Raw genomic sequence first — 83,887 nt, forward strand, 5'->3', positions numbered from 1 at the left:
GGAGAAGGATTCGAACCTTCGAAGGCAGAGCCGTCAGATTTACAGTCTGATCCCTTTGGCCGCTCGGGAACCCCTCCCCAAGTGCGAGGCGCATACTATCAGATCTTCGCTCTTTGTGAACCCCTGGTGGGCCTATCTGGCGATAAAAAAGTGCCATTCGGTCATTTTTTGATATTTGTCGCTCATTTTTCACGCTTATCAACGACTTCCCTGTCGCTGTCAGAGCGGATCCAGGACTCATCGCGGGTGTGAAGCGTCACCAAACAAGATGTACCGAGTAGCGTTTTGTACTGAAAAAATCACCTTCTCTTCTAAGTGTGATGGCTGACCGCTTCCTTGATGGACATTGCTGCTGCCGCATTTTACTCTCGCCATGTTATTCAACTGTTAACATGGATTGTGGACTCTCCTTATGCAGGCTCTCGATATCGCCGTGTTGCGCGGCCAGTTTCCCGCTCTCAATCAGCTGGTTGAGGGCAAAGCCCCCATTTTCTTCGACGGCCCCGGTGGCGCTCAGGTGCCACATGCCGTACTCACCGCCATGACCGATTATCTCGGTCACTTCAACGCCAATCTGGGGGGCCCCTTTTTCTCGGCCAGGGTGACCGAGCAGCAGGTGCTGCGGGCCAGGCAGGCGGTGGCTGCGTTGCTGGGGGCTGAGCGGGCAGAGGAGATAGTGTTCGGCGCCAACTTCACCACCCTGACCTTTTCGCTCAGCCGAGCGCTGGCGCGGGAGTGGCAGGCCGGTGACGAGATCATCGTCAGCGCGCTCGATCACTACTCCAACGTTTCCAGCTGGCAGCAAGCGGCGGCGGATCGCGGCGTGGTGGTGCATCAGGCAAGAGTGGACGTGGCCACCGGTGGGCTGGACTATGAGCATTTGTTCAGCCTGCTGGGGCCCAAGACCCGGCTGGTGGCGGTGACGGCGGCCTCCAATACTACCGGCACTCTGGTCGATATCCCTCGCATCGCCGATGCGGTACACGGGGTAGGGGCGCTGCTCTATGTCGATGCGGTTCACTTTGCGCCCCACGAGCGTATCGATGTGCAAGCCTGGGATTGCGATTTTCTGGGGTGTTCCGCCTACAAGTTCTTCGGCCCGCATCTCGGCATTCTCTACGGCAAACATCGCCACCTGACGCATTTCACCCCCTACAAGGTTGAACCGGCCAAGAACGTGGCGCCCTACAAGTGGGAGACCGGCACCCAGAGCTGGGAAGCGCTGGCCGGGGTGGAGGCCACCGTCGAATACCTGGCCTCCTTGTCCGGGTTGGACGGCACCGAGCATGAGCTGGAAGTTCGCCTCGATCTGGCGTTTGCCCGCAGCCAGGCCCACGAACGCGAGCTCAGTGAACATCTGCTGGCCAAGCTGGCCGAGCGGCCTTGGTTCACCCTGCACGGCATTCACAACAGCCTGGGGCGCACCCCGACCTTCGCCCTGACGTCAAACCGCCATACCCCGGCCGAAATGGCCGAGTTTTTGGGGCAGCATCAGGTATGCAGCTGGGCCGGCCATTTCTATGCCTTGGCACTGGTCGAGCAACTGGGGGTGAGTGATGGTGTGCTGCGCATAGGCTGCATGCACTACAACACCTCGGCCGAGATTGACCGCCTGTTTGCCCTGCTCGACGATATGCCGCATTGAGATAAAACAGCCCGGTCATGCCGGGCTGTGTTGTCTCATCTCATCTCATCTCATCTCTCTGTTGCCTGCTAGCGGCCCACGATGGCGTGATGGATATCCTGCAGCGGCAAGACATGGCGGGCTGCGCCAAGCTTGATGGCCTCCTTGGGCATGCCGAAGACCACGCAGGAGGCCTCATCCTGGGCGAAGGTATTGGCGCCCGCCTCCAGCATTTCCCGCAAGCCGCGGGCGCCGTCATCCCCCATCCCGGTCATGATGATGCCGGTGGCATTGCCGCCTGCAAACTTGGCCACCGAGCGAAACAGCACGTCCACCGAGGGGCGGTGGCGGTTGATGAGGGGGCCATCCATCACGTCGACGTGATAGTAGGCGCCGCTGCGTTTGAGCAGCATGTGTTTGCCGCCGGGGGCGATCAGCGCCAGCCCGGGGATCACCCTGTCATTGCTCTTGGCCTCCCGCACTTCTATCTGACACAGGCTGTTGAGCCGCTCGGCAAATGAAGCGGTGAACTTCTCCGGCATGTGCTGCACGATGACAATGCCGGGGCAGACCCGGGGCAGGGTGGTCAACACGGCTTCCAGCGCCTGGGTGCCGCCGGTGGAGGTACCGATCGCCACGATCCGCTCGGTGGTCTGGGCCATGGCATGCTGGCTGGCGGCGGGCATGATGGCGTCGGCGTTGAGCTTGGGGGCGACGCTGGGGGCGGGCACTTTGGCCAGTCGTCTGACATTGGCCTGGGCGGCGGCGCGTACCGCCATGGCCAGCTCCTGCGCCGACTCCTGCAGAAAGCTTTTCAGGCCGACGGTGGGCTTGGTGATGATATCGACGGCGCCGGCGGCCATGGCTTGCAGCGTGGTCTCCGCCCCCTTTTCGGTCAGGGAGGAGCAGATGACCACCGGAGTGGGGTGCTCGGCCATGATCTTGGTGAGGAAGGTAATGCCATCCATGCGCGGCATCTCCACGTCCAGCACGATCACGTCGGGCCACTCCTTCTTCAGCTTCTCCAGTGCAAACAGCGGGTCAGACGCGGTGGCGATGACCTTGATATCCGGCTCCTGCTCGAGAATGGCCTGCAATACCTGCCTGACTACGGCGGAATCATCCACCAGCATGACCTTGATCTGTTTCATTCCCGTCCCCTTAGCGATGTGGCAAGCGGTGATGACGCACCCAGACATTGCCGTTGGCCAGCTCAAAAATTAGGCTTCTGTGTCCCGCATGGCCAAGATGGTGGGCCTTGATGGTGAGGCCCAGGTGCTGGGTCAGTTGCCAGGCGGCCTTGATGTTCCTGATGGCCACATTCATGGTGTTGAGCGTTTGTTGTTCGATAAACATGTTGCCGCCGCCAAACAGCTTGACCTCGTATTCGTGGATGGGGGCGGGGTATTTGCTTATTTCATTGATAAATAATTGGATTGCCTCATCGGCATAGCGGCCGTCCAGACTCATGGTGCTGTGACCGCGGCTGGGCAGCATGTAGTGGCACATACCGCCTCGCTTCTGTTCCGGGTGCCACATGGTAATGGCCACACAGGAACCAAGATGGGTGCGGATGATGGTGTCATCCTGCCCAAAATAGAATTCACCGGGTTGCAGCGAGACCTCTCTCATATTGAAACCCTTATGGTTTCAGATAGATGGAAGGCGATACCAGTTGCAGGCCATGGGGCAGACCGTTCAGGCTTTCGGCATGGCTGACGATGAGATAGCCCCCTTTGCGCAGGCGCGGTACCAACCGTTGCAGTACTTGTGCCTTGGTCTCCCGGTTGAAATAGATCATCACGTTGCGGATCAGGATGACATCGAACAGCCCGATGTCGGGCAGTTCCTGATTCAGATTGATGTGATGAAACTGCACCTTCTCGCGCAGCTTGCGATCGATGATGAAGGTGCCCTCCTGAAAACCGACCCCTTTCAGGCAGTACTTCATCAAAAATGGCAGCGGGATGTTGTGGGCCCGCTCGATGGGATATTGCCCCGCTCTGGCCTGCTCCAGCACCCGGGTCGAGATATCCGAGGCGATGACCTCCCAACTGCCATGGTTCAGACTGTCGGCCAGGGTCATGGCCAGGCTGTAGGGCTCTTCACCGGAAGAGCTGGCCGCGCTCCAGATCCGCACCGCCCGTTCTTTTGGCAGTTGTGCCAATACCTTGTTGCCGAGAAATTCAAAGTGTTTGGGTTCGCGGAAAAAATAGGTCTCGTTGGTGGTGAGCAGATCGAGTGCGACCTGCAGCTCTGCCCCCCGGTTATTCATGATCAGGCTGAAATAGTCGCCGTAGCTCTCCAGCTCGTAGTGGCAGAGCCGCTTTGACAGGCGGCTGGCGACCAGGGCCTTCTTGGCCGGAGACAAGTCGATACCCGCCGTCTGGTGGATCCAGCGTTGAAACTGCGCAAATTCATCATCATGCAACTGGGTCTGATACACGCGCAAACTCCCTGCGGTGAGCAGGATGCGGGTGAGCTTGGCCCACCCGCATCAGGCTAGAAGCGGATAAAGTCGGCGTCATTGTGAGGGCGTGGGGTGGTGCCTACACCTTCCTGGCCATTGCCCTCGTGCATGAAACGCCCCCGTGGGCCACCACGGGCCGGTGCCTTCTGGTTGGCGCCGTGCTTGTGCTGTTCCAGCGTGAAGAACTCCATCGCCAATTGCAGCTGTTCGGCCTGGCTGCTCATCTCCTCGGCTGTGGCGGCAAGCTCCTCACTGCAGGAGGCATTTTGTTGAGTGACCTGGCTCAACTGATTCATGGCGATGTTGATCTGGCTGACGCCGGTGGACTGTTCGGCGGAGGCGGCGCTGATCTCCTGCACCAGATCCGAGGTCTTGTTGATGGAGGGCACCATCTGATCGAGCAGACGGCCCGCCTTCTCCGCCATGTCGACACTGCTAGAGGCCAGCTCGCCGATCTCCTGGGCCGCGACCTGACTGCGCTCCGCCAGTTTGCGCACTTCGGCAGCCACCACGGCGAAGCCCTTGCCGTGATCCCCGGCCCGGGCAGCCTCGATGGCGGCATTGAGGGCCAGCAGATTGGTCTGGTAGGCGATGTCGTCGATGATGCCGATCCGCTTGGCGATCTGCTTCATGGCATCGACCGTGAGCTTGACGGCCTCACCGCCTTCCACGGCCTCCTTGGCGGCCTTGCTGGCCATGCCATCGGTGACCTGGGCATTGTCAGTGTTCTGGTTGATGCTGGCGCTCATCTGCTCGATGGAGGCGCTGGTCTCTTCCATGCTGGAAGCCTGTTCGCTGCTTGACTGGCTGATGGACTGGGCGGTGGCGCTGACCTGCTCGGCCGCGCTGGAGAGATTGTCAGATGCGCCCCGTACTTCGGTGACGATATTGGTCAGCGAGACGATGGTCTGGTTGAGGGAGTCCTTGGTGGTGCCAAACACTCCGGGGTAGTCGGCCTCGACCTGTTGGGTCAAGTCGCCTCTGGCCAGGGATTGCACCACCCGGATCACGTCGTTGAGGCTGGTATCGATCACCTCAGCGATGCGATTGATGCCCTCTCCCAGGGTCTGGAAGAAGCCATTCTTGCCGGTCAGGTCCATGCGACGGTGCAGTTCGCCGTTGATCACCGCCTGCACTATTTCCGACATCTCCCGCTCGATGGCGACTTCCTTGGTGCGATCCGACCACTCGACCACGGAGCCGAGTCGTTCGCCATCGTCACCAAACACCGGGTTGGCGATGAGCGAGAAGGTGCGCCCGCCGAGCAGGATCTGGGTGCGATAGGTGTTGTTCAGCTTGGCCAGCATGCTGCGCTGATGGCCCGGATTTTTGTGGAAGCTGTCGATGTTGGCCCCCATCAGGGTGGCTGAATTGAAGTTGTAGAGTTCTTTGCGAATATCGGATTCAGCCAAGCTCAGCATCTCTTTGACGGATTCATTCATGTAGATGATGTTGAGATCGGTGTCGGCGATCATCACGTTGGTGCTGGCGCCATCGAGCGCCTTCTTGACGCGCAAACTCTCTGCGGCGGCGATCTTGGCCGCGGCACTGGCTGCCTTCATCTCGTTCTCGATGGCGATCTCCTTGGTCCGATCGGCCCACTCGACCACGGAGCCGAGCCGTTCACCGCCATCGTTGAAGACCGGATTGGCGATCAGCGAGAAGATGCGCCCCCCGACGGTTATCTGGGCGCGATAGGTGCTGTTCAGTTTGGCCAGCATGCTGCGCTGATGGGAAGGGTCTTTGTGGAAGGTATCAATGTTCTTGCCCATCAGCTGTCTGACATCAAAATTGGGCAGATCTTTGCGAATGTCCGATTCGGCCTGGCCCAGCATGGCGAGCACGGCTTCATTCATATAGACGATGTCGAGATTGGTATCGGCGATCATCACATTGGTCGAGGCCCCATCCAGCGCCTTGCGCACTCGCAGGTTTTCGTCATACAGGGTCTGGTTGGCACTGATGGTGGCGAGGGTGTTGCTAAGGCGCTCCCCCAGCAGCGCCAGCACGGTATTGAACTCCTGACAGAGTTCCCGCAGCGGGCCGCTGAGCGAACCCAGCTCCAGCTGGGCTGACTGGTCGCCTTGTCTGATCCCCTGCTGGAGCGATCGGGTTGCACCAATGAGCTGGAGCAGTTGTTCCTGCAGCAAGGCATGAGCGCTGCCGTTGCCGAACAGATTGCCAAAAAATGATTGAGTCATGAGCCTTATCCTTGTGCGACATGTCATTGCTGTGTGGTGTGGTGAGCGACACTCTTGTTGCTTGCTACGCCTGAATCACGGTGTCTGTGGCTTCTGTTCCAGCAACCGTTCCTGCTGCTGGGTCAGTTCGCTGAGCTGTGCCATCTCATCGATGGAGAGCACCTTCTCGGTATTGATGAGGATGACAAATTTGCCATTTACCTTGCCCATGCCGCTGATAAAGTCCGCCCGGATGCGAGCCCCGAAACTCGGTGGTGGCTCTATCTCATTGCAGGGAATGGTCAGCACCTCGGAGACGGAGTCGACCACCACGCCGATGTCCTGATTGCCGTGTTCCGGATCGTCCGGATGCACTCCCTCGATAATGACGATGCAACTGCGACGGGTGATGCTGGAAGGGGCATTGCCAAAGCGGGCATTGAGATCCACCACCGAGACCACGGCTCCCCTGAGGTTGATCACGCCGCGGATGAAGCTTGGCATCATGGGAATGGGGGTGATGTTGCCGTATTCGATGATCTCCTTGACCCCGAGAATATTGATGGCAAACATCTCGCCGTTGATGAGAAAGGTCAGGTACTGGGCATCGCCCTGATTATCAGGGGCCAGCGTGCCAGGCTGGACGGCCACTTCGGTAGACATGCTCATGGGGCTCTCCGGTTAAAAACGGACAAAATCGGCCTCGTCAACCTGAGGTTGCGTTGCCGTATTGCCGTGCAGTGGGTGCTGGGTCGGCATGACAAATTTGCCTCTGGGGGGCAATCCTTTATGTCCGCTCTCGTGAGTCCTTGCCGGTTTGCTCAGGTTCTCCAGCGAGAAAAAGTCCATGGTTTGCTGCAGCTCGTTGGCCTGAGAGCTCATCTCTTCGGCCGTGGCCGCCAGCTCCTCGCTGCTGGCGGCGTTTTGCTGGGTCACCTGGTTGAGCTGGCTCATGGCGAGGCTTATCTGGTTGGCGGCGCTGGCCTGCTCACCGGAGGCGGCATTGATCTCTTGCACCAGATCGGAAGTCTTGCGAATGGAGGGCACTATCTTGTCGAGCAGGCTGCCCGCCTTCTCGGCAGTATCGACGCTGCTCGATGAGAGCTCGCCTATCTCCTGCGCCGCTATCTGGCTGCGTTCGGCCAGCTTGCGGACCTCGGCGGCCACCACCGCGAAGCCCTTGCCGTGTTCACCGGCCCTTGCTGCCTCGATGGCGGCGTTGAGTGCCAGCAGATTAGTCTGGTAGGCAATGTCGTCGATGATGCTGACCTTGCGGGCGATCTGCTGCATCGCTGCCACCGTCTGCTGGACCGAGCGGCCACCTTCGGTGGCTTCGAGCACGGCACTGCTGGCCATGTTGTCGGTGACCTTGGCGTTGTCGGTGTTCTGGTTGATGCTGGCACTCATCTGCTCGATGGAGGCGCTGGTCTCTTCCACGCTGGCGGCCTGTTCGCTGGTGGCCTGGCTCAGGGATTGGGCCGTGGTACTGACCTGGTTGGAGGCATTGGTCAGGTTGTCGGCAGCGTTGCGCACTTCTTCGATGATGGCGGTCAGCGCCTCTATGGTGCTGTTGAGGCCATCCTTGGTCTGGCCAAAAATGCCCGGATAGGGTTGTTCTATCTTCTGGGTCAGATCACCTCGTGACAGGGCGGTGGCGATGCGCATCACATCGTTGAGGCTGGTGTCGGTGACGTTGGATAGGCGGTTGAGCAGTTCGGACAGCCGCTTGATGTAGCCCTGGCGTCCATCCAGTTCGATCTTGTAACTGAAGTTTCCCTGCTCGACGGCGGCAGTCACCAGGGTTTCGATGTCGTTGATGAGAGCGGTCAGCTTGTTGACCATGTTCTGCATGGCCAGCAGCAGTTGTCCGGCTTCGTCGTGGGCTCCGATATCGATGGTGACGTCGAGGTTGCCTTCGGCCAGGTGGTTGGCTACCTGCAGTGCCTGGTTGATGGGGGAGATGATGCTGCGGATGAGGACGATGCCAAACCAGGCTGCAGCCACCATGCCTGCGGCAACGACCGCCAGCATGGTGAGCAGCATGACGTCGTACCAGGCCTGCGCCTGCTCGTACTCGGACTTGGCGACGTCGAGCTGCAGGCTGACCAGCTCGGTTATCTTGCCACCGATGGGATCGATGGAGCTGTAAAGCTTGCCGTCAAATTCGTTGAGCATGCCGGTGACGACACCGCGCTGGGTCGAGAGAAACGCTTCCAGCCGGGTAATATCCCGATCCGCTGCGCTGAACAGGCTGTTGGCCTCGGCTGACAGCTTCTGCTCGGCTTCGGTCAGCTTGGTGGCCTGGTAATGCTGCCACTCCAGTTTGATCTGCTGCTGGGCATGCTGGATCTGCTGCCGCGCCTCTTCGGCGCTGATGAGGCCCGCATTGGCCTTGTTGACGTTGTCGATGATGGCGACGGCATAATTGTCTGAGATGGTCTTGAGCTGTTTGAGCGGCACCACCCGATCGTTGTAGACCCGCTGCAGACCCTTGTTGCTGCTCTGCATGTTGTAGAGCCCCAATGCACCCACTCCCAGCAGCAGTGCGCAGAGCAGGCAGAGCAGAATGGTGAGTCGCAGCTTGATGGTGGAGTTTTTGAACATGACAGGCTCCTGGCGTTAATTGACTCTAGGTTGGGTTTGCAGACGTGGAATGGCGTACTGGCTCAGCTGGCCCAGCTCCTGCTCGATGGCGTGCTGAATGAGAGAGGGGATATCCAGAATGAGGGCAACTTCACCGCCTCCCAGAATGGTGGAGCCGCTGATCCCCTGCAGGCGCTGGAACAGCTTGCCGAGCGGCTTGATGACGGTCTGGAATTCACCCAGCAGCTCGTCGACCACCAGGCCGGATTTCTTGCCGCCGTGGCTGACGACCACGATGTTTTCCCGGCGCCCTCTGGCGCCCTCTACGTCGAAATAGTGCTGCAGCCGGACAAAAGGCAGCACTTCACCGCGCAGATTGATGTAGTTGCGCCCCTGGGTATCGGCCAGCGCGCTCTGGGTCAGCTCCACGCATTCGATCACCATGTCGAGAGGGATGACGTAGTGGGTCGTGCTGACGCGCACCAGAAAACCATCGATGATGGCCAGAGTGAGCGGCAGCCGGATCTGGACCCGGGTGCCGAGGCCGGGTTTGCTGTCGAGTTCGACACTGCCGCGCAGGGCCTGGATGTTGCGTTTGACCACATCCATGCCCACCCCGCGGCCGGAGAGATTGGTGATGGCCTCCGCCGTGGAGAAGCCGGGTTCGAAGATGAGCTGGTAGATCTCCTGATCCGTCAGGGTGGCATTGGTGGTTAGCAGGCCGCGTTCTTGCGCCTTTTGCAGGATCCTGGCCTTGTTGAGGCCGGCGCCATCGTCCTGGATTTCGATGACGATGCTGCCTGAGTCGTGATAGGCGTTGAGAGTCAGGGTGCCCCGTGCCGGCTTGCCGGCGGCCACTCTTCTGTCAGCCGATTCGATGCCGTGATCCATGGCGTTGCGTACCAGGTGCATCAAGGGGTCGCCGATCTTCTCCACCACCGATTTGTCCAGTTCGGTATCACCGCCGGTGATGACCAGGGCGATGTCTTTGTCCAGTTCATGGCTGACATCCCGCACTACCCGCTGGAAGCGGTTGAAGGTATCACCGATGGGCACCATGCGCAGGCGCAGCGCACCATCCCGGATCTCTTCGACCAGCATGGCAATGGTGGAGTTGGCCTCCTGCAACTGGCTGTCCCGGGAGCGCTGGGCCAGCAGGTTGGCCCCCGAGCTGGCGACCACCAGTTCGCCCACCAGATTGATCAGGTCATCCAGCTTGTCAGCATGGACCCGGACATAGCGCCCCTCCTTGTTTTTGCTCTCCTTGTTCAGGCTCTGCTTCTTGAGCGCGGCATCCACCACCACCTCGCTGACGGCACCCTGAGCAATCAGGATCTCTCCCAGCTTGCCGACGTCGGTCTGCGGTTGTTCATGCTGGGCTTGCAGCCCGAGTACCAGCTCGCTGGCTGTCAGGGCGCCGGTCTTGACCAGCAGCTGTCCCAGCATCTCGTTGTCTTCCGGCAGGGCATTGATGAGGTCGATGTACTCGGCCAGCTTGCTGTGGGGTGGGATAATGGTGATGCGACAGTCATCGCGCACGAATTCGAACACATCGCTCAGGGCATTCTTGTCGGCCTGGGTGTCCAGATCGAGTTCGTAGCCCAAGTAGCAGCTCTCCGGATCGAAATGTTCCCAGTCGGGCAGAGCATGGTGAATGGTCTCGATGGCACAGAGGGTACCCATGGTGCCGAGGTAACGCAGAAAAGAGGTGGGATCCATGCCGTTGCGCAGCACATCCGGGCCAAAGCGCAAGGAGATGTGCCACAGAGACGTGGCACTGACATGACCCTCCTCCTTGCTGATCGGGCTGGTCTCGGCTGGTGGGTTGTGTTCCGGCAGGCCGGCTTGGCCGGTGGTTTGATGGCGTGCCAGGTTGCGCCGCAGCTGTTCATCCTGAGCCTGTTCATCCGCACCGAGCGCTTCCCCTTGTTCGGCCACCAGGCTGACCAGGCGTTCGATGTGATCCCGGCTCTCCAGCAGATCCTTGATGAGTGCTTCACTGATCGTCAGCTGCTGGTTGCGCACCTGATCGAGCAGATCCTCGACAATGTGGGTGAAGCTGACGATGGGTTGCAGGCCAAACAGGCCGGCGGAGCCCTTGATGGTGTGGGCCGCCCGGAAGATGGCGCCGATGAGCTCGCTATTGTCCGGCTCGTTTTCCAGTGTCAGCAGTGCGGACTCCATCTCCTCGAGCAGCTCACGCGCCTCGGCGATGTAGGTTTGCAGGGCCTGATCAAGATTGATGCTCACGAATGACTCCTTGTCCGCGGAACCGGCTAGGCGTGATCGGGGTGGGGGATGAGGGTGGGATCGCCGAAGAAGGTTGCCAGCTGGCACAGCTCAAGGGCATCGAGTACCGCATGGCTGTGCATCACCAGATGCAGTGGATAGCCGCCCTGCAGCGCCGTCTTCTTGGCGGCCAGCAGCAGTTGTAGACCGGCACTGTCCATTTCGCTGACCTGGGAGAGATCCAGCTCCAGCTCTTGCTGGCGATAGAGCAGGGGAGTGAGCGCCTGTTTGAGCTCGGCTGCGGTATAGATGGTCATCTCACCCGCAATGGCCACAACTGTCTTCTCTTCGCCCGTTTCGATATGCAGCGGCATGAACGCCTCCCGACTCAGGGCATGATGAGCTTGGCGACGGCAGCCAGCATCTGGTCCGGCTGAAACGGCTTGACCACCCAGGCCTTGGCTCCCGCAGCCTGTCCTTCCTGCTTCTTGCTGTCCTGGGACTCGGTGGTCAGCATGATCACCGGGGTGAACTTGTAGCTGGCCAGCTTCTTGGCCTCCTTGACGAAGCTGATACCGTCCATGTTCGGCATGTTGACGTCGCTGATGATGAGGTTGATCTTCTTGCCGTCGAGTTTCTTGAGGGCGTCCTTGCCGTCACAAGCCTCCATCACCTCGTAACCGGCGCCCTTGAGCGTCATGCCGACGACCTGGCGTATGGTTGCCGAGTCATCCACGATCAGGACTGTTTTGGCCATATATCTCTCCTAGAAAAAAGTGACATCAGCGTTGCTGGATGGGGTTGCCGTCGGGGTTTTGCGACCGTGATGGATATTGCGCTGCTCATCGGTGGCATATGAGAGTTCCATGTCTGCCAGCCAGCTTTCCGCATCGATCTGGATGGGGCCGGACTGGTGCGTTCTGGTGCGCGACGAGATCAGGTGATCGTTGAGGCTGTCCATGTTCTGACGAACATGGCCAAGGATTTGACTGACTCTATCCTGGAACTGTAACGACACGATGACATCGGAAATCTCACGGTGGATCCCGGTACTCTCGCTCTGCAGCAGGGCTGCCGATTCGGCCAGGCTGGTGGTGGCCATCCGAAAGCGCTCCAGTACCTGTTCGATGGCGTGTTCGGCGTCGCTGACGGCGGCCTGATCCCGCCCTGCCGCACTCTCGGCAATCTGGAAGGCCCGGCCGATGCCGGTGTTGATGGTATCGACCTTGTCGGTCATCTTCTGGGCGGTCTCGCTGGAGAGGCGCGACAGGGTGCGCACCTCGTCCGCCACCACCGCGAAGCCACGACCTGCTTCACCGGCCCTGGCCGCCTCGATGGCGGCGTTGAGGGCCAGCAGGTTGGTCTGGGAGGCTATCTTGGCCACGTCGAGCGCCATGGTATTGAGTTCGATGGTGTAGGCGGTGAGGGTTTTTATCTCTGCCAGCATGGCGTCACGGTTGGCCTGGGTGGAGTGCATGATGGCGACGACCTGATTGAGCTGGGCCTGGCTCTCGGCCAGCACGGCGGCCATCCCGGCCGATTTCTCACCGCCCAGATCACCGGCGGCGTTGTGGGAGGCGGCGACCGCCTCTTCCAGCTTGGTGGTCAGCCCGGCAAAGCGCTGGGTGAGGTCAATCATGGCCCCTTCGGTTTGCTGGCGAGAGTTTTCAATTTGTTGAGACCAGATGGGCACGGCCTTTTCGCACACCTGCTCAAGCCCGATGATGGAGTGGTTGAGCCCGGCAGCGGACCATGACGGAGTCTGTTCTTGTTCATCGAGCTTGCCGGCAGGTTTGGCGTGGTAGTGGCGGGCACTCCAGAGGGTGGCAGCCACGGCCAGCATCAGGTTGGCCAGCAGATAAGGCAAGGGGCTGCCCGCAAGTACCAGCAGCAGGGTGCTGAACAGGCCCAGGCCAAGGCCGCAGGCCCAGCTGACAGGCTCCCAGAAAGGGGAGGAGTGTGCCCTTGTGTTGTCTGTCATACGCGAACTTGCCCCTGCATATGGATGGAAGAAGGTGAACCGCCGTCCCCTCAGGTAGGGACCCAAGCGCCAACTTGCTACTTATCAATAGCTCAGTAAGGTTAGCGCAAAAAAATGGGCTGGTTACAAATTGGTCCTATTCGGGGGGGGCTACTGAGAAAACTGGAATATGGAGACTGTCACAGGGCCATCGTCGGGAGTCACAGCCGTGAGAGGGCCAGAGCCTGGGAGGAGGGGAGAAGTGCTGGGCGCTGTAATAAAAAGAGCCTGCATTGGCAGGCTCTTGGTGCTGTATGTGTGGATTTACGCTTCGTCGGCGTGGGCCTTCTGGCACCCTTCCACGGCATGGGCGATAAGCTCGAGCGCGCTCTTGTCGCACGGCGGCAGTTCGGCCTCGCACGCCTTGATGGGCGTCACGCGATCGCCCCACTTGATGATGGCTGCGCCCCAGGTCAGGCCGGCACCGAAGGCGGCAGTCAGCAGATAGCTGTTCGGCTGGACGCGGCCTTGTTCGAGCGCCTCGCACAGGGCGATGGGCACGGTGGCGGCGGAGGTATTGCCGTAGTGTTCGATGTTGACCATCACCTTCTCCATCGGTGCGTTCATGCGCTTGGCGAGGGTCTCGATGATGCGGATGTTGGCCTGGTGCGGCACGATAAGATCGATCTGCTCCGGAGCGATGCTGGCCTGTGCCAGTACCGTGTTGGTGGCTTCGCCCATGCCGCGTACGGCCCGCTTGAAGATCTCCTGGCCTTCAAAGTTGAAGGTAAAGAGGCCGTCGATGTCGGCAAAGCGTACCCGGTCGGTACCGAAGTTCGGCACGTGCAGGATCTCGCGCGCCTCGCTGTCACAGCCCAGCTTGTTGGCGATCAGGCCGCTCTCCTGCTCGCTCGCCTCGATCACCACGGCGCCGGCACCGTCACCAAACAGCACGGCGGTGTCGCGACGGGCCCAGTCCAGCAGATAGGTGAGGCGCTCGGCGCCGATCACCAGCACCTTTTTCATCATGCCGGTCTGTACCAGCGAGGTGGCGACCGAAAGGGAGTAGACGAAACCGGTGCAGGCGGCGTTGAGGTCGAACACGGCGGCATTGACGGCCCCCAGCTTCTTCTGCACCGCGGAGGCGGCGCTCGGCAGCAGGTTGTCCGGCGTGGCGGTGGCCAGGATGATGCCGTCGAGGTCGCTGGCTTCCAGCCCGGCGCATGCCAGCGCGCGACGCCCGGCCAGGGTGGCCAGATCGGAGGTGCTGACGTGGGAGATGCGGCGAGCCTTGATGCCGGTGCGCGGGTAGATCCACTCATCCGACGTATCCATGATGGTGCTGAGGTCGTCGTTGGTCAGTACGGAGGGAGGCAGGCATTTGCCCCAGCCTGTGATATTGGCGTATTTCATCTTGTTACCGCTTCTCAAGTGGATCGCCCGTGGGCGGAAAATCGCGCAATTATGCCGCACGGGGCAACCACTGTCATCTTGTGGTCATGGTTATCTGGCTGCTGGGTCACGCCAGGTTGCGGGTGCCGACGGGAAATTTCGCTTAAACCACAGGGCTTGCCTGCCCTAAGATAGGGCTTTCACCACTGGATGGAATCACCCCTTGCACAAAGCCAATCTCAACCTGCTGCCCACCCTCAAGGTGCTGCTGGAGACCCGCAACATCAGCCGGGCGGCGGAGCTGCTGCACCTGAGCCAGCCCTCCATCAGCAAGCAACTGGGCCAGCTGCGCAGCGAGTTTGGCGACGAGTTGCTGGTGCGGGAGGGGCAGCGCTGGCTGCTGACGCCACGGGCCGAGGCGCTGGCTGCCCAGCTGGCGGACTCCCTCGGTGCGCTGGAGCGACTCTACGAGGCCCCCGGTTTTGACCCGAGCCGCTGCGAGCGGGTGTTCCGGCTCGCCTCCTCCGATTACGTGGCTCAGCACATTCTGCCGGATATCTGCGCGGCGTTGGCCAGGGAGGCGCCGCTGGCGGCGCTGGAGTACAGCCTGTGGGACAAGCGCCTGCTGCCGCAGCTGTGGCAATCCGAGCTGGACATGGTTTCCACCATCACCGAACTGGTGCCGGATCAGATCCGCGGCCTGCATCAGGGGGAAGATCGGCTGGTGGTGTTGATGGGTAGCCACCATCCGTTGGCAGGGCGCTCGCTCAGTCTCGATGACTACCTCGCCTGGCCTCACCTGCAGGTGAGCGGCGGTGGCGACAAGGACAGCCCGGTGGAGCAGGTGCTGGCACCGCAGGGGCTGTCCCGGCGCTGGTTTGCCCGGGTGCCCTTCTTTCAGGCGGCGGTGGAGGTGTTGCTGCGCACCGACTGCCTGCTGACCACCCCGGCTCACATCGCCTGGCAGCTCTCCTGCGAGCACGCCCTGCATTTTTGCGATCTGCCGTTTGCCAGCCGTACCCAGCAGTATCATCTGCTGTGGCACCAGCGCCATCACCAGGATCCGGCCCACAAGTGGTTTCGCGAACTGGCCTATCCCTTCCTGCGCGAGCACCTGCAGCGCACGGTGGCGGCGAGTCGGAAGGTGTTGAACCCGCCCCGCTAACAATAGACGCTTGTGTTGGCCTATAGCCATTGGCTATGGGGTCTATTCTCAACTTTCACTTCTGGCATAACCAGGGGCCCTTTACCCTGAGCGCAGACATTCATATTCCGCTTGAGACAAGGAACACCATGGAACTGACGAGTTGGCTGGCACTGGCCGCAATCTGCGTGATGGGGGCCATCAGCCCGGGGCCGAGCCTGGCGCTGATCATCCGCAACACGGTGCAGGGGGGGCAGGGACACGGAGTGGCCACCGCGCTTGGCCACGGCTTCGGGGTTGGCATCTATGCGCTGATCACGGCTTTGGGTCTGGCCATCCTGATCACCCAGACCCCGCTGCTGTTTGATGTTATCCGCTACGGCGGCGCCGCATTTCTCGCCTGGCTCGGGGTCAAGGCGCTGCTGGCCAAGCCTGCCAAGGGGGAGGCGAGCGAAGAGGTGCACCAACTGCGCGGTCGGCAAGGCGCCTTCGAAGGCTTTATGGTGGCCTTTCTCAACCCCCAGCTCGCGGTCTTCTTCATCGCCCTGTTCAGCCAGTTTGTGCATGCCGACACCGGCTGGCGCGAGGGGGGCATCATGATGCTGACCGCCGGCGGGATCGACGCTGTCTGGTACGTGCTGGTGGCGCTGGTGCTCTCTCGTGGCCCCGTATTGGCCTGGCTCAAGGCCAAGTCCTTCGTCATCGACAAGGTAAGCGGTCTGGTGCTGCTGGGGCTGGCCTTGAAGGTGGTGCTCTGATCCAATCCTGTATTTTGCGGTGATCTTAAGCGGGATCAAGGCGGGGAGGGTGGCAATGCCCTAGAGTGGCGCCCATTTGCTGTCCGCCCTGATCCCGAGACCATGCACCAGAACAAGCACCCGTTAAGTCACACCAACCGGTTGGAGCTGCTGGCTCCGGCCAAGAACCTCGCCTACGGCATCGAAGCCATCAATCATGGCGCCGATGCCGTCTACATGGGCGGCCCCGCCTTTGGCGCCCGCAGCGCGGCGGGCAACTCCATCGAGGATATCGAAGCGCTGGCGCGCCATGCTCATCGCTTCGGTGCCCAGGTCTTTGTCGCCTTCAACACCCTGCTGCACGATCATGAACTGGAGCAGGCCCGGCGGCTGACTCACCAGATCTACGAAGCGGGGGTCGATGCGCTGATCGTGCAGGACATGGGGTTGCTGGCGCTCGATTTGCCCCCCATCGCGTTGCACGCCAGTACCCAGACCGACAACCGCACCCCGGAGAAGGTGAAATTTCTGCAGGATGTGGGTTTCTCCCAGGTGGTGCTGGCGCGCGAGCTGTCCCTTGCGCAGATCCACGAGATAAGCGCCGCGACCAACGTGCAGCTGGAGTTCTTTATCCACGGTGCGCTCTGCGTCTCCTACAGCGGTCAGTGCAACATCAGCCATGCCCGTACCGGCCGCAGCGCCAACCGTGGCGAATGTGCCCAGCTCTGTCGCCTGCCCTGCTCGCTGCAAAAGCCGGGCGGTGAAGTGCTGGTGGCTGACAGTCACCTGCTCTCCCTCAAGGACATGGATCAGACCGACAACCTGGAGGCGCTGATCGAGGCGGGGATCCGCTCCTTCAAGATTGAAGGGCGCCTCAAGGGGCTCGATTACGTCAAGAACGTCACCGCCTGGTATCGGCAGAAGCTCGATGCCATCTTGGATAGCCGCAGCGATCTGGTGGCCTCTTCGGCTGGCCGCTGTAGCTACAGCTTCACGCCTGATCCCAAAAAGAGCTTCAACCGCGGCAGCACCGACTACTTCCTCCATGGCCGCCAGCCCGGGATCGACTCCACAAAGAGTCCGAAATACGTGGGCGAGCCGTTGGGCCGGGTCACCAGAGTCACCAAGGATGGCATCGAGATCGATGGCAAGCCTGTGAGCCTCAACAACGGCGATGGCCTTGGCTTCTTCAAGCCGAACAACGAGCTGGTAGGGATGCGCCTCAACAAAGTGGAAGGTAAGCAGTTACTCCTGTCAGAGCGCATGCCGGGCTTGAAGGTAGGCACCGAAATCTACCGCAACCACGATCAGGCATTCAGCAAGGTGCTGGAGAAGGCCAGCGCCGATCGCCGCATCCGGGTCGATATGGTGCTGGCAGAGTGTGATGCGGGCTTGCGCCTCACGCTCACCGACGAGCAGGGCATCAGCGCCGCCGTCGCGCTCCCCTGCGACAAGCAGCCGGCCGACAACCCGGAGCGGGCGCTGCAACAGGCGCGGGATCAGCTTGGCAAACTCGGCAATACCCTGTTTGTGGCGCGCAAGGTTGAGTTGGCGTTTACTCACCCGCTATTCATCGCCGCATCCATGCTCAACGGCTTGCGCCGGGATGCCATCGCCGCGCTGGAGGCTGCCCGTATGGCCAGCTACCAGCGCCCCGAGCGACGCATCGCGCTGCGGGATATCCACTATCCCCAGCATCGTCTCTCCTACCTTGGCAACGTGCTGAACAGCGCTGCCGAGCAGTTCTTCCGCGAGCACGGGGTGGAGCGCATCGCGCCCGCTTATGAGGCGAACAAGGAGGAGCGGGAAGTGGTGCTGATGATCACCAAACACTGCATCCGCTACAGCCAGAACCTCTGCCCGAACGAGGTGCCGGGCCTCAAGGCCGAGCCGCTGGAGCTCAAGATGGGCAAGGACATCTTCCGCCTGCGGTTTGATTGCCACCGCTGCGAAATGCATGTGATGGGGAGTTTGAAGCGTTGATGAAGCTCACCTCTCCCGACATCTGATGCTTTACCTTCTCCCGGCGGCAGGCTCTATCAAGGAGTTTTCACGGGGAGGAGAGGCGAGGATGACGCGATTCAATGGAGAGGGGGCGCTGGATTATGACCAGCGCATTACCCGGCTGGTGCCCGGTTATGAGCTGCTGCACCAGCTCAGCGCGTCCCAATTAATGGGACGGCTTGGGCAGGAGGCACGCGTTCTGCTGGTGGGAGTCGGCACGGGCAGCGAACTGCTGTTGCTGGGCAGCCTGTGTCCCCGCTGGCAGTTCATTGCCCAGGACATATCGGCCGACATGCTGGCGCAGGCCAGAAGGCAAGCCGAGCAGGCGGGGATGGCGGCGCGGATCACATGGTGGGAGGGGCCGTTGCCGGCCGACAGCATGGCGTGTGACGGTGCACTCTGTCTGCTGGTGCTGCACTTTCTGCCGCAGGAACAAAAGGCGGCACTGCTCGCCGACATCGCCCGCCAGCTCAGGCGCGGTGCCCCTCTGTTGCTGGCCGACCTGATGGCTGCGCAAGACGATGACGAGCGCGCCGTGATGGGGCTGCACGCGCACCGTGCCGGTCTGCCTCGGAGCGCCAGCGAACAGATGGTGTTGCGCCTGGCACAGGACTTCTTTCCCCTCGATGAGACACAGACCCGGCACCTGTTGCAGGCGGCGGGCTTTGGCGTTGGTCGGCGCTATTTTCAGGCGCTCGGGTTCCATGGCTGGCTGGCCGAGCGCCTGTGAGTGGGCGCCGTGTCGTCAACCAGAGATACCCTCCAGAGTGAGCAGCGCCTGCTTGATGGGCAAGCCCCCCGCATAGCCAGTCAGGCTGCCGTTCTGGCCGATCACCCGGTGGCAGGGGATGATGATCGAGAGCGGGTTGCGGCCGTTGGCGGCACCCACCGCCCGCACCGCATTGGGCTTGCCGATGGCGCGGGCGATGTCGCTGTAGCTGCGGGTCTCGCCGTAGGGAATGTCGCACAGCGCCTGCCAGACCGCTTGCTGAAACGCCGTGCCTCTTGGTGCGAGCGGCAGGGTGAAGCGTTGCAGGCGGCCGGCAAAATAGGCCTCAAATTGCGCGAGAAAAGGGGCCAGCACCACCTTGTCCTGTCGCCAGCCACTCATGTCGGGCAGCGCGCGCAGCCCCGCCACGAAGTCCACGTGCAGCAGGCCGCGCTCGTCGATGGCCACCAGCAGATCGCCGCAGCGACTGGGCAAGATATCGTAGCGGATCATGGGGTTGTCTCCTCTGCTTGGTTGTCGCTTGCTGCGTGGCCTGGTACTGGCTCGGTCAGCAGGGCCGGCTCCTCGCTCATGGCATGCCACAGCCAGCTCGCCGCGTAGCCGCGCCAGGGCCGCCACCTTTCGCTGTGGGCCAATACCGCCTTCACCGGCAACTTGGTGCCGCCCCCCAGCGCCTTCAGTAGCACCAGATCCGAGGCGGGAAAGGCATCCGGATCCAGCCCGCAGCGCAGCCGCCAGTAGGCGACCGTCCAGGGGCCGATACCGGGCAGCGCCAGCAGCTGTTCATCGCTGGCGCTGATCAAGTTCAACTCGCCGCTGGCCAGCGCCTGCGCCAGTCTCTGCAGCGTTCTGATCCGGCTGCCGGGCATGCCGATACCGTCCAGATTGAGCTCGCACAGCTGGGCAGGGGTGGGCAACTGCGCCACCCCGAATTGCGCCTCGGTGCGTGCCACCAGCCGCCCGAGTATGGTGATGGCCCCCTTGACCGACACCTGCTGGCCGACGATGGCGCGCAGCATCACCTCGTACTCATCCCAGCCGGCGGGCAGCCGAACCCCCGGCCAGCGCGCCTGCAGGCGTGCCAGCAGCGGATCCTGCCCGAGCCGCGTACCGATGCGCTGCATGTCGGCATCGAGATCCCACATCCGGCGCACCCGATACAGCAGATCCGGCAGCGCGGTGGGCGGCAGATCATGGACGCTGAGCTGCAGGCTGTGCCCCTTGCCCTGGCTGATGCGCACCCGCGCGAGCTGATCGCCGACCCGGTGCCAGCGTTCATACCCCTCGCCATCTACCCGCTCCAGCCCCGGAATGGCGCGCAGCCGGTAGAACGCCAGCATGGCCGCCACGTCGTACGGGGGGCGGTAGGGCAGTTGCAGCGTGAGCATCGCCCCCTCCTCGGGCTGCGGTGCAGCCTGCGTCAGGGCAGCGTCGGCGCCGGTTGGCTCGCTCTGACGGCGCAGGGCCCGCGGCGCCAGCCCGTATGCCTGCTGCCAGGCATCGTTGAAGCGGCGAATGCTGGCAAAGCCCGCCGCAAACGCGATGTCGGTGATGGGCAGCCGGGTTTCGGTCAGCAGCCGCTTGGCGAGCAGCAGCCGGCGCGTCTGCTCCACCTGTTTCGGCGAGGCGCCGAGGTGCTGCTCGAACTGGCGGCGCAGCGTGCGCTCACTGATGCCGGCCTGTTCCGCCAGCGTGGTGAGCGAGCCTTCCGCCAGCTCGCCGCGATCGATCCGGGCCAGCAGGCGTGCCAGCGTCGGCGGCAGATCGCCGGGGGCGGCGGGCGCGAGCTCAGGCCGGCAGCGCAGGCAGGGGCGCAGGCCGTGCTGCTCGGCTGCGGCGGCGCTTTGGAAGTAGCGCACGTTGTGCTCGTGTGGCGGCCGCGCCGGACAGACAGGCCGGCAGTAGATGCCGGTGGAGAGCACGCCGGTAAAGAAGCGGCCGTCGAAGCGCGCATCGCGGGCCAGGCGTGCGGCATGGCACTGCTCGGCGCTGAGCGGCAGGTCTGACTCATCCTCTGTGGCCGGCGGCATCGTCATGGCGTGATCTGTTGGCATCGGTGGCTCCTTGCGCCGAAAACGGGGTGGGCGCGGCGGCCCGGATGAGTGAGAGACTAAGCAGGAACGCAGGCGATGACTAGCCAGAAACGGACAGCAATTGAAATAAAGCCGACACAGCGCCCGGGATCGCAGGGCGTGAAAAACAGATCGGTTTGGTGGGGCAAGTGTGCGAATCTGGGGTGACAACATCCAAGGAGGAGAGAGCCATGCCAGGACCCGCACGTGCCGGCGCCCTGATCTATGCCAGGGATCCCGGCCTGCTGAGCCACTTTTATCGCACCCTGCTGCAGATGGAGATCCGCAGCCAGAGTGATGAGCTGATCGTGCAGGAAAACGCCGATATCCAGCTGTTGCTGCACGCAATCCCCGCTCCCTATGCCGAGCAGGTGGTCATCACCACGCCGCCGCAGCTGCGCGAGCAGGGTGCCATCAAGCTGTTCTTTACCGTGCCGAGCCTCGCCTGGGCGGAGGCGAAAGCGGCCGATCTCGGTGGCGGCTTGCTGCCGCAGCAGTGGTCCGGCCCCGGTTTCGTGGTGCGCAATGCGTTCGACCCCGAGGGCAACATCCTGCAGTTGCGCGAGTTCGTTGGCGTGCCGGACGGGCGCTGATGCGCTGCGTTACCATGAAAAACGGGGCCGTGAGGCCCCGTTTGTTATCTGCTGGCGGGTGCGCTGACCCTACTTCAGATAGCGCTGTTCCAGATGGCGGCGCAGCCAGTGTGGATTCAGCGCCTCGCCGGTGGCGCGGCTGACCAGCTCGTCGGTGCCGTAGCGGCTGCCCTGGGACCAGATGTGACGACCCAGCCAGGCGAAGATCTCCGGCAGGCGGCCCGCCGCGATCAGCTCGCCCATGTTGCCGAGCTCCCGCTCGAGCGCGAAGCGCAGTTGCGCCGCGTACATGGCGCCGAGCGTATAGCTCGGGAAGTAGCCGAACGAACCGTCGGTCCAGTGAATGTCCTGCATGCAGCCATTCTGGTAGTTGCCCTGGGTGGAGAGCCCCAGCCACTGCTGCATCTTGGCGTCCCACAGCGCGGGGATGTCAGCCACCTCGATGCGCCCCTCGATAAGGTCGCGCTCCAGCTCGTAGCGCAGGATGACGTGGGCTGGGTAGGTCACCTCGTCCGCATCGACCCGGATAAAGCCGGGCTCGACCCGATTGTAGAGCTTGACCAGGTTCGCCGGCGCCAACGCCGCCTGCTCGCCGAAATGGGCGCGAATGTGCGGCGCCAGCAGCGTGAGGAAGGCGGGATCATGGCCGAGCTGCATCTCGCAGAACAGGCTCTGGCTCTCGTGAATGCCCATCGAGCGCGCCTCGGCCACCGGCTGGCCCAGCAACTGGCGTGGCAAGCCCTGCTCGTAACGGGCGTGACCGGTTTCGTGGACTATGCCCATCAGGCTGGAGACGAACTCCTGCTCGTTGTAGCGGGTGGTGATGCGCACGTCGGTCGGCACTCCACCGCAGAACGGGTGGCTGCTCACATCGAGCCGGCCGTGGGCAAAATCGAAGCCGAGCAGCCCCATCACCTGCTGGCCGAGCGCCTGCTGGGCGGCGATGGGGAAGGGGCCTTGCGGGATCAGCACCGATTCGCGCTTTTGCTGCTCGCTCACGGTCTGGATCAGGTTTGGCAGCCAGCCGGTCAGATCGCCGAAGATCTCGTCGAGCCGGGCGCTGGTCATGCCCGGCTCATAGAGCGCCAGCATGGCATCGTAGGGGCGTACCCCCAGCGCATCGGCACGCAGGCGAGCCACCTCGCGCGAGAGTGTCACCACCTCGGTGAGGTTGGGTGCAAAGCCCGCCCAGTCGTTCTCCTTGCGCTGGCGGCGCCAGGCGTGCTCGCACTTGCTGCCGGCCAGCGACAGCGCCTCCACGAGATCCCCGGGCAGCAGGCTCGCATCCTGCCAGTGGCGCTTGATTTCGCGCAGGTTGGCGCGCTGGAGCTCGTCCAGCGGCTCGCTCTCGGCCTTGGCAATCCAGTCGCCCAGCTCGGGGGCGGTGCGCTTGTGGTGGATCAGCAGCCCCAGTTCGGCCATGGCCTCGGCGCGGGCTTCGTTGCCCCCCTCCGGCATCATGGCGGCCTGATCCCAGCCACAGATGGCAGAGAGGTGGGAGAACCGGTGCAGCTGTTGCTGATGTTGTTCAAGTTTTTGATATGACATGGGATTGTCCTTGTTATCGTCCCTGATGGCGTACACCCCGTACCTGGCATGCTCGGGGCCGATCGATGCTAGCACTGCCCTCGTGCGTTTTACCACCCTGGCTTAGGATGACTGACCAGATGACGGGCGCTGGCTAGCCGAGCCGTTTCTGATGGCGTTCGCGGTTCTCTGCCTTCTTGCGCTCGCTCTTGCGCAGCAGCACGTAGAGAGCCCCGCCGCCGCCGTGGCGACGCTCGGCGCTGTGCATGGCCATTACCGCCGGCAGTTGCGGCAGCCAGGCGCTGACATAGCTTTTGAGCAGGGCGCGCGGCGTGCTGCGCTCCCCCTTGCCGTGCAGGATCAGCAGGCAGCGGATGTCGCGCAGTTCGCAATCCGCAATGAACTGCACCAGGCTCTGGCGCGCTTCGTTCAGGGTCTTCTGGTGCAGGTCCAGGCTCGCCTGCAGCTCGTATTTGCCGAGTCGCAGCTTCTTGTAGACCCCCTCCTGCACCCCGTCGCGCTTGAAGCCGACAATGGCGTGGGGGTCGAGCATCTCGACCGCTTCCATGCTGAGGTGATCCAGGGCGAGTTGTTCGGCGGTGGCGGCCTGGCGCCGCGCCAGCTGGGCGTCGGTCGGGCTGCTGCCCGCCGTCTGGAGGCGGATATGGTCGTTGCGAATGGGGCGCACATCGGCCACTTCATTGCGAAACAGTGAGAGTTCGTCGTTATGAGACACGGCAGGCTCCCCGCAGGTGGAATGAGCGGCCATTATAGCGGGCGGGGGCGGATCTGAAAGTGGCGGGCGCGCTGGTGGCGCTGGGTTGCTCAGCCCGTGAGCAAAGGGGAGGCGAGGGCGGGATCAGGCGATCGGGGATCGCCTGACGCAGGCTTATTGGCCCTCTTTCGGCGGCTTGGCGTTCATCACCTTGTAGATGAAATAGGCCGCGTAGGAACTGATCAGCAGGAAGGTACCGATAATCACCAACATGGACATCAGTCCCACGCTGTTGCCGAACATCAGGTTCATCCAAAATTCCATCTCATGCACTCCAGTCATCCCATTGATGACAGGCATGATAGATACCTCTTTGGGAGCAAAGAGATGATCTCGATCAAGTCCTCTTGTGGTTATTAAATCGGCAGTCGGATCTGTGAGCGCCCTCCCACATAAAGACCCTGACGGGGCCGATGTGGCCCCGCCTGCGCCCTACTGGCGGGCCTGCTTGCGCGGACCCGGCTCGGTGAGTGGGGTGATGTGCCAGCCCTGCTGCTCCAGCAACGCGAGCAAGCCCTGGTCGCCGTAAAGATGCAGCGCCCCTACCACGATGAAGCTCTCGTTTGGCAGGGTGGACCATTTCTTCAGCCAGTTGTGGTTGCGCTCCGCCAGCAGGGTCTGCTCCAGCCAGGCCTGCAGCTTGGACGGCGCCATTTCCGATTTGAGCAGGTTGATGAGGGTCGCCTCGTCCCCCTCTTCCCAGGCCTTCATCACCTCGCGAAAGCCACGCTCGAGCTCGGGTAGCTCGTCCAGGGTGCTCTCCAGCATCAGGGTCTGGTTGTCACCTACGCTGGCGAGGTAGCCGAGCTGCTCGAGCAGGGTCTCGAAGCCGATGATGGGCTTGCCGCTGTCGCCGGCCTGCTTGGCGAAGTGCTGATCCACCCCGAGCGCGCTGCGAAAATCGGTGCGCTCCAGCGCCGCCTGGGTGAGGGTGATGGCGGCGAACCAGGGGCGCAGTGGGGCCAGCATGTTCTCGGTCAGGCCGTTCTGGCCGGCGGCGATGATGGTGCGCCGGTAGAGATCGAGCGGCACGTGCTCCTTGAGGGTCTTGCCGTCCACCAGCCGGGTGATGGCCCCCATCTCTTGCCACTGCTGCTGGCTGATGTGGGTCAGGTCGACTTCCAGCACCAGGGCGCGGCTCTGCAGCCAGGCTCGCTCGATGGGGTCGGGCAGCGGATAGAGCGAGGGCTTGCCCGCGTGGATGGAGCCCAGCAGCCAGTGCTGCTGATCGCCCTTGCTGACCTTATAGAAGGCGGGGTCGGCAAAGGCGCTCAGCGGCAGCAGCAGGCAGAGCAGGAAGGGGAGCAGCAGGCGATGGAGTCTCATGAGGCACCTTATGTCAGCGGATGGCTTCTCTTCGTCACAATAACCCCTATGATAAGTCCTCATTTGTCACAGCCAAGAGGTTTTCCCATGCCCCACCTTCGTTTTCGGGCCGTCTCCGTCGACACCCTCAAGCAGATAAGCTCCCCCCTGCTGGCGGATCTCTGTGCCCTCACCGGGGGCAAACCGGAGTTCGTCACCCTGGAGAGCATCGACAGCCACTGGGTACGCGAGGGGGAGGTCGAGGCCGGCTTTCCGTTCGTCGAGCTGGTCTGGTTCGAACGCCCGCAGGAGCTGCAGGACGCGGCTGCGGCGCTGATCACCCGCCACCTGAAAGCGGTGCTGGGGGAGCAGACCTATGTGGTGGTGCAGGTGCTGCCCATCGTCAAGAGCTGCTATTACAGCAACGGCCAGCACTACTGAGCGGGGACTGCCAGGGATGGCGGCTTGGCTGATTCAAGCCACTCTGGTGCCGGTTGGTGGGGATGAGACGAAAGGCGACGATGCTCGTCGTCGCCCCTGGCGGCGGGCTGCTTGCAGGCGTGCCGGGTGGCGAGGCGGTCGCCGTCAGGCCGACTTGGCGAGGATCCGGTCTAGCAGGCGACTGGGCAACAGGCGGCGCAGCACCCCGAACAGCCGGGTCGGGAAGGTGACCGGATAGCGGTGTTTGGGGCGCGGGCTGCCGAGTGCGTGCAGCAGCGGCGCGATGCAGGCCTCGCTTGGCAGGGTAAAACCGCGGGCACCCCCTTCACGCTCCAGCCGGCTCAGGGTCTGCTGGTAGGCGGCCTGATGGCGGCTGGTGGCGGGCTCTATGTGGCGCAGGAAGGCGGCGCGGGCATTGGCCCGAAAGCGGGTGTCGATGGGGCCGGGTTCGATCAGGCTGATCTGCACGCCGCTGCCGGCCAGCTCCAGGCGCAGGGTATCGGTATACCCTTCCAGCGCGAACTTGCTGGCGTTGTAGGCGCCGCGATACTTCATGGCTACCAGCCCCAGCACCGAGCTGTTCTGCACGATGCGCCCCTCGCCGGCCGCCAGCATGGCCGGCAGCAGCTGGCGAATCAGGTGGTGCCAGCCGAACAGATTAGTGTCGAACTGCTCGCGCAGCGCCTGGGTGGGCAAATCCTCCAGCGCGCCAGGCTGGCCGTAGGCGCCGTTGTTGAAGAGGCCATACAGGCGGCCGCCAGCCAGTGCCTGCGCCTCGGCCGCACCTTGCTCTATGCTGGCCTCGTTGGCCAGATCCAGCTCGACCGCCAGCAAACCCAGCTGGCGCAGCTGCGCCACGTCCTCGGCCTTGCGGGCGGAGGCGATGACGGTGTAGCCGTGCTGGCCGAGCGCCTTGGCGGCAGCCAAACCGATGCCGCTGGAGCAGCCGGTGATCAGAACGAAGCGGGACATGGAGGCATCCTTGTTGTGACGGAGCAGGCAGCAGCGCCTGCGGTTTTGCATGTTAACCCGCTGATCAGAAAAAAGAAAACCGGGCCAATCGGCCCGGTTTGCTAACTTCAACCATCTGCTTACAGGATGGTGAACGGCATGATGATGTGGAACTTGACGTCTTTCTCGGAGGCGAAGATGTTGGGGTATTCGGTCCAACCGCCGCTCTGGCTGATGTCGTTGTTGTAATCGGTGTAGTGCAGTTTGAACAGGGTGCCCTTCAGCTTGCCATCCTGCACTGTGTACATGACGTCGAAGTTGGCTGCCCATTCGGTATCTTCACCGTTGGTGGCCTTGGTGCCGTCGCCTTTCTGGATATCCCAGCCGTAGGCACCGGAGACACCGACGGACCAGCCAGGTGCACCCACCAGGTCATCCAGGGAACGGGTCACGCCGAAGTAGAGCGCTTTCTCGTTGTTGGCGTTCCAGTCGGAGCGGGAGTCCCACCAGATTTCGTTCGCGCCCTGGGAGTTGCCGTAGCCACGGGTCAGACGGGGCAGGTAGTTGCCTTCGTTACCCTCGGCCTTGGTCCACAGACCTTCCAGACGGAAGCCGTACGGGCCCATGCCCCAGGCGGCGGTCAGCGCTTGCTGCCATGCCAGACCATCGTAAGTCTCGATGTCGGCACCACCCTTCTGATAGGTCTTGGTGTCGGAACCGTAGAACTGGTAGCTGGTGGAGAGGCCGTTCAGCACGTCGAATTTATGGGCCAGCTTGAAGTGGTAGCTGTCCATGTAGTTTTCGGAGTTACCGTAGGAACCTGTGATGGCGGTGCCGTTCTCGAAGGTGTAACGGGCGGCGACACCCTGGATGTAGTCGATGACGTTTTCATCGGCGAACGGATCCATCCATGCCTTGGCACGGGAGAACTTCTGGGTCTCTTTGTACCAGGGAGATTTGTACTCGTCGGCGATGGCGTAGGTCAGGTAGAGACCACCGAAGTTACCCTCGATCTGGCCACCACGGTAGGTACCCGGCTGATAGGACCAGTTCACGCCGATCACGCCCGGTACGTAGAGCTGGGTCAGACCACCCTTGGCGGTGAGGGCACCGTCCAGCGCCTTGAATTTCAGCGAGGCGTTGGCCAGGCTGAAGCCGCCTTCCGGGGAGCCATCCTTGTAGTTTTCGCCCCATTTGTTGCCGGCGAAGGAGAATTCGTTCTCCTGGTTGACCGGGTGGTTCTCGGTCACGGCCAGGTCATAGGCACCGAAACCGCCCACATCGATACCCACCACGTCCCAGGCGTAGCCGGAGTTGAAGTTCAGGGAGGCCTGGGTGGTGGCGTGGCTCAGGTTGGACTGGTACTTGCCTTCTTTGTTCTTGGCAGTGGGGTCGCCGTCAATACGCTGACGATCACGCTGGAAGTAGAAGAGGCCACCGTTGAGTTTGCCTTCTTCATAGAATTTGCTGGCGGCGGCTGCATAGGTGGGGCCGGCTTCGTCGGCAGCCAACACCATACCGGGGGCGAGCATGGCAGCAACGATGGCTGCGCTCAATGCGGCACGTTTGAAGATCACTTTTTCCATTTTGTATTGCTCCTGATTTTATGGACTTAGCTTTTTTTGTCCGGCAGTCAGGCAAGCGCCCGCCGCTCGGTATTGGCATTGCAATCAAGACCCCGAAGGGCAAAAAGTTCGAGTATGTCGGCTGCGGCCGCGACGTCTTGGCACATCTGCGGTGGTGCAGTTCTGTTCATCACATATTTTGTTTTTTTGTGTTCCGATCCTTGGCTATCGGACAATCCAAGAGTACGTTCGCGGTGCGAAATATCAATGGAAAGTTCCCACCAAGTTTCAAAAATATGACCGAGTGCAAATAATCATGACGCTTGCTGTGGACACTCCCAGCCCGCTGATATCGGTGATGACAACGTTTTCAGATGAAATTGCCGGCCGATCCGGACGGATCGCACGCTGCAGAGGGATCTTTCTTCGTTAACCAGCGGATAACAGATAATTTTGTGCCACAAAAAAAGATAAACCCCTGCGCGATGGCAGGGGCCGGGTAGGGAGGCGCCGGCTAAACCGGCATGGCTCAGGCCTGGTGACCGAGGATGCGCGGGATCTGGCTGGCCTGGTGGTGGATGTGCTCCGACACCTGCACCGAGAGACGGCTGCCCTGGCGGGCGTGCTGGCTGATGCGGCCGATGAGATCGGCAAAACTGGCCAGCTTGTGCTCCTGGCTCTTGGCGTTGTCGGCCCCCTGCAGGGCGATAACTGCCGTGCTGCGCGCCATCTCCCGCACCGCCTGGGTGGTCTGGCGCAGCTGCTCCGCCTGCTGGCGCTGAGCGGCGGCTTCTGCGGTGATCCGCGCCAGCACGGTACCGAGCTGCTCCCCTGCCTGGGTCAGCCTGGTCAGGATCTCGGTGATCTGGCCGAGGGAGCGCTGGGTATCGGCAGAGAGGTGGCGCACCTCGTCGGCCACCACCGCAAAGCCGCGCCCCTGCTCGCCCGCCCGCGCCGCCTCGATGGCCGCATTGAGTGCCAGCAGGTTGGTCTGCTGGGAGATATGGCCAATCACATCGACGATGGCGGTCACATCTTCCACCGAGCGCTTGAGCTGGTTCAGGGCGCCGCCGCTCTCGTCGATGGCAAGCCCGGTCTGGGCGGTGGCCTGCAACATGCCGCCCACCAGCTGCTCGCTCTGGCTCATGGAGTGCTCGTTGTGCTGGGCGTGCTGCGCTATCTCGGCGGCCACCTGATGCACCTCGCCGGCCAGCTGGTTCAGCTCGTTCATCATCAGATCGCTCTCGTCCACCGCCTGCTCCGTGGTGCGGGTGCTGTGATGGATCTCCTGCACCTGGTTGACCATCCCCTGCAGGCTTTGCGACACCGCTGAGAGCTGGCCCTCTTTCTGCTGCTGATCCTGCTGCAGCCGCAGGATGAGGCGGTTGTAGCTGGCGACGATGTCAGCCAGCTCGTTGCGCTCGCGCCCCTCTGGCAGGGTTTCGGCCTGCCCGGTCTCGTCGAGCTGCAGAAAGGCCGTGCGCAGGCGCAGCAGCGGCCTGACCAGCCAGCGGCGCTGCACCAGCGCAAACAGCAGGGCGACCAGTACCAGACAGAGCGCCAGACTGCCGAGGATGGCGGCCAGCCGCTGGTTGACCGCCTGGCGGGCAGCGGCCAGTTCGCTGCCCATCTGGCCGGTGGCCTGCAGCATCTGGCTTATGTCCTGCTGCACGGCGAGACGGCCCGCCTGCTGCTGTTGCAGCGCCTTGCGGCTGTTCTCCAGCTCCTGTGGGTAGCGCTTGAGCAACGAGAGCAGCTCGGCTTTGGGCAGATCGCCTAGCTCCTTGCGCTCCGGTTCCCCCAGAGTGAATTCGTCGGCGGGGGGCGCCTCGAACAGGCCGAGCGGCGGCAGGGCCGCCAGCTGCTCGGCCTGTTTTTGTAGGGCCGCCAGCTCGAACTGCAACCCTTCCAGCAGCTTGGGGCTGGCCTGCTCCATGTAGTTCTGGCGCAGGTGAGCGAGCCCGGGCAGTGCTGCCAGCAGGTCGCTGGCCAGCTGGCGATAGCGCTCGGCGCTGGCCGGGTCGCTCCCCGTCGCCCCTTGCTGGCCATAACGCAGCAGCGCCCTGGCCTGATCGGTCAGCTCGTTCTCGGCATTTTGCAGCAGCCACTGGCTATTGCCGGAGAGCTTGCCGGCCGCCAGATAGTCGCTGTTGATGCGCGCTCCCATCTGTTCGAGCAGGGTGCGCAGCGGGGCGATGAGCGCCACATCCTGCTGGGAGAGCTGGGCAAGCGCCTGCTTGCGCACCGCTTCGACCTCGGTCAACCGCAGCGGATCGCCGCTGGCGAGGTAGTCGCGCAGGGTGCCCTGCAAGGTACCGGTGAGCCGCTGTTGCAGCCGTTCGTGCTGGTACTGGGCCTGCTCGGCCTGGTTGAGCTGTTGCCAGCCATGCCAGAGGGCACCGACCTGCACGGCGGCGACCAGCAGCAGAGCGAGAGAAGAGAGAGAGGCGTAATGGGCAATTTTCACGGCAGCATTCCTGCTTGTTGAACCACGGCGATGGGCGTCGGCGTGAGCTTAAGCAGCAGAGATGGCGCTTTTATGACAGTCAGCCCGGCGGCCCGGACTGACTGTCGAGGAGGCTGGCTTACGGCTGCGGTGCCGGGGCTTCCTGCTGCTGGCGGGCAGGGGGCTTGCCCAGCATGCCGAGCAGGGCGCCACCCATGATGAGAGCACCAGCCACCAGGTGACGGGGGGTCAGCTGCTCGCCATTGAGCAGCACCAGCAGCAGCGTGCTCAGCAGCGGCGTCAGATAGGCCAGCGCGCCGATCCTGCGTGGATCTCCGTCTCGCAGCGCCAGATACCAAGTGACGAAAGCCGCCCCCATGGGGCCGAGCGCCAGCCCGATGATGAGGCCCCAGTCACCGGCCGGGATGCGGGCCACCGGCAGCGGTCCCTCCAGCAGCCAGGCCAGCAGCAGCGCCAGCAGCCCGGCGGGCAGGCAGGCCGCCGCCGTCATTACCGCCGGGGCCGGCGGCAGCCGGCGCGACAGCACCGAGTAGGCGCCCCAGACGATGGCGGCCCCCAGCGCCAGCAGATAGCCCGGCAGATAGGCCTGTTGCAGCTGCAGCTCGCCGTTCACCATCACCAGTACCGAGCCGGCCAGACCCAGAGCGCCGGCCAGCAGGTGACGGCCGTGCAGCGGGTGGCCCGGCAGCAGCAATGGGGTGAACAGGATTATGCACAGTGGCCACAGGTAGTTGATGAGGTTCGCCTCCAGCACGGGGGCGTGGCGAAAGCTCATGAACAGCAGCAGGTGGTAGAGCAGCAGGGCGCTGATGGTCACCAGCCAGTTGACCGGGCGAGCCCGCCACTGACGCCAGAACGGCAGGGCTCCCACCCCGCAGAAAAACAGCACCAGCCCCACCAGCACCAGCGGTGACACACTGGTGACCCGGGAGGTGAGCGCCGCCAGCGAGGCCCACAGCACTATGGTCAGCAGCGCCAGCCCGGTGGACTTGTCCCACCACGAAGCAGCAGACATCCAACACTCCTTTGCAGATGAATGAACAAAAGGAGGGCCAGTCTAGCAGACCGGCCCTCCCAGGGCATAAAGTGTTGCCCTTCATTTACCGGTGGCGGGGATGCCTGTTCTCATGCCACGGAGTATTGCAAGATTGCGGACCACCATGGTCATCAGGGACTCAGTTTGAGCAGGCGTCCCTGACCTGAGTCCGTCAGCAGATAAAGCACGCCGTCGGGTCCCTCCTTGATGGTGCGGATCCGCTCTCCCTGCTCGGTGAGCAGCCGCTCTTCCCCGATGATCTTGTTCCCCGCCAGCTGCAGTCGTACCAGAGCCTGGCCACGCAGGGCGCCGATCAGCAGATTGCCCTGCCAGCCTCGAAACAGCTCGCCCTGATAGAAGATCATGCCTGATGGGGCGATGGAGGGCACCCAGACCCACTTGGGGGGCGTCATCCCGGGAGCTTCGCTGCCAGAACCGATCTTGCCGCCGCCATACTCCTCGCCGAAGGTCACTCTGGGCCAGCCATAGTTGTGACCGGGCAGGATGAGATTGACCTCGTCCCCGCCCTGGGGGCCGTGCTCGTGGGCCCAGAACTGCTGGCTGCCGGGGCGCAGGGCGGCCCCCTGCATGTTGCGATGGCCCAGGCTCCAGATCTCCGGCAGGGCGCCGGGTGTCTTGAGGAAGGGGTTGTCGGCGGGGATCCGGCCATCCTTGTGCAGGCGTACCGTCTTGCCGAGGTGGTTGTCGAGGGACTGGGCCTGCTCCCGCTCGCTGAAGCGATCACCCAGGGTGATGAAGAGGTAGCCATCCTCCGTCAGCAGCAGCCTCGATCCGAAGTGAGCGCCCCCGGCGACCTTGGGCTGCTGACTAAACAGCCGTTGCCAGTCGACGAGCACATCCTTTTGCAGCCGTGCCCGGCCCACGGCGGTTCCGGCCCCTCCGTTGCCTGGCTCGCTGTAGCTGAGATAAATCCAGCCATCGTCATCCAGGGCGAGATCGAGCAGGCCACCCTGCCCTGTAGCGGCAATCGCCGGCAGTCCCCGGATAGGGTGGCGCTCGCCAGTTGCGTCTATGCGCAGCAGCCGGCCGGGCCGCTCGCCGACCAGCCATTCGCCATCGGGCAGGATAACCAGTCCCCAGGGGTGGCTCAGCCCCTCTGCCAGCGGGGTCAGGGTCAGAGCCCGCAGCGGAGTTACCAGACAGATCAGCAGCAGGGTGAGCAGTCGCAACATGGTGTCCCTCTCTCAAATCAGGCCAGTGTCCAAATCGGGTCGGTGCGTCGCCAAAACGCCGCTGAAGTATAGGGGCAAGAAAAACCTGAGGCACAACAAGCTGCTGCGTCATCGGTGTGCATACACTTCATGCTGTCTGCGCAGCATTGGCAGGGTTGGCAAACCACAGTCCAGGTCGGCGCACCGCGGCAATTCGCTCTCCCAGGGAGCATGGAGGAGTCACATGTCATCATTCGCATCGGCGCCCAGGCGCCTTCTTCCCGATTTGCTGGCCGGCATCACCGCGGCGGCGGTGGTGCTGCCCAAGGCCATGGCCTACGCCACAGTGGCCGGGCTGCCGGTGGCGATCGGTCTTTACACTGCGTTCGTGCCCATGCTGATCTACGCGTTGCTGGGCTCCTCCCGGGTGCTCAGCGTCAGCTCCACCAGCACCCTGGCGATCCTGACCGCTACCCAGCTCGGGCTGGTGGTGCCGGATGGCGATCCCGGCAGGTTGATCACGGTGACGGCCACCCTGACCCTGCTGGTCGGCGCCATGCTGCTGCTGGCGGCTGTGCTGCGGCTAGGTTTCGTGGCCAACTTCATCTCGCTGCCGGTGCTGGTGGGGTTCAAGAGCGGCATCGGGCTGGTCATCATCCTCGATCAGTTGCCCAAGCTGTTCGGGGTACATATCCAGAAGGAGAACTTCTTTCTGGATCTCTACCATCTGGGACAGGCTCTGCCCCATACCTCCTGGCTGACGCTGGGGGTCGCCCTCGTTACCCTGGTGGTGCTGGTGGTCATGGAGTGGCGTTTTCCCCATTCGCCCGCACCCCTGCTGGGGGTGAGTCTCGGCATAGCGCTGGTATGGGGCTGGGGTCTGAACGAGGCTGGGGTTGCCATCGTCGGCGCCATTCCCACCGGCCTGCCCAGTGTGACCATGCCGGACTTGACCCTGGTGCTGCAGCTGTTGCCGGGGGCGGCCGGCATTGCGCTGATGAGTTTCACCGAGACCATCGCCGCCGGCCGTGCCTTCGTCGGGAAGGAAGAGCCCGAGATCAACCCGAACCGCGAGCTGGTGGCCACCGGGTTGGCCAACCTGGGGGGCTCCCTGTGTGGCAGCATGCCGGCAGGGGGCGGCACTTCCCAGACGGCAGTGGTACGTTCCGTTGGCGGCATGAGCCAGCGGGCCTCCGTGGTCACCGCCGTGATGGCGCTGGCGACCATGATCTTTCTCGCTCCGCTGCTCTCCTGGCTGCCGAGCGCCACTTTGGCGGTGGTGGTCATCGTCTACTCGGTGGGGCTCATTCAGCCGGGAGAGTTTCGCAAGATAGGGCAGATCCGGATGATGGAGTTTCGCTGGGCCGTCATCGCCTGCCTGGGGGTGCTGCTGTTCGGTACCCTGGAAGGCATAGTGGTGGCGATCCTGGCCTCCTTGCTGGGGCTGGCCAGCCAGACGGCGCAGCCGCCGCTCCATGTGATTGGCCGCAAGCCCGGTGAGGATGTGTTGCGCCCGCTGGCGGCCCGCCACCCGGATGACGAGACCATTCCGGGCCTGCTGATCCTGCGACCGGAGGGGCGCCTCTTCTTCATCAATGTGCAGCATGTGGCGGCCGGGATGCGCGAATTGATCGCGCGCCATCAACCCCGGGTGGTGGTGCTCGATATGAGCCGGGTACAGGATGTGGAGTATTCGGCTTTGATGATGCTGATGGAAGGGGAGCAGCTGGCCAGATCCAAGGGGGTTACGCTCTGGCTGGCCGGACTCAATCCCGGGGTGCTCGAGAATGTGCGCCGCAGTGGCTTGGCTGCCCAGCTGGGGGAGAGCCGCATGCTGTTCAATGCCAGGGCCGCCATCCGTCAATACCAGCAGAATCAGGGGTGAGCACAGACTCACCCCTGCCGCTGTCTAGAAGGGTTCCGGGATAAAGCGGAACGGGTGCTCAGAGGGTTTGACCTTGCCTATCTTGCGTTTGGGCAGCTTGATGGGCTCGGCCGGGAGATCCTGATAGGGAACGTGGGCCAGCAGGTGGGAGATGATATTGAGCCGCACCTTCTTCTTGTCCTCGGAGCGGGCCACGAACCAGGGGGCCCAGGCGGTGTCGGTGGCGGTGAACATGGCGTCCCGTGCCCGGGTGTAGTCATCCCAGCGATCGAATGACTTGATGTCCATGGGGGAGAGCTTCCAGATCTTGCGGCCATCGTCGATGCGATCCCGCAGTCGCCGCTCCTGCTCGTCGGGGGTTACCTCCAGCCAGTACTTCAGCAAAATGATGCCGGAGTCGACCATGGCCTGCTCCACCATGGGAACCCCGGCCAGAAACTTGTCGCTCGCCTCCTCGCTGCAAAAGCCCATGACGCGCTCCACGCCGGCCCGGTTGTACCAGCTGCGATCGAAGATGACGATTTCGCCCGCTGCGGGCAGATGCGGGATATAGCGCTGGAAGTAGAGCTGGCTCTTCTCCCGCTCGGTGGGGGCCGGCAGCGCTATGACCCGGAACACCCGAGGACTGACCCGCTCGGTGATCGCCTTGATGGTGCCCCCCTTGCCGGCGCCGTCGCGCCCCTCGAACACGATGCAGACCTTGAGCCCCTTGTGCACCACCCACTGCTGCAGTTTCACCAGCTCCACGTGCAGGCGACGCAGCTCCTTCTCGTATGCCTTGTTGCCAAGGGGCTGCTGCACGTCGGCCACGGCCGGCTGTTCTATTTTGCTTTTTTTGTTGTTACCCATGATGCCCTTCTTTTTGTCCCAAACGGATTAGAGTGCGACCGTCATCCCGGACGGCGCATTTCAAGCGTAGATGAGGGTTTTTCGGGCATGGGGATAGAGAAGACAAAGGGAGGCCATCATCTGGCGCAGGGCGTAGGGGAAAGTCCGGCTGAATGGCGGCCTTGGCCTGAAACGAGCAAGGGGTTGGCATCGTGATGATGCCAACCCCTTGTTTTGTATGGCGCTCCCGACTGGAGTCGAACCAGTGGCCTGTCCCTTAGGAGGGGACCGCTCTATCCTACTGAGCTACGGGAGCATTGTGGCGGGCATTATACAAGAAGCCGCTCCCTTTTAAACCCTTGATTCTTATTCCAATACTGCCAGATCCCCGATCTGGATGTTAAACGGCGAATATTTGTTCTGGCTGCTGATGATGGCGCCATCCTCGAACACCTGCACCACTTCGAACAGGCCGTCGGCGGGGTTGCGCATCATGCGCGACTTGCCGTAGGGGTCGATGAAATCGGCATCGTGCTGGATGCGGAACTGATCCCCGAGCCGGACGCCGTTGCGGCGGCCCAGATTGATGTGGGGGCCGCGCTCGTTCTGGCCGACCACCCGGGCGGTGACCGGGGCGCAGCTGAGCTGGGCCACCAGATCCTGCACCGCTTCCTGCAACTGGTAGTTGACCTCCTGGCCGTAGCTCGACTGCCAGAACTGGCCGCTGCTGCTGCCCACCTGATCCCGCTTGGCGAAGGTCCAGTTGGCCCGGCCCTGGTACTCCTTGCGGCCGAGCAGGCTGCCGTTGATGCCGTCGAACAGATAGAGCTGCATGCGAAAGTTGCGGATGGGGTCTTCATACCAGCTGGTCAGCTGGTTGCCCTGCGGTTCGAGGGAGAGATCGTCGATGCTGCCGAGCACCAGATACTGGCTGTCGGTGCGCAGGCTGAGCGCCTTGATCTCCTCGAGGGCGCTGCGATCCCCCTGTTGCAGGTGGAGCGGGTCGATGCGCAGGTTTTCGTCCAGCCACTGGCGCACGGCCACCCCTTGCGGCGCGTTGGCCAGGGCCTCGAACATGCGGCGTGACAGGTTGGCGGGCATGTCGTCGAGGGCGCCGTAGCTCGCCTGCTCGGGGTAGCGCAGCCGCAGCCGCACCAGCGTCAAATCCTTGGCGTAGTGCTGGGTCTGGCAGATCTGGCGTTCGGCCTGGATGTCGGCCTGCAGCGTGATGTACATGCGGCCGTTGCGCACCTCTTCCCGCTTGAGCCGATACTGGCGAATGTCACCGCCGGAGCGGATCTGGATCTGCTCGGAGCGCAGGCTGCCGTTTTCCAGGCGCTGGATGCTGGAGACGGCGGCGCCGCTCGCCAGCAGAGCCTGCCGCAGGGCATCGCGGGTCGCCTGCTCGCGGGCGTAGACCTCGTCTCCGCCCAGGATGGCGGCACTGCCCTGCGCCTCGATGATCTCGGCCCGGGCCGACAGACTGGCCAGCAGCAGGGTTAACAGCAGCGGTAATTTCATGACAAGCACCTTGAATATGCGGGTCGGCGCGATTCACCCCTGTCGAAGCGAGGTCGCCGGCCGATACAGATCACAGAATCGTGCCGGTTGCACAGCACACGCGAATATTTAGCAAGATCCATGCCTCATTCCCGGCTCAAGCTTTGGCCGGTCGAACCGATAACAAATCAGGTGCAGATACAGGAAAGGTATCCATGAACAAACTCATCACGGCGTTGGCGCTCGCCCTGGCATTGGCCGGCTGCGGCTCCGACCCCATCAACCGGGAGCAGGGTGATCCTCGTCAGGCGGCGCAGGGGATGGAACTCAACTGGTTGGTGGCGCGCATGACCGATCAGCTGATGGAGCGCAAGTCGCTCTCCACCCTGACCGAACCCATCGCGGTCTCCTCTTTCGTCGATCTCGATACCCTGCAGGACACCAACTGGATGGGGCAGCAGATCGAGGAGAGCTTTATCTATGAGCTGAACCGGCGCGGGGAAGTGGTGGTGGATTTCAAGCTGACCGGCAGCATCAAGGTCACCCCGCAGGGAGACTTCGTGATGAGCCGCAACTATCGGGATCTCTCTCCCCGGCTGCCCATCTCCCGCATCCTGACCGGCACCTTCAGCCGCAACAAGCAGGGGATCCTGGTCAATGCCCGCATCATCGACCTGCGTACCAAGATGGTGGAGACCACGGCCCAGAGTTTGATCCCGCAAAAATACCTGTTCGGTGCCAACAATTCGTTTGGCCGGGTCTCGATCAACCGCGGTTACCTGATGCGTGACAGCCAGGCGCGTCCCGGCGGCCATCTGGTCAATCTGACGCCCTGACAAGGAGTAGATGCAATGAAAATCCTGTTCGGATGCCTGCTGGCCCTGTTGCTGACGGCGTGCAGCGGCGGCAATCGGGTGGTCAACTATGGCGGCGGCAACAACAAGCCGGATGACTTCCCGGTGCTCAAGGCGGTCGGCTACGCGGTGATCGACATCCAGCCCGGTCCATCCCAGTCCGAGAAGATGCTGCAGGCCATCCGCGCCTCCAAGATGGATGCCTATCGGGAGCTGGCGGAACAGCTCAACGGCCAGCAGGTGCGCGGCCAGAGCAGCTACAAGGACTTGACCCAGACCTCCAACTCGCTGGACGTGTCGGTAGCCGGCATGGTGCGCGGCGCCAGGGTGGTGGCCTCCTATCCCCGTGGCAACACCTATGCCACCGAGATGGAGCTTGATACCCGTGCCCTCTACAACATCAATCAGCTGATGGCGGGCCAGTTCTGACGGCATATCTCAGGCGAATGGACGACAAAAAGGCGACCCCGGTGGGTCGCCTTTTTCATTGGGGTGTCGGCCGCCCAGCCTGGCGGATTAGAGTGCTGGCTAGTTGCCCAGCAGCACCGGCGGTACGGCGGTCGGTTTGACGTCTTCGCTCGGGTAGCAACCCAGCACCTTGATGTAACGGGTGATCTTGGTCAGCTCCATCAGCGCGGCCTGCATGGCCGGGGTCTGCAGGTTGGCGGAGACATCCAGATAGAACATCTCCTCCCACGGGTTGCCCTGCACCGGGCGGGATTCCAGCTTGGTCATGTTGATCTCGTTGCTGCGCAGCACCAGCAGCGCCTCCACCAGCGAGCCCGGTTTTTGGGAGGTGGACATGATGAGGGTGGTCTTGGCCGGGATCTGTGGTGCCACGTCGATGGGCTTGCGCGCCACCACGATGAAGCGGCTGTAGTTCTCCTTCTGGTTGGCCAGCTGCTCGGCCAGCACGTCCAGCCCGTACAGCTCGCCGCCGGCCGCGCTGCCGATGGCCGCCGCCTCCGGGCTTGCCAGCTCTTTGACCTTCATCATGGCGCTGGAGGAGGAGTCGCAGATCTCGTGGCGCGCCCCTTCCAGCTTGCTGAGGTAATGGGAGCACTGCTGGAATACCTGCGGGTGGGCATAGAAGGTCTTGATGCGGCCCAGCTCGGTCGGCACGGCGGTGAGGATGCAGTGCTCGATGGGGTAGGTCAGCTCACCGACGATGGAGAGGCTGGTGTGCTGCATCACGTCGTACACCTCGTTGATGGAGCCCGAGCTGGTGTTCTCGATGGGCAGCACCCCGAAGGCGGCACGGCCCGACTCCACCGCATCCAGCACCTCGCGGAAATTCTGGCAGTTCACCTCGATCACCTGATCCTTGTAGCGGGCCAGGTACTTGCGGGCGGCGAGGCTGGAGTAGGAACCGCGCGGTCCCAGATAGGCGACGCTGGTCATCGGCTCCTGCTGCTCCGGGTTGAGCAGACTCTGCAGATAGGCCTGCTGGGAGAGCACCGAGTCTTCGATGATGGTGTGGTAGATGCGGGTGATGTACTGGGCGTCCAGCCCCAGCACACGCCCTTTCTGGATCAGGGCGACCAGCAGATCCTGCTCGCGCTGGGGATCGCGGATCGGACGCGGGTTGGCCTGCTTGGCGCGGGCGACCTCGATGCTGAGGGTCTTGCGTTTGGCCAGCAGGGCGAGCAGCTCCTGATCCAACTGGGTGATGTCTTGTCTGATCTCGTCGAGCGTTGCCATGATGGTTCCCTATCCAAGTAATCGATTGTGGTAGCTGCAAAAAAAAACCTCCGCTAGGGGAGGCTCGATTCGTCTTTGCTTTCTGTTTACGCGAGTGCTTCACGTGACGACGGGCCTTCCCTCATGAGGGCCGGATAAACGAGAAAGCAAAAAAGAATGGTGCGTGCATGAGTGTGTCCTTGAGGTAACGCCATAACCATTAAGGGATTTGACCGTGCGATGCAAGTAAAACTTGCCCGGGGGAGGCGAACGGGGCAGGGTAGGGGCGTGAGCCTGCGGGGGAAAAACCGGGTAAAACGGACCCGCTTGCTGTCGTAATGATGCAGATAGCTGGAGGTGAAGATGGCGATTATTTTCGATCTGGGACGGGTGGTGGTGAGCTGGGATCCGGTCGGTATCGTGCGCTCGGTACGTGGGGAGCAGGGAGCGGAGCTGCTGGCGGAGCGGCTGTTCAACCACCCGGACTGGCTGGAGGTGGACCGTGGCACTCTCTCACTGCACACCATGGCCCGTCAGGCCGAGCATCGCACCGGGCTGAGCGCCGCCGAAAACCTGGCGATTTTGCAGGCGGTGCCCGCCTCGCTGGTGCCGGATCCCGCTATGCTGAGCCTGATAGAGAGCCTGCATGGGGCGGGTCACACCCTCTACGCACTCTCCAACATGGGTCATGCCAGCATCGACTGGCTGGAGCAGCATCAGCCGTTCTGGCGTTTCTTCAGCGGCAAGGTGGTGTCGGCAAGGGTACGGATGATGAAGCCGGAGCCGGATATCTACCGCTATCTGCTGGTGTCGTTCGACTTGCAGGCCGAGCAGTGCCTGTTCATCGATGACAGCCCGGCCAACGTGACTGCCGCACAGGCGTTGGGGATCGGCGGCCTGGTGTTTACCGATGCATACAGTTGTCGCCAGCAACTGGTGGCGCAGGGTTACCTGCCCGCCTGAATGGCAGGATGTAGAGGGAGAGGGTATGGAGCATGGCCGGTTTCGCAATTGGCTCAGTCACTATCCGGACGCGGGGCTGCTGATCGCCTGTCTGGATGGCAGTGGGTATCAGCTCTGTGTCGAGGCCGACGGCGAGATGCAGTGTCTCACCGACAGCGGAGGGGGCCGGCTGACCTTTGCCTCCCTCGAGCAGGCCGAGGGATTTCTGCGCATGCATCAGGTTCATCAGGCGAAACTTCGGATTTATGATGCTCAGCTGGATGAAAATGAAACTAATTGGCATGAAATTATCATTAAATTCTGATTTATCCCTGCCCTTTAAGGGTTTATTCAGGATTGTTGCAGCACAATGGCGCCCAATTCATCATCCGGTGCCGTCGTTATGGATGCCAATATCGTTGTGCTGAATCGGGGATACGATCAGACCTTTCAGACCAGGGAACAGTCACTTATCGAGACCCTGGCTGGCTACGGCGAACTGGCGGTCTCCTTCTCCGGTCGACTGGAATCCTGCTACAGCATGGATCTGTGCCGCGCCAGCGGTATCCGGATCCGGGCCATCACCCTGGACAGCCCGACCCGCAGCCGCAAGGAGGTGGCGCGCGCCAAGCGCTACTGCCAGCGTTATGGCATCGAGCAGCGGGTCATCAAGACCGATGAGATGATCTTCTGCGATCACCTGCGCCACCTCAACGAGGTGATCGACCCGGTGCGCTACATCTGCCACCTCACCGCGCTGGAAACCGACTGGAGCCACCTGCCCATGCTGCTGCCGGCGCCGGTGGAGGAGCTGCAGGAGTATCTGCGTCGTTTCGGCAGCCTGCCGACCAATACCCTCTGGCTGTTTGCCAAGCAGGGCATGACCCACAGGGACTTTCGCTACGGCTTCAACAAGCGTCAGCTCGGGCGCTGGGGCAAGAGTGCCCACGGCTGCCTGAGCTACCGTTTCTCCGACCCCGAGCTGGTGGAGCGCCGTCATCTGCGAATGGTGGACATGGCGGAGCAGATGCTGGCCGACATGGGGCTGGAGGAGGCCCAGGTGTTCTTTCATACCCTGGCCGATCGGGCCACCACCCTGGCCCGGGTGCGGGTGCCGGCCAAGCTGCGGGCCCAGGCCTTCGATCTGCAGCCGGATATCCTCACCGCCCTCAAGAGCACGGCCTTCGATCTGGTGACGCTGGACATGGCGGCGGAAGAGGAGCGGCAGGAGCTGGTGGTCTAGGCAACCGAGGGCAGGAACGTGAGTGCGGTCATAGGCAAGCCGGGACGGACTCTTTATACTGACGCCCTTTTCCATCGACGCCGAGTCATCACCCTATGAAACCCTTGTCCCGTCTGCTGGTTGCCCTCTGCCTCTCGCCCCTGCTGGTGCAGGCCGCTCCGTTCACCCAGGTGACCCTGCCGGATGGCCGCCAGGTACAGCTCAACGATGACTTCACCTGGGAATACCTGCTGCTCAGGCCCGCCGACGGCAGCGCGGTGCAGGGCACGGTGGCCGTGCCGGTGCTGACCGAGCAGGCGATGAGCAACCCCGAGCTGCTGGCTCAGGCCGTCAAGGACGGGATCGGCGTCAAGCTGGCCAAGGTGGAGGGCTCGGATCCTCTGCAACTGCAATTCATGGTGAGCAACACCGGCACCCGCAACGTGGTGCGGGTGCGTGGCAGCGTCACCCTGTTCAGCGAGCAGGGGGCCCAGCTGGCCAAGCAGGAGGCCCGCTTCTGGGTCGGCGAGAACCGTCTGCCGGAGTCCTATCTGCGCAAGGGGCAGCAGCGCCCCTCCATGGTGCTGGAGGTGCCGCGCCCGGCCGGCCTTACCGGCAAGCCCCTGGTGCGGGTCGAGATTGAGGAAGTGGAGTTCCGCTGATCCCTCATGCAACAGGCTCCTTCGTGGAGCCTGTCTTGATTGTTAACCTGGTAACCACCTGCAACAGTTGCTTACATCTGACATGGTTTGGCAACAGCTTGCCGCTCGGTATTTCTCCCCGCCCTCTGCACAATGACCCCATTCCAGCTAGGTCCCAACTAGCTCAACCTGTGGAGTCATCAAAATGAAAAAAGTTGCACTTTCAGTTCTGGTTCTGGCCGGTTTCGCTTCAACTTCCGCTCTGGCTGAGGATGCTTTCAGCTACGCCAAAGGCGGCCTGACCTGGGCGCACACCAAGTCCGATTACATCGGCGGCAAGGATAGCAACAACCGCGATTTCGGCGGTCTGAACCTGGACCTCTCCAAGAGCTTCGGTTCCAACTTCTACGGTCGTCTGGGCAGCGAGTACACCTCTCGCAACGATGGCAACGACAGCATGGGCATCTCCAGCCTGGGTCTGGGTGTCTACACCCCGCTCAGCACAGGTCTGAACCTGTATGGGGAAGCGGGCCTGATGGGTTACACCATGGAGCGTCAGGTGGCTGCCAACGTCAAAGACAGCGGCTGGGACGTGATCACCCGCAAGAACAGCGGCAGCATGTACGGTGAGGCTGGCCTGCGCTACGACATCGGCGCGGTCGAGCTCTCCACCGGCTACCGCTACGCCAACATGACCGACGACATGCACGATTTCAAAGTGGGTGCCGCCTACAAGGTGAGCCAGAACCTGGCCCTCACCGCCGACTACACCTACCGCAAGTGGGACCTGCAACAGGGCTCCATCACCAGCCTGGGTGTGAAGTACAGCTTCTAATTATCCTTCCTGTAGTGTCTTCATTTTTACCCATGGCCTCGGTCATGGGTTTTTTCATTTCCGGTTGATCCACCCTTCACCCTTGCGCCGTATCAGTCCGCAATAGTTATACAACTTCCAATTTTTTGTATAACTGCTATAACTGATTCAGACTTATACAAGGAGTGATGGTATGTACAAGATTAGGGTTGGTATCAGCGCCTGCCTGCTGGGGCAGGAGGTACGGTTCGACGGGGGCCACAAGCGTTCCAGCTTCTGCGAGCGGGATCTCGGTGCCCACTTTGACTATCACCCCGTCTGTCCCGAAATGGCCATTGGCCTGGGGGCGCCCCGCGCCGCCATCCGGCTGGTGAAGCGCCACGGCGAGATCCGCGCCGAGGCGAGCAATGGCAGCTTCGACGTCACCGACCAGCTCATTGCCTTCAGCGAGCAGAAGGCGCGTCAGCTCGATTTCATCTCCGGCTACATCCTCTGTGCCAAATCCCCCAGCTGCGGCATGGAGCGGGTGCGGATCTATGGTGCCAACAACGAGGGGAGTGCCAAGGAAGGGATCGGCCTGTTTGCCAAGGCGCTGATGGAGGCCAATCCCCTGCTGCCGGTCGAAGAGGATGGCCGCCTGTGCGATCCCATCCTGCGGGAAAACTTCGTGCTGCGGGTCTTCGCCTACCACGACTGGCAGCAGCTCTGTGCGCGCGGCATCACCGCCTCTGCGCTGATCCGCTTCCACTCCCGCTACAAGTATCTGGTGCTCTCCCACGCCACCTCCCACTACCGGGCGCTCGGCAAGCTGCTCGGCAACCTGGCCAAGGCCGACCTGCAGCAGGTGGCCGACAGCTACATCAAGGGGTTGATGGCGGCGCTGACTTTGCGGGCCAACCGGCGCAGCCACACCAATGTGCTGATGCACCTGCAGGGCTACTTCAAGCGGGTGCTGACTCCGGCCCAGAAGCAGGAACTGTGCGACACCATCGACAAGTACCGTACCGGCGTCTTTCCGCTGCTGGTGCCGCTCACCCTGATCCGCCACTACCTGCGCGAATACCCCAATCCCTATCTCGCCGAGCAGGTGTACCTCAATCCCCATCCCGACACGCTGAAACTGCGCTACGGGCTCTGAATACTCTGTGCAGGCCCCGGCGGATGGCCGGGGCCTCTCCCTCAACCTTTGCTGGATGCCGTTATGTCTGATTTACCGCACGCCGCTTCTCCTTCGCCGGAGGAGGGGATCTACCCCATTCGCGAGGTCTCCCGCCTCACCGGCGTCAACGCCGTGACCCTGCGCGCCTGGCAGCGCCGCTACGGGCTGGTGCAGCCGGCCCGCACCGAGAAGGGCCACCGCCTCTACAGCGAGCAGGACATTCGCCAGATCGGCGAGATCCTGAGCTGGCTGGAGCGGGGAGTGAGCATCGGGCAGGTGAAGGGGCTCCTGAGCGAACCCCAGGCCCAGCCGGTGAGCGATCACTGGCAGCAGACCCTGGAGCAGTTCAGCCAGGCGCTGCTCGCCTTCAACCAGCGCAAGGCGGAGGCCGAGCTCAACGACCTGCTGGCGAGCTACCCGTTCGAACTGGTGCGCAGCCGGGTGCTGCAGCCGCTGGTGGAACGGCTGCTCGGGCTGTGGCGCGAGCGCCCCGATGGCGAGCTGCTGCAGCAGGTGTGGCTGGGCTGGCTGCATACCCGCTTCGCCCGCCACCTCATCGAGCAGGAGAAGGGCATGCCGGTCACCTTGGCGAGCTGGGGACAGGTGGGCTCGCTCGATCTGGTCTGGGCTGCCTACGAGCTGATCGGTCAGGGTCATGAGGTACAGCTGCTGGGGGCGGTGGAGCCGCGCCATGCCAGCCTGCTGGAGGGGCGCGCCGTCACCCCCTGGCTGGTGTTGCTGGGAGCCGGCCTTGGCAAGCAGGAGCTGGCTGCCGACTGGCCGGCCGGTACCCGCTTCTTTGGTGAGCTGGGGCGCCTCTACGATGGTGAGTGGCTGCAAGCCCACGGCTGGCAGGCGAGCCTTGCCGAGGCGATGGCGGGTAGGCCTGCGGCGGATGGCGCAGGCGGACGCGGGAGGAAAAAATCATGAAGCTGGTCTGGTTTCGCAATGATCTGCGCCTGGCCGACAACCCGGCGCTGCGACATGCCTGCGCCGATGATGAGCCGGTGGCCGCGCTCTTTATCCTCTCCCCTACCCAGTGGCGGCAGCACAAGCTGGCCCCGGTCCGTCAGCGCTTTGTGCTGGCTCAGGTCGATGCGCTGGGCCGCGAGCTGGCGGCGCTCGGCATCCCGCTCCATCTGCTGCGAGTGGAGACCTTTGCCGAGGTGCCGGCAGCGCTGGCAGATCTTTGCCGCGAGCTGGGCGTGACCCGGCTCTTCGCCAATCAGGCCATCGAGATCGACGAGCAGCGCCGGGATCAGGCCGTCAGCGCCGCGCTGGCGGAGCAGGCGGTGGGTTGCCACTGGCTCAACGGCTGCTGCGTGCTGCCGCCTGGGCGGGTGCTGACCGGCTCTGGCGAGATGTTCAAGGTTTTCACTCCCTTCAGCCGCGCCTGGCTCAAGGCCCTCGACGAGGATGGCTTCGTCATTCATCGCGCGCCCACTGCCCGCGGTGAGCCGTTGCCGTGGCAGCCGCTGGCGGAGCGGCACTTCGTTGATGCCGCCCTTGGCGAACTGACGGCAGACCCCCGCTGGCCGGTGGGGGAGGCCGAGGCCAGCCGCCGTCTGAATGATTTTCTGGAGCAGGCGGTGCTCGATTATGGCGAGACCCGGGATTTTCCTGCCATCGCGGGCACCTCCGTGCTCTCCCCCTATCTGGCGGCCGGCATCATCAGCCCGCGCCAGTGTGTGGCAGCGCTCCAGCAGCGACTCGGTTACCGGCCCCAGTCGAAGGCTCAGCCCGGCTTTGTCTGGCTCAATGAGCTCATTTGGCGCGAGTTCTATCGCCACCTGCTGGTGCTGATCCCGACCCTTTCCATGAATCGGCCCTTCAAACCGGAGACGGCGGCCCTGCCGTGGAGCTGGGATCCGGATGCCTTCGCCGCCTGGTGTGAGGGACGTACCGGCTACCCCATCGTCGATGCGGCGATGCGCTGCCTCAACGCCACCGGCTGGATGCACAATCGGCTGCGGATGATAGTGGCGAGTTTTCTCACCAAGGATCTGCACATCCATTGGCGGCTCGGGGAGGATTACTTCATGAGCCGACTGATCGACGGCGATCTGGCGGCCAACAACGGCGGCTGGCAGTGGGCGGCGGGGACCGGCGCCGATGCGGCGCCCTATTTCCGGGTGTTCAACCCCACCACCCAGGGGCAACGATTTGATCCGCAAGGGGAGTTCATTCGTACCTGGGTCTCTGAGCTGGCTGATCTGCCTGCCGCTTATCTGCACCAGCCCCACGACTGGTTGCGGCTCAAGGGGCGGCACGATTATCCGGCTCCCATGGTGGACCACGCCGTTGCCCGGGTGAGAGCCATCGAGATGTTTCGTGCCCTGGAGAAATAGCATGGATGAGTCGCTGGCCCGCTTTGTGGCCCTCTATCAGCAGCTAAGCAGAGACGAGCTGCACCGTTTGCCCGAGGTCTACGCAAACGAGGTGGTCTTTACCGATCCTGCTCACCGCATCGAGGGGCTGGCGGCGCTCAGCGACTATTTTGCCGTCCTCTATCAGCGTCTGGCCTACTGCCGCTTCGTCATCACCAGCCAGCTGCTGCAGGGGCACCAGGCCTGGCTCGGCTGGACCATGACCTTCTCCCATCCCAGATTGTGCGGCGGTGCGCCGGTGACGGTGGAGGGGGCCACCCACCTCGAATTCGACGAGGCGGGCAAGGTGTGCCTGCATCGCGACTACTTCGATCTGGGCGCCATGCTCTACGAGCAGTTGCCGCTGATAGGCCCCCTGGTGCGCACCATCAAGGGGAGGCTGGGCGCATGAGCGGCGGCAGGGTGCTGATCACCGGTGCCACCTCGGGCATCGGTTTTCAGCTGGCACTCGATTATCGGCGCGCCGGCTGGCAGGTGTGGGGTTGCGGGCGCGATGGCGAGCGGCTGCTGGCACTGGGTCGCCACGGCATCACGCCGCTGCAATTTGACGGGCGCGACGCCAGCGCCGTGAGCGAGGCGGCCGCCGGGTTGCCGCGGGTCGATCTGGTGATCCTCAATGCCGGCAACTGCGAGTATATGGATGTCGCCGAGGGGTTTGACGGTGCCCTGTTTGCTAGGGTCATCGAGACCAACCTGGTTGCCACCGGCCATGCCCTGGCCGCCTTTTTACCGCTGCTCGGGGCGGGTGGACGCCTTGCCATCGTCAGCTCGTCGGTGAGCTGGTTGCCGCTGCCCAGGGCAGAAGCCTATGGCGCTTCCAAGGCGGCCCTCGATTATCTGGCGGATACCCTGCGCCTCGATTTGGCCGGCAAAGGGATCGGCGTGACCCTGATCCGCCCCGGCTTTGTGCAGACCCCGCTCACCGCCAAAAATGATTTTCCCATGCCCTGTCTGGTGACGGTGGAAGAGGCTTCCCGCGCCATCATGGCGGGGCTTGTTGCCGGTCGTCACCAGATCCACTTTCCCTGCCGTTTCATCTGGCTGCTGCGCCTGCTTGGCGCGCTGCCGGTGGGGCTCTGGCTGCGTCTTGGCCGCACACTCGTTTCGAAAGGACGCCCTTCATGAAGAAAAGGATCGCCATCGTCGGTTCAGGGATCTCGGGGCTTACCGCCGGTTTTCTGCTCCACAGGCTGCACGACATCACCCTGTTCGAGGCGGCGCCGACCCTGGGGGGCCACACCGCCACCGTCGACGTCCACCAGGCGGGGCGCAGCTATGCCATCGACACCGGCTTCATCGTTTTCAATGACCGCACCTACCCCAACTTCCTGAGGCTGCTCGAGCGGATCGGGGTGGCACGGCAGCCGGCCGAGATGAGCTTCTCGGTGAAAAGCCCGCAGGGGCTGGAGTACAACGGTCACAACCTGGATACCCTGTTTGCCCAGCGCAGCAACCTGCTGAGTCCGCGTTTTTACCGCTTCGTCGCCGAGATCCTGCGCTTCAACCGCGAGGCGCGGGCCCGGCTGGCGGATGGGCAGCATCAGGGAGCCGGCCCCGAGCTGACCCTGGGGGATTTTCTGCAGGTGGGGGAGTTCAGCGACTACTTTGCCCGCCACTACATCTTGCCGATGGGGGCCGCCATCTGGTCGTCGACGCTGGCCGATATGCGCGCCTTTCCACTGGGCTTCTTCCTGCGCTTTTTTGCCAACCACGGCTTGCTCGAGGTGGCCAACCGGCCCCAGTGGTACGTGATCCCCGGTGGCTCGCGGGAATATATCGGCCCGCTGACGGCCGGCTGGCAGACTCACATTCGTCTGGCCTGTCCGGTGCAGGGGATCCGGCGCCAGGCGGACGGGGTGCTGATCCAGAGCAGCTATGGCGAGGAGCGGTTTGACGAGGTGATCCTCGCCTGTCACAGCGATCAGGCGCTGGCATTGCTGGCGGATCCGGGTGAGCGGGAGCAGGCCATTTTGGGCGCCATGCCCTATCAAGCCAACGACGTCTGGCTGCACACCGATGTGCGCTGCCTGCCGGTACGCCGCAAGGCGTGGGCCAGCTGGAACTATCAGCTGGGCGAGGATGACGGGGCGCGGCCGCTGGTGAGCTACAACATGAACATACTGCAGGGGGTTAGCTCGCCGCAGCCCTTCTGCGTCAGCCTCAATCCCCTGGGCAAGGTGGACGAGAGCAAGGTGCTGCGCCGCTTCGTCTACCATCATCCGGTGTTCAATCAGGCCTCCATCGCCGCCCAGCAACGGCGCGCCGAGATCTGTGGCCAGCAGCACACCCACTTCTGCGGTGCCTACTGGTACAACGGCTTTCATGAAGATGGGGTGCGCAGCGCGCTGGACGTGGCCAGACGGTTCGGGGCCGAGCTATGAAGGGGGCAGCTCTGGCAGGCCAGGAGGCGAGTGTCGAGGCCATGACCGGCACCCTCAGCGCCATCTGGCAGGGGTCGGTGCGCCATCGCCGCTTCGCACCGCGTGCCCACGCCTTCTCCTACAACCTCTTCATGCTGGGGCTGGATCTCGACGAGCTGTCACAACTCGATCGCGGGCGCTGGTTCGGGGTGGAGCGGGCAGGGCTGCTCTCGTTTCACCGTGACGACTACCTGCGTGGCAGCGAGGGGCCGCTCAAGCAGGCGGTGTGGCAGAAGGTGAGCGAACTGGGTGGCGATGCCGAGCCCGAGGGGCGGGTGCTGCTGCTCGGTAACGTGCGCTGTCTGGGGTTCTACTTCAGCCCGGTCAACTTCTACTTCTGCTACCGGCAGGGAGAGGCTCGCTATCTGCTGGCGGAGGTGTCGAATACCCCCTGGAACGAGCGCCACTACTACCTGCTGGATCTGGCGGCGCTGGCCCCCCACGACAAGGATTTTCATGTCTCCCCCTTCATGGGACTGGCGATGCGCTACCACTGGCGCATTCGTCCGCCCGCGCAGGAGACACTGATCCACATCGAGAGTCATCCCGTATCCGGGGAGGCCAAGCTGTTTGACGCCACCCTGGCGCTGCGCCGGGCACCGCTGTCGCGCAAGGGGCTGGTGGCCCTGCTGGCCCGCTGGCCCTGGATGACCATGAAGGTGCTGCTCGGGATCTACTGGCAGGCCCTGCGTCTTTTTATCAAACGAACACCCATTTTTAGCCATCCGGAGAGCCGCTAATGGAACTTGTGCAATCAACCCTCTCTGCCTCTTTCATCGACAAGGGGGCCAGGCAACTGCTGCTCAATCTGCTGGGGCGCCTCGAACATGGCCAGCTGCTGCTGCGGGATGGCGCTGAGCGTCACAGCTTTGGCGTGGCGGGCACCGATCTGCATGCCGAGCTGGTGGTGCAGGATCCGGCCTTCTACCGCCGCCTGCTGCTGGGGGGCAGCATCGCCGCCGGGGAAACCTGGGTGGAGGGGCTCTGGACCAGCCCGGATCCGGTGGCTCTGGTGCGCTTGCTGGCCCGCAATCTGGCGCTGCTCGATTCCCTTGAGCGGCGCCTCGGCTGGCTCAGCTTCCCGTTCAACAAGGTGCGTCACTGGCTTAACCGCAATACCCTGACCGGGTCGCGCTCCAACATCGCCGCCCACTACGATCTCGGCAACACCCTCTATCAGGGTTTTCTCGACAGCCATATGCAGTACTCGAGTGCCATCTACCCCCATGCAGAGGCCAGCCTGGAAGAGGGACAGCAGGCCAAGCTGCGTACCATCTGCGAGCGGCTGGCACTCGGCCCCGACGATCATCTGCTGGAGATCGGCACCGGCTGGGGTGGCCTCGCCGTCTATGCGGCCCGTCACTACGGCTGCCGGGTGACCACTACCACCATCTCCCGGGCCCAGCACGATTACGCCAAGGAGTGGATTGCGCGGGAGGGGCTGGGAGATCGCATCACCTTGCTGCTGGAGGATTACCGCAAGCTGGAGGGGACTTACGACAAGCTGGTCTCCATCGAGATGATCGAAGCGGTGGGGCACGCCTTCCTGCCCGATTATTTCCGCCAGTTGTCGCGGTTGCTCAAGCCTGGTGGTCGCCTGCTCATTCAGGCCATTACCATCGCCGACCAGCGCTATGCCCAGTATCTGCGCGGGGTGGATTTCATCCAGCGCTACATCTTCCCCGGTGGCTGCCTGCCGAGTGTCTCCCTGATGGCGGGGCTGCTGGCGCGCGAGACCGATATGCAGCTGGTGCGGCTGCACGATCACGGTCACCACTACGCCCGCACTCTGACCCACTGGTGCGAGCGCTTCCTGGCGCTGGCGCCCGAGCTGCCCGCTCTCGGCTACAGCCAGGACTTCATCCGGTTATGGCACTTCTATTTCGCCTACTGCGAGGGGGGCTTCTGGGAGCGCACCATCAGCCTGGTGCAGCTGGAGGCGGCCAAACCGGGCCCATTCGGCTGGAGTGGGGATCTGCCTGTCGGCGGGCACTGATGATGTGGCAGTGGGCCCATCTGCTGGGGTTCAACCTCTACTGGTTGCTGGCGGTGAAGTGGCAGCAGCCGGGCCCGCTGCTGGCACTGCTGCTGCTTCATTTTCTCTTCTCTCCGCGCCGCTGGCACGACTGGCGGCTCATCCCGGTTGCCCTTGCCGGCAGCCTGCTCGATGCCCTGCTCTGGCAACTCGGGCTGTTTTATTTCAACACCGGTTTTCCGCTCTGGCTGGTGCTGCTCTGGTGCGGTTTTGCCCTGACCCTCTGCCACGGTCTGCGCTGGCTGCGGCCCTTGCCGCGCTGGCAGCAGGGGCTGTTCGGCATGGTTGGGGGGAGCTCCTCCTATGTGGCGGGAGCCGTCATGGGGGCAGTACACTTATCTTGGGGCATCGGGATCAGTGCGGCACTGCTGGCGGTGATCTGGATGTGGTGGTTACCCGTACTCCTGTGGGTAACGGTCAAGCTGGAGGGTGAAGCGAGATGAACACCTTTTCGACCGACACCTTGTTGTTTTCCAAATGGACCAAAGAGAGCCGGCACGAGCTGACCGAGCGTTTCTATCTGGTGGTGGCCTGTCAGCGCGACGCGCAGGGGCAGCTGCAGCAGGTGGTGATGCAGGACATCAACACGCTGCTGGAACAGGAGATGGACTGGCATGAACTCGAAGATCCCGCCCATTGGCACATGGGATGGAATTAGCCTGCTGCTGGCAGGCTTGAGCCTACCGCTGACCCCTTTCGCCCAGACCGGGCAAGCTCTGGTCACTCCCTGGCAGCAGCTGCAGCCGGTCGGGCGCGGCGAGATGAGCTGGCTCTGGTTCAAGCTCTATGACGCCACCCTCTATAGCGAGAACGGCCGCTATCGGCCGGGTCACTATCCTCAGGCACTCAGCCTCACCTACGCCAGAGCCATCGAGCGGGACGATCTGTTGAGCGCCACCGCCGCCGAGTGGCAGCGATTGGGGCTTGGCAGTGAACAGCAGCGCCAGGGCTGGCTTGGTCAGCTCGCCGCGCTCTGGCCCGATGTCCAGGTGGGTGACCGGCTTACCTTCTATGTCGACAGGGGCGGCGCAGGCCATTTCTGGTGGCGGGACAAGCCGCTCGGCACCCTCGCTGATCCACAATTTTCGGCGGCTTTTCTTGCCATCTGGCTGGCACAAGGGAGCCGTGATCCGGCGCTCACCCGCCGCCTGCGGGGAGAGCGCTGATGCAAAAGGGATTGATGAAATACATCCACGCCTGGCGCTACCTGCTGTTGTTGCCACTGCTTCTGTTGGCTGGTTGTGGCAGCAGTCTGGAGGATTATCGCGGTCAGGGCCCCGAATGGGATCTCGCTCGCTTCTTCAATGGCAAGCTGACGGCGCACGGTCTGGTGACCGATCGCAGCGGCGAGGTGACCAGCCGTTTTCGGGTGGAGATGCGCGGGCACTGGCAGGGGGGAAAGGGGGAGCTGTTCGAGCAGTTCTACTTTGATGACGGGCGCCAGCAGACCCGCACCTGGTTTTTGAGCAAGGGGGCGGATGGTCACTGGCGCGGCACGGCGGCCGACGTGGTGGGGGAGGCGGTAGGCAAGACGGCAGGCTTTGCCCTCAACTGGCGCTATCAGCTCGATCTGACACTGCCTGACGGCAGCGTGGTGCGGGTGAGTTTCGATGACTGGATGTATCTGCTGGATGAAAATCGCCTGCTCAACCGGGCTGCCATCAGCAAGTTCGGCATCCAGCTGGGGGAGGTGCTTCTCTACATCGAGCGGCAGCCTGAATGAGCTGCCTAGCCCGGCCGACAGCAGGGATGATAGCCGTACTCTATCAATCAGTTAGATCTTAACTATTACCTTTTGAGTCTGATGAGTTCTAAGATGACCAGGTCGTCAAATCTGGAGGTGAAACATGAAGAGTCCGATTGGTCTTGATACCGTTCAATCACAAGCGCTGGCCACCGAGCTGAATAAGTTGCTGGCCAGCTACCAGATCCTTTACATGAACGTTCGCGGCTTCCACTGGAACATCCGCGGCAACCAGTTCTTCGAGCTGCACCTGAAGTTCGAAGAGATATACAACGACCTGCTGCTGAAGGTCGATGCGCTGGCCGAGCGCATCCTGACCCTGGATGGCGTGCCGCTGCACAGCTTCAGCGACTACCTGAAAGTTTCTGCCATTCCCGAGCAGAAGGGGCTGCACGACGGTCGTGCCTGCGTCGAATCCCTGCTGGAGAGTTTCCGCGAACTGCTAGTGGCCCAGCGCCGCATCCTGGGGCAGGCCGCCGATGCCGGTGATGAAGGGACTGCGTCCATTCTCTCCGATTATGTGCAGCAGCAGGAGAAACTGGTCTGGATGCTGCGAGCTTACCTGGCCTGATAGCCAATCATGCCGAACGCTGCGAAGTATGCCGGTTTGATGAAGTGAAGGGCTGGATCTGCCTGACCAGACGCCAGCCCAACCCGTTCCATTATCGTGTTCTGTTGCAAACCTGAGTTGTCTCTCCTTTTATCCACCCGCTTGCCGCCCTGTTTGGGCGGCTTTTTTGTTTTTGATCTGCATCAATGAAAATTGAATTGGCAAATTGAATGCCTATTAAGTTCTGAGCCGTAGGAATAGAATCGCCACAAAACAGACAACTGAAATGTCCAATTAGGAGAGGCATGATGTTTTGTGTGCAATGTGAACAGACAATTCGTACCCCGGCAGGCAACGGCTGCGCCTATGCACAAGGTATGTGCGGCAAGACGGCTGAAACTTCTGATCTGCAGGATGTGCTGATCTATACCCTGCAGGGGCTCAGCGCCTGGGCGCTGGCCGCCCGCGAGCACGGCATCGTCGACAGCGAGATCGACGCCTTCGTGCCCAAGGCCTTCTTCGCCACCCTCACCAACGTCAACTTTGACTCTGCCCGCATCGTGGCCTATGTCAACCAGGCGCTGGCCTATCGTCAGCAACTGGCTGCCAAGCTGGCACCGCTGGCGGTGCAGGCCGACACACTGCCCGCTGCCGCCCGTTTCGAGCCGGGTGCCGATCTGCTGGCCCAGCTGGCCCAGGCACCGCAGACCGCAGTCAACCGCGGCAAGAGCGAAGTCAACGAAGACATCATGGGACTGCGCCTGCTCTGCCTCTACGGCCTCAAGGGTGCCGCCGCCTACATGGAACACGCCCGGGTGCTGGATCAGCAGGATGCCGGAGTAGCCGCCGAATTCCATCGCATCATGAGCTGGCTCGGTACGGATCCGAGCGATCTGGATCCGCTGTTCAAGTGCGCCATGGACATTGGTCTGCTGAACTTCAAGATCATGGAGATGCTGGATCTCGGTGAAACCACCGCCTTTGGCCACCCCGAGCCGACCCAGGTACGCGTCACACCGGTACCGGGCAAGTGCATCCTGGTTTCCGGTCACGACATGGTGGATCTCAAGCTCATCCTGGAGCAGACCAAGGGCACTGGCATCAAGGTCTACACCCATGGCGAGATGCTGCCAGCGCTGGCCTACCCCTTCTTCAAGCAGTACCCGCACCTGGTGGGCAACTACGGCTCTGCCTGGCAGAACCAGCAGAAGGAGTTTGCCAACTTCCCGGGCGCCGTGGTGATGACTTCCAACTGCATCATCGACCCGAATGTGGGCAACTACTCGGATCGTATCTTCACCCGCTCCATCGTCGGCTGGCCGGGCGTGACCCACCTGGAAGGGGAAGATTTCTCCGCCGTGATCGCCAAGGCGCAAGCGCTGGAAGGCTTCAAGCACGTTGAGCTGGAACACTTCATCACCATCGGCTTTGCCCGCAACGCCCTGATGCAGGCCGCCCCGGCGGTGATCGACAAGGTCAAGGCCGGCGAAATCAGCCACTTCTTCCTGGTCGGTGGCTGTGACGGCGACCGTGCCGAGCGCGCCTACTACACCGAGTTTGCCAAGGCGATCCCGCAGGACAGCCTGCTGCTGACCCTGGGTTGCGGCAAGTACAAGTTCAACAAGCTCGATTTCGGCGACATCGGCGGCATTCCCCGTCTGCTGGACGTGGGTCAGTGCAACGATGCCTACTCCGCCATCCAGCTGGCGCTGGCGCTCTCCGAGGCGTTCGAGTGCGGCGTCAACGATCTGCCGCTGACCCTGGTGCTCTCCTGGTTCGAGCAGAAGGCCATCGTCATTCTGCTCACCCTGCTGGCGCTGGGTGTGAAGGACATCCGTACCGGCCCGACCGCTCCGGCCTTCCTCACCCCGGCTCTGCTCAAGGTGCTGGAAGAGCAGTTCGGTCTGAAAGGAACCACCACGGCCGAAGCCGATCTTGCCGAGATCCTGGCGGCCTGAGCGGCGCCACATCTGCCTTACACGCTCAGCATGTTGTAAGCCTTTGGCGAGCCTGATGGCTCGCCTTTTTTTAACGACCCCTTTCCAACATTTTTCAACAAGAGGAGCCTTGCGATGACCTCCACCTCTCTCACCCTCAGGTGCATCGGCCGCCGGGCGGATACCCACGATGTAGCGAGCTGGCAGTTCGTGCCGCAGACGGGCAGCCTGCCCGCCGTGTTGGCGGGCCAGTGCGTGACGCTGCACACCGAGATTGACGGCAAGCCCCACTGCCGTGCCTATACCCTCTCCTCCAGCCCGCAGGATGCCTACTGGCAGGTCACCATCAAGGATGTCGGACTGGTCTCCCACCATCTGCACCAGACCCTGCAAGTGGGGGACGAGATCCGAGTGGATGGCCCCTTTGGCGACTTCAACCTGACGGCCTTGCCCTGTGAGCGGCCGCTGCTCTTGAGCGCCGGCTCCGGCATCACACCCATGTGGGCCATGCTGCGCGACGAGCTGGCCAAACGGCCGGATGCCGACATCCGCTTCATTCACAGCGCCCGCTCGCCAGAGGATGTGATCTTCGCAGACGACCTGGCTGCGCTGGCCGCGGCTCATTCCGGCGTTCGCCACGCGTTAGTGCTGGAGCAAGTACGGGAAGAGGCGCCGACGGCTCATCCCTGGGTTGGCCGGCTCACGTCTGAGATGCTGAGGGAATTGGCGCCAGATTTGCTCGCACGCCACGTCTATCTGTGCGGGCCTGCCCCCTACATGACCGCCGTCTGCACCATGCTGGCGGAGCTGGGACTGTCGGCAGCGCAGTTGCACCAGGAGTCGTTCGGCCTGCCTGCTGGAACATCGAGTGCGGCGCCAGTTGCGGCCGGCAGCGACCACTTCTGGCTGACCCTCAAAAAGAGCGGCAAGAAGGTGAAGATCCTGCCGGGTCAGACCCTGCTGGCGGCACTGGAAGGGGCGGGGGAGACCATGATGGCGGCCTGCCGTGCCGGGGTGTGCGGGGCCTGTCGCTGTACCACGGAAGGCGAGATCGAGCGCCAGAGCGTAATGACCCTGAGCGTGCAGGATCTCGAGCGCGGGGTGGCACTGGCCTGTTCCTGCACCGCCAGCGGGGATGTCAGCGTCGACTATTGAGGGCGTCATTGGCATCCCGCTCTTTTCCTGAGAAGGCTGGGCGGGTAGACTCTGCCCCCAGTTTCAGTCGAACACGGGATACATAATGACAATTCTGGTCACAGGGGGCGCCGGCTATATCGGCTCTCATACCCTGGTTGAACTCTTGAACGTCGGGCAGCAGGTCGTGGTGCTGGACAACCTCTCCAACTCCTCCCCCGAATCACTCAAACGGGTCGAGCGGATCACCGGCAAGCCGGTCACCTTCGTGGAAGGAGACATTCTGGACAGAGCCTGCCTGCAGCGGCTGTTTGCAGAGCACAGGATAGCATCCGTGATCCACTTCGCCGGCCTCAAGGCGGTGGGGGAATCCGGCCAGATCCCGCTTACCTACTATCAGAACAACGTGACCGGCACCCTGGTGCTGTGCGAAGAGATGGCCAGGGCCGGCGTGTTCCGGCTGGTGTTCAGCTCCTCGGCCACCGTTTACGGCGATCCGGCCTCGGTACCGCTGCGGGAAGATTTCCCCACCAGCGCCACCAACCCTTATGGCCGCTCCAAGCTGATGGTCGAAGAGATCCTGCGCGATCTCGCTAAATCCGATCCCCGCTGGGCTATCGTGCTGTTGCGCTACTTCAACCCGGTCGGTGCCCACGAGAGCGGCCTCATCGGGGAAGATCCCAACGGCATTCCCAACAACCTGCTGCCCTATATCAGTCAGGTCGGTGTGGGCAAGCTCAAGGAGCTGGGGGTGTTTGGCAACGACTACCCGACGCCGGATGGTACCGGGGTACGCGATTACATCCACGTGGTGGATCTCGCCATTGGTCACCTCAAAGCGCTGGCACGCATCGCGTCGGATACCGGGGTCTTTACCTACAACCTGGGTACCGGTCAGGGTTACTCGGTGCTGGAGATGATCAAGGCATTTGAAGCGGCCAGCGGTCGCACCATTCCCTATCAGATCAAGCCCCGTCGCCCCGGCGATATCGCCGAGTGCTGGGCCGAGCCGCACAAGGCCCGTGCCGAGCTGGGCTGGCAGGCCGAGCGCGGTCTGGAGCGGATGATGGTGGATACCTGGCGCTGGCAAAGCCAGAACCCGAACGGTTATGGCCCTGCTGCGAAGCCGTGATCAAGGGTCATGCGCTGCTCGGGAACCTCATTTATTCATATGAACTCGGGTCCCTGCGCAGCTCTTCGCCTTGCTGACCGCTTCTCGCGACTGCCCATCAGGCCTGATGGTTTGCAGCATGAATAGCAAAACGCCCCGGCATGCCGGGGCGTTTTTTATGTGCCGAAGCGGGATTACTGAATGCTCTTGCCGGCGCGTACATCCTTGATGAAGCCTTTCAGGCTGGCCAGATCACGCGGTGCGCCGCGCAGGATCTGATCGCCGATGATGAAGGCCGGTGTGCCCGAGATGCTCATGGCTTCGGCCAGCGCCCGGTTGGTGCCGAGATTCTGATCGATGCTGCCATCCTTGATCTTGGCTTCAACCTTGCTCCAGTTGACGCCGGCTGCTTCCGCCAGCTGCTTCACCTGTGCCTCGTCGGCCAGCGGGCCCTGATGGGCGTACAGCCTCTCGTGGAAGGCCTGGTACTTGTCGGGCTGACCCAGCTGTACCGCCAGGGCGGCACGGGCGGCGAAGTAGGAGGTCTCGCTCAGGATCGGGAACTGCTTGTAGATGTAGCGAATGTCCTTGTCTTCCGCCAGCAGCTGCTTGATCAGCGGGTGGGCGCGTTTGCAGTAGCCGCAGTTGTAGTCGAAGAATTCGACCACGGTCAGGCTGCCCTTGGGATTGCCGCTCTCCGGATCCTGGTTGCTATAAAGCTGCTTGGCGTGTGCCTTGATCAAGGTCTTGTCGCTCTCAGCCTGCTGGCTCTCCTGCTTGGCGCGCAGGGCGTTGGACATCTCGACCAGGATTTCCGGGTTCTTGACCAGATAGTCGCGCACTATCTGTTCCACGTCGCTCTTGGTCAGTTCGCTTGCCTGAACCGGCGCCGCAAGCAGGGTGGCACCCGTCAGGGCGCAAAGCAGGGCATGTTTGATTTTCATAAGTCCATCTTGCTGGGGATTTCGTGATGCTGACTATAGTGGGTGAGTCTGTTTTCAAGTCAAGTTATCTGGTTGAAAAAGCGCTGGTTATGCTCAAATTGGCGGCTTTGTGCGTCATTTAGCCCAATAAATCGGCAAACGAGCGGCGAGGGGATTTACAAGGGCGATCGCCATGGGTAATATTCGCCGCACTGTCGCGGAGGGGTGGCAGAGCGGCTGAATGCACCGGTCTTGAAAACCGGCGATGGGCGACCATCCGTGGGTTCAAATCCCACCTCCTCCGCCATCTATATAGCCCAACTGATTGATTCGGTTGGGCTTTTTTGTATCTATGATTTTTGGTATGCCAGTGAGTATGCCATTAGGTGTTGGCTGTCCTACCCCTTGATAGCACCCCATTGGACAGGTCATTGCCACGACTTCCTCAAGTTACCCAAAGCAAGAGAGGGCCATTGGCCCTCTCTTGCTATCTATTTTATTGGTCAGTGCAAACAGCACTGTTTGTACTTCTTGCCGCTGCCACAGGGACACGGCTCGTTGCGGCCAATCTTGATGGGGGCCACCACCGGCTGAGGTCGTGCCGGGCGTTCACTACGTTGTGCCAGAAAGTGGGCATGCAGGATACGAGCGGCAAAGCGAGCCTTGCTGGCTTGCTCTTGCAGATGTTCATTGCTGATCGCTTCGAGCGATGTAGGCATTTTCTCCAGCGGTTCACTGATCATCGATAGTGCAGCAGCTTCCGGGGCCGGTAGCGTGGGCCATGGCTCCAGTTCAAGACCTCCCAGGTAACCACCACACCAGTCGTGGATCAGCGGAACCCACTCACCGTGTCGTTCAAACTCCGGTGCCACCGGGAAATAGTCTTCTGCCGCATAGGTCAGAGTGGTCGCAATGTCGTTGCTGTGGCGCATCACCAGGTCGATAAAGCGTTCCAGTTCGGCTTCGCTTTGCCACTCGGGTTGATCCTGCTCACCACCCCAGATCGCGTGGAGCCAGGTGCTCGGCATAATGAGGTGGGGGCCAGAGACCACCGCCGTTAAAAAGCCATCGAGCATCGACATTGAGGCAATGCTGTTTTCACTGCCGTAGCGCTCAAGCAGCGCCTCCAACTCATCGAACTCTTCATCACTCAAAATTTCAAACGATTGCATTTTTACCAACTCCACTAATCCATCTGTTTGGGCATGGAGTAGAATATTGTTGACTAAATGTCACCACCCACCCCTTTGAATTTCTCAATAAACGCCGCGATCTTCTGGAAAACGATCTGTTTCTTGGTCAGATATTGCGGGTTTAGCGGGCTCATCTTGGGCAACAGTGAATTGAGTTCGGTGCCGTTTTCGCTGGCGAATTCGCGCTTGAGCGAAGTACTGATATAGCGCTTTGCCGCTTCCACATTCAGATTTTCAGAGCTGATCAGCTCATCGGCTTCTCGTCGTTGCTCAGCTTGAGCAAACGCATAGAAAGCTTCGATGACACTTGCGGCATCACCAATCTGGTCCAAGTCGGTTTGATTGATAAAATCGACCAGCAGGCTCTCCTTGGCTCGATTGCCAAGGCTTGCACGGATCAGTCGGCGCACTTCGTCTACCAGCTCTGCTTTGCTTCTGGTTTTCTTGTTGTGCTCATAGATCAGCTCAAGTATGTAATCGAGGTTGATCTCCTGGGATTTGAGCAGATCCACCTCAAAGACGATGTCATCCCAATCGATGGTCGATTTGTCTTTTTCCTCTGCTGATTTTTGCCGACGCTGCCAATCTCGGATGTCATTGTAAGTAGAACGGTAGTCCTGGATCGTGCGTTCGGCTGGCAGGCGAATGGTCTGCAACTCGGCAAGCTTTGCATCATCCAGATAGTGTTCGGCTTTGAACGCCTCGACCGCTTCAGGATCGCTCATATCTACGCTTTGCAGGGCCTTCAGGCTAGCAAACTCGTCATAGTTTTGTAGCAGGTTCTCAACGCGCAGATACTCGCCAAAGAGTTTCGCGAACGCTTTTTTGTCGGCCTCTTTCTCAATGGCCGCAGGATCAGGAAAGCGCTGCTCCAGCTCGCTGACCACATCCATAAAGCCGCGCCGTGCTTGACCGGTTACGAGATCGGTAAAGCCTTCCATGTACTCCTTGTAGCTCTTTTCCAACACCACATTCTTGGTGTTCTTGTCACCGAACAGGGTGATGGCGTCGATGGTCGCCTGCTCCAGATCGCGGAAGGTGACGATATTGCCGAAGGTTTTGGTAGCGTCAAAAATGCGATTGGTGCGCGAGTAAGCCTGCATCAGTCCGTGGTAGCGCAGGTTCTTGTCTACAAACAGAGTGTTCAGCGTGGGGGCATCAAAGCCGGTCAGGAACATGCCCACCACGATCAGCAGATCGATCTCCTTGGCCTTAACCTGTTTGGCCAAGTCACGGTAATAGTTCTGAAAACCATTGCTGTCCACGCTGAAATTGGTTTTAAACAGCGCGTTATAGTCTGCGATGGCCGCGTTTAAAAACTCCTTGGCACTGCTATTCATGGCAGAGACATCAAAGCTCTCATCCTCAATGTCACCCACTGCATCCTGCTCTTCATTGGCGGAAAACGAGAAAATAGTGGCAACTTTAAGGGGCTTATTGCTCTTTTGCTGCAACGCCTTAAACGATTCGTAGTAGAGCTTGGCCGCCTCCACGCTGCTCACCGCAAACATGGCATTAAAGCCTTTGGCGTTCGCTTGCAGGCGATGGGTCTTTTGCCGGAAGTTGTTCAGGATGTACTGGGTGATCTCACGAATGCGATCCGGATGTAGCAAAGCCTGCTTGTTTTCCGCTGCGCTCAGCTTCTTCTCATCCTTCTCTGTTTCGATGGCTTTGAACTGCGGGCGAACATCGTTGTAGTCCACCTTGAACTTGAGTACTTTTTCATCGCGAATGGCATCGGTGATGACATAAGAGTGCAACTCGCGGCCAAACACACTGGCGGTGGTGTCTGCGCCTAGCGCGTTCTGCGGGAAGATGGGCGTGCCGGTGAAGCCAAACTGATAGAAGCGTTTGAATTTCTTCTTAATGTTCTTCTGTGCCTCACCAAATTGGCTGCGATGGCACTCATCGAAAATAAAGACCACCTGCTTGCCGTAAATCGGCAAGTCGGCCTCGCTCTTCATCAAGTTGTTGAGCTTCTGGATGGTCGTGACGACGATCTTGTTGTCATCCTTGTCCAGATTGCGCTTCAGGCCCGCTGTGCTGTCTGAGCCATTGACGCTATCGGGTGAAAAGCGCTGGTACTCCCTCATGGTCTGGTAATCCAGATCTTTACGGTCCACCACGAAAAATACCTTGTCGATAAACTCCAGTTCGGTGGCCAGTCGCGCCGCCTTAAAACTGGTCAAGGTTTTGCCTGAACCTGTAGTGTGCCAGATATAGCCGCCGCTTTCGGTATTACTCCAGTTCTTTGTCTGATATGCACTGTTGATCTTCCACAGAATGCGCTCGGTGGCGGCAATCTGGTAAGGGCGCATCACCAGCAAGGTGTTGCTGATGTCGAACACCGAGTAATGCAGCAGCACATTGAGCAATGTGTGTTTCTGAAAGAAGGTTGCAGTAAAGTCCTTCAGATCCTTGATAAGCGCGTTGTCCGACTTCGCCCAATTCATGGTGAAGTCGAAGCTATTTTTATTGCGTGCTGTGGTATTGGCAAAATAGCGACTATCGGTGCCGTTGGAGATGACAAACAGCTGTAAATATTTGAACAAAGAGTGCTTACTGTTAAAGCTTTCTTTGCTGTAGCGGTGGACCTGATTAAAGGCTTCGCGGATCGCCACACCACGTTTTTTAAGCTCGATCTGTACCAGTGGCAGACCGTTCACCAGGATCGTCACATCATAGCGATTGGCAAGGCTGCCGGTTTGTTCAAACTGCTTGATCACCTGTACCTTGTTGCGGACGATGTTCTTCTTATCCAGCAGGTATATGTTTTTAATTCGACCATCATCAAAAACGAAGTCATGGATATAGTCATCGTGGATCTTGCGGGTTTTATCGACGATGCTGTCGCTGGGCTTATCGAGGAAGGTCTCAACAAAACGCTGCCATTCGCCATCAAGAAACGCTACGTTATTGAGTGCTTGCAGCTGTTCCCGTACATTGGCGAGCATTTTTGTGGGGTTATTCAGGGTGGGCAGGAACTCATAACCTTGATTGGCAAGATCCTCAATTAGCTCGTGCTCCAGATCACTTTCGCTCTGATAGCTTTCAGCAACCGACCATTCCTTAGTGTATTTATCCAGCACGATAAATTTGTTGGATTCTGCGATGGTTTTATAATCAGCCATTTTGGTGCTCCTGCTGCCAGTAGCCATAGTTGCTCTTCAAATGCTCGAGCAAAAATTTGACAATCGCTTTCTCAGCTTGCGTTGGCTCTGCAACGGCTTCGTTCGATAGCGTGTTGTGGCTTGTGAAATTAATTATTCTGCTTAGATAAAGTTGCTTATCATCCGGCAAGAGTTCTGACCATTTGGGGTAACCCAAAAAGCTGGCTGTTTTCTCATAGAGGTTTCGCAGCAAGGTGAAATGAAACCGTTCAACCCTGTTGTCCGCAATCGCCTGCTCAATGACCTGCTTCAGGTGCAGATGGTAGGAAAAGCTCTTGTTGGAGTCACCGTGCTTCACTGTCAAGTCGAATGTGCCGTCTTCATGGCGATCTAGGAGATAACAGCCCTCATTTTTGCCTTTTTTGCTGAGTTCTAGTTCGTTGTGAAGGACGTTGTAGAACAGCGGGCTGTGTGTGGTGATGATGAACTTAAGATCGGACCGGCTTGATTTGATCAACCCTGCCACGTTAACTGCTAACTCGATCAAGTGGTTCTCATCCAGTGAGCTCACGGGGTCATCAACAAAGACGTAGGTCAAATTATTGAAAACATGGGTGGAGCGGTCAGTGACCTCTGGGATGTTTAGCTCGGAAATAACCTGCTCCAGCAGGGTATTGAAAACACTCCAGATAAAGTTACTTTCCTCACCTTTGGAAATTTTGATATGGGGTTCTTGTCGAGTATTTCCGCGCTCGAATGAAAAACTAACCGATGAAAAATCCGCACTGAACTGCGGCGTCAACTTCTCGCTCGTGTAACGCTGAAAGGTGGTGATAATGCTCTGGTCCTGGCCTTGCTCTTCGAGCACCCATTTGGTGAAAGCATTTGGTTGGATTTTCAGTTTCGGCTCTGCATCCTGCCCCAGGTCGTTGTCCCAGTAAAACAAGTCTTCAGTGAAGGCGCTGTAATAAAGAATCTTCTTGTCGGCCAACTCCGACGATGGCGCACTATCATCTTCCTCCTTCGGCGCAATCAGTTGCTTGAACTCTCGCGACAGGCGCGTTTTGCCCGTACCGTTGAAGGCGTAGATCAGTTGCACTTTCTTGTTGGTATCTTTTAACTGCTGGGCGATGTCGGTCAGCCTCTTACCCATGTTACACCTCTACCCCTTCCTGCTTGGGAAAGCTCAGCAACAGATCGCGGTAATACGCGTATTGTTTTTGACGCAGTTCGATTTCGCGGGGCAGACCCTCGGTGAGGGAGGTGGTCAAGGCATCGAATTTGTCGAGGATGGCGACGATGCGGGCTTGCTCGGCAAGTGGTGGAAAGGGGAGCTTCAATGCTTCAAAGGTGCCAAGATTTATATTACTCTGCGCACTGCTTTTTTCCCTCCCCTTTTCTTCAAGCTTGCGTTTGGTTGATTGAAGAAGGTATTCAACATAAGCAGAGGTTGTTTTTTCAGGGTCAGCAACAAAGCCGATTACGCTGTCGGGAAAGCAAGCATCAAAACCCAATATGGATGTTTCCGCGATATTTGCTGCAATTGTAATGCACAGTGTGCCCTTTGGCCACAGTTTGCTTTGCTGCAATCCAAAGTCGCTATACGTTTGGCTATGCGCCATAATGATGTGAGCCGCGTTTCTAATATCGCCCGTTTGTATAAATGGAACATCGCCTCCATACAGCCGCTCATCATTTCTAGGACGATGCTTGGATTTTCCGCGCCCAAAATCAATTGCCATTTCCGGCAACGTCTTCCACTCCACTTCTCCGTCTTCAAAACTCAACAACTGGTCGCGATAGTGGTTGTATTGCTTTTTACGTGCAGTAAGCTCGTTGGTAAGCTCGTTGGTAAGCTCGGTGAAGGTGTCCAGTATACGAACGATTTCGGCTTGTATTTTCAGCGATTTTTTGGGGTTATCTGGGCAAGGGATAGGGATTATTTTTGATGCATAATTGCCGATCCACTGGCGTTTGTGGTCGCCATCAACCAATTCACTTGGTAGTGTGTTCAGCCAATAATAAATATATTTAAGTAGCGTTTTGCTTTCATTGCTTGACGTGATCATCTTCATCGCAGATGACTTGGCCTTAAAATCAAAGTCTACCCATTTATGGGCGGTCGTGAAGTCATCGAAGATGATTACGGGATTTTCGGAAGCCTTATAAATTCCATCGACTTCATCCGTATAGCCAAGAACAAAAGTTTTCCCAGCTGTCAGAACGGGAGTTTTAAATTGAGCATTGTAATTTTTGGCCGCCACTAGGTATTTGGTCGGTTGCTCATATTTCGTCACATCCCCTAATGGAAGCCATTCAACATTAACACCATTTAGCAACTTTTCGATAAAGTCAACATGGCTCATGATTACAGCTCCTCTGTCTTGAATTCGCTATAACCTTCGTAGTAATAGCTGACATCAATACCCTTCATGAACAAGGCGCGGTCATCAATCTGGCTGGTGAGCGCTTGTTTAAGCAGCGCCTTTATTTCCAGGTCTTTCACTACGCTGCGCTGCATCGCAGAGAGGTATTCTTCTTTATCTACCAGGTTCCAATCCACGACTTGTTTAAGCGCTGCTTTGAGCATCAGGTCTAGCCAGATACGCGTAGCACGGCCATTGCCTTCGCGAAATGGGTGGGCGATGTTCATCTCGACATATTTTTCGATGACTTCATCAAAGGTGCGTTGTGGCATGCCATCGATATGCTTTAGCGATACGTCCAAATACATCAGTGGTGCAAAACGAAAATTCCCCTTGGCAATGTTGACATCGCGAATATTCCCGGCGAAGTGATAGATGTCACCGAAGAGATAGCCATGAATAAAGCTAAGCCCGGAAAACGTCCCTACGCCAGCCTTGTTAATGTCGCCAGAGTCGAAAAGTTGCTTAGCTTTTTGCTTACTGATTTTCTCCTCAGCTTTGGCAAGTTCAACCTGATTGGTGATGTTTAATTTATTCTCTAACATCATGCTACCTCTCCTTCGCTTTCCATGCCCTCGGTCGGTATTTCTTCAATCGTCGTCCCTTCGATTTTGGCAACAATGGTATCAATTTCTTTGCGCAGTTTATCAATGTTGGCAACCGTGGTTTTCAGCTCGATATTGAGCTGGCTGATATCCAGCACTTCACGGTTGTCTTTCGCTTCGACATAGCTGCTGACGGAGAGGTTGTAATCGTTGGTGGCAACCTGCTTGAGGGGCACCGATTTGGCGAAGTGATCGACATTGGCCTTGCTGTCGAACACCGCCATGATTTGCTCGATGTGCCTGTCCAGCAGCACGTTGTTATTAGTCTCTTTTTTGAAATAGTCAGGACCACTAGCATCGATAAACTGGATGGTTGTCTCTTTTTTGTTTTTGGCCAATACCAGAATGTTCACGGCGATGGTGGTGCCGTAAAACAGATTGGGTGCCAGCGAGACCACCGTTTCCACATAGTTGTTGTCCACCAGATATTGCCGGATCTTTTGCTCGGCCCCGCCACGGTAGAAGATGCCGGGGAAGCAGACGATGGCGGCGCGGCCTTTGGCGGAGAGGTAGCTGAGCGCATGCAGCACGAAGGCAAAATCGGCTTTGGATTTGGGGGCGAGTACGCCAGCCGGGGCAAAGCGGTCATCGTTGATCAGCGTGGGGTCGTCCGAACCTATCCACTTTACCGAATAGGGTGGGTTGGAGACGATGGCATCGAACGGCTTGTCGTCGCCAAAGTGGGGTTCGCGCAGCGTATCGCCGAGCTGGATGTTGAACTTGTCGTAGTTGATGTTGTGCAAGAACATGTTCATCCGCGCCAGGTTGTAAGTGGTGTGGTTGAGCTCTTGCCCGAAGAAGCCGTCGTCGATGATGTGGGCGTCGAAATGCTTCTTGGCTTGCAGGAGCAGCGAGCCGGAGCCGCAAGCCGGGTCGTAAATTTTGTTGACGCGACTCTGGCCATGCATGGCGAGCTGGGCGATCAGCTTGGATACATGCTGGGGGGTGAAAAACTCGCCACCGGATTTACCGGCGTTGGCGGCATAGTTAGAGATAAGGAACTCGTAGGCGTCGCCGAAGAGATCGATATCACTATCTTCAAAATCACCGAGATCCAGCTTGGCTACGCCATTAAGCACTGCTGCCAAACGGGCGTTTTTATCTTTTACCGTGTTACCCAAGCGGTTACTGGTCGTATCGAAATCGGCGAACAGCCCTTTGATGTCTCGCTCTGACGGGTAACCGCTAGCCGACGCTTCAATGTCGGCAAAGATATGCGCAAGATCGGTATTGAGGCTTTCATTGCTATTGGCATTTTTGGCCACGTTGGCGAAGAGATCGCTGGGGCGGATAAAGTAGCCCTTGGTCTTGATGGCATCCTCTTTGATTTCCGGGGTGATCACGCTATCGGGTATTTCTGCGTAGTTGACGCTGTCGTCACCGCCTTCGATGTAGCTGGCAAAGTTCTCGCTGATGAAGCGGTAGAAGAGGGCGCCCAGTACATATTGCTTAAAATCCCACCCATCGACAGCACCGCGAACCTCGTTGGCAATGGCCCAGATCTGACGTTGCAGGGCGGCGCGTTGTTGAATGCTTGTCATGCTGTGATTCCTGTGTGTCGCCTCGCAAGCCAGGAGGCGGAACTTCTAATGAAAATGATGTGCATCATACCGGAAAAATGACCCACATTCAGGTAACTGACGCCGTCTGATTAACATCGAAAATTGGTGGGAAGGCTGCTTGCCCAGTCTTCCCCCTTCCGCCTAAAGAGTGATGGTTGGGTAAAGCGCTACATAGACATAGCCATGGCTACCCAGGGTATCGGCTTCACAGGTGAAACCGCCGTGCTGTAGGGTGATGCGTTGCTGACGGCGGGCGTCCAGTTCGCCTGTCAGCAATTTGGCCTCCAGTTCCTTGATGATGCTCGGGAAGGCTGCTTCCAGTCGGTCTATTGCCTCTTCTGCCCATTCGCCAATCAATGAGGCTCGATCTGACAGAAAGTGCAGCCGGTGGTGCTCCTGGATAAGGCGAGCCCCAAAGCGGGGCGTCACGGTATGGGGCAAGCCCCATTGCGCAAAAATGCGGGTAGGTTGGTCTGGATCGGCAGGTTGTTGGTCATGGGTGTGGGTGGCTGTCATGGTCATGATTAGCGATACCTCATTTGAATGTCGATGATAGTGCCAGGCACGTTGTGGCGCTGTCGCAATCTGGTCAGATGCTCTGGGAGGTCGGTCAGGTTGGTCAGTCGTCCCCGGTAGAGCCTGGATAGATTGATGTAGTCGGGATGGCTCACGGTGATGGTCACCTGATGCCCTGGCTGCCAGCGGCCAAAGAGGCGGGCTTTGGCTTGCCTAATGGTGGTGATGCCGGGTGCTGGTAACGTCTGGCGGTTGCGTAGATGCAGTTTGTTAAGCTCGGGGGCATAGCGATGCACCTCGAGCCTAGTAATAAGACGGGTCATGTTCGGTGACTCCAGTAATGATGCAAAGAGCCAGCCTGTGAGGGCTGGCCCTTTATGCTGTTTGTGGATGAGTGGGGCTGGGTGGTTGTGTCTGTTGGTGCCGAGGCTGCAGAAAGCTGCCGGGCCGCAGTGACAGGCGCAGTGGCTAGTCGTTGTAAAACAGGATGTAGTTCACCCCGGCTTGCGTTGCTGCTGCGAGCAAGGGCTGTAGCGTTGGCGGGTAGGCATCGAGCTCCAAGGCCAGGTTCAACATATATTCGTAGGCGGAGCCATCCTTCATGCCGACATGTTCATGGGAGGCCATACGCTTGACCCATTGCCATTCGGGCACCAAGTCTGCGTCATCGTAATCGCCAACTATGGCGCTCATGGCGACATCCAGCATTTGCATCACCGGATGGCCTGCCAGTGGGTTCGTTGTTGCAGGTAGGGGGTTAGTCATTGAGCCGTTCCTTGTTGTCTGGGCGTCACGTTACAGCGGATTGATAACCGGCTTGCAATTGAGCCGGTCCAATAGATGCAGCGAGCCGTACTGGGCCACCAGTCGGTCTATGGCCATCTGGGCACAGGCTGTTCTGCTGGGCTTATTCTCAGGTATTGCGTAACGCGCAGTGAGCCAACCACCGAGCAGCGCGATGCGGTAGCCACTCGGAATGTGGGTGAGTGACGTTCCTATGCCCCTCCCGTGAATGAGGAAAGGCACGGCCTGTCCGCCGATGTCGATATCCATGCGCTGGCCCTTCTGCTCGAAGGTGGTGAGCTCACCGGTTTGCGGGTGTTTGCCGGGGACTCTGATGGTGATGTGCTTGGCCATCTCACACCTCCGGCTTGGTTTCAAAATGGTGGGTCACAATGCCCGCTTCCGGGTCAATGCTGATAAACGCCGGGGCTTGCGGGTGGTGCTGGTAGAGTCGCGCCAATTCAGAGCGAAAGGCTTCGATGTTCGGCGCAATCACATGGTGGGTATCCCCCTCGGCATAGGTAAAGGTCTCCAGCTTCTCGGTGTTAATCCAGATGCCGAAATACCAGGCATCCTCCTCGGTGTCGTATTGCTGCCAGCCCTGAGCCAGCAGTGTCCGGTCGTAATAGTAGCGGTCTGCCTGATGGCTACCCCGGTCTATGCGGCAGCCGGTCACGGTGAGCTCAAGCGGGATTCGTCCTGCCTTGTGAGCCTTCTTGACCCGACGCAACAGCTTGAGGGCCTTGGCTCTGCTACGGCTATTGCCTTGCGGATGCGGCTGGGCGGCTCGCAATGTGAGATGGGTCATTATCCTCGGCGCAGTGTTGTGGTTGAGCTGGCCTATCGCCGCTGTTATCTGCCGAGCGGACAGGGTTTTGTAATCACGCAGGTCATGCATGGTGGATTCCTTAAAATGCAAACAGCCCCTCGGAGTGAGGGGCTGTTTAGGGGGCAGTTGTGGGGGATTGTCTACAGCGATTGCTTGAGACGGTTGATATCTCGCTGATAGCGACGGCGGTGGCTGCGCCAAATCACCCGCTCAGCAGCAGCCTCCAGCAGCGCGGTGGTCACGGTACGGGGCAGAACCAGATTTGCCCTGTCCCACTTATCCAGCTCCAGCACGCCGGTACGCGCTAGGCTGGCTAGTTGTGCATAGAGTTTGCCGGTCAGCTCCAGTGCGATGAACTCCTCTATATGGGATCGGAGCCTGGCGATAGCGTCCTCTGGCGCCATGGGAGATGCCCTGGACGTTGTTGTGGTCATGTATGGCTGCTCCAATCAGGCGCGTCGTTGCTGCCATGGTTGACGTAGGCCCCGACAATCCCCCGTTGCCACTCGCCTACCGGCTGACCAGCTGCATTACAGGGACAGCGAAAGCGGGCGAAGTTAATCTCTCGTGGCAGGTGCTCACGCATATCTCGTGGACTGACAAATAGCGTGGTCTTGTGCAGCACCGGGTTGGACGCTACCAGCGGGCCACCAATACGCCGCCCTTCCACATCGTGGGCATAGGCAAAGCCCGGTAGCATCAACTGTTGACTGATGAGCTTGGCAAGCCCTGAATGGGCGCACATGGCCTCCGCCACGGCGGCCTGGCTAAAGCTGTCGGTAAATTCGATCATGGTATTGCTCCTGATGAAGAAGAGAGTTAGTGACGGTTCTGGCCATCACATCTCTCCCCAGGGTGCTTGCTCCCACAGTGACAGCCGGGTCAGCACGTCTTGTGCGAGAGCCTGTTGCAACTGCTGTAGTACCTTCACAAGCCGAGGAGCCTGCTCAGGGCTCCCACTCCATTCACTCGATTGGTACAGGGCGCAGCAGGTGAATTTGTAGAGGGCTACCAGTTCGGCATCGGTGAGTGGCGCCTGATGGCAACGGTGCGCTGGTTTAAACGGTCCCAGCTTGGTAGAGCTACGCTGGCGTGGTTCCTGACGTCTCAGCTGATAGCGATGCCAGACCGCCCGTCGATTGGCGAGCATCATCAGCCGTACCAGCCGGTCTACCCGCCACGTCCAGGTGCTGGTCGTGTCTGCAGGCGGCAGCCACCAGAGGGATCGCAGTAACTCAAGGGTGTAGTGCGGTGGCATGGGGGCATTGCAAAAGCGGTGCAACTGCACGGCAAAGGCCTGGTAATCCTGGCGGTCAATCATGAAAGCAGACATGGGGATGACTCCTTGAAATGAAAAAGGCCACCTGCAGTGAGGTGGCCCTGTGGGTTGTATCGGGATATCCGGATCATGGTGTTGGTGGTGATGATCCGTGTGCGATGATCCGGGGAGGCTGGCGTGATCGATCATCTATGGTCATTCGGTGATCGGCGAAGATGTCATTCGAGATCACGGTGTACGAGGGCAGCATCATGATCGCCCGACGGCAGATGATCCGGGTTTAGGCACAGAGGGGTCCCGTGTCTGTACAGGGCTCAGCCACGGTGGTTGTGAGCGATCCCCCTCTGGCTGCACGTTGGGATAAGCCGTCTCGAACAGGATGGTGTAGAGGGCACAATCAATACCGTTGACGGCATCGTGATGCGGGTAATAGGGCGGTACGTCTCGGGAACGCTCGAAGTAGTCACCAAAGCAGCTAAGACATTCGCGTATCTCGATGGTGGAGCCATGCAGCAAGGTTTCTTCAAACTGCTTGGTATAAAGGCCGTCATCACGAGCCTTGGTGACGGCCTGCTCCAATAACGCCAGCGCATCCTCGTTGCAGGTAGCTGCCAGGCCATGGCGCAACTTGCCCAGCGTTTCCTCAAGGGTATAGGGGTTAGGTAATCGCATGGTGCTTGTCTCTTCTTGGCCTGATTAGTGCCGCAACTGATGCAACAGTGCATGAATGGCCTCGACACAGTCGGCTTGGGTGAGCTGATAACCGTTAGGCAGGTTAGCGACGATAGCGGGCTCTGCCTGCATCTCGACGTTGTCTGCAAGCCAGCAGCGCAGCTCGAGGAGGATATCGAGGGCAGTGAGGTGGGTTTTGCCTGGGGTCTGGTTCATAGTAGGCCTCGCTCGGCCAGCGAGACTAAACCCTCAGCGCCAACTACCAGATGGTCGAGCAGTCGCACATCCACCAGCGCCAATGCCTCTTTGAGAGCCTGGGTAAAGACCCGGTCTGAGTAGCTGGGTTCCGGGTCACCACTTGGGTGATTGTGTACGGCGATGATGGCCCCACAGTTGAGTATCAGGGCCCGCTTGACCACTTCCCGTGGGTAGATGTTGGCGCTATCGAGAGTGCCGCGAAACAGCTCCTCAAAGGCAATCACCCTGTGTTGGGAGTCAAGGAACAGGGCGCCAAACACTTCGTGCTCCCGGTCCTGCAGCAGGGTTTGTAGTCGCTGGGCGGCCTCCGTGGTACTGGTGATGGCGGATCCTTTAGCCAGGCGTTTGCGGGCAATCTGGTTGGCGATGCGCAGCAGGTCTTGCTCGGTCACCGGCTCGGTGACGACATAAGTGCCGGGGCATTCTCCGGCTTTGAGTTTGTGGTAACGCATGTTGGGTCTCCTGAAAAAGAAAGACCCCGGCAGCGCGAGGCATGTCGGGGCTAAATGCAGAGAGGTTGTTGGTTCAATTTGAGGGTAGTTCAGTTGGTCGTGGTGGGGCCTGCTGTAGCTGTGGGTCTCTCTTCACCGGCATCAGCGATTCGGGGACCAGTAAAGCGAGTGGGATAGCGAGTGCCACACTCAGCCGTTCTGCCAGTTGGTAGGACGGACCTAAGGTGTCGTAGTCAGCTACCCAAGTGGCCAGGGCCAGCCCGCTGGCCTCCACGGCCCGCAGATAAACGCTGTAGCCCTGTACGGTCAGGCCACTGTCACGCACCACCTGCGTTTCTCCCTCTCGGTTAATCGCTTCAAGCTCAACGGCTATCGGTTGTTTGGGCATCTTGCGCCTCCTCTTGCGGTAAGGGGTCACTCTCCACGCAATAGCCGTGATGGATGCAGGTACGCTGCAGTTCACTCAGAAAGCGCCCCAGCACACGGGGCTGCTCAGAGAGCGGGACAGGTCCTGCTTGGCAGCGCCAGAAACAGCGGCGTTTGGAGTCCACACAGATTTCATCCACGGGCTGGCTCATGGTGCGCCAGTCCTCGGCATTGGTGAGGGAGAGCAGCAGTTCGTTAGTCATCACACACCTTCTACTCCCCGTTGACGGTGACGGTGAAATACCCCAACCGGGTGTAGCTAATGAAATTGCTCTGCCACAGGGCAAACAGTTCCCGCGCTTCCACACCGGGCAGTGGTCCCCAGCCCTGCAGATAGTGCTCGTCGCAAGAGAGGTTGAAGTCGAGCTCCTTGCAGAGCTCGGTATCCTGGCCCAGGCCCTGATAGCTGAAGTCGGTGATGTAATCGAAGACCCAACCGTGCAATCCCCGAATAAGCCGCAGCTCAACCGGATGGACGCCACCCGTTTCGGGACTGTAGCCGGGGCTGCGAAAGTTGAGGGTTAGGGTCGAAAGGTTGGTGAGGTCGAGCTGTTGTTCCCGCGCGACGCGGCGCAGCAAGTCAGGTAGCTCAGGTGAAATCGGCAGGGCTATCCCTGCCAAGTGAAATGGCATGGTTATCATGGTGTGTCCTTTTGGTATCGAGTGTGAGGCGCATCAATCCCTGAACCAGCGCCAGGCGCGGTAGAGGCCGTAGGTGGCTGCCAAGGGCGCCGCCAGCGAGGTGGCCGAGCTCCCCAGCAACGCACTGACTACTGCGGTCGCAGCGGTTGTCGCTGACGGGTTCAGTACCGTGCTGGTGGCCATGCCAGACAGGGCCGCCTGGGTGGGCTGCTGGGCCACGGTGCGAAGTGCCTGATGTGCGATACACCCCGTGACAATGAGCTGGTTAATCTGCTTGCTGTAGTGAAAGCCCTCGATGCACCAGAGCACGAAGTGCTCACAGTTGTTAAAGAGCGTGCTGTAGTGCGCCTCTCCAAGGCGGGAGTATGCACGGTCGATACTCTCCTCCCGGTTGTAGGCTCGTGCGCTATGGTGCTGGATGCGATAGCCCCTCCCTTGGCTAAACTCGGCAAGCGTGGTGATAGCTATCTGACCGGACTGTGTTCCGGCACTGACCCCTTGGTAATGGATGACCAGATGGTCCCCCAGATAGAGACCGTGGTGCTGGTAACCGGTGCGGGGGGAAACGAGGTGGTCTCCCGGTTGTGGTAATGGCATGAACAGTTCCTTAAATAAAATGCGGCATAAAACAGAGGGCACCCGAAGGTGCCCTGATGGTGGTGAATGTGTGGCGGCTGGTGGTCAGGACTGCTTGCGCAGCGTCAAGCTGTTGGCATCCCATACCCAGCGCTGACGGGGGTTGCCGGGCAGGTCGAGGGTGAAACCGTTGGGGGCAGGGGTCAGCTTGCCTTCATCGCTACAGGAGCCAAAGGGTTGTGAAAGCATGGTCAGCACACCAGTCTGAGCGACAGCCAACTGATAGAGCACCGGGCATGCCACACCGCCACTGTGTAGCTCAAACAAGGCCGCCTGCCCATTGGCCAGCGGCAATCGGTGCGTGAGCTTGATGGCATCATATTCATCGGAGCGCAGCAGCAGTTCATCCCCATACCGGATCTCGATGTTGTAATCGTCATTTTTCACGATGGTAAATGACGCGGTACTTGATGCGGCTGACGAGGGTGCAAAGGAGGGTTCGAAGTAACGGCTACCATCCGAGTAGGTCAGCATCATGCCGTTCAGTGAAACCGGCTGGCTGACACTGGGGATGAGCCTTGGCTCATCTTCATCCAGCGGCATCAGCATGATGCGTTCCCCTTTCGAGGTCTCTATCCAAAACTGCATGCTGGCGAAATTGAGGGTGCCCTCAACGTTGGCCGGTACCCGTTTAGTGACCGTTGGCACAGTGAATTCAGGCGCAGCCCAGCTCGGTAAGGCAAGCAGTGATAACCATATGCACCACAGTGCCAGCTTGATTTTTTCTGTCATGTCACTCTCCAGAGGAATTATTCAATGGTGTAAGAGGCATTGCCCAGATTGGTGAAAAGGGTGACCTCCCTCAATCGGCACGGCTCGGTCATGACCAGCCGCCAGCTTTCGGTGTAATTGAGCTTGAGTGGGAAATAGGTTCCTCCCACCGACCCCATCAAGTCACTGCGCAGCATCACCCGGCATTTACTCTTGCCGCCATTGATCAGCACTTTTTGAATGGTGACTTGATCGTTGAGCGAGGTGACGACGATCTGAGGTCGCCCAATAGCGGTGTACTCCACGTCTAGATCGAATTCTGGGCCATCGGCAGACTCTGCATTGCAGGCACTCAGTGATAGGCCACAGGCCAGCAGTAAGGGATAAAGCAGTGTGCGATTCATGATCTCTCCTTAATAAAAATGGCAAAAGGATGCCTGACCGACAAGGCAAGCCTCTCGGATAAGCGGGGTAATACAGGTAACGTCAGCGAACGTGCTGGCAGTTAGCCAAGCGCAACTGAAGAAAGTGGGCTGGAATTTACGTCGTGTAGAAAGCACTCCTTTCAAATATCAATCTATATATTCAAACAACATCAACCCAATTGGTTGAGCATCAACCATTTTCGCCCTTAATGTCAACGAGTCCATGGTCAAGCATACGTGCGGACTGGAGGACTTATGACAGACGTCAACTTTGAAGAACTGGCCAAGAGCGTAGGTAAAGCGATTGGACGGCAACGCCAACAAGTGGGGCTGACCCAGGAGCAAGTCGCAGAGCACCTGGATATCGGGATGGAAGCGGTCTCCCGGATGGAGCGGGGAAAAGTGGTGCCGACCGTAGTGCGCCTGGCACAGTTGGCCCAGCTGTTTGGCTGTGAGCTTGCAGACCTCCTGCGTGAGACCAGCAACCGCCCTACAGAACAAAGCATTGTACTCAGCCAGCAGTTGGCCAAACTAAATACAGCTTACAGATAGTTGGAGGTGGTTGATAAGCTGGTAGTACGACTGGCTCATTAATCCCTCTCAGTGAGCATCAGTCACTCAATGGCACCCGATGCCCAGGCCGATAACTTGGAAGGCCGCAATGACGCTTCCAAGCATACTCACAGCGATATGTGTTTGCTCTCCCCTTATGATATCTATCTGAGAAACTTTTCAATCGGACAGACAAGGAAATAACTGTGATCTAACGAGACGGTACTTGGAAGCCTCACCCATTTATCTATATCAATGGGAAAAACTTTACCCAGTATTTTTTGCTTGCCCATGACCATGTTAACTGGTCAATTTAACTATATGTGAGTTATTCCTAACGGCGTATCGGAGAGGGGCTGTTCGCGTAAAATTCATGGCATTTAGTCGCATAGCGAACTACTTGTTGTTGGCATTTCATTCTGATGTGGTTCGTTAATTGAAGCGCAGCTATGACATTGATGTCAATACATCACAGATCCACCAATTTAACACTGCCCTCGTAGTCATCAAGCAATTTACAGTACGGTGGTCAACAGTAAATTATATTTCACAAAATCCACGACTAGGATTTTAAGCATTTGATCAACACGTGCTTGTTCTCAACGATGGCGACCATCTTTGGGCTGTCCTCTATGTCCAACGCAAAGTATTGTTTTTCGCTGGATCTTTATAAAAGAGTTGTACCTCATAGTGTTATACCACGTTAGACGATGATTATTAACGCTAGGTGGATTGGGTATCGGAACACTTTGCTGTCACTGGCGTGGTGAGTATATAGAAGGAGAAAATAAAATGAAACATGAAGGTGCTTGGTGCAATGAACGATTTCTACGGTTTTAAATAAAACATTCAAGAATTATTGTGGATGCAAGATATTATTGAGGCTCTAAGGGGGCTTACTGGTGGTGATTGATGTGTAGATGAAGCCTATATCTTAGGCTGACTTTAACAGCAGCAGTAAGAATGTTTGATTATCAAAAAGTATATTTACATAGATTGATGCTGTTGTGCCTCATGTGAGGACCATGATTCCAATTCAATGAGGCGCTATTAGAGGAATTCACAGATACTTTTGATATTTGTATCTGAAAGTATCTGGAGAGGACTGGGGGGGGGCGTATTTCATAGGCAGCAGATGCTTCACTAACATAGCCGAAGAGAAAGAACCAAGAAACAGAAAAGATGTAAGGAGGTGTGGCACCGTAACATCATCGATGCCTCATTCCATAGTTTACAACAACCTCGCCCATGAAATTATAACTAATACTTTAAAATTATTGTCGCAGGTGTGTGATAGCTACACATCTGAAAATATTCATGCACTAGTTACAGGATGTAAAGGATGTTGATACCTGAACAGTAACTCTACGACCTTAGTTTTCTTACCCAATGCTATAATGTTTTCAACATTATCTCCAGGGACAGAGAAAAAGAAAATAATGCTTAAATAATCCAGTAGACATACCCCGAGAGAAGAACCTGCAACACAGTGGATTAGATTATCAGTTACATCTGTCATAGATATATGTTTTCCTCTAATTAAATCTCTTACAAAAATGTCAGGTTTTACATCAAAGTGTATTTCTTTAAGCGCAGCCAAAATGTTTCCTGATATTGTATTTAGCCGTGTCAATAAATCGTGATTGATTAACGCTGATGCATAATTAATATCTTTAAGATTTGCTTTCATCATACCTTGATCTGCGTAGTCTGTAAGAAGGTTGTAATGAGTGGTGTGCCGTGCTATGGTGAAATTATAACAGTAGATTGCTTGTGCAATAATAGAATTATACGTATTGCCACCAAAAATGAGAGAGTGTTCTATATACTCAACTTCAGAAAGCCATGAGATGTCATTCTCTATTGATACATGAAATGATGGAATGATAGGGATTAAAACAATCCCTTGATGATTTATAATGTCGTTGACTTGAGGCATTAATGACATATGCTTTACTTCTTCTCTTTTAAGTCTGAGCATCAATCCGACTTTAAGCACTGCCAATGAATGCTTAATAAACCCAAACAATGGAAGACTTTCATGCTGCACATTATTAATTATATTTAATGCAGCATCAGGCTCATTACGTTTTATGCAGTCAAGTGCCTCAATGAGAGGTATGTATTGCATAAAGAATTTTTTAAGCTTATTAGGTTCATCATGCATTAATTTAGTGATGGATTTTACATTAACATTATTAAATATGAGAGTGTGTGCTTCAAAGAGACTATCTTTAGTATCTGATGAAGCTCCACCATCTATAATATCCATAGGAATGCAAAATTTAGGAGGAAGTGAGATCATCTTACCTAAATATGACTCTGCTACCAATAATGGCATCAAATCGTGCTCTATATTAGATAGAATGCAAAACCCAAATAATTCAAATATGTGATATGTTATTTTTTCTAAATATACCCTCCTTTTACTGCTTGTAAATATTTCCAGTGTATTACTATCATGCAAGTAAATGGATGATTCATTAAGAATTATATTGTCATAGTTTTCACTCAGTGCTGCATGAACACTTGAATGTAAATCGTCAAGTAGTGGGTCTTGTTTCTCAATAAGAATGTTATATGTGTTGTATAAATGAGCAATCATGCCTGTTTTATTTGCTATGTCCTGCAAGATTATTATGGCAGTGTAAGCAGAGATTATTGGTTGTATGCTGAATAACGAAGTGTCAATATTCTCACGAGAAAGCCTTTCACTACAAAACTCAAGTTTATCATGTAGTTTTGCACATGTTTGGTTGCCTTTCTTATAAAACTCCCCTAAATAAGAAAGTAGTTCTGGCATTAACAGGCTTGCATTGCTTAAATTGGTTTTTTTTAGTATTTCAGAATGTTTTTCGAAGTGATGCTGAATATATTCCCGCATATACCGCTGAGCCGTATTTTTGTTGAGTTTTTGTGTATCCCCATCAAGGGAAACTAAATTTTCCATGAAAAGGAGACGATCAAGATGATAATAGATAGAGTGTTCATTCGCATGCATTTTAAAAATATGGATGTCGACACACACTAAAGGGATTAATGCGTGGTTAATGTAATTTTCAAGTGGTTCATCGTAGAATACATCAAAAACATTAGGTTGCCTTGCTATAGCAGTATATATATTTTCAACTATATCAAAGTGATTGGACATCATTTCTGATGGTAAATTGCAGCCTATGTGCAGGCACCTAATTATTTTCTCTAACCTTGGCAAGCAATTTTCGTGGTCTGTTTTTGATAAAACTACATTTTGTAGTTCTTTACGGTGTGAATCAAAACTAGCTTTGCTAGCCTCCTCGTTTGGGCGAGCTTTGGTCCTGAGCCCAAGAGTTTTTTCAATCGAATAGATTAGCGCTGCGAAGGGGTGCTTTTTCATGATTTACCTTTTGGGTCCGTAGTTTGTCCCCCTGACACGTTACCCCGAGGTCCACCATAATGCGAGCTCATCCACTCAGACGTTAGAAGGACATCACGTAATGCAAGAAGTAATAGACCGCATCATTAGGATGCCGGAGCTTACAAAGATGATTAGCCTCGCTAGATCAACAATCTATGACAAGCTAAACGCCAAGTCTGCTCGGCATGACCCCAGCTTTCCCAAGGCGATAAAGCTTGGCAAGTCAGCCATAGGCTGGCGTCAGAGCGAGGTCAATCGATGGATCGTAACCAGGTCGCAAAGTAGTCAAATCATGGAGGTCAAAAATGAATCAACATAGAGCCATTGAAGATGTCATCGAGAGGTTAGATAAGTCCCTTTGGGATCCACTGGATGTCGTCGCCTATAGAACAAAGGCCCCGAGATTTATGATCTTGACTCAAATGTTGTCTGTAATGGCTATCGCATCGCAGCAGTTGGTAGATATTAGCCCCAAAAGCGAAATGAAAATCCCGGCATCGCTATACATTCTAATTCTAGCGGCTTCTGGTGAGAGAAAAAGTACGGTCGATAAGCTTCTCATGAAACCAGTTCGTGAATTTGAAAAATGCTTGGCTGAGCAGGTAGATGCTGCACAGCAGAAATATCAGATCGAACTGGAATTGTGGAATATGAAGAAAAAAGTGTTAAGTAAGGAATTAAATGAGATGTGTAAAAAAGGTGATGAGCAGCCCATTTTAATAGAGGCATGGCACACTCACCATACAAATATTCCTATAGCTCCGGTAGTTAAGAGGATTTTAGCTGAGGATATAACAGTCGCAAAGCTGAAGTCGATGTTATCTAGGAAGAATACGTCATTAGCTCTGGTGTCCGATGAAGCTGGGACACTACTGTCGAGTGACTTGATGAAAGATAATGCATTGTTTAACTCACTATGGTCAGGTCAAACTATACGTGTTGACAGAGCCAATGCCCCTGAAGTTCATATTGAAGGTGCTCGTTTGACTTTGAGCATGCAAATCCAGCCTGATATATATAGAACATTCAGAGATAGTAATGGTGATGCGATGAGGAGCTCTGGATTAGACGCTCGAATTCTACTGTGTGAGCCTGAGTCAGAGATTGGCTATCGTCAAGAAGATAGAGATGAGAGCGCATCACTAGATGATAAAATTAAATTAGGTAGATTTAGCTCAAGGATTGATGCATTACTGCAAGAAGGGCTCGAGATGAGAGCACAAGGCAAGGAACGTCATTGCCTGAATTTAACAGAGAGTGCTAAGAAAATTTGGAATGACAAGTTTAATGACATTGAATATGCAATGAGGGGTGGAGAATATTTGGAACACTATAAAGATTTTGGTTCAAAGTTTATGGAGCAGGCTTCGAGAATCGCGGCGGCACTTCATGTATTCAAAAATACAAATTATAGAAATGTGCTTGTGACTCATGAAACTATGCAGACTGCTATTGAACTGGCTGAAATATACTTGCATCAAGCATTGATAATATTTAGATCGCCCGAGGCTAGGGAGTTCGTGGACGAGACACATGTGAATAAGCTACTGGAGTGGATTATTCATAACTGGGAGAATGTGTTGCTTTTAAAAAGTAACATTAGACGAAGTGGCCCACATTGTGTTCGTAATCCGGGTAAGCTAGAAGATGCAATAGAAGTTCTTATTGCTCGAGGAGATATCATTTGCTTTAAAAAGAAATCGTCAATCTATATCTCTTTATCTTGGAAGAAATACCCTAGGCTTGTTAGGCGATCGTTGGTACGCACCAGCGATATGATTTATGTGAACGAACTTGTGGAGTATCGTGGAAGACGCCATTTAGGAATACCATCAGTTGAACTTTTTGAGAGGCCGTTGATAGACATGAGAAATAAACTGCGACACTAATGGTTCAGTATTAACTGATTGCAGTACTCCGCTTAAGTAACTTAAGAGTGTTGTTATATAGGGCAGTATCATAACTGCATCTGAATTAGGAACCCTATGTTTATGTTTTAGTGTATATATCGATTTGATTGAGTTGTGAGTTAGGTTATTTAAGTAAGACATGGCTCGGTATATGTATTATATATAGCAATACATACACTATTACATGCATCCATAGCCATGCACACTACTAACGATGCATATACGCTATGCAATCTAACGATGGGGTAGCGTGAAGACTACATGCCTCTAAGCATGTGCCACTATGGATAGCATCCAGAGCATGGTGTATTTGATTAAGCGAAAATATATTTATTTAATTCAATAATTATACCTCCGAGTTTATTAACCAAGATAGGGACTCCTATGTTGAATCACTTAAAAAATTCAGTGTTGAAGATGAAAGCGCTTACTCGTTTATACGCATACAGTTATGGCCCTATGAATAGTACTTATTTGAGGCGTAGCTTAGATGTTGTGTCCGGTACTCTGGCTAGGTATCCTCGTGTTTATGCTCTGCGTGTGGATCTGCGTTTTGCTAGTGAGTCGCCTGAAGATGATACTGATACGCTGACTTGTTTACAGCGTTCAGATTCATCAGTGATCACTCGCTTTATGGAGTCACTGAAAAGCCAATTACGTGCAGACCATTATCGTCAGAAACGGCGTGGACCTCCGTCACTACCAACCTTTATCTGGTGCCGGGAGCAGGAGTCATCGGCTGCACCTCATTACCACGTGATGCTGCTGTTTAACAAAGACGTGTATGCCTTCCTAGGGGATTACCAGGATTATGATGCCAACAATATGGGGACTAGGATCCAGAAGGCGTGGTGTAGCTCGTTGAGCCTCCCATACCCTGATAATGCAACGCTGGTTAACTTCCCTGTAAATCCACAATACAGGTTTGACCGTAACTCAGCGCGAAACTTAGATGACCACTTCAGCGCATTTCTATTTCGTCTCGCTTACCTGAGTAAGCAGAGTACGAAGGTTATGGATGGACGACGCAACTTCGGTTGCAGTCAAGTACGATAATATGCTTGAGCACATCAGTGCTCATTAGTATGCTATAGAACAATCCCTGCGTATTTAATTAAAGGATATCTATGAGTGAATTTCTGAAAGTGCTATTGAACATCCGTAGCCTGCGGGCAGCATTGCGCGAGTTGTCTCTGGACCAGCTCAAAGAAGCCCACGAGAAGATTGAATCGATTTATCTGGAGCGTCTGGAGCACGCAGAGAAAGAGCAAGCAGCCAATGCAGAACGTCAGCAAAAGCTGGCTGAGTTCCAAGCGATGTTGGCTCAGGCTGGTATTGACCCGACTGAGTTGGTAGGCTGTGCCCCAGCAGCAGCGACTGCGGCTAAAGCGAAACGAGCACCTCGGCCCCCGAAATACCGTTATGTTGAAAATGGCGTAGAGAAAACCTGGACCGGTCAGGGCCGTACACCCAAGTTCTTGGCTGAGCAACTCGAGCAAGGTCGTCAGCTGGATGAGTTCCTCATCTAAATAGACAAGGCCATGCCCTCACGGTGTGGCCTTTCTGTTTACACGCTCAGTGACCCAATCAATGACAGCCCTCGTCGCTACGAACCAGGAATACTCGGTAATGTTCTGTCGCATGACTGAGGTCAGCTCTAATGACATGATTCAAAACATCCTTTAGCATGCGCATGATGCTGGCTTAGCTCAGTAGGTAGAGCAACTGACTTGTAATCAGTAGGTCACCAGTTCGATTCCGGTAGCCAGCACCACGATCACCACCGAATTTCTCATAGCAGATCCTGATGCCCGCCATAAAAGACTTAGACGCAGAACGTACCGATTTGGATGCGCGATTACGTGAAGCCATTGATAGTTGGGACCCACGTCGCCCCAGGCGCTGGCTAGCGAAACATGGCGGTTGGCGAGTTGAAAAGCGCTCCCTCCTCACGCAGCGATATTGTGCGATACGCGACGAAGCCCAAGCCTTGCTGACAAGTTGCTAGCCTGGATGTTTGTTGCCATTCTCTGAACTAATCGTTCAATGGGTAATCCAACGTGCCTACCCATCACCCAGCGTAATGACGGAATGACATGTCTACCAATCCAAAGCCTCCCTTGCCACGTTACTTACAAGTAGCACATTGGTTGCACGAACAGCCGCTAACAATCAGTGCACGCGCCGCGCCGGCCGTATTTGGCATCTCGTCATAGTCCATTGTGCATATTCCGGTCGATCATGAATCAATGTTCAATTTCACCAGAATACTCAGATGATCCATTTCGGCACGGAGTGCAGTCTCGACGACGAGCGTGATCAGCTGTTGGGTGAGGGCCTGGAGACTGTTCGGACTTGATGTCTTTGACCCGCTCAGCGACCAGTGCTTTGAGCTTGTCTTGACCGATCCGCTTACCCACGAATGTTGCTTTTGAAAAAGTTACTTATTTATTCGTGGGAGGAGGCTACACAATTGGATTTACAGGCTTACAGGCTTACAGGCTTACAGGCTTACAGGCTTACAGGCTCGCCTCGTCATGACCATTGTTCTAATGAAGAATAACCGGATGTTTAAAGTCAATCGCGTTTTCTGCTTTCCCATAGAAACGAAAGCTCCTATTCGTTAGGTGTCCAACTCTCGTTATTCACTCCTCCAGACGTTTTTTATTGCCTATTAAGTTTCAGTCAGCGATGGGACTGCAGCGCGAATTCAACTTCGAAGTGCAATTCCCGATTAAAAATCAGGCTGCTTTCAGAAGTTCGTCAAAAACCACCTGTGG

Annotated in this window: 86 protein-coding genes, 3 tRNA genes and 1 other annotated feature; of the genes, 38 read left to right on the plus strand and 51 right to left on the minus strand. The window is 58.7% G+C overall.

Features of this window, described 5'->3' with window-relative positions; all coding sequences use genetic code 11:
- The first annotated feature begins 412 nt into the window (after positions 1 to 412).
- The gene (locus tag PG899_RS15705) at positions 413 to 1,645 is read left to right on the plus strand and encodes a cysteine desulfurase-like protein (RefSeq protein WP_179101305.1); all 1,233 of its coding nucleotides are present in this window, start codon (positions 413 to 415) and stop codon (positions 1,643 to 1,645) included.
- A gap of 68 nt (positions 1,646 to 1,713) precedes the next feature.
- Here the strand turns inward: PG899_RS15705 and PG899_RS15710 are convergent, their stop codons facing one another.
- From PG899_RS15710 to PG899_RS15760, 11 genes are all read right to left on the minus strand, one after another.
- Entirely contained in the window at positions 1,714 to 2,775 is a 1,062-nt protein-coding gene (locus PG899_RS15710; RefSeq protein ID WP_011704959.1) for a protein-glutamate methylesterase/protein-glutamine glutaminase, read from the minus strand.
- A gap of 10 nt (positions 2,776 to 2,785) precedes the next feature.
- Positions 2,786 to 3,256 carry a chemoreceptor glutamine deamidase CheD gene (gene cheD, locus PG899_RS15715; RefSeq protein WP_011704960.1) on the minus strand — a complete coding sequence of 157 codons (471 nt, stop codon included), beginning with the start codon at positions 3,254 to 3,256 and terminating at the stop codon, positions 2,786 to 2,788.
- Positions 3,257 to 3,266: 10 nt separating this feature from the next.
- Positions 3,267 to 4,070: a CheR family methyltransferase gene (locus tag PG899_RS15720; protein WP_077095327.1), complete on the minus strand. Its 804-nt coding sequence runs from the start codon at positions 4,068 to 4,070 to the stop codon at positions 3,267 to 3,269.
- Between the two features lie 56 nt (positions 4,071 to 4,126).
- Positions 4,127 to 6,295 (minus strand): methyl-accepting chemotaxis protein, encoded by a 2,169-nt coding sequence (locus tag PG899_RS15725; RefSeq protein WP_041216430.1) that lies wholly within the window; start codon positions 6,293 to 6,295, stop codon positions 4,127 to 4,129.
- Positions 6,296 to 6,370: 75 nt separating this feature from the next.
- A complete protein-coding gene (locus PG899_RS15730) occupies positions 6,371 to 6,943 on the minus strand; it encodes a chemotaxis protein CheW (protein ID WP_016349735.1) in 573 nt (190 codons plus the stop codon).
- A gap of 12 nt (positions 6,944 to 6,955) precedes the next feature.
- Positions 6,956 to 8,878: a methyl-accepting chemotaxis protein gene (locus PG899_RS15735; protein ID WP_077095326.1), complete on the minus strand. Its 1,923-nt coding sequence runs from the start codon at positions 8,876 to 8,878 to the stop codon at positions 6,956 to 6,958.
- Positions 8,879 to 8,893: 15 nt separating this feature from the next.
- Entirely contained in the window at positions 8,894 to 11,107 is a 2,214-nt protein-coding gene (locus PG899_RS15740) for a chemotaxis protein CheA (RefSeq protein ID WP_077095325.1), read from the minus strand.
- A gap of 26 nt (positions 11,108 to 11,133) precedes the next feature.
- Positions 11,134 to 11,460, minus strand: a complete 327-nt coding sequence (locus PG899_RS15745; RefSeq protein WP_017408761.1) for an STAS domain-containing protein — start codon at positions 11,458 to 11,460, stop codon at positions 11,134 to 11,136.
- 14 nt (positions 11,461 to 11,474) lie between these two features.
- Positions 11,475 to 11,843 (minus strand): response regulator, encoded by a 369-nt coding sequence (locus PG899_RS15750; RefSeq protein WP_011704967.1) that lies wholly within the window; start codon positions 11,841 to 11,843, stop codon positions 11,475 to 11,477.
- 9 nt (positions 11,844 to 11,852) lie between these two features.
- Positions 11,853 to 13,067 (minus strand): methyl-accepting chemotaxis protein, encoded by a 1,215-nt coding sequence (locus PG899_RS15755; protein ID WP_077095324.1) that lies wholly within the window; start codon positions 13,065 to 13,067, stop codon positions 11,853 to 11,855.
- Positions 13,068 to 13,370: 303 nt separating this feature from the next.
- Complete coding sequence (locus PG899_RS15760) at positions 13,371 to 14,459, minus strand: ketoacyl-ACP synthase III (protein WP_077095323.1); 1,089 nt, start codon at positions 14,457 to 14,459, stop codon at positions 13,371 to 13,373.
- Between the two features lie 202 nt (positions 14,460 to 14,661).
- On the opposite strand from PG899_RS15760, the gene PG899_RS15765 reads away from it, so the two are divergent.
- From PG899_RS15765 to PG899_RS15780, 4 genes are all read left to right on the plus strand, one after another.
- Positions 14,662 to 15,603 carry a LysR family transcriptional regulator gene (locus tag PG899_RS15765; RefSeq protein ID WP_042049609.1) on the plus strand — a complete coding sequence of 314 codons (942 nt, stop codon included), beginning with the start codon at positions 14,662 to 14,664 and terminating at the stop codon, positions 15,601 to 15,603.
- Positions 15,604 to 15,731: 128 nt separating this feature from the next.
- Positions 15,732 to 16,340, plus strand: a complete 609-nt coding sequence (locus tag PG899_RS15770; protein ID WP_016349742.1) for a LysE family translocator — start codon at positions 15,732 to 15,734, stop codon at positions 16,338 to 16,340.
- A gap of 102 nt (positions 16,341 to 16,442) precedes the next feature.
- Positions 16,443 to 18,302, plus strand: a complete 1,860-nt coding sequence (locus PG899_RS15775; RefSeq protein WP_077095321.1) for a peptidase U32 family protein — start codon at positions 16,443 to 16,445, stop codon at positions 18,300 to 18,302.
- A gap of 88 nt (positions 18,303 to 18,390) precedes the next feature.
- A complete protein-coding gene (locus PG899_RS15780; RefSeq protein ID WP_077095320.1) occupies positions 18,391 to 19,053 on the plus strand; it encodes a class I SAM-dependent methyltransferase in 663 nt (220 codons plus the stop codon).
- Between the two features lie 15 nt (positions 19,054 to 19,068).
- Here PG899_RS15780 and PG899_RS15785 read toward each other — a convergent pair whose 3' ends face one another.
- Both PG899_RS15785 and PG899_RS15790 read right to left on the minus strand, forming a co-directional pair.
- A complete protein-coding gene (locus tag PG899_RS15785) occupies positions 19,069 to 19,545 on the minus strand; it encodes a methylated-DNA--[protein]-cysteine S-methyltransferase (RefSeq protein WP_077095319.1) in 477 nt (158 codons plus the stop codon).
- Positions 19,542 to 21,107 (minus strand): AlkA N-terminal domain-containing protein, encoded by a 1,566-nt coding sequence (locus PG899_RS15790; RefSeq protein WP_041216438.1) that lies wholly within the window; start codon positions 21,105 to 21,107, stop codon positions 19,542 to 19,544. The genes PG899_RS15785 and PG899_RS15790 overlap by 4 nt, the downstream gene beginning before the upstream one ends.
- Positions 21,108 to 21,316: 209 nt before the next feature.
- Between PG899_RS15790 and PG899_RS15795 the strand changes: the two genes are divergently transcribed.
- Positions 21,317 to 21,718, plus strand: a complete 402-nt coding sequence (locus tag PG899_RS15795; RefSeq protein ID WP_024944412.1) for a VOC family protein — start codon at positions 21,317 to 21,319, stop codon at positions 21,716 to 21,718.
- A gap of 69 nt (positions 21,719 to 21,787) precedes the next feature.
- Here PG899_RS15795 and PG899_RS15800 read toward each other — a convergent pair whose 3' ends face one another.
- The 4 genes from PG899_RS15800 to PG899_RS15815 all read right to left on the minus strand — a co-directional run bounded on the left by PG899_RS15800 (position 21,788) and on the right by PG899_RS15815 (position 25,346).
- On the minus strand, positions 21,788 to 23,266 hold the full coding sequence (locus PG899_RS15800) for a carboxypeptidase M32 (RefSeq protein WP_179101304.1): 1,479 nt from the start codon (positions 23,264 to 23,266) through the stop codon (positions 21,788 to 21,790).
- Between the two features lie 133 nt (positions 23,267 to 23,399).
- Positions 23,400 to 23,981, minus strand: coding sequence for a DNA endonuclease SmrA (smrA, locus tag PG899_RS15805; protein WP_029301641.1), 582 nt, complete (start codon positions 23,979 to 23,981; stop codon positions 23,400 to 23,402).
- 153 nt (positions 23,982 to 24,134) lie between these two features.
- Positions 24,135 to 24,320: a DUF3149 domain-containing protein gene (locus tag PG899_RS15810; RefSeq protein WP_011704978.1), complete on the minus strand. Its 186-nt coding sequence runs from the start codon at positions 24,318 to 24,320 to the stop codon at positions 24,135 to 24,137.
- A gap of 132 nt (positions 24,321 to 24,452) precedes the next feature.
- Entirely contained in the window at positions 24,453 to 25,346 is an 894-nt protein-coding gene (locus tag PG899_RS15815; protein ID WP_077095317.1) for a TraB/GumN family protein, read from the minus strand.
- A gap of 87 nt (positions 25,347 to 25,433) precedes the next feature.
- Here PG899_RS15815 and PG899_RS15820 point away from each other — a divergent pair, with 87 nt between their 5' ends.
- Entirely contained in the window at positions 25,434 to 25,766 is a 333-nt protein-coding gene (locus PG899_RS15820) for a DUF1904 family protein (protein WP_042065275.1), read from the plus strand.
- Positions 25,767 to 25,910: 144 nt separating this feature from the next.
- Here PG899_RS15820 and PG899_RS15825 read toward each other — a convergent pair whose 3' ends face one another.
- The 5 genes from PG899_RS15825 to PG899_RS15845 all read right to left on the minus strand — a co-directional run bounded on the left by PG899_RS15825 (position 25,911) and on the right by PG899_RS15845 (position 32,978).
- Complete coding sequence (locus PG899_RS15825) at positions 25,911 to 26,738, minus strand: SDR family oxidoreductase (protein ID WP_077095316.1); 828 nt, start codon at positions 26,736 to 26,738, stop codon at positions 25,911 to 25,913.
- 119 nt (positions 26,739 to 26,857) lie between these two features.
- On the minus strand, positions 26,858 to 28,303 hold the full coding sequence (locus PG899_RS15830; RefSeq protein ID WP_011704981.1) for an OprD family outer membrane porin: 1,446 nt from the start codon (positions 28,301 to 28,303) through the stop codon (positions 26,858 to 26,860).
- Between the two features lie 508 nt (positions 28,304 to 28,811).
- The gene (locus PG899_RS15835) at positions 28,812 to 30,749 is read right to left on the minus strand and encodes a methyl-accepting chemotaxis protein (protein WP_077095315.1); all 1,938 of its coding nucleotides are present in this window, start codon (positions 30,747 to 30,749) and stop codon (positions 28,812 to 28,814) included.
- A gap of 118 nt (positions 30,750 to 30,867) precedes the next feature.
- Positions 30,868 to 31,764: a DMT family transporter gene (locus tag PG899_RS15840; RefSeq protein ID WP_077095314.1), complete on the minus strand. Its 897-nt coding sequence runs from the start codon at positions 31,762 to 31,764 to the stop codon at positions 30,868 to 30,870.
- Positions 31,765 to 31,916: 152 nt separating this feature from the next.
- A complete protein-coding gene (locus tag PG899_RS15845) occupies positions 31,917 to 32,978 on the minus strand; it encodes a PQQ-dependent sugar dehydrogenase (protein WP_077095313.1) in 1,062 nt (353 codons plus the stop codon).
- A gap of 223 nt (positions 32,979 to 33,201) precedes the next feature.
- On the opposite strand from PG899_RS15845, the gene PG899_RS15850 reads away from it, so the two are divergent.
- A complete protein-coding gene (locus tag PG899_RS15850) occupies positions 33,202 to 34,842 on the plus strand; it encodes a SulP family inorganic anion transporter (protein WP_077095312.1) in 1,641 nt (546 codons plus the stop codon).
- A 24-nt stretch (positions 34,843 to 34,866) separates the two neighbouring features.
- Here PG899_RS15850 and ppk2 read toward each other — a convergent pair whose 3' ends face one another.
- The 3 genes from ppk2 to PG899_RS15865 all read right to left on the minus strand — a co-directional run bounded on the left by ppk2 (position 34,867) and on the right by PG899_RS15865 (position 37,191).
- Entirely contained in the window at positions 34,867 to 35,691 is an 825-nt protein-coding gene (ppk2, locus tag PG899_RS15855) for a polyphosphate kinase 2 (protein ID WP_041217166.1), read from the minus strand.
- A 218-nt stretch (positions 35,692 to 35,909) separates the two neighbouring features.
- Positions 35,910 to 35,986 (minus strand) — tRNA-Arg (locus PG899_RS15860).
- Positions 35,987 to 36,036: 50 nt separating this feature from the next.
- Positions 36,037 to 37,191, minus strand: coding sequence for a flagellar assembly protein FlgT (locus PG899_RS15865; protein ID WP_029303764.1), 1,155 nt, complete (start codon positions 37,189 to 37,191; stop codon positions 36,037 to 36,039).
- Positions 37,192 to 37,385: 194 nt separating this feature from the next.
- Here PG899_RS15865 and PG899_RS15870 point away from each other — a divergent pair, with 194 nt between their 5' ends.
- Both PG899_RS15870 and PG899_RS15875 read left to right on the plus strand, forming a co-directional pair.
- A complete protein-coding gene (locus PG899_RS15870) occupies positions 37,386 to 38,006 on the plus strand; it encodes a FlgO family outer membrane protein (RefSeq protein ID WP_179101303.1) in 621 nt (206 codons plus the stop codon).
- Between the two features lie 15 nt (positions 38,007 to 38,021).
- Entirely contained in the window at positions 38,022 to 38,453 is a 432-nt protein-coding gene (locus PG899_RS15875) for an LPP20 family lipoprotein (protein WP_011705018.1), read from the plus strand.
- Positions 38,454 to 38,552: 99 nt separating this feature from the next.
- Here the strand turns inward: PG899_RS15875 and pheA are convergent, their stop codons facing one another.
- The gene (pheA, locus tag PG899_RS15880; protein WP_011705019.1) at positions 38,553 to 39,725 is read right to left on the minus strand and encodes a prephenate dehydratase; all 1,173 of its coding nucleotides are present in this window, start codon (positions 39,723 to 39,725) and stop codon (positions 38,553 to 38,555) included.
- Positions 39,726 to 39,763: 38 nt separating this feature from the next.
- Positions 39,764 to 39,898, minus strand: a sequence feature (Phe leader region).
- A 169-nt stretch (positions 39,899 to 40,067) separates the two neighbouring features.
- Between pheA and PG899_RS15885 the strand changes: the two genes are divergently transcribed.
- From PG899_RS15885 to galE, 21 genes are all read left to right on the plus strand, one after another.
- Positions 40,068 to 40,667, plus strand: coding sequence for an HAD family hydrolase (locus tag PG899_RS15885; RefSeq protein ID WP_077095310.1), 600 nt, complete (start codon positions 40,068 to 40,070; stop codon positions 40,665 to 40,667).
- A 25-nt stretch (positions 40,668 to 40,692) separates the two neighbouring features.
- Positions 40,693 to 40,971 (plus strand): DUF6482 family protein, encoded by a 279-nt coding sequence (locus PG899_RS15890; protein ID WP_011705022.1) that lies wholly within the window; start codon positions 40,693 to 40,695, stop codon positions 40,969 to 40,971.
- A 45-nt stretch (positions 40,972 to 41,016) separates the two neighbouring features.
- Positions 41,017 to 41,889, plus strand: a complete 873-nt coding sequence (locus tag PG899_RS15895; RefSeq protein ID WP_077095309.1) for a hypothetical protein — start codon at positions 41,017 to 41,019, stop codon at positions 41,887 to 41,889.
- A 95-nt stretch (positions 41,890 to 41,984) separates the two neighbouring features.
- Positions 41,985 to 42,530: a DUF3157 family protein gene (locus PG899_RS15900; protein WP_077095308.1), complete on the plus strand. Its 546-nt coding sequence runs from the start codon at positions 41,985 to 41,987 to the stop codon at positions 42,528 to 42,530.
- Between the two features lie 184 nt (positions 42,531 to 42,714).
- Positions 42,715 to 43,344, plus strand: coding sequence for an outer membrane beta-barrel protein (locus tag PG899_RS15905; protein WP_011705025.1), 630 nt, complete (start codon positions 42,715 to 42,717; stop codon positions 43,342 to 43,344).
- A gap of 172 nt (positions 43,345 to 43,516) precedes the next feature.
- Complete coding sequence (locus PG899_RS15910; RefSeq protein WP_077095307.1) at positions 43,517 to 44,461, plus strand: YbgA family protein; 945 nt, start codon at positions 43,517 to 43,519, stop codon at positions 44,459 to 44,461.
- Positions 44,462 to 44,524: 63 nt separating this feature from the next.
- Complete coding sequence (locus PG899_RS15915) at positions 44,525 to 45,412, plus strand: MerR family transcriptional regulator (protein ID WP_077095306.1); 888 nt, start codon at positions 44,525 to 44,527, stop codon at positions 45,410 to 45,412.
- Complete coding sequence (gene phrB, locus PG899_RS15920; RefSeq protein ID WP_077095305.1) at positions 45,409 to 46,830, plus strand: deoxyribodipyrimidine photo-lyase; 1,422 nt, start codon at positions 45,409 to 45,411, stop codon at positions 46,828 to 46,830. The genes PG899_RS15915 and phrB overlap by 4 nt, the downstream gene beginning before the upstream one ends.
- A gap of 1 nt (position 46,831) precedes the next feature.
- The gene (locus tag PG899_RS15925) at positions 46,832 to 47,260 is read left to right on the plus strand and encodes a nuclear transport factor 2 family protein (RefSeq protein WP_077095304.1); all 429 of its coding nucleotides are present in this window, start codon (positions 46,832 to 46,834) and stop codon (positions 47,258 to 47,260) included.
- Complete coding sequence (locus PG899_RS15930; RefSeq protein WP_077095303.1) at positions 47,257 to 47,994, plus strand: SDR family NAD(P)-dependent oxidoreductase; 738 nt, start codon at positions 47,257 to 47,259, stop codon at positions 47,992 to 47,994. Before PG899_RS15925 ends, PG899_RS15930 begins: the two co-directional genes overlap by 4 nt.
- A complete protein-coding gene (locus tag PG899_RS15935) occupies positions 47,991 to 49,250 on the plus strand; it encodes an NAD(P)/FAD-dependent oxidoreductase (RefSeq protein WP_077095302.1) in 1,260 nt (419 codons plus the stop codon). Before PG899_RS15930 ends, PG899_RS15935 begins: the two co-directional genes overlap by 4 nt.
- Positions 49,247 to 50,029: a DUF1365 domain-containing protein gene (locus PG899_RS15940; RefSeq protein WP_077095301.1), complete on the plus strand. Its 783-nt coding sequence runs from the start codon at positions 49,247 to 49,249 to the stop codon at positions 50,027 to 50,029. Before PG899_RS15935 ends, PG899_RS15940 begins: the two co-directional genes overlap by 4 nt.
- Complete coding sequence (locus tag PG899_RS15945) at positions 50,029 to 51,285, plus strand: SAM-dependent methyltransferase (RefSeq protein ID WP_077095300.1); 1,257 nt, start codon at positions 50,029 to 50,031, stop codon at positions 51,283 to 51,285. The genes PG899_RS15940 and PG899_RS15945 overlap by 1 nt, the downstream gene beginning before the upstream one ends.
- A 2-nt stretch (positions 51,286 to 51,287) precedes the next feature.
- Positions 51,288 to 51,767: a DUF2878 domain-containing protein gene (locus tag PG899_RS15950; protein WP_077095299.1), complete on the plus strand. Its 480-nt coding sequence runs from the start codon at positions 51,288 to 51,290 to the stop codon at positions 51,765 to 51,767.
- Positions 51,764 to 51,982, plus strand: coding sequence for a TIGR02450 family Trp-rich protein (locus PG899_RS15955; protein WP_011705034.1), 219 nt, complete (start codon positions 51,764 to 51,766; stop codon positions 51,980 to 51,982). Before PG899_RS15950 ends, PG899_RS15955 begins: the two co-directional genes overlap by 4 nt.
- The gene (locus PG899_RS15960; RefSeq protein WP_232105250.1) at positions 51,939 to 52,490 is read left to right on the plus strand and encodes a chalcone isomerase family protein; all 552 of its coding nucleotides are present in this window, start codon (positions 51,939 to 51,941) and stop codon (positions 52,488 to 52,490) included. The genes PG899_RS15955 and PG899_RS15960 overlap by 44 nt, the downstream gene beginning before the upstream one ends.
- Entirely contained in the window at positions 52,490 to 53,047 is a 558-nt protein-coding gene (locus tag PG899_RS15965; protein WP_077095297.1) for a DUF3833 domain-containing protein, read from the plus strand. Before PG899_RS15960 ends, PG899_RS15965 begins: the two co-directional genes overlap by 1 nt.
- A 124-nt stretch (positions 53,048 to 53,171) precedes the next feature.
- The gene (locus tag PG899_RS15970) at positions 53,172 to 53,639 is read left to right on the plus strand and encodes a Dps family protein (protein WP_077095296.1); all 468 of its coding nucleotides are present in this window, start codon (positions 53,172 to 53,174) and stop codon (positions 53,637 to 53,639) included.
- Between the two features lie 287 nt (positions 53,640 to 53,926).
- Positions 53,927 to 55,576: a hydroxylamine reductase gene (gene hcp / locus PG899_RS15975; RefSeq protein WP_077095295.1), complete on the plus strand. Its 1,650-nt coding sequence runs from the start codon at positions 53,927 to 53,929 to the stop codon at positions 55,574 to 55,576.
- 114 nt (positions 55,577 to 55,690) lie between these two features.
- A complete protein-coding gene (locus PG899_RS15980) occupies positions 55,691 to 56,710 on the plus strand; it encodes a hybrid-cluster NAD(P)-dependent oxidoreductase (RefSeq protein WP_270697478.1) in 1,020 nt (339 codons plus the stop codon).
- Positions 56,711 to 56,795: 85 nt separating this feature from the next.
- A complete protein-coding gene (galE, locus tag PG899_RS15985) occupies positions 56,796 to 57,821 on the plus strand; it encodes a UDP-glucose 4-epimerase GalE (protein ID WP_077095293.1) in 1,026 nt (341 codons plus the stop codon).
- A gap of 173 nt (positions 57,822 to 57,994) precedes the next feature.
- Here the strand turns inward: galE and PG899_RS15990 are convergent, their stop codons facing one another.
- The gene (locus tag PG899_RS15990; protein ID WP_077095292.1) at positions 57,995 to 58,744 is read right to left on the minus strand and encodes a DsbA family protein; all 750 of its coding nucleotides are present in this window, start codon (positions 58,742 to 58,744) and stop codon (positions 57,995 to 57,997) included.
- Between the two features lie 198 nt (positions 58,745 to 58,942).
- Between PG899_RS15990 and PG899_RS15995 the strand changes: the two genes are divergently transcribed.
- A tRNA-Ser gene (locus PG899_RS15995) sits at positions 58,943 to 59,030 on the plus strand.
- Positions 59,031 to 59,226: 196 nt separating this feature from the next.
- Here the strand turns inward: PG899_RS15995 and PG899_RS16000 are convergent.
- The 23 genes from PG899_RS16000 to PG899_RS16110 form a co-directional block, all read right to left on the minus strand.
- Positions 59,227 to 59,895: a UPF0149 family protein gene (locus PG899_RS16000; RefSeq protein ID WP_163137178.1), complete on the minus strand. Its 669-nt coding sequence runs from the start codon at positions 59,893 to 59,895 to the stop codon at positions 59,227 to 59,229.
- Between the two features lie 53 nt (positions 59,896 to 59,948).
- The gene (locus PG899_RS16005) at positions 59,949 to 63,047 is read right to left on the minus strand and encodes a type I restriction endonuclease subunit R (protein ID WP_163137179.1); all 3,099 of its coding nucleotides are present in this window, start codon (positions 63,045 to 63,047) and stop codon (positions 59,949 to 59,951) included.
- Entirely contained in the window at positions 63,040 to 64,179 is a 1,140-nt protein-coding gene (locus tag PG899_RS16010; protein ID WP_163137180.1) for an AAA family ATPase, read from the minus strand. The genes PG899_RS16005 and PG899_RS16010 overlap by 8 nt, the downstream gene beginning before the upstream one ends.
- Position 64,180: 1 nt before the next feature.
- Complete coding sequence (locus PG899_RS16015; RefSeq protein WP_163137181.1) at positions 64,181 to 65,392, minus strand: restriction endonuclease subunit S; 1,212 nt, start codon at positions 65,390 to 65,392, stop codon at positions 64,181 to 64,183.
- Between the two features lie 2 nt (positions 65,393 to 65,394).
- Positions 65,395 to 66,000: a protein adenylyltransferase Fic gene (fic, locus tag PG899_RS16020; protein WP_163137182.1), complete on the minus strand. Its 606-nt coding sequence runs from the start codon at positions 65,998 to 66,000 to the stop codon at positions 65,395 to 65,397.
- Positions 65,997 to 67,598 (minus strand): type I restriction-modification system subunit M, encoded by a 1,602-nt coding sequence (locus PG899_RS16025; protein WP_163137183.1) that lies wholly within the window; start codon positions 67,596 to 67,598, stop codon positions 65,997 to 65,999. Before PG899_RS16025 ends, fic begins: the two co-directional genes overlap by 4 nt.
- A 162-nt stretch (positions 67,599 to 67,760) precedes the next feature.
- Entirely contained in the window at positions 67,761 to 68,141 is a 381-nt protein-coding gene (locus PG899_RS16030; RefSeq protein ID WP_163137184.1) for a type IV toxin-antitoxin system YeeU family antitoxin, read from the minus strand.
- Positions 68,142 to 68,143: 2 nt separating this feature from the next.
- Positions 68,144 to 68,458: a hypothetical protein gene (locus PG899_RS16035; protein WP_163137185.1), complete on the minus strand. Its 315-nt coding sequence runs from the start codon at positions 68,456 to 68,458 to the stop codon at positions 68,144 to 68,146.
- A 145-nt stretch (positions 68,459 to 68,603) separates the two neighbouring features.
- Positions 68,604 to 68,900, minus strand: coding sequence for a hypothetical protein (locus tag PG899_RS16040; protein ID WP_163137186.1), 297 nt, complete (start codon positions 68,898 to 68,900; stop codon positions 68,604 to 68,606).
- A 30-nt stretch (positions 68,901 to 68,930) separates the two neighbouring features.
- On the minus strand, positions 68,931 to 69,272 hold the full coding sequence (locus PG899_RS16045) for a hypothetical protein (RefSeq protein WP_163137187.1): 342 nt from the start codon (positions 69,270 to 69,272) through the stop codon (positions 68,931 to 68,933).
- Position 69,273: 1 nt separating this feature from the next.
- A complete protein-coding gene (locus PG899_RS16050) occupies positions 69,274 to 69,816 on the minus strand; it encodes a hypothetical protein (protein ID WP_163137188.1) in 543 nt (180 codons plus the stop codon).
- Positions 69,817 to 69,887: 71 nt separating this feature from the next.
- Positions 69,888 to 70,151, minus strand: coding sequence for a hypothetical protein (locus tag PG899_RS16055; RefSeq protein ID WP_163137203.1), 264 nt, complete (start codon positions 70,149 to 70,151; stop codon positions 69,888 to 69,890).
- A gap of 26 nt (positions 70,152 to 70,177) precedes the next feature.
- A complete protein-coding gene (locus PG899_RS16060) occupies positions 70,178 to 70,540 on the minus strand; it encodes a hypothetical protein (RefSeq protein WP_163137189.1) in 363 nt (120 codons plus the stop codon).
- Positions 70,541 to 70,585: 45 nt separating this feature from the next.
- Complete coding sequence (locus PG899_RS16065; protein WP_163137190.1) at positions 70,586 to 71,080, minus strand: hypothetical protein; 495 nt, start codon at positions 71,078 to 71,080, stop codon at positions 70,586 to 70,588.
- A 195-nt stretch (positions 71,081 to 71,275) separates the two neighbouring features.
- The gene (locus PG899_RS16070) at positions 71,276 to 71,698 is read right to left on the minus strand and encodes a hypothetical protein (RefSeq protein ID WP_240455311.1); all 423 of its coding nucleotides are present in this window, start codon (positions 71,696 to 71,698) and stop codon (positions 71,276 to 71,278) included.
- Positions 71,699 to 71,722: 24 nt separating this feature from the next.
- Positions 71,723 to 71,914: a hypothetical protein gene (locus tag PG899_RS16075; RefSeq protein ID WP_163137191.1), complete on the minus strand. Its 192-nt coding sequence runs from the start codon at positions 71,912 to 71,914 to the stop codon at positions 71,723 to 71,725.
- The gene (gene radC / locus PG899_RS16080) at positions 71,911 to 72,408 is read right to left on the minus strand and encodes a RadC family protein (protein ID WP_163137192.1); all 498 of its coding nucleotides are present in this window, start codon (positions 72,406 to 72,408) and stop codon (positions 71,911 to 71,913) included. Before radC ends, PG899_RS16075 begins: the two co-directional genes overlap by 4 nt.
- A 73-nt stretch (positions 72,409 to 72,481) precedes the next feature.
- Positions 72,482 to 72,796, minus strand: a complete 315-nt coding sequence (locus PG899_RS16085) for a hypothetical protein (protein WP_163137193.1) — start codon at positions 72,794 to 72,796, stop codon at positions 72,482 to 72,484.
- Positions 72,771 to 73,037 (minus strand): hypothetical protein, encoded by a 267-nt coding sequence (locus PG899_RS16090; protein ID WP_234690472.1) that lies wholly within the window; start codon positions 73,035 to 73,037, stop codon positions 72,771 to 72,773. Before PG899_RS16090 ends, PG899_RS16085 begins: the two co-directional genes overlap by 26 nt.
- A gap of 10 nt (positions 73,038 to 73,047) precedes the next feature.
- Complete coding sequence (locus PG899_RS16095; RefSeq protein WP_270697479.1) at positions 73,048 to 73,476, minus strand: DUF2787 family protein; 429 nt, start codon at positions 73,474 to 73,476, stop codon at positions 73,048 to 73,050.
- Positions 73,477 to 73,509: 33 nt separating this feature from the next.
- Complete coding sequence (locus PG899_RS16100) at positions 73,510 to 74,073, minus strand: lecithin retinol acyltransferase family protein (protein WP_201972957.1); 564 nt, start codon at positions 74,071 to 74,073, stop codon at positions 73,510 to 73,512.
- A gap of 84 nt (positions 74,074 to 74,157) precedes the next feature.
- On the minus strand, positions 74,158 to 74,844 hold the full coding sequence (locus PG899_RS16105; RefSeq protein ID WP_270697480.1) for a hypothetical protein: 687 nt from the start codon (positions 74,842 to 74,844) through the stop codon (positions 74,158 to 74,160).
- Between the two features lie 17 nt (positions 74,845 to 74,861).
- Positions 74,862 to 75,227, minus strand: a complete 366-nt coding sequence (locus PG899_RS16110) for a hypothetical protein (protein ID WP_125596590.1) — start codon at positions 75,225 to 75,227, stop codon at positions 74,862 to 74,864.
- A 276-nt stretch (positions 75,228 to 75,503) separates the two neighbouring features.
- On the opposite strand from PG899_RS16110, the gene PG899_RS16115 reads away from it, so the two are divergent.
- Positions 75,504 to 75,800 (plus strand): helix-turn-helix domain-containing protein, encoded by a 297-nt coding sequence (locus tag PG899_RS16115; protein ID WP_163137197.1) that lies wholly within the window; start codon positions 75,504 to 75,506, stop codon positions 75,798 to 75,800.
- Between the two features lie 1,315 nt (positions 75,801 to 77,115).
- On the opposite strand, the gene PG899_RS16120 is transcribed toward PG899_RS16115, so the two are convergent.
- Positions 77,116 to 79,176, minus strand: a complete 2,061-nt coding sequence (locus PG899_RS16120) for a hypothetical protein (RefSeq protein ID WP_270697481.1) — start codon at positions 79,174 to 79,176, stop codon at positions 77,116 to 77,118.
- A 100-nt stretch (positions 79,177 to 79,276) separates the two neighbouring features.
- Here PG899_RS16120 and PG899_RS16125 point away from each other — a divergent pair, with 100 nt between their 5' ends.
- From PG899_RS16125 to PG899_RS16140, 5 genes are all read left to right on the plus strand, one after another.
- Positions 79,277 to 79,516, plus strand: coding sequence for a helix-turn-helix transcriptional regulator (locus PG899_RS16125; RefSeq protein ID WP_163136452.1), 240 nt, complete (start codon positions 79,277 to 79,279; stop codon positions 79,514 to 79,516).
- On the plus strand, positions 79,503 to 81,086 hold the full coding sequence (locus PG899_RS16130) for a YfjI family protein (protein WP_270697482.1): 1,584 nt from the start codon (positions 79,503 to 79,505) through the stop codon (positions 81,084 to 81,086). Before PG899_RS16125 ends, PG899_RS16130 begins: the two co-directional genes overlap by 14 nt.
- Before the next feature lie 480 nt (positions 81,087 to 81,566).
- Positions 81,567 to 82,163, plus strand: coding sequence for an inovirus Gp2 family protein (locus tag PG899_RS24295; protein ID WP_423244483.1), 597 nt, complete (start codon positions 81,567 to 81,569; stop codon positions 82,161 to 82,163).
- A 71-nt stretch (positions 82,164 to 82,234) separates the two neighbouring features.
- Positions 82,235 to 82,636, plus strand: a complete 402-nt coding sequence (locus tag PG899_RS16135) for an H-NS family histone-like protein (protein ID WP_270697483.1) — start codon at positions 82,235 to 82,237, stop codon at positions 82,634 to 82,636.
- Between the two features lie 169 nt (positions 82,637 to 82,805).
- Positions 82,806 to 82,881, plus strand: a tRNA-Thr gene (locus tag PG899_RS16140).
- Positions 82,882 to 83,887 lie beyond the last annotated feature (1,006 nt).

The organism is Aeromonas sp. QDB39, assembly GCF_027707585.1.
Taxonomy (GTDB): Bacteria; Pseudomonadota; Gammaproteobacteria; order Enterobacterales; family Aeromonadaceae; genus Aeromonas; species Aeromonas hydrophila.

Coding starts and splice junctions, on each gene's coding strand:
- PG899_RS16090 (WP_234690472.1), bottom strand. CDS start 73,037: ATGACTAACGAACTGCTGCTCTCCCTCACCAATGCCGAGGACTGGCGC.
- PG899_RS16110 (WP_125596590.1), bottom strand. CDS start 75,227: ATGAATCGCACACTGCTTTATCCCTTACTGCTGGCCTGTGGCCTATCA.
- PG899_RS15900 (WP_077095308.1), top strand. CDS start 41,985: ATGAAACCCTTGTCCCGTCTGCTGGTTGCCCTCTGCCTCTCGCCCCTG.
- galE (WP_077095293.1), top strand. CDS start 56,796: ATGACAATTCTGGTCACAGGGGGCGCCGGCTATATCGGCTCTCATACC.
- fic (WP_163137182.1), bottom strand. CDS start 66,000: ATGATGTTAGAGAATAAATTAAACATCACCAATCAGGTTGAACTTGCC.
- pheA (WP_011705019.1), bottom strand. CDS start 39,725: ATGGCAACGCTCGACGAGATCAGACAAGACATCACCCAGTTGGATCAG.
- PG899_RS16060 (WP_163137189.1), bottom strand. CDS start 70,540: ATGATCGAATTTACCGACAGCTTTAGCCAGGCCGCCGTGGCGGAGGCC.
- PG899_RS15895 (WP_077095309.1), top strand. CDS start 41,017: ATGGCGCCCAATTCATCATCCGGTGCCGTCGTTATGGATGCCAATATC.
- PG899_RS16085 (WP_163137193.1), bottom strand. CDS start 72,796: ATGCCCAAACAACCGATAGCCGTTGAGCTTGAAGCGATTAACCGAGAG.
- PG899_RS15840 (WP_077095314.1), bottom strand. CDS start 31,764: ATGTCTGCTGCTTCGTGGTGGGACAAGTCCACCGGGCTGGCGCTGCTG.
- PG899_RS15905 (WP_011705025.1), top strand. CDS start 42,715: ATGAAAAAAGTTGCACTTTCAGTTCTGGTTCTGGCCGGTTTCGCTTCA.
- phrB (WP_077095305.1), top strand. CDS start 45,409: ATGAAGCTGGTCTGGTTTCGCAATGATCTGCGCCTGGCCGACAACCCG.
- PG899_RS15865 (WP_029303764.1), bottom strand. CDS start 37,191: ATGAAATTACCGCTGCTGTTAACCCTGCTGCTGGCCAGTCTGTCGGCC.
- PG899_RS16105 (WP_270697480.1), bottom strand. CDS start 74,844: ATGACAGAAAAAATCAAGCTGGCACTGTGGTGCATATGGTTATCACTG.
- PG899_RS16120 (WP_270697481.1), bottom strand. CDS start 79,176: ATGAAAAAGCACCCCTTCGCAGCGCTAATCTATTCGATTGAAAAAACT.
- PG899_RS24295 (WP_423244483.1), top strand. CDS start 81,567: ATGAATAGTACTTATTTGAGGCGTAGCTTAGATGTTGTGTCCGGTACT.
- PG899_RS15770 (WP_016349742.1), top strand. CDS start 15,732: ATGGAACTGACGAGTTGGCTGGCACTGGCCGCAATCTGCGTGATGGGG.
- PG899_RS16015 (WP_163137181.1), bottom strand. CDS start 65,392: ATGAGCCATGTTGACTTTATCGAAAAGTTGCTAAATGGTGTTAATGTT.
- PG899_RS15730 (WP_016349735.1), bottom strand. CDS start 6,943: ATGAGCATGTCTACCGAAGTGGCCGTCCAGCCTGGCACGCTGGCCCCT.
- PG899_RS15935 (WP_077095302.1), top strand. CDS start 47,991: ATGAAGAAAAGGATCGCCATCGTCGGTTCAGGGATCTCGGGGCTTACC.
- PG899_RS15780 (WP_077095320.1), top strand. CDS start 18,391: ATGACGCGATTCAATGGAGAGGGGGCGCTGGATTATGACCAGCGCATT.
- PG899_RS16055 (WP_163137203.1), bottom strand. CDS start 70,151: ATGGCGCCAGAGGACGCTATCGCCAGGCTCCGATCCCATATAGAGGAG.
- PG899_RS15815 (WP_077095317.1), bottom strand. CDS start 25,346: ATGAGACTCCATCGCCTGCTGCTCCCCTTCCTGCTCTGCCTGCTGCTG.
- PG899_RS15785 (WP_077095319.1), bottom strand. CDS start 19,545: ATGATCCGCTACGATATCTTGCCCAGTCGCTGCGGCGATCTGCTGGTG.
- PG899_RS15735 (WP_077095326.1), bottom strand. CDS start 8,878: ATGTTCAAAAACTCCACCATCAAGCTGCGACTCACCATTCTGCTCTGC.
- PG899_RS15755 (WP_077095324.1), bottom strand. CDS start 13,067: ATGACAGACAACACAAGGGCACACTCCTCCCCTTTCTGGGAGCCTGTC.
- PG899_RS16070 (WP_240455311.1), bottom strand. CDS start 71,698: ATGCGATTACCTAACCCCTATACCCTTGAGGAAACGCTGGGCAAGTTG.
- PG899_RS16125 (WP_163136452.1), top strand. CDS start 79,277: ATGCAAGAAGTAATAGACCGCATCATTAGGATGCCGGAGCTTACAAAG.
- hcp (WP_077095295.1), top strand. CDS start 53,927: ATGTTTTGTGTGCAATGTGAACAGACAATTCGTACCCCGGCAGGCAAC.
- PG899_RS15750 (WP_011704967.1), bottom strand. CDS start 11,843: ATGGCCAAAACAGTCCTGATCGTGGATGACTCGGCAACCATACGCCAG.
- PG899_RS15945 (WP_077095300.1), top strand. CDS start 50,029: ATGGAACTTGTGCAATCAACCCTCTCTGCCTCTTTCATCGACAAGGGG.
- PG899_RS15930 (WP_077095303.1), top strand. CDS start 47,257: ATGAGCGGCGGCAGGGTGCTGATCACCGGTGCCACCTCGGGCATCGGT.
- PG899_RS15950 (WP_077095299.1), top strand. CDS start 51,288: ATGTGGCAGTGGGCCCATCTGCTGGGGTTCAACCTCTACTGGTTGCTG.
- PG899_RS16045 (WP_163137187.1), bottom strand. CDS start 69,272: ATGGCCAAGCACATCACCATCAGAGTCCCCGGCAAACACCCGCAAACC.
- PG899_RS16005 (WP_163137179.1), bottom strand. CDS start 63,047: ATGGCTGATTATAAAACCATCGCAGAATCCAACAAATTTATCGTGCTG.
- PG899_RS15875 (WP_011705018.1), top strand. CDS start 38,022: ATGAAAATCCTGTTCGGATGCCTGCTGGCCCTGTTGCTGACGGCGTGC.
- PG899_RS16040 (WP_163137186.1), bottom strand. CDS start 68,900: ATGACTAACCCCCTACCTGCAACAACGAACCCACTGGCAGGCCATCCG.
- PG899_RS16100 (WP_201972957.1), bottom strand. CDS start 74,073: ATGCCATTACCACAACCGGGAGACCACCTCGTTTCCCCCCGCACCGGT.
- PG899_RS15795 (WP_024944412.1), top strand. CDS start 21,317: ATGCCAGGACCCGCACGTGCCGGCGCCCTGATCTATGCCAGGGATCCC.
- PG899_RS15885 (WP_077095310.1), top strand. CDS start 40,068: ATGGCGATTATTTTCGATCTGGGACGGGTGGTGGTGAGCTGGGATCCG.
- PG899_RS15980 (WP_270697478.1), top strand. CDS start 55,691: ATGACCTCCACCTCTCTCACCCTCAGGTGCATCGGCCGCCGGGCGGAT.
- PG899_RS15940 (WP_077095301.1), top strand. CDS start 49,247: ATGAAGGGGGCAGCTCTGGCAGGCCAGGAGGCGAGTGTCGAGGCCATG.
- PG899_RS15850 (WP_077095312.1), top strand. CDS start 33,202: ATGTCATCATTCGCATCGGCGCCCAGGCGCCTTCTTCCCGATTTGCTG.
- PG899_RS16000 (WP_163137178.1), bottom strand. CDS start 59,895: ATGCAATCGTTTGAAATTTTGAGTGATGAAGAGTTCGATGAGTTGGAG.
- ppk2 (WP_041217166.1), bottom strand. CDS start 35,691: ATGGGTAACAACAAAAAAAGCAAAATAGAACAGCCGGCCGTGGCCGAC.
- radC (WP_163137192.1), bottom strand. CDS start 72,408: ATGCGTTACCACAAACTCAAAGCCGGAGAATGCCCCGGCACTTATGTC.
- PG899_RS15800 (WP_179101304.1), bottom strand. CDS start 23,266: ATGTCATATCAAAAACTTGAACAACATCAGCAACAGCTGCACCGGTTC.
- PG899_RS15955 (WP_011705034.1), top strand. CDS start 51,764: ATGAACACCTTTTCGACCGACACCTTGTTGTTTTCCAAATGGACCAAA.
- PG899_RS15820 (WP_042065275.1), top strand. CDS start 25,434: ATGCCCCACCTTCGTTTTCGGGCCGTCTCCGTCGACACCCTCAAGCAG.
- PG899_RS16050 (WP_163137188.1), bottom strand. CDS start 69,816: ATGCATGACCTGCGTGATTACAAAACCCTGTCCGCTCGGCAGATAACA.
- PG899_RS15710 (WP_011704959.1), bottom strand. CDS start 2,775: ATGAAACAGATCAAGGTCATGCTGGTGGATGATTCCGCCGTAGTCAGG.
- PG899_RS16030 (WP_163137184.1), bottom strand. CDS start 68,141: ATGACCATGACAGCCACCCACACCCATGACCAACAACCTGCCGATCCA.
- PG899_RS16075 (WP_163137191.1), bottom strand. CDS start 71,914: ATGAACCAGACCCCAGGCAAAACCCACCTCACTGCCCTCGATATCCTC.
- PG899_RS15990 (WP_077095292.1), bottom strand. CDS start 58,744: ATGAAAATCAAACATGCCCTGCTTTGCGCCCTGACGGGTGCCACCCTG.
- PG899_RS15760 (WP_077095323.1), bottom strand. CDS start 14,459: ATGAAATACGCCAATATCACAGGCTGGGGCAAATGCCTGCCTCCCTCC.
- PG899_RS15725 (WP_041216430.1), bottom strand. CDS start 6,295: ATGACTCAATCATTTTTTGGCAATCTGTTCGGCAACGGCAGCGCTCAT.
- PG899_RS15890 (WP_011705022.1), top strand. CDS start 40,693: ATGGAGCATGGCCGGTTTCGCAATTGGCTCAGTCACTATCCGGACGCG.
- PG899_RS15845 (WP_077095313.1), bottom strand. CDS start 32,978: ATGTTGCGACTGCTCACCCTGCTGCTGATCTGTCTGGTAACTCCGCTG.
- PG899_RS16130 (WP_270697482.1), top strand. CDS start 79,503: ATGAATCAACATAGAGCCATTGAAGATGTCATCGAGAGGTTAGATAAG.
- PG899_RS15775 (WP_077095321.1), top strand. CDS start 16,443: ATGCACCAGAACAAGCACCCGTTAAGTCACACCAACCGGTTGGAGCTG.
- PG899_RS16065 (WP_163137190.1), bottom strand. CDS start 71,080: ATGTCTGCTTTCATGATTGACCGCCAGGATTACCAGGCCTTTGCCGTG.
- PG899_RS15705 (WP_179101305.1), top strand. CDS start 413: ATGCAGGCTCTCGATATCGCCGTGTTGCGCGGCCAGTTTCCCGCTCTC.
- PG899_RS16135 (WP_270697483.1), top strand. CDS start 82,235: ATGAGTGAATTTCTGAAAGTGCTATTGAACATCCGTAGCCTGCGGGCA.
- PG899_RS15960 (WP_232105250.1), top strand. CDS start 51,939: ATGAACTCGAAGATCCCGCCCATTGGCACATGGGATGGAATTAGCCTG.
- PG899_RS15915 (WP_077095306.1), top strand. CDS start 44,525: ATGTCTGATTTACCGCACGCCGCTTCTCCTTCGCCGGAGGAGGGGATC.
- cheD (WP_011704960.1), bottom strand. CDS start 3,256: ATGAGAGAGGTCTCGCTGCAACCCGGTGAATTCTATTTTGGGCAGGAT.
- PG899_RS15825 (WP_077095316.1), bottom strand. CDS start 26,738: ATGTCCCGCTTCGTTCTGATCACCGGCTGCTCCAGCGGCATCGGTTTG.
- PG899_RS15925 (WP_077095304.1), top strand. CDS start 46,832: ATGGATGAGTCGCTGGCCCGCTTTGTGGCCCTCTATCAGCAGCTAAGC.
- PG899_RS15965 (WP_077095297.1), top strand. CDS start 52,490: ATGCAAAAGGGATTGATGAAATACATCCACGCCTGGCGCTACCTGCTG.
- PG899_RS16035 (WP_163137185.1), bottom strand. CDS start 68,458: ATGACCCGTCTTATTACTAGGCTCGAGGTGCATCGCTATGCCCCCGAG.
- PG899_RS16115 (WP_163137197.1), top strand. CDS start 75,504: ATGACAGACGTCAACTTTGAAGAACTGGCCAAGAGCGTAGGTAAAGCG.
- PG899_RS16010 (WP_163137180.1), bottom strand. CDS start 64,179: ATGGGTAAGAGGCTGACCGACATCGCCCAGCAGTTAAAAGATACCAAC.
- PG899_RS15910 (WP_077095307.1), top strand. CDS start 43,517: ATGTACAAGATTAGGGTTGGTATCAGCGCCTGCCTGCTGGGGCAGGAG.
- PG899_RS15870 (WP_179101303.1), top strand. CDS start 37,386: ATGAACAAACTCATCACGGCGTTGGCGCTCGCCCTGGCATTGGCCGGC.
- PG899_RS16025 (WP_163137183.1), bottom strand. CDS start 67,598: ATGACAAGCATTCAACAACGCGCCGCCCTGCAACGTCAGATCTGGGCC.
- PG899_RS15830 (WP_011704981.1), bottom strand. CDS start 28,303: ATGGAAAAAGTGATCTTCAAACGTGCCGCATTGAGCGCAGCCATCGTT.
- PG899_RS15745 (WP_017408761.1), bottom strand. CDS start 11,460: ATGCCGCTGCATATCGAAACGGGCGAAGAGAAGACAGTTGTGGCCATT.
- PG899_RS16095 (WP_270697479.1), bottom strand. CDS start 73,476: ATGATAACCATGCCATTTCACTTGGCAGGGATAGCCCTGCCGATTTCA.
- PG899_RS15970 (WP_077095296.1), top strand. CDS start 53,172: ATGAAGAGTCCGATTGGTCTTGATACCGTTCAATCACAAGCGCTGGCC.
- PG899_RS15810 (WP_011704978.1), bottom strand. CDS start 24,320: ATGCCTGTCATCAATGGGATGACTGGAGTGCATGAGATGGAATTTTGG.
- PG899_RS15790 (WP_041216438.1), bottom strand. CDS start 21,107: ATGCCAACAGATCACGCCATGACGATGCCGCCGGCCACAGAGGATGAG.